Source organism: Niallia sp. NCCP-28, from assembly GCF_023168165.1.
Lineage (GTDB): Bacteria > Bacillota > Bacilli > Bacillales > Cytobacillaceae > Niallia.
The window spans coordinates 692,057-807,399 of sequence record NZ_BQYJ01000002.1; the positions used below are offsets into that span (position 1 = coordinate 692,057).

Consider the following 115,343-nt stretch of genomic DNA (forward strand, 5'->3'; position numbering starts at 1 on the left):
AGCTATGGAAATCTCCCGCTGTTGCTTCATTCGATTGGCATAGGAGTAATGTTAAGCATTTATCGCCGAAAAGACTTGCAAAGCAAAGCTATTTAAATGCAGACGAAAAAAACAGGACAGTTTCTGCCCTGTTTTTTTCGTCTGCATTTTATGAAACTGTTTTCGGTGCAGCTATTTTCTTTCTTTTTACAGCGATTAATAGAATGGCTGCAATGATCGACAATAGAGCAGTGAAATAAAAAACGTCGGCTAAACCTCGGTACTCTGCGATATAACCTGCAAACATGGGGCCGATTAAAATGCCGATTGCATAAAAAGACTGATGAAATCCCATAGCAGACATTTTTAATTCTCCTGGGCTGTGGTGGACAACTTGCCCTAATAATAACGGAAAAACAAACCCTAGACTTAAGCCGATAACAGCGTGCAGCAAGCTTAATGCAAATAAATTGTTCGCATATGGAATGAAAAATACAAAAAGGCTGGCAACCGTAAAACAGCATATGAGAATAGATGAGACATAGTTTTGTTTTACTTTAATAAATACAAGACTAAAGGTAGCAAAAGCATGGGGAATAAAAAAAGCGCTTGTTAACCATAAAAGGGAGCCTTCTTTTACCCCAAGCTTTGCTGCATACATAGGGCTAAAGCCAAATATCGTAATGAATAATAAAGAATGTGCAATAAAAGAAAGAAAGGTCATCATTTTTAATTGTGGAATATGCCAAGTCATTTTTATGATGGACAAAACATTTTTGTTTTCTGCAATTCTTTCGATTGCTGCTTCTTTAATATTCCATGCTAAAATTCCTCCAAGCAATGCAGAAACAGCGCCAATCCAAAAGGGAATCTCCCAGCCGAAATACTCTACTAAATAGCCGCAGATAGCCATGCTGGCAAATTGTGAAAATACGGTCAAAAATTGCAGGATGCTCATGGCTTTAGAAGATTCTTCTTTTGAAAAATAATTAGAATAAAGGATGGTAGCCATTACCCACATAGAAGCGGTGATGCCTGCTAGCAATCTAGCAAGTAAAATGATGTAAAAAGACTCAGAAATCAAAAATAGAGCACAGCTTATTAAGGCCATCACAAATCCGAGTACAAGCAAATAGCGTCTCATCCCATGAAGCAAATCAGATAAAATCCCAAGAGGGAAGCGAAATAGTATTTGAGTAATTCCATAACTTCCTAAAATAAAGCCAATTGAATTATAGGAAAAACCAATGTTTTCTAAATATAAACCAAAAACAGGTGTGTAAATATAAATTGCAAACCAAAAGAAAAATACAGAGGATAAAAATAAAAAATGATTTTTTTTTGCATAGCTATTTTTAGCGGATGCAGGCAATTGCTTATGTAATACGCTCATTATCGCAGCAGATCCTTTCTGAATAGGTTAGAATCAATTTTTTGTATGGTACAAGCTGTTAATGAATACAGCTTGCTAATAAAAGTTTTTATTTTGCATTTATCTTTTTAGAAAAACATTAAATCGTCTAATGATTATTGCACTTTTAAAAACCACCTCCTGTTTTTTAGAGGTGGTTTATCTTTTACGTTGCTACAATCAATTCGAGATTATTTTCATTTGCAAAATCTTTATAAGCTTCTGCTGGATCTTGGTCTGTCACTAAATAGTCAATTTCGTTTAAGCTGCAATAGGTCATTAATGCATATTTATCAAATTTTAAATGATCTACCAGCAAGTAGACTTGAGAGCTTCTTTCTACCACATTTTTTTTGATTTCACTTTCTAAAGGAGACGAGTTTGTCACACCGTTGGAAAGTGAAATGCCTGTAGAGGCCATAAATGCTTTGTTAATATTATATGCTTTAATCACATCCATGCTTTTGACACTTGTAAATGCTTTTGTTTTTCTTTCCAGTACGCCGCCTAGTGTAATAACATTTAAATTTTCGTACGGCAATGCTTGAATAATAAAATCCAGATTATTGGTGATAATTGTTAATTGTTTGGTCTTTAAATATTCTAACATTTCTAGCGTAGTAGTGCCGGAATCAATGAAAATAATATCATCATCTTCTACAAACTCAGCAGCCGCTTTTCCGATTAATTCTTTTTCTGTTTTATTTTGAATCTGCCGATCATGGAAGGAGACGAGGTTGCTGTGATTGATTGCGACTCCTCCATATACTTTTTTTAGAAGCCCATTTTCTACTAGTTCTTGGACATCCCGTCTAATCGTATTTTTGGAAACATCAAATACGGTAACCAGTTCATCTAAAGAGACTGTTTGATGTTCTAATACAAAATCTTGTATTTGTTTTATCCTTTTTGTTTTTAACATAGGTTCCCCACCCTTATTTCATCAATTATCAAACAGATTAGCTATTATTCATAAAAAATGACAAAAAATAAGAAAATACTCAAAACTTATGCAGATATTTCTATTTATTGTATTTTTAGGAATGAAACCAAATGTAAGCGTTATTATTTTTGTTTCATTTCCTATTCATATTGATAGTATACCAAAAAATAACCAAAACTTCATCAAAAATATCAAAAAATGTAAGTGGATACATAAAGTGCGATTTTTTTATGCAGGATCTAGTAAAAACTTTATAAAAAAATAAATATATATACGAGAGAAACTATATCATTGTTTGATTAATTTAAAAAATGTCGAAAATAGTAGGAAGAAAAATATTTATATATATTGACATATATCATGTATATCAAGTATGTTATGTGTATGAAATAGTTTATATAAATAAGGGGGGAGCCAAAAAAATTTTTGTATTATTATGTAAGCGTTTCCTTTTTTTTGCGTCAGCACTTTTATTATTAAACGGGAGAGAGGTTTTAATGATGGGTAGGACGAGAGTATGGATTGTTGGACTTATAGTAGTTTGTTTTTTGCTAGGTGCATGTTCTAATCAAAGCTCAACGAAAAAGGAAGAAAAGGATAATACAATAACAATAACGTATAGATCTGGCGGAGGCGCTAATGCTGGATTAACTGAATGGTTGAATCAAGAAGTAATTCCAGAATTTGAGAAAAAAAATAAGGGAGCAAAAATAGAACTCTCCCCACTTAATGTGTCAGAAGGAGATTACTTTGCGAAGATTGCTCTTATGCTGAAATCAAAAAACACTGCTCCAGATATTGTTACAGAGGATACCTTTATGGTTAATTCTGATGCGAGTGCTGGATATTTAGAACCTTTAGATGACAAAATTAAAAATTGGGATGATTGGAATAATTTTACTGAAAATGTAAAGCAAGGTGTTATGGCCCAAGATGGGAAAATATATGGTGTGCCATATAATACCGATTCCCGTGGAATTTGGTATAACAAGGAATTGTTGAAAGAAGCGGGCATAGAAGTTCCATGGCAGCCAAAAACATGGGAAGATATTTTAAGTGCCGCAACAGCAATTAAAAAGAAATTTGGCAAAGATGTTACTCCTCTTTGGATGAATTCCGGCAAAGCCACTGGAGAAGCTACTTCTATGCAAACATTTGAAATGCTGTTATATGGTACGGAAGATCCATTATATGATCAAGAGAGCAAAAAATGGATTGTTAAAAGCGATGGACTGTTAAATACATTTCAATTTATTGATGACGTTTATGAAAAAGGTTTAGGTGCAAATTTATCACAAGTACTAAATGGTCAAGGTTCCACAATTGCTTATCAGCAGCTTCTTCCAAAAGGTAAGCTTGCAATGGGGATAGATGGAATTTGGCAAACTGGAAACTGGAGAGAAGATGGAGCAGCACCGTGGAAAGAAGCTTTTGAAGTTCTTGGTTTTGCGCCAATGCCAACAGAAAATGGTCAAGGTTCGGGCAGTGTGACTATGTCGGGAGGTTGGGCATTTTCTATTCCAAAAAATGGAGACAACCAAGATTTAGCTTGGGAATTTATTCAATTTGCTTCTAGTAAAGAAAAGAACTTATCACTTCTGCTTAAAGATCGCAGCTTAACACCGAGAGATGATGTGGCAAAAGATCCAACCTATCAAGAGATTCCTATGTTTAAAGAAGCTACAGAGTTTTTGCAAAATGCTCAATTCAGACCAGCAGTAGATAAATATCCAAATGTATCAACTATCATACAGACACTTGTAGAAGATGTTGCAACAAATAAATTAACTCCTGAGCAAGCTGCAGATCAATATAAAGCAAATGTAACAAAATTAGTCGGAGAAGATTTAGTGATAGAAAGATAAAGTGAAACTTTAATCAGTGAGGAGTTTCTCTATCCCCGGAGATTGTTCGTGAAATAAATCGGACTTTTATTCTGCAAGTTTTTGTCCAGCTAAAGTTCGTGTTTTCTTTCTTAATCTAGGGGAAGGAGAAATTTCGTTAAATAAGGATAAAAGGACATCCCTCAAAATTAATTATGCTTATGTTGTTTTGGGGGGTGAATCCACTAAAGTGAGGTGTTTAAATGAAAACCGAACCTATCCTATCAGCTCCAACTAATAAAAAAATGAAAAAAGGCCATAAAATCCGGGGCTCTTTCTTATTTTTATTGCCTGCCTGGATACTTCTTTTCATATTTTTTGTGGGACCAATAGCGTTGACGTTCTATTTTGCATTTACCAATTTAGCTTTAACAGGATCCGAAGCACAAAGCATAAAATTTGTCGGTTTTCAAAACTTTGTCACAATGTTTGAAGATCCTAATTTTAAAACTAGTTTAATTAATACGATTGTATTTTTGGTTTTTTCTGCAGTGGTTGGCCAACAAGTTTTGGGCTTTATTTTAGCATTATTAATGAAAGAAAAAAATAAATCATTTCGAAGAATTATTGGCATTATTATCATTGCAGGATGGGTAACTCCCGAAATTGTTGTTGCCTTTTGCTGGGTAGCTTTTTTAAGCGATAATGGAACGTTAAATACTATTTTAAATGGCCTGGGATTAGAATCGATAACATGGCTGTATTCGTTCCCTATGGTAAGTGTAATCATTGCTAACATATGGCATGGCACAGCTTTTTCTATGCTAGTTTTTCAAGCATCTTTAGACGATGTGCCAAAATCAATTGAAGAAGCCGCAAAAATAGATGGTGCAACAAGGCTTCAGACACTTTTGAAAATTGTGCTTCCAATGGTAAAAGGTTCAATCGTAACGAATATGATACTAGTGACATTACAAACCTTAGGTGTCTTTACCCTGATATTTGCAATGACTGGTGGAGGGCCAGGGACATCTACACAAACTTTGCCGATTTTTATGTATAATCAAGCCTTTGTCAATTATCAATTGGGTTATGGAACTGCAATATCACTTGTTTTGCTGGTAATAGGAATTATAGCAAGTTTAATATATATGCGTTCCATGAAAGCAAATGTGTAGGGAGAGGGGGCAACTCTTAATATGAATCGTTTTAAAAGAGAAAAAATTATTCCGTATATTGTTTTAACATTAATCGGCATTGGATTTCTACTCCCGTTGCTTTGGGTATTGCTGGCTGCATTTGATCCGAATGCACAGCAGGCGCTAAAAATGCCCAAATCATTGACGCTAGCTAATTTTCAATCTATCTTGTCAGACCCAGCTACGGTCAAGTCCTTTTTTATCGGCATCTTTTTATCCTTTGGTCAAGCCATATTGGTAGTAATAGTAGCTGGTTTAGCCGCTTATCCATTATCTAGATATACATTAAAATATAAAAAACCATTTATGTATACCGTTTTATTTATGACTTCTCTTCCCATTACTGCAGTAATGGTGCCAGTTTATCAACTTTTCATATTTATGAATTTACAAGATAGCCTTATTGGAACCATGCTTTTTTTGACTGCATCAGGATTGCCTTATGGAATTTGGATGATGAAAAATTTTATGGACGCTGTTCCTTTAGAACTAGAGGAATCAGCATGGGTTGATGGTGCATCTGTATGGAAGAGTTTGCAAAAAATCGTTTCTCCATTAATGCTGCCAGGTATTTGTACGGTTGGAATCTTTACATTTACAGGAAGTTGGGGCAATTTTTTTGTTCCTTATATTTTGATACAAACTCCGGAAAAATTTCCAGCTTCTGTAACTATTTTTCAATTCTTCGGAAGCTATGGAATGATTGAATATGGAAAACTAGCAGCCTTTTCCTTATTGTATACTTTTCCCGCAGTGGTGCTTTATATTTTTTCCCAACGATTTATGTCACAAGGTTTTAGCCTTGGTGGAGCTTCAAAAGGATAATAATATTGCAAGGAGGAATAATGAATATGTTTTGGACAATTGAAAAATTAGAAAAAAGAATAGTAGAATTGGAAACATACAGATATAAACAGGTAAAAGAGATTTCTTCCTTTCAGATGCAGCTGGATGCAGAGGGGGATGTAGGGACTAAACCCCCAAATAAAGGAGAATGGGAAGAAATTAAATTGCAGGAAAGATGGGCGGGAAGAGATAAATATTTATGGCTATTTGCAGAAGTGGAGATTCCAAAAGAATGGACTAATCAAACAATTGTTGGCGTATTTGATTTTGGTATTACAGGCGGGGGAAATAACTCGAGTTTTGAGTCTTTGCTGTATGTAAATGGAGAACCCTACCAAGGGGTGGATATGAATCATCAAGAAGTATTTCTTCCAAAAGAATTAGCCGGCAAGAAAGTACAGCTTACTTTCCGCTTATGGTCTGGCTTAGAAGGTGGAGGCAAACCTACTATTCAGGAACATAAACTAAATAAAGCATATATTTCTTTGTTAGATGAGGAAGCAGATGATTTATATTATACTTCAAAGGCTGTATTGGAAACGATTAAATATCTGCCAGAAACACAGCCTGAAAGACAATTGCTTTTAAAGGCATTGGATAAAGCATTTTTATTCATTGATTGGTCCATCGGTGATTCAATAGAATTTTATCAAACAATAAATGAGGCAAATCAATATTTGCAGACAGAAATAGACAAAATGCCCAAAAACTATCCCGTAACTGTTCAAGCAATCGGCCATACACATATTGATGTAGCATGGCTATGGAGATTAAAACATACAAGAGAAAAAGCAGCCAGGTCTTTTTCAACTGTGCTGCGGCTGATGGAGAAGTTTCCTGATTATGTGTTTTTGCAAACTCAGCCTCAGCTCTATGAATATATAAAAAATGATTATCCAGAGATTTATAGTCAAATGAAAAAACGTATAGACGAAGGGCGTTGGGAAGCAGATGGTGCAATGTGGCTGGAAGCAGACTGTAATTTAACATCTGGTGAGTCGCTTGTTCGACAACTGCTTTTGGGAACAGCATTTTTTCGGAAGGAATTTGGAAGGGAATGTGAATACTTATGGCTGCCGGATGTTTTTGGATATAGCTGGGCACTGCCGCAAATTCTCAGTAAATCAGGAATAAAAACATTTATGACTACAAAGATAAGCTGGAGTCAGTATAATAAAATGCCCCATGATACTTTTAAATGGCGAGGCATAGATGGCACTGAAATACTGACACATTTTATAACAACACCAGAAGATGAGTATTGGTTTTACACATATAATGGAAAAATCACTCCTCGAACAGTCAAAGGAATATGGGAGGCTTACCGGGATAAATCAGTGAATCAAGAACTGCTTCTGTCATATGGCTACGGTGATGGAGGCGGTGGAGTAAATCGAGAAATGCTGGAAATGAGAAGAAGATTAGATAAAATGCCTGGTCTTCCAAAAGTTAAAACAGGCAGAGCAGATGAATATTTTAAGCGCTTGCATGAAACGGTGGATTCGACAGATCAATATGTACATACATGGGACGGAGAATTATATCTAGAATACCATCGTGGAACATATACCTCGCAAGCACACAATAAACGAATGAATCGAAAAATGGAACTGTTGTTAAGAGAAGCAGAATGGATAAATTCATTAAATTGTGCAATCCAGAAAAATTGGTCGCTTTACCCAAAACAAAAATTGGAGGACAGCTGGAAAATTGTTTTAAGAAATCAGTTTCATGATATCATACCAGGTTCTTCTATAAGAGAAGTTTATGAAGACAGTAAAATAGAATATAAGGAAGCCGAAGAATTAGCCTATGGGGAATGGGCAAATGGCGCTGATGCTTTAGTGACGGATAAAGAAAATGCTTTTACAGTTTTTAATTCTTCTACATTTGCAAGAAATGATCTGTTGGAAATTAGGGAAGATATAGGATTTGATATTCAGTGGATTGATAATAATGGAAAACTCTTAGAAGCAGAACGAACTGCTGATAAAACATGGTTAATTAATGTGAAAAATCTGCCTGCAACGGGAATTACAACTATTCATTGTCAACAAGGAAAACAAGAGCTTGAATCAAAATTTACGTATGGTCAAAATGAGCTTGCAACACCATTTTACCGGATAAGATGGAATGAAAAAGGCCAATTAACCGAATTATTGGATAAAGAAAACAACAGAGATATATTGGCTCAAGACTCGAGGGGGAACGTACTGCAAGTATTTGAGGATAAGCCGATGCAATATGATGCTTGGGATATCGATATTTATTATCAGCAAAAGATGCGTGAAGTCAATGAACTAATACATGTGGAATTAATCGAAAATAGTTCGTTGCGTTCTATTGTACAATTTAAATGGAAATATCAAAATTCATTTATTGTTCAGAACATGACAGTATATTCGACAAATCGCAGAATAGACTTTCAAACAAATTTAAAATGGAATGAACAAGATCAGTTGCTGAAAGTTGCTTTTCCAGTAGCTATTAGAGCAACGGAAGCAACATATGATATCCAATATGGAAATGTAAAAAGGCCGACTCATTGGAATACTAGCTGGGATTATGCTCGCTTTGAGTCGGTTGGACATCAATGGGTCGATTTATCGGAAAGGGGATATGGCGTAAGCTTATTAAATGATTGTAAATACGGACATGATATTAAGGACAATGTAATAAGGCTTACTTTACTAAAATCAGCAACTTATCCTGATATTACCCAAGATCAAGGAGAACATCAATTCACCTATAGCCTCTTGCCACACAAAGATAGTTGGATAGAAGGAAATACAGTGGAAGAAGCATGGAATTTGAATAATCCTTTAACTTATACAAAAGGTTGTGCTAGAAAGGATATATCATTCTTTGCTGTAGATAAGTATAATGTATTAATAGATGCAATAAAAAAAGCGGAAGATGGCGATAAACTTATTGTAAGATTGCATGAATTTACTGGTGCTAGAACAAATGTTACGTTGAAGAGCGATTTAAACATTGAATTTATAGAAGAGTGCGATTTGATGGAGCGGGCTATTGGAGAAAAGAAGGGTATAAATGAATTGGAATTTTCTATTAAACCTTATGAAATTAAAACGTTTATTATAACTTTTAAGAAATAAGTAGAATACTTTAGCTGCCCTTTAAGTATTGTCCATATACTTAAAGGGCTTATTAAATATTTGAGGTGATGCAAGTGAAGGCTTTGTATGAACAAGTATATTCAGCGATAAAGAAGGATATTTTTTCTGGAAAATACAAGGTTGGCGAAAGAGTACCATCAGAAAAAGAGTTATCCGAACATTTTAAAGTAAGCAGAATCACAAGCAAAAAGGCATTAGAATCTTTGGAAAAGGATGGAATTGTCTATCGGCAGAAGGGAAAGGGAACCTTTGTATCAGAAAACTGGGAAAATGCATTGCTTGCTAAAACCAAACAAAAAAAACCTTTAATAGGACTTATATTAACTAATTTTGATGATACTTATGGAAGCAAAATAATTTCCAGTATAGAAAATGCAACCTCTGGCACTGCTTTTGTTATTTTAAAACGTTCTTTTGGTTCTCCAAAAAAAGAGGAGCAAATCTTAAAAGAACTATTGTCTATTGCAGTAGATGGCATTATTATCTATCCAGCACAAGCAGAACATTACAGTTCGGAAATACTGAAAATGGTCGTGGATAAGTTTCCTTTTGTATTGATTGATAGATCATTTAAAGGAGTCGCCGCTTCTTCTGTATCTACTGATAATGTAGAAGCGGCAAAAAAAGGGGTTGAATATCTATTTGGATTAGGTCATAAAAATATAGGCATTATTTCTCCAAATGAAATGGGGACGACGACACTGCAGGATAGATTTAGAGGCATTGTAGAAGCTTATGCTGAAAAAGAATTAATTGTAAATAAGAATTTGTGGTGTACAAGTATAAAAAGTACTTTGCCTGAACCAAAAAGTGCGCAAGAAGAAGATATTAAAGAAATAGAAAGATATATAACAAATAATTCGTCATTAACAGCATTATTTGCTTTTGAATATAATATAGCCCGTTTGGCGCATCAGGCTGTTAATAATTTAGGATTACATGTCCCTAAAGATATTTCTATTATATGTTTTGATGAGCCTGCCCTGACTATAGGAAGCTGGAACTTTACGCGACTTGTACAGAATGAAGAAGAAATCGGAGAGATTGCTATTAAATATTTAATGGATATGATTAATGGTGATGATACTATTAAACAAAAGAAACTATCAGTGTCCTTAATTGTTGGAGACTCAACTGATTCTGTTTCTGAGAAAGTGGATAAATACCCTCGCTAATAGAAAGAAAGAAGTGGCCCTTTCTATTAGCGGGGGTATTTTTTATCTCTATTTAATGTGGGCGGTGAGCCCGTTTTAAGGTTAGGAGAGAAGCAGAGCATCTAGGCAGGTAAAAACTTGCCCATACCCTCCACTACTGATGAATTTTAATTTTATTGCATTTTTGCTGAGGAAAGGGATTCTATCCAGAAATGCTCTGCGGGGAAACTGTAAATTGTTTTTCTTTTTTCAGTAAAAAGAAATGAAATAGGAAAAGCAATCTCTGTCCACTTTAAGGTTTTATTTATTTTGAAAAGGGAATAAACAAAGTAGAGTAATAGAAAGCTTATTGTACAACCATTTTTGTTTAGATGGATAATTATAAAGTAAAGTTTAAGCAATAAATGCTTTAAGGTGCTATGAGAAATATCTTCTTGAAACAATTTTTAATAAATCTTTTTTATCTTATCTAACTATCATAAAGGAGTTGTTAAAATGAGCATTCCTTTAATAGAAAAACAAAGGCTAATAAATACCCAGTATGTAGCAGACCAGAAAATGCTGCGAAAGGAATTCTGTAAGTTAACAAGGATAAAAGTAGAAAAACATTGTATTAATGGTTCTGATTTAGCAGAATGGATAATTAAAAATCAATCACCAGATCAGTTAAGAGAATTGGTTGCAATGATACACCTAATAAATAAACGCAAGGCTCCTTTACGACCCTTTTCGGAAACGATAGCAACTGGATTGCTCTGCTGTAAATGATGTTAAGAAAAGTGAAGATATCCAGTAGGTCTATTTCCTTGTTTTTATTCCCGTTGCAATAGTTGTCTTTTATGAAGTAAATGAATAGGAAGACCTCAAGTGCTGCTTCTAACTGCATACTAGAGGTCTTTTTGTTTCTTTTTAAGCAAAGGGAATTACTTCAGCATACAATTAATATCCTGATTCAACAGACAGCAAGTTCCCCGTTAGCATTAGCCGCTATTTCATATCTTAAATCGTATAATTAATTTCTGAAGTTCTTCTGCCTTTTCAGCCAATGCGAGAGAAGAAGCATTGATCTCTTCCATAGAGGCTAATTGTTCCTGTGTGGCTGCAGAGATATTTTGCGTTTCTGCTGCTGCTGCTTGAGAAACAGAGAAGACGGCATCTATTGATTGATTCAGCTGTCCTGTTCCACTAGATAATTGTGTGGCTGAAGCTGAAACACTTTCAATTTGCGCTGCTACTTCTTGGATTGAATTTTCTATTTTTTCAAATGAATATCCTGCTTTTTGAACTACGCTCAGACCTTCCCCTACTACTTTGGTTGTTGTTCTCATGGATTCGTGTGTTAGATTGTTTTCGTTTTGAATAATCGTGATTAAATTAGCAATTTGCTGAGCTGAATTTGCTGACTGCTCAGCTAATTTTCTTACTTCATCTGCAACGACTGAAAACCCTTTGCCCTGTTCTCCGGCTCTTGCTGCTTCAATGGCTGCATTTAATGCCAGTAAATTAGTTTGAGCTGCAATGCTGGTTATCACTTCATTAATTTGTCCAATTTCTTGTGAACGCTCATTAAGTGCTATAACTGATTTTGATAATCCCATTACATTTTCATTAATTAATTTCATTTGTTCCGCCACTTTTTGAATTACTTGATTTCCTTCTCTGGACATTTTGGTTGTCTGAACTACAGAAGAAGAAGCCACTTCTGCATTATCAGCAATTAGTATAATATGGCTCGTTATTTCTTTGATTACTTTCGAACTTTCTTCGGCACTGTGAACTTGGCTTTCAGAGCCAATAGCCAATTCCTGGATAGTAGAAGAAATATGTTCACTAGCTTTACTGCTTTCCTCCGCACTTGCACTTAGTTCTTCTGAAGAAGCGGCAACCAAATGGGAAGTTTCACTAACAGTTCTTATCATGCCATGTAAACTGTCTAGCATATTATTAAAAGAAGTAGTCAATAACCCGATTTCATCTTTTGATTGATAAGATCCTTTTGCCGTAAAATCTCCTTTTTCCCCTTTAGCCAGTGACAGCTGAATGGCCTGAATGGGCTTTACAATCATTCGTGAAATGATTATTCCTGCTAAAATGGAGAGGATAAGCGAAATCAGAATAACTGTAATCAAAAGGATATTTGCTGTCTTTACATCTTGTTTATTTTGCTTATCAATTTTTTTTGCAGCCTCTGTATTTAGAAGCATTAAGTCATCTAGTAATGCATTTACCGTTTGTCTTTGTTCTCTTACTTGATTCGTATAAATAGTATACGCTTCTTTATTTTGATTTGATTGAGCCTTTTCAATTACAATTTGTCTGCTTTTTCGCAATTTAAGCATAGAATTTTTGTAGGCTTCAAATTTTGTTTTTTCTTCAGGAAGTAGTGCTATGTTTTCGTATTTACTAATCAGTTGATCTATTTCATCAATTCGTTGGTTGACACTATCAATAAGTTCTTTATTTCTTGCTGGATCAGTAGCAATCATCATTTCAAGCGTACTCGCATCAAGTGCTCGGTTAAGCATTAATATTTTTCCTAGCCATTGAGTAGGAATTAATCTATCTTTGTACATAGATTCTGATTTTTGAGACATTTCCCTCATATATTGACTCCCTGCATAACCTACAATACCTAAAGAAAGCGCACTTATAACAATGATAATTTGTAACTTATGAGAAATCTTTAAATTGCGTAATAATCTCATTTTAATCTCCTTTTTTTAATTAAGTCATTTTAGTAGAATAATACTTCTATTGTATCGTCTGATACTTGTTCCATTTAAATATGATTTTTATTAAGGTAAATATTCCCTCGTTAAATTTCCTTGAATTATTTGTATTATAATCTTTTTGATGATTGTGTTTTTATTTTGAATTATTCCATATAAATTGGATATTGCCAGTAGTTCCTATTTTTAATAATTAGCAAAGATAAATGGCATTAGGAAGATATTCTCCTTAAATGATTGCTTCGGAAAAATTAAAAATAAAAATGATAGGAAGTGTCTCAATTTCCGAATGGTTATCTGGATTTTTAGAAATATTAAAAAGGGGGTTATTGAATGGGTAAAGAGGCTGGGGCATAAGTATTCCAGTTAAATATAAACACAAATAATTATACGAAATTCACGTACAATTATTCGTGTTTATTAAACTTTTAAAAGGGCGGTTTCAGTAAAGTTTGTTGTTATTACCCGCAGCCTGAATACTACAACTTCACTTTCCGTGGGGATCGCGCTGATCCGCGGAAAGGGAGTGTCTGTAGCGCAATGGAACGAATTAGTTTTTACACTTGACTATACGTAAAAACACGAGTAACCAAGAGTGCGAAAACAGCCTTTATTTTAAAGCTAACTTAGAGATTATTCGTCTTTACAGATTATCTAATTAGTTGTGTCCCGACCTCTATTTTTGCTTCAGGTTCTTTTGCTGAAGAGATAACAATGATTTATTTATTAATGAAAAAAGTAGTTATTCTTAAGCAACTCTGCTTTAGAATAACTACTTTTTTTAGTTTTCCGCTAATTTATTTGTAGCAGAAGATTTGGTAGATGAAGTGTTTTTAGAATCTAAATCTTCTGCAGGAACAGCACGTTTCATAAAGAAGGATAGTACCAATGCGATGATTACAACCCCAACTGAGATTAAAAACGCATCATTTATTCCTTCAAGCATTGCTTTCATTGCAATTTGTTCTTTAGCAGCAGCAATTGCATCAGCAGTTGGCTGTGTTGTTGCATTGCTCATGGCTTTCATGGCATCAGCAGCAATTTCTTTAGCATGTGTTTCTGTTCTATTGGACATAATCGTAATTAGAATAGCAGAACCAATAGCTCCAGAAACTTGTGATAGTGTATTATTCATTGCAGTGCCATGTGGATTTAAGCGTTGCGGCACTTGGTTTAGCCCATTTGTCATAACAGGCATCATAATCATAGACATGCCGAACATACGAATAGCATAGATAATCATTAATGTTGAATACGCTGTTGTCATCGTTAACTTGCTGAATGCGTAAGTTGTCCCGGCAGTTATGATTAATCCGATGACAGCAAGCGCACGAGCGCCATATTTATCAAATAGCTTACCAGTGATTGGAGACATGATCCCCATAATAATAGCTCCCGGCAATAACAGTAATCCTGAATCGAAAGGAGAAATCCCTCTGATTGTTTGAATATATAAAGGCATTAACAGCATTCCTGAGAACATTGCTATATTCACCACAACAGAAATAGTTGCTGATAATGCAAATAAAGGATACTTAAAGATTCTAAATTCAAGCATTGGATTAGGCATTTTTAATTGACGCAAGATAAATAGAACTAAAGAGACAATACCTACAATTAATGGACCATATACATGGAAGCTGTCCCATCCTTTATCTCCAGCAGAACTAAAACCATACAATAATCCACCAAAACCTAAGCTTGATAAAAGTACAGATAGTTTATCTATTGTAATATCGATTTTCTCTTTTTTATCTTTTAATTTAAAGATAGCAAATAATAATACGATTGCGGCAATTGGTGCAACAATATGGAATAATGTTTGCCAATCATAATGCTCTACTACATAACCAGATAATGTTGGACCGATTGCTGGTGCAAAAATCATTACTAAACCAAAAACACCCATCGCACTCCCACGTTTCTCAACAGGAAAACTAGTTAACAGGAAGTTCATTAATACAGGCATCATGATGGCAGAACCAGATGCTTGAACCATGCGAGATGCCAGCATGGTAGGGAAGTTGCCAGAGAATCCTGCTACAATGGTTCCTAAAGTGAATAGAGACATCGCTATAATAAACAATCGGCGAATTGAATATTTTTGAATTAAAAATGCAGTCGTTGGAATCATTATTCCGTTTACAAGCATATAGCCAGTCACAAGCCATTGTCCTGTCGATTCGCTGATTCCAAAATCTTTCATAATGGAAGGCAGAGCAATATTTAGCAAGGTTGAGTTTAAAATTGCAACAAAAGCACCTGCCATTAGAATGGCGATAATGCCATATGGGGGTTTTTTTGTATGTTGTGTTTCCTTTTTATCCATTTATGTTTCCTCCTTAATAAAATAAAACTACAATCAAAAGGAATTAATATTTCCCAATGACTGATTGAATGAACTGGTATGAACTATCAGTACAATTTTTATACAATTGTTCTAGGCTTAAATAATAATATACTGACGGTTCAGTTTTTGCAATAAAAAAATTTAGATAACCTAAAATACAAATTTTGTTTAAAAAATCAAATTTTCTAAATATCGTTAAACCTTGTTTTAAAAGGGTTTTCATAATATGATGAATGGACAAATATTGAATGTATTAAAGAAAGCCAGTAGTATTTGTTTTGAACAGGCAGTCTAATTTATCCTTAAGGTGATGGATGATGAATAATAGAAAAAAACATGTATTAAATAAAGCGCATGAATTATTTATTGAAAAAGGGTTTCATGCAACATCTATTCAAGAAATATTGGAGAACAGCGGCATTTCTAAAGGAACTTTTTATAATTATTTTACAAGCAAAAATGAATTATTAATTTCTATATTTAAGAGTATCTATTCTGAAATAGAAGAGAAACGAAAAAAGTTATTAAGAGGTGAAGATAAAAGAAATATAGATATTTTTATTAAACAAATTGAATTGCTTATCAAAACAAATGATCAGTATAAAATTATTTCCTTATTTGAAGAAATCTTATTTACAAATGATGAAGAGCTGAAAGAGTTTTTAAAGCTAAGAAGAATTCAAGAATTGCACTGGGTGCATTCACGGCTTTATGACATTTGTGATCCAGAAAGCAAACCCTATTTATTAGATTGCGCAATTATGATGACAGGCATTCTTCATAACTTATTTTATTTTTCTTCTTTGGAGAATAAAGATAAATCAGATATACACAAAGTAGTAACATATGCTGTTAATAGAATCATCAGCAATGCAAAAGAATTATCCATTTCAAAAGAACAATTGCTGGATCCGATTGTTTTAAAAAAATGGCTTCCTGATTTGGCAAATCAAAAGTATCAAGAAAAAGAACTGTTTCAAATCATAGATGGACTAAAAGCAAAAATAAGTGAATCTTGCATGAATGAAAAAGATAAAGATAAGTTTTTGGAGCTCATTGATTTTGTTTGGGAAGAACTTCATGATAATGATTCACCAAGAATTTATTTATTGGAAAGTGCTATTGGCACTTTAAAGGGTTTGATAAAAGATGAACGTTGTAAAACATTGTTTTATGAATTAGAAAATCAATTTAGTGCATATGTAAATCAATGAAAAAAAGACTGTATTAAGATAAAGCACCCAACTTTTTTTGAAAATAAAGTTGGGTGTTTTTTATGTTTTTATTAAAAAATTGCTTTGCTTCATACAGTCTTGCTTATATTAGGATTAAAGTTGTCGTTTTAAGGGAAAATAAGAAAATCAACTAGAGAGAAAGAAGGTTTGAGTGATTTGGATTTATTTTTAAGTTTGCTTCCCGCTATATTTTGGGGGAGTATTGTACTTTTGAATGTAAAGATTGGAGGAGGAGCTTATAGTCAAACATTAGGAACAACGATTGGTGCATTATTATTTTCTTCCGTTGTGTATCTGATTGCAAGACCAGAGCTTACCACCACTATTTTTATTGTTGGCGTTATTTCTGGAATTTGCTGGTCCATTGGCCAAAGCGGACAGTTCAAGTCAATTGAATATATTGGAGTTTCGAAAACAATGCCGATTTCTACCGGCTTGCAAATTGTTTCTACAACACTTTTTGGTGTGCTGATTTTTCGTGAATGGACAACATCAACAACCATTATTCTTGGCATTATTGCGATTGCCTGTATTATTGCAGGGATTGTTTGTACCTCCTATGATCAGGAGCGAAGCAATGAAGAAGCAAAAAAATTTAAAAAGGGCGTTGTTACATTACTTATTTCCACACTAGGTTATTTAGGATATGCCGTTGTTGCCCGGGCTTTTGGAGTGAATGGATGGTCAGCCCTATTTCCGCAAGCCGTCGGAATGACAATTGGTGGAATTATTATTACATATAAGCATAAGCCCTATAATAAATATACCTTATTAAATATATTTCCTGGGTTATTTTGGGCTGCAGGGAATATGTTTCTATTTATTTCCCAGCCTAAAGTTGGTGTTGCCATCAGCTATTCTTTATCTCAAACAGGGGTAGTCATTTCTACACTTGGGGGCATTTTTTTATTAAAGGAAAAGAAAACAAAGCGCCAGCTTATCTTTATTGGCCTTGGAATTATCTTAATTATTATTGGAGTAGTTTGTTTAGGATTGGCAAAAAGGTAAATAACATTATCTGGAGGTAAATATTATGTATAAAGATATAGAAAATAAAGTAGTAGTAATTACAGGTGCATCAACTGGTTTAGGACGAGCAATGTCTATTCGGTTTGGAGAGGAAAAAGCGAAGGTAGTTATCAATTATTTTTCAGATGAAAAAGAAGCAGAAGAAGTGAAAAAGGAGGTAGAGGAAGCTGGAGGGGAAGCGATTATTGTACAAGGAGATGTGACAAAAGAGGAAGATGTGATGAGGCTTGTACAAACAGCTGCTGCTCATTTTGGAACATTAGATATTTTTATAAATAATGCAGGGATTGAAAATTCTGTGCCTTCCCACGAGCTTTCTTTAGAAGATTGGGAGAAGGTTGTGCAAACCAATTTAACGGGAGCTTTTTTAGGAAGCAGGGAAGCATTAAAGTATTTTGTAGAACATCAAATAAAAGGAAATATTATCAATATGTCAAGTGTACATGAAAAAATTCCTTGGCCAACATTTGTTCATTATGCAGCAAGTAAAGGTGGCGTAAAGATGTTAACAGAAACAATGGCACTTGAATATGCACCTAGAGGAATAAGAGTAAACAGCATAGGTCCAGGAGCTATAAATACACCGATAAATGCTGAAAAATTTGCAGACCCAGTTCAGCGAAAAGATGTAGAATCCATGATTCCACTTGGTTATATTGGCAAACCAGAAGAAATTGCTGCAGTTGCTGTGTGGCTTGCTTCATCAGAATCAAGCTATGTAACCGGCATTACGATATTTGCTGATGGCGGAATGACAAAGTATCCATCTTTTCAAGCAGGAAGAGGATAAATAGATAAGATTTTTCTTTAGAAAAGAAAAACGCTTAAATTATCAAAGGGCTTAAACCAAAGATACTGTTTGACTAGTGAAAGTTGTAGTTGGTACAATAGATTATTAACAGTGAATATAATGGCCGAATCTTAATATGTAAAGAAGATGGGGGCATTGTATACCAACTATAGGTGGAGATTAAATGGAATTAAATGAACAAAGTCCATTCGTTGCAAGTTGGCTGACACTTACTTCCATGCAAGAAAGAGTAGCAAATGAATTGGAGAATGCTTTACAAGCAGCCCATCAATTATCATTAAGGGAATTTTATGTGCTGCTGTTTTTAGCACAAGCATCGGAGAAAAAGTTAAGGCTGCAGCAGCTGCAAGAAATGGTTAATTTAAGTCAAAGTGCATTATCAAGACTTGTGGCAAGAATGGAAGCGAAAAGCTGCGGGGCACTGCAAAGACATGTTTGCCAAGATGATCGAAGAGGGATCTATACTTCTTTGACAGCATATGGGGAAGAAAAATTAGCAAAAGCAAAGAAGACTTTTCAGCAAACATTAAATGAAGCGCTAAAAAAGGACGAGGTTTATCAGGGGTTGACACAATTAGTAAAAGAGCTTGGGAATTATAAATAACAAAAGCAGTCGGCAAACTTTTGCTTGCTGTTTTTGGCAACATTAAATCGATGGAATGAAGGAAAATAAATTAAATAATATTAAGGCTGTAAGCAGCAATATTGACTGGAAAATAGAATCATGGTAATTTACATGCATGAGCATACATTTAAAAAGGAAGAAGGAATAAAAAATGACCAATTTATTTACCTCTTTTTCATTCAAAGGATTAGAATTAAAAAACCGTGTGGTAATGCCCCCTATGTGCCAATATTCTGTTGAGAATAAGGATGGAATTGCGAACGACTGGCATTATAATCATTATGTAAGCCGTGCAATTGGCGGAGCAAGCTTAATTATTATTGAAATGACAGATGTAGATCCAGATGGACGCATTAGTGATTATGATTTAGGGATATGGAGTGATGAGCAAATTCCAGCATTAGCTCGCATTGTTGATGCATGTCATGCACATGGCGCAAAAGTAGGCATTCAAATTGCTCATGCTGGAAGAAAAGCGGAAGATGCAGAAGTTCCTGTTTCTTCTTCACCGATAGCTTTTGATGAAAAATCAAAAATGCCGAAAGAATTATCTACAGAAGAAGTAAAAGAAATGGTTGTAAAATTTCGCCAAGGCGTAGAACGTGCATTAAAAGCTGGTGTGGATGTAATTGAATTACATGGAGCACATGGCTACTTAATTCATCAATTCCATTCGCCGCTTACAAATAAAAGAAATGATGAGTATGGCCAAAATCGCACAAGGTTTGGCATGGAAATTATTGAGGCGGCAAAAAGTGTGATGCCAGAAAACATGCCGTTAATTTTCCGTATTTCTGCAACAGAATATGCAGAGGGCGGCTATACAGTGGAAGATAGTGTGGAATTTGCGAAAAAATATCAAAAAGCTGGCGTTGATATTTTCCATGTAAGTTCAGGTGGAGAAGGACCGCTCTCTGCGACAAGAAGACCAGAAAATCATGCAGGCTACCAAGTTCCTTTAGCTCGCATATATAAAAAAACATTAGATGTGCCAGTTATCGCTGTTGGAAATTTAGAAGATGCAGCTGTTGCAAATGCAGTGATTGGCAATGAAGATGCAGATTTAGTTGCAGTAGGCCGAGGCATGCTGAGAAATCCTTACTGGGCAATTGAAGCAGCTGCACAGCTGAAAAAAGAAACACCAGTGCCAAAACAATATGCAGCAGCATTTCCTAAATAAGGATTAAGCAGGAGGAGAAAGCAAGGCATGGCTATTACTGTTACCGCTATTTTAAAAGCACATGCAGGCAAGGAGACTGAGCTGTGAAAAAAATGCAAAAAATGGCATATCTTTCTCGTGAAGAAAAAGGCTGGTTGGGTTATGTGTTTCTTAAATCTTTAAATAATGACGATGTTTTTGTGTTTTATGAAAAGTGAGCCGATGAAGAAGCGATTAAACTTCCTAATGAAACAGAGCATTATCTGGCATACAAACAGAATGCCGAAGCATTAATAGAAAGCAAACAAGTATTTAAATTGGCAGTACTTGCTTAATTTTTTAAGACAGATTATCGAAAGCAGATAGTCTGTCTTTTTTTTTTTTTTGCGTTAAGGAAACTTTTTTGACTTTGGTTAATATTATATAGCAGGAGGGATAAATGATGAAGAAAAATGGACGCATCCAAAAAAAAGTTGAAGCGTATTCTTATGTTTTTAAGTATTTAGGAATTATTAATGAGGCAGAATGGAAAAAACTTCAATCTACAAAAAAAATCACAAAAGATTGAATCAAAAGTTGTATTATAATCTGCAGCAGCATATTTGCTGATAGAGTGAAATTGGAGGAGCAAGATGGAGGTATGTATGTTAGACGATAAATAGAGCTTGCAAAAATAAGGGAATAGGTTTTTGTGAGCTCTAAAAAATAATGGCGGTAAAACTATTAACATGAAAAAAGGGCATAATGGGAAAACTAACCTCTACTGTTCATACAAAAGGGGTAAAAAAATTGAAGAAAATTATGCGAATATACATAACCGATTGGATTAATATTTTTAAAGCTCCTGTTGCCCTTCTATTAATTGTTGGGCTTATGATTCTTCCCTCTTTATATGCATGGATTAATTTGCTTGCGATGTGGGATCCGTACAGCAATACAGCTGCTTTAAAGGTAGCAGTTGTAAATGAAGATGCAGGTGGAGAGATTTTTAACAGCGAAATAAATAAAAAGCTGCGCGTAGGAGAGGAATTAGTGGCTCATTTAAAGAAAAATAAGCAATTAAATTGGGTGTTTGTCGATAAAAAAACAGCGGAAAAAGGAGTATACGATGGAACATTTTATGCAAGTGTTTTTATTCCCCAAAATTTTTCTGCTCGCATTGCAACAATAGTAGAAGAAGCACCAAAACAAGCAAACATTATTTATCAAGTAAATGAAAAAGTGAATGCAATTGCTCCAAAAATTACTGGAAAAGGGGCTACTGGGATAATTGAAGAAATGAATAAAAGTGTTGTAAGATCAACAAGCTTAGCGACCCTTACGGCCTTTAATCAGATAGGCATTAAGCTAGAAAAAGAACTGCCAACTTTACGCCATGCAGAGAATCGCATCTTTGAACTAGAAAACTATTTACCTCAAATCGAAAGGGCAGGCCATCAAGCGCTTGCTTTTGAAAAAAAACTTCCTAGCATGGAAAAAAAAGCAGCAAAAGTATTGGAATTAGAAAAAAGGCTGCCAGAGATAATCCAAGCTGGACAGTTTATTCTAAAGCTGGAATCAAAACTAGAAAGCATCGATGAGATTAGAACAGAATTGCTTTCCCTTAGAAGCCATATGCCTGAAATACAATCAGCAATAAAGGATATACGACAGGTGAAAGCTCGGATTGAACCTATCCTTTCTCTGATGGAAGGAACAATAGCTAAAGCTAGTTTAGCTGAAAAGTCGATAAGTGCTGGATGGAAGGCACTTCCTAATTTAGAGCAGCTAGCAGAAGACAGTGAAGCAAAGGGAACACAGTTATTGGAATATGTGGATGAGACAAATTCCGCAGCAACTGCTGTTCATCCTTTAATAAAGCTTAATTTGTCTTTTATAAAACAAGCAGCCAATAACGGGATATTACTGGGGGCTATAGCTAAAACTACAGATAAGCAAATAAAAGATAAAGAAGCGATTCTTTATGAAATAGAGAAAGATGCAAATTCTGCTAGTGTAAGTCTACAGAGAATCGAACAGACTCTAGTTATGTTATCATCTGAAAAATCTGGAGAATTGACCCAAATTACTGAAGAACTGAGCGGGGTGGAGGAAACATTTATTGAACAAAAAAAAATGGCAACTGCACTTCTTAATGAAACAACAATAGATCAGGCAGAGATTGATAAGCTAGAGCATTTATCTAATGCAGCAAATCAAGATATAACAAATATGCTTCAACGTTATGATGAAGAGATAGGGAATTATATGAAACAGGAAATAGAAAATCTGCAAAAAAAGGCGGAAAAAGAACTAGGAAAGCTGGAACTGCTGCAGAAGAATATGCCAAGCTTTTATACAGATTTACCAAATGCAGTGAATGATTTGCAGCAAGGACAAGAGAAGGTAAGTCAATTGCAGCAGGATTTCTCAGAGATTGCCAAACTGGTCGATAGTCAAACGGAAGAAATTAAAGAGAAGCTTCAATATTTTATAGCTGAAGCAGAAACTGTCATGTCCTTTTTAGAGAAAGACTATCCAAATGTAGAAACGAAGATACATGAAGCGGGGGATTTTATAAGAAAAGAATTGCCTGGAGTCGAAATAGAGATACACCAGCTAGCTGATTTTGTCCGGCATAGGCTTCCTGAATTAGAAGAAATGGTCCATAAAGTAGCAAACCTTGTGAAAACAGATCTGCCAGAATTAGAGGATGCCGTCAGCACATCAGCAAATAAAATTCGCCAATTCCATCAAAAGCATAATACAAAGGAAATCATTGCATTATTGAAAAATGATATAAAAAAAGAAAGCGATTTTTTAGCAGAACCAGTTGAATTAAAAGAACAAAAAATTTTTCCAATCCCTAATTATGGATCAGGAATGTCACCTTTTTATACAACCCTTTGTTTATGGGTTGGAGGCTTGCTGCTAGTATCATTGCTTCGATTAGATGTCGAAGACCCAGAAGGATTATATGGCAGCATGCATATTTATTTTGGAAGACTGCTGTTATTTATGACAATTGGCTTTGTTCAGGCGCTGATTGTGGCATTAGGAGATATTTATTTGCTGCATGCATATGTGGCAAGTCCATTTTATTTTATCCTTTTTAGCATATTGATAAGTGCTGTGTTTATGACCATTGTTTATTCCCTTGTATCTGTATTTGGCAATGTAGGCAAAGCATTGGCCATTTGTTTATTAGTGGTTCAACTATCTGGATCTGGTGGCACATTTCCTATGCAAGTAACTCCGCCTTTTTTCCAATCCATTTATCCGTTTTTGCCATTCACCTATGCAATTAGCATATTAAGGGAAGCTGTTGGGGGAATGATTCCTGCTACTGTAAAAGAAGCTTTATTTTGTTTAGCTTTATTTTTCTTTGCAACATTGATTTTCGGGTCCATATTAAAGGGACCGCTTCACAATATAATGACGAGTTTTGCCAAAAAGGCAAAGGAAAGCAAAATTATCCACTAAAAACTCAGCTTGCCCTGTAAAGTAGGACAAGCTGAGTTTATCTCTATTTAGCAGGGTTTTTGACCTGCATTTCGAGAGAAGGAGAGAAAAGGAAAGGAAACAAGAAAATTAGATAAGTAGAAACTTGCTTAGCAAAAGCTTGATAGAAAAGAAAACAGACTTTTAATACTCATATCCTATGGGAGCGTCTGTGTCATCTTTCGCCAAAGGAGCAATCAATGGGGGCAGCACAGCCTCCCACTGATTAAAGTATCTCTTTATCCTGCTGTCTGTTTTCTTTTGTGACCAACGATAAGCGTAGCAACGGCGAGAATAATGATAAATATAAGACTGACAAAAAAACCAATTCTAATTCCTTTTTCTATAATGGTTCCACTAATGGCTGCGATAATAAGAAATATGCCGACAGAAGCTTTTGTTTTATCCCAAAAAGTTGTTTTTAATACTTTAAAAGAGGAAAAAAGAATAAATGCCCAGTTATATAAGAGCAGAATGCCAGCAGCAGTTGTAATATATTCAAATATTTTTCCAGGCAAAACAAGTGCTGCTACAACTGAAGCAAATAAGCCAACTGCTCCCAATAGAAGAGAAGGTAATGGGAGGCTATTGAATTTATTTAACTTTTTCTCAAATAATTTTGGGGCATCTCCATCTTTAGCTAGTGTTACAAGAAGATTTGTCACCCCAAATAACGAAGCGGTCATCGTAGAAAAACCAGCGATAATAATCGCTCCGTTAAATACATGAGGAAAAAAATTCAAATGATAATCGGACAAAGCAGTAACAAACGGACTTTCTTTTTCTGTAAATGAATGAAGAGGAGCAAGCACAACAGCTAATCCTAATGAAAGAACATAAATAATCATTAGAATAATCAGCATATTAGTACCTGCTTTTGGCGCATCTTCTTTCTTTTTTAATTGCATGGCCATAAGACCGATTACTTCAATTCCTCCATATGCATAAAAGGCATATAGCAAGGATGTCCAAAAACCTTTCCAGCCATTAGGAAAAAAGTCTTGAGTAGAATTTGGAAACGCTGGTTTATGACCGCTTGTTTTAAACCAGCCAAAAAGTGCAGCAGCTGCTAATAAAATAAACATAATAATCGCTGCTGTTTTCATTACTGCCAAATAATTTTCAACTCGATCAAAACCTTTTGTGCCTAAGAAAACAACAAAAATCGATAAAACGGCATAGATGCAGGCGAAAATCCAAAGAGGAACTTTTGGAAACCAAAATTGGGAAAGCAGTGCAAGTGCTGTAAGTTGGCTGCCCATGATTAAAATGTTGGAACTCCAATAATTCCAGCCGCAGCTAAATCCTGCCCATGGACCAAAAGCTTTGTTTGCATAATAGCAAAAAGAGCCTTCCTGCGGATCTGCTGCCGTCATTTTTGCTAGTAGATTAAAAACAATATAAGTGCCAAGAGCTGCAATAATAAAAGAAAATATAATTGAAGCTCCTGTTTCTTTTATGCCGATGCCTGATCCTAAGAAGTAGCCAGTGCCAATGGTGCAGCCAACACCTATTAATGATAGTTGCCACCAGGAAAGGCTGCCTGTTTCTTGAGATCCATTTGCCTTTGATTGTTTTTTCATTTGTAACCCCTTTCTGAAAATAAACACATATCAACACGTAGTATGTGTTTAAAAGTGAATTTTATGTAAAAAGATAAAATAAGGAAAATATCGCCCTGCATAAAGTTGGCCTGTAGAGTGTTAATTCACATAATTGACAGAAAAGAAGGGGAATGATATATTTATCTCGAATTGAAAATGTTTTAAATTGAAATAATATAAAAATCAATAGATATATGGCTTTTTATTAAAAAGGAAAAAATAGGATGGAGGAAAAGTGAAATGAATGGATTAAAAGGAGTACATCATATAACCGCGATAACAAGCAGTGCAGAAAAAAATTATGAGTTTTTTACATTTGTATTAGGAATGCGTTTGGTGAAAAAAACAGTCAATCAAGATGATATCCAAACATATCATTTGTTTTTCGCAGATGACATAGGCAGTCCTGGAACAGATATGACATTTTTTGATTTTCCTAATATTCCAAAAGGAGTGCACGGCACAAATGAAATTGCTAAAACATCTTTTCGCGTGCCAACAGATGAAGCAATAAATTATTGGAAGAAACGCTTTGACCGCTTAGGAGTGGCTCATGAGGGTATCTCTGAACAATTTGGCAAAAAAGTTTTATCATTTGTTGATTTTGATGAACAATCGTATCAATTAATTTCTGATGAACATAACCATGGAGTAGCAACAGGAACTCCTTGGCAAAATGGGCCTATTCCATTGGAATATGCGATTACTGGGTTAGGGCCAGTGTTTATTCGCATTGCTAATTATGATTATTTTAAAGAAATGCTTGAAAAAGTGCTCGAATTTAAAGAAATAGCTAATGAAGAATCTTTTCATTTATTTGAAGTGGGTGAAGGGGGAAATGGTGCACAAATCATCGTAGAGCATAATGCAGTTCTTCCTCAAGCACGTCAAGGGTTCGGCACTGTTCACCATGCGGCATTTCGAGTAGAGGACCAAGATGCATTAAATAATTGGATTAGCCGTATGGAGAACTTTGGTTTTCAAACATCAGGATATGTAGACAGACATTTTTTTCAATCTTTATATGCGCGAGTGGCTCCTCAAATTTTGTTTGAATTTGCTACAGATGGCCCTGGTTTTATGGGGGATGAACCATATGAAACACTTGGTGAAAAACTATCGCTTCCTCCATTTTTAGAAGGCAAGCGAGAATCTATTGAGCAGTTGGTTCGCCCAATAGAGACGGTAAGAAGTACTACTGCATTTACAAAAGAATAACAGTGAAAAGAGAACCTTCTGCTTATACTTGAGAAGGTTCTCTTTTTTAGGATAAGACTATGAAAAAATAAAGAAAACATATTAAGTTTGCTGGAATATCAATAATTCGTTAAAATATAAAGATAAATAAAGCAAACAGAAAGAGGTCAATGTATGATAGATCATATTGTTCTAGTTAAATTTGGCGAAACAACAACAGAGGATCAACTTCAAGAAGTTATAAAAAGATTTCGAGCTTTGCGCAATAAAATAATGGGGATTGTCGATTTGCAAGCTGGGCTAAACTTTGCTGCTAGCAGTTCTGAATATCAGGTATTGCTAAAGGTGCGTTTTGAAGATCGGCATGCGCTGGAACTGTATGGACCAAATCCTGAGCATCAGGCAGTGGCAGCGTATATTCGGGAAGTTGGCAGAGTGGACAGCATTGTGGCTGATATTGAAATTTGACAGCATATAAAAATGAAGAATGCTATTTGCAAAAAAATTGTTGAGAATGGCAAAACCAGTATATAAAAATTGACGAAAGTGCTATGAACTGTGATTAAGTTCATAATTACTTAAAAAATCTCTAAAAATTTGTCATTCTCACATTTATTTTTCATAAAAAAGTGGTATTATATTAAAGGGATTAAAACAGAGGATAATATAATGGTTCTGTTTAATAGTTTGGTATAATTCTTTTTGTCCTATTATTGCCAGAACTAAAAAATCCTTATTTTCGCCGGTATTTATATAAAATTTTATATTTATTTTGCAAACTATTGTGCATAAAATCACAATAGTTTGGCAATTTAAACAAAACTCATATAAGCTTACTCGCTTATAGTAAAGGAGAATCAGTTATGTCAGAAACAACTACGCAAGCAAGTGAAAAGCAACTGACAGCAACAACTAGCCAAGATTTGTTAGATCAGCTTCTGAAACCAGAAGTGCAAGAGTCTTTAACAACATTAGTAGAGCAACTTCCTAAATTAACAGAAATAGTAAATGTTTTAACAAAGTCGTATGATTTTGCACAAGGATTAGCTAATGATGAAGTATTTAAAAGCGATGCAGTTCATGCAGTAACAGAAATGATGGAGCCAGTTGTCCATTCAGCTAAAGGAATTGCAGCAACTGCTATTGAAGCAAAAGATCGTGCAGAACAGAGCAATGAAACAATCGGTTTATTTGGTTTATTAAAACTATTAAAAGATCCACAAGCACAAAAATTATTCCGCTTTGCACAAAGTTATTTACAAATTATGTCAGAACGAGAAAAACAACAAAAATAAGCATTATTTTTGATTAGGAATAAGGACGGAGGATATACTATGTCAAAACATATTGTTATTTTAGGTGCTGGTTATGGTGGACTTTTAGCAGCTCAAAATGTACGCAAATATTATTCAAAAGAACAAGCTAAAGTGACTGTGATCAACAAATTCTCAACACACCAAATTATTACGGAATTGCATCGTCTTGCAGCTGGAAATATTTCTGAGCAAGCGGTTGCAATGCCTCTTGAGAAATTGCTTAAAGGGAAAGACATTGATTTAAAAATTGCAACAGTAGAATCTTTTTCTGTAGATAATAAAGAAGTAGTATTGGCAGACGGCACTAAACTTACTTATGATGCACTAGTTGTCGCATTAGGAAGCATTACTGCATACTTCGGAATTCCAGGATTAGAAGAAAACAGCATGACATTAAAATCTGCTGAAGAAGCAAATAAAATCTTCCGTCATGTGGAAGATCGCATTCGCGAATATTCAAAAACGAAAAAGGCTGAAGATGCTACTATCTTAATCGGCGGAGGCGGCTTAACTGGTGTTGAGCTTGTTGGCGAACTTGCTGACATCTTGCCTGCAATGACAAAAAAATATGGCGTCGACTATAAAGAAATTAAATTATTGCTAGTAGAAGCAGGTCCAAAAATTCTTCCTGTTCTTCCAGATGATTTAATTCAACGTGCTACTCAAAGTTTAGAAGCACGCGGCGTAACCTTCTTAACGGGTCTAGCTGTAACGAATGTTGCTGGAAACGTAGTAGATTTAAAAGATGGACAAAAAATTATTACAAATACATTTGTATGGACTGGCGGAGTACAAGGAAATCCACTTGTTGGCGCATCTGGTTTAGAAGTAAACCGTGGTCGTGCAACAGTAAATGATTTCTTGCAATCTACATCCCATCCTGAAGTATTTGTTGCTGGAGACAGTGCTGTATACTTTGCAGCAGATGGTCGTCCATACCCGCCAACTGCACAAATCGCTTGGCAAATGGGTGAATTGATTGGCTACAACTTGTTTGCATATCTTGAAGGCAAAACACAAGAAACATTCAGCCCAGTTAATTCAGGAACACTTGCTAGCCTTGGACGCAAAGATGGTGTGGCAATCGTAGGCGGAAGCAACACACCGCTTAAAGGATTACCTGCTACTTTAATGAAAGAAGCAAGTAATGTTCGCTACTTAACACATATTAAAGGATTATTCAGCTTAGCTTATTAATCCATATTTAAGAAGCCATTCAGGTGCTTGTCTAGCACTTGAATGGCTTTTTTTTTCTGCACAATGTTTTCCTGTCCGATTTATCTTCTTTTTCCTTGATGATTTGAGCAAAATAGTAGATTTTTCATGAAATAATGAGAATTGCTCAACTTATGCCATGTAAATAAGCTTTTATCACCTTTTTTTCTGATTTATGATCCTTTTTTCGCTTTTTATTACCTTTACTTTCAAAAGGGCAAGGAGTATGATCATTCCATAATAAATATATTTCTTTATCGCTTAATCTGTATTCCGTATGGAGCGGGGGAACCAATTATATTCGTGCAATGTTTTGCACGTGGGGTGAATCCTTTTAAAAAAGGTAGGGCAAACTCTCTTGCTGCCCGAATCCGACAGCTAACTCCGCAAGCGTTTTAGAGAGGGGAAGTGACTCTGCCATCATGCAATTCAAAGGCCGCGGAGATTTTCCTCTGTGGTTTTTTTGTCGTGTCTAAAAATAAAAAAATTTTTTCTTAAGGAATTTAGGAGATTGCACATACTAATAATTCTTAATAGATTAAGAAGGAAAAATTTTTATCTAGTAACTGGAGGAAATTTTGTGAATAGATCGGTTGTTAAAAGAATTGTAATCGGAAAGCCGCTAAAAACAAGGGAGTTAGGAGATCAAAAAATAAATAAATTGAAAGCATTGGCGATTTTGTCATCTGATGCGCTGTCATCTGTTGCTTATGGTACTGAACAAATTTTAATTGTGCTTGCAGGTATAGGGTTTCTGGCTTATTGGTATTCCATTCCAATTGCTGTCGGGATTTTAGTACTCTTGACTGCTTTGATTTTATCTTATCGACAAATCATTTATGCCTATCCAAAAGGTGGGGGAGCGTATATTGTTTCTAAAAAAAATATTGGAGAAAATGCAGGGCTGATTGCTGGAGGGTCTTTGCTGGTTGATTATATTTTAACCGTTGCAGTTAGTATTTCTGCAGGAACGGATGCCATCACCTCTGCATTTCCTAATTTACATGGATACAATGTTCCGATTGCCTGTTTGCTTGTTTTATTTATTACGATATTAAATTTAAGGGGAGTTACAGAATCCGCTTCTATTCTTGCCTATCCTGTTTATTTATTTGTGCTGGCTTTAATTATTTTGCTGGGGAAAGGACTTTTGGATGTGCTTAATGGCCACGTGCCTCAAAGCTTGCATACACCAATTGGTACAGCGGTTCCTGGAATAAGCCTATTTTTATTGTTAAAGGCTTTTTCTTCTGGATGTTCTGCCTTAACAGGTGTAGAAGCTATTTCTAATGCAGTTCCAAGTTTTAAAGAACCAAGTGCAAAAAATGCGGTTCGCACGCTGACGATGATGGGAATTATTCTTGCTGTATTATTTTCTGGGATAACGTTTTTAGCTTTTTGGTATGGCATATCTCCGAAAGCAGAAGAAACAGTAGTGTCGCAGATTGCTTCTGCCATTTTTGGAAGAAACTTATTTTATTATTTTATTCAAGTTACAACAGCCCTTATTTTGGTATTGGCAGCAAATACAGGGTTTGCGGCATTTCCGCTGCTTGCAGTAAATTTGGCAGCAGATAAATACATGCCTAGAATTTTTACTATTCGCGGAGATCGGCTGGGCTATTCCAACGGTATTGTTACATTAGGAGCAGCTTCTATTTTGCTGATTATCATTTTTGGTGGACATACAGAAATGCTTATTCCATTATATGCAGTGGGAGTGTTTATTCCGTTTACTTTATCCCAAAGCGGCATGATCAGAAAGTGGGCAAAAGAAAAACCGCCAGGCTGGCAGCTGAAATTAAGCATTAATCTAATCGGTGCGCTCATCACATTTACGGTATTAATCATTTTGTTTACAACAAAGTTTTTGCAAGTTTGGCCAGTATTTATATTTTTGCCGATTATTGTATTTGTTTTTCATAAAATAAATAGCCATTATAAAGATGTCGCGAATCAATTGCGCATTGAGGGAGCATATTGTCGCGAGAAAATGAAAGGCAATATTGTCATCCTTCCTGTTGCAGGCATTACAAAAGTGGTGGAAAATTCTTTGGCATATGCTGAGACAGTAGGAGATACTGTAATAGCAGTATATGTGGCATTTGATCGGGAAAGCGAGAAGAAAATGGAAGAAAAGTGGAATGTCTACCGGCCAGATATTCGTTTAGTGACGCTTCATTCGCAATATAGAAGCTTAATCCGTCCATTAAGAAGATTTATTGATGTAATTGAAGAAAAGGGGGAGGAGCATCAAAATAGCGTTACTGTTATTGTTCCCCAGTTTATTACAAAAAAAAGCTGGCATAATATTTTGCACAATCAATCAAGCCTGCTGCTGAAAGCACATTTGCTTTATCGCAGAAATGTTATTGTTACTACTGTGCCATATCATTTAAAAAAATAGGTGCAAATGCAAAAAACTCCGAATTCCTTCACAAAAAGAAATTCGGGGGTTTTTGTGTATTTGGGGAGAGGTTTATATGGATGACAAACTCGGTTGCTTTTGACAGTAAAGATGATTCTAAAAAATTATTTAGCCAAAAAGTATACCTCCATCAATTAATACTGCTTGTCCTGTCATATAATCAGAATCAGGAGATGCCAAATAGGAAACGAAGTTGGCTACATCAGCCGGTTCTTGAGTTCTACCTAAAGTGATTCCTTCTGAAAATTTTTCAAACGCCTGCCCTTTTTCAAGTCTCATATATTCCACCATTCCTTCATCAATACGGTCCCACATGCTTGTGCCGACAATGCCAGGACAATAAGCATTTACAGTGACTTTAGAGGAAGCCAACTCCTGTGCTGCCGTTTGTGTCCATGCTTTTACAGCGAATTTTGTCGCAGAATAGGCACCTAATAAACTATAGGCCCGATGTCCTGCAATACTGCATGCATTAATGATTTTGCCGCCTGTACCTTGTTTTTTCATTTGAACTGCTGCAGCTTGAATACCGAATAATGTGCCAAATACATTGACTTGAAAAATTCTCTGCAAATCTTCTTCTGTTATATTTAAAATGGAGTCAACTTGATCAATGCCTGCATTATTGACAAATACATCTACTTTTCCATATTTTTCTGCTGTTTGATCCACTAAGGAAACTAAATCTTCTTTTTTGCTGACGTCGGCAACAAAAGCACTGCTTTCTATTCCTTTTTCGATTAATTCCAGAGATGTCCTATTAGCGCTTTCTTCATTTACATCACTGATAACAACGGTGAATCCATCTTTGCCTAGGCGTTCTGCAATTCCTTTGCCGATTCCTTGTCCGGATCCTGTAATGATGGCAACTTTATTTTTGTTCATACATATCAACCTTTCTATCGAGAGACTTTTTTCTACTTTTTATGTACCCTTTTCTTCCTATAGTAAACAAGTCTACTTTTTATAATTTGAGAAAAATTTTTTTGTGCAGTCTAATCTAGCAGACGGCAATTAGAATTTATAAAGGAGGAGAAGTAGGAAGGAAAAAGAGCTTTTGAAACGGCCTACTTGTTTTTGCATAGAAATTTCGGAACTAGTAATGTATGATAATAAAATAAAATTTATCTAGAGAAGAGAGGGTAATTGGTTCGTGAAAAGTACATCACTTGTAGCAGAGCAGAAGCATAATCGGCTATCAATGATTTTAATTTTAGGGTCTCTTGCTGCTTTTGGCCCTTTATCTATTGATATGTATTTGCCAGCATTGCCATCATTGGCAGCAGAGTTTCATACAACAAGCGGTCTAGCTCAGCTTAGTTTATCTTTTTTTCTGATTGGTCTGGCAGGGGGGCAATTAGTGGCAGGTCCATTAAGTGATAGTATTGGCAGACGTTGGCCCTTGCTTGTTGGGCTGATTCTTTATATGATCACATCTTTGTTATGTGTATTCAGTCCTTCTATTTACGCCTTCATTTTCTTGCGATTGCTGCAAGGGATTGCTGGGTCTGCTGGAATTGTTATTTCTAGAGCAGTCGTAAGGGATTTATATAGTGGAACAGAATTAACGAAATTTTTTGCGCTCATTGCTTTAGTAAATGGAGCTGCTCCGATTTTGGCTCCGGTATTGGGAGGGCAATTTCTGCGATTTGGCACATGGCAAGGCATTTTTATCTTGTTATCATTAATTGGATTAATAATGTTTATTTCCGTCCGATTTTATTTGCCTGAAACATTATCAGCAGAAAAAAGAGTGCCTGGCGGTTTAGGCAATACATTATTGACATTTAAACGAATTTTGGCAGATCGTGTTTTTTTGGGATATGCGCTAGCTCAAGGGTTTGTTATGGCAAGCATGTTTTCTTACATATCTGGTTCACCATTTGTGGTACAAGATATATTTGGCGCTTCTCCACAAGTATATAGCCTGATTTTTGCAGTGAATGGTCTTGGCATTGTGCTGGCAACGCAAATTACAGGACGCATTGCAGGAAAAGTGGCAGAGAAAAGGTTGTTTGTCATTGGTCTTATGATAAATGTAGTCAGCGGCATTTTTTTAGTAAGTGCAAGTCTTTTGAATGCAGGATTATTATGGCATTTAGTTCCATTATTTTTTGTTGTATCAAGCGTTGGTGTAGTAACAACAACAGGATTTTCGCTGGCGATGCAGACACAAGGAAAAAATGCAGGAAGCGCGTCTGCTTTGCTTGGTGTGTTAAGTTTATTAATGGGCGGTTTGGTGTCTCCACTTGTGGGGCTTTTAGGCAATGAATCCCCTTTATCCATGACTAGTGTTATACTAGGAGCAGGCCTTTGTGCAATGACTTTTTATCTTTTATTAAGAAATAAATAAAAGCAGGATAATTGGTATCTTTTGTATAAGTTTTATGTATGCCAATATAATAGATGCATAGATTAAAGGAGGAAAAAGAATGAATATTTCAGAAATTATTAAAAATCGCCGTACAATTAAGAAATTTAAAGAAGAGAGCATTGATGGAGAAAAAGTGAAACAATGGCTGCAGACTGCTACGTATGCACCAAACCATAAACTGACAGAACCTTGGGAAATTGTTTTTATTGGTCCTGAAACAAGAGCTGCGTTAAACCATAAGTTGAATTTTGGGAATGCGCCTGTACTTTTTGCAGTATTGAGCCATAAAGGCAGAAATGAGTTAGAAAGAGAGGAAAACCTTGCGGCTGTTGCCTGTTTTGTGCAAAACTTTATGCTTCTTGCATGGGAAAATGGTGTAGGAACATTTTGGAGCTCTGCTGGAGCTTCTCCAAAAGGAAAACAAGTTCTGCAAGTGCCGGCAGATTATGATATAGTGGGCGTGATTGCTGCTGGAATTCCAGAAGAAATGAAAGAAGTGAAGGAAAGAACATCGATTGATCTAAAAATCAAACATTTAAAATAATAAAAGCTATCTATAATGGAGCTGTAAACATTCTCTTTAAAGAAAGGAGTGTTTATAGCTCCATTTTGCATGTTAAAAAGAAAGAGAAAAGGAAATAGTGAAAATAACTAAACATTTTTATTACGCTGATTTACTTTCACATATTTTTCATATTTGTGTATTAAGATGGAGACAAGGATAAAAAGATTTGAGGAGATAGAATGGAAAAATGGGAATTAGTATATTTTTATATCATTATAGCAGCAGTCTGCTCTTTCCTTCCTATTGTAGGAAGATATATTGCAATAGTTAATACATTGATTCATGAAGTTTGGCATGTAGTTGCAGCAATCATTTCGGGGCGGAAATTTAGGCTGGTGCATAAAATTAACTTGAATAGAGATGCTTCTGGAACAGCTTTAACACAGACGGGTTCATGGATTGGGCGCATCTTTATTGCTTATATGGGATATACGGGATCTTCGGTAACAGCATATGGTTTGTTTTATTTGCTAAAGAAAGAGCATTACATTGCCATCCTTTTTATCTTTGCTTGTGTTGCTTGCATATCCCTTGTGTTATGGGTGAGAAATTTATACGGTTTATTTTGGACTATATCCTTTTTGGGTTTTAACTTTTGGATATTTTATTATGATAAGCCAGTGATTTTACAGCATGTCAGCATTTTTTTAAGCTGTGTTGTTTTAGTGCAGTCTGTCTGGACGGCATTTATTGTTTTTCGGTTAAGCATCAAGCAGAGCAAAAACGCTGGAGATGCCACCGCGCTTGCAGCAACAACAAAAATACCTGCTTTTATTTGGGGATTCCTTTTTTTAGGACAAGCTTTGTATTTTGTTTATCTTATTTTTTTATGATAGATTTCTTTTTACCCTTGTAAAGGCAATAAGGTTTTTGAGTTCATCTTCTGATACTGGCTGCTGGTCTATTGTTAAAAGAATGGTTCCTAGTGCTGTTAATTCTATGGAAGAAGCAGGAGAGGTTCGATTTAAAATATAGTCAACAGAGACATTAAATAAGTCTGCAATTTGCATTAATGCACGCAATGAGGGTTCCCGATAGCCTGATTCATAGCCAGCATATGTACTTTTGGCAATTCCAAGCATATCGGCAGTTTCCTGTTGGGACCAGTTTTTACTTTTTCTAAGTTCTTGCAATGTTTTCAGCAATAATATCCACTCCCGTTAATTAATGTTATATATTAATCAGAAGTATAGCACGGAAAAATCTTTTTTAAAAGAAAAAAGTACGCGTTTTGAATACAAGTATTGCTTTATTTATAGGAACGGTACTATAATACAACTAAATAAAACGCGATTCGCATACATTTGTTGTTTGTGAAACAGGAGGAAGTAGATGAAAAAATTATTATTGCTCGCTACAGGAGGAACAATTGCATCTGTAGAAGGAGAAGAAGGGTTAGTTCCAGGACTATCGGCTGAAGAGCTGCTGCAATATTTTGATGAGGACTCTCATACAGTTGATGTAACATGCAAAATCCTCATGAATCGAGACAGCACCAATATGCAACCAGAGCATTGGACGATAATGGCTCGGGCAATTGCTGAAAATTATGAGCAGTATGATGGATTTGTCATCACACATGGAACGGATACATTGGCCTATACTTCTGCTGCTTTAAGCTATATGCTGCAACATTTAAATAAACCGGTTGTTATTACAGGATCACAAGTTCCAATCAGCTTTAAGCAAACAGATGCCAAAAAGAATGTATCAGATAGTATTCGTTTTGCGATGGAAGATATCGGCGGTGTGTTTGTAGTTTTTGATGGCAGGGTGATTATGGGCACAAGAGCTGTGAAAATGAGAACCAAAAGCTATGATGCCTTTGAAAGCATTAATCACCCATATGTGGCTTCTATTCAAGAAAAAACAATCCATTATTATTGGAAGCCAAGTCAAACAAACAGAGGCAATTTGACAGTTGATACAAGCCTTTGTCCAGATGTTTTTCTATTAAAGCTTCATCCCGGCACAAAACCAGAAATCTTTGATTATCTGAAAACCGTTTATAAGGGGGTCATTATTGAGAGCTTTGGAAATGGAGGACTGCCTTTTGAAGAACGAAATTTATTGCCGAAATTGCAGGAATTAGTGCATGCAGGAGTGGCTGTGACGATTTCTACTCAATGCTTAGAAGAAGGACAAGACTTATATTTATATGAGGTTGGCAGAAAAGTGGCACAGTATGATGTTATTCTATCTGCTGATATGAATACGGAAGCAATTGTTGCAAAGTTAATGTGGATATTAGGCAAAACAACGGATAGAAAGCAAGTAAAGCAATGGATGGAAAAGCCAATAGCTTCGGATTTATCTGTTGATTGGGAAAAAATAAATGATAAAGGAAACTAAATATATCGGAAATTTATTGTTATTGCATACAAGCGTATTTTAATTGCTGCAAATATTCATTTTTTTATGGAGACAAATCATTTTGCTTCATGCCTTTTTTCCGAACCTTTCCCTTGGTGTGGTAATATTTTTATTGAATATTCTTTTATTTATTGTTGGGTTTATTTTTTTAGAATTTCAATTTGGGGTAAAAACAATTTATCACGCATTAAATGAAGTAATTGGAACAGGTTTCAGATGAGGAATAAAATGGAGAAAATTATTGCATGATGAAACATATAAAAGGTGCTGTCTAATAAGTCCTAAAATAAAATCAGGCGAGGAAAAACAATTTGTTTTTCCTCGCCTGATTTTTGGTTTCTATTTATTTTACAAGAAAAGATGGTTTTTTGTCATTTGATTTTAAAAAATGCTATGTTAATGCTTATGATTAATTTTGACACTTTGTTGATTGGAACGCCTGGAGGGGAAGTCAACAGGATAGTTTAACAGCCCCTTCCAGAGTGCAGACAAAGTCTATTTTGTCAAATATTCAGGCTGACGGCATCATTTTGCATTACTGCAATTGCGGCATTTTTTTCGCCTTGACAGGTGATAATATTTTCTCAAGGAATCCGAGTGCCAAGTCAGCGATTACTGCCATTAGGGCGGTCGGGATTGCTCCTGCTAGAATAATGGCTGTTCCATTTGTTGCATTCGTGCCTCGAATAATAATATCTCCCAGTCCGCCGGCCCCAACAAATGTTCCAACAGCGGTAATGCCAATAGCGATAACTAAAGCTGTTCGCAATCCTGCCATTATAACTGACAATGATAACGGGAGTTCAACCATCCATAATACCTGGGATTTTGTCATTCCCATCGCTTTTCCCGATTCTAAATAAGCGTGTTCAATGCTTATTATACCTACATAAGTATTGCGGATAATGGGGAGCAGAGAATAAAGAAATAAAGAGACAATGACGGTATTTGTGCCAAGCCCCATTACAAGCATTAAAATAGCAAGCATGGCAAGAGCAGGAATGGTCTGGATGACATTGGTAACAGAGAATATCCAAGAACTTAACTTGCGATATTTCGCAATAAAGATTCCAAGAGGAATAGCGATAATGCTGGCAAACAATACACCGTAAATGGACATTAAAAAATGACGGTAAAATTCATGCAGAACATATGCCCCATTTTGACTGTAGTATGTTCCTAACTGCTGTAATACTTCCATTACAATACCTCCTTTTAATCAAAATAATGATTTTCTTGTAAAAATTCTTTCGCTACAACGGAAGGCTCTTTTAAATTGCCATCTACTTCATAATTTAATTCTTGCATTTTTTCTGTTGTAATGGTTCCAACTAGTTTTTGCAGCTGTGCTTCAATCTCAGGATACTTTCCTAGAATCTCTTCATTTACTACCGGCGCACAATCATATGGCGGAAAAAAGTTTTTGTCATCTTCTAAAAGCTGCAAATCATATGCTTTAATGCGCCCATCAGAAGAATAGGCTAACACAATATCCATTTTTCCGTTTTTAACTGCATCATACACAAGTCCTATTTGCATAGGATAGGTATTGCCAAATTCAAATCCATATGCATTGACAAATCCTTCATATCCGTCACCTTCTCTTTTTAACCAAGCATTATCGACACCAAGATTTAGATTATTAGCATCCTTTTTCAAATCAGAGATTTTTTCATAATGATTCTCTTGAGCGAGTTTTTTTGTAACAGTGAATGCATATGTATTTTCAAATCCGTAAGAATCAAAAAATTTGTAGCCATACTGCTTATGGAATTGTTCTTGCACTATTTTTAATGCTATTTCTGGATTTTTTTCCACCTTTTGACCAAGCACACTAGTTAAATCTGTACCAGTATAACGTGTTGCTGCAATATCAACATCTCCGCTTTCCATGGCTTTTTGTTGGACAAAATTGCTGCCGAGATTTTTTATTATTGTCGTATTATAGCTGGTGTTTCGTTCGAGGAGCTGACTAATCATATTTGCAATAATTTCTGATTCGGTCATGCTTTGTGCACCAATTTTGATTGTGTCTTCCGAAGATGAGCTTAATCCAGGAAGGGAACAACCGCTTAATAACATAAGGAAAATAAAAATGCCTACAATCCGTACTTTTGCTGTTATTTTCGATTTCATGTTTCCACTCCTTAAATAGTTTCCTTTATCCCTCTGATGCCTGTAGGTGTTACTTTTTTTTCAATCTTTGCGAATAGATAATCTATTAAAACGGCCATAATTGTCACAGGTACAGCCCCAAAAATAATATAGGCTGGCTGATATAGATTTAACCCGATAAAAATATAATCCCCTAATCCGCCGCCGCCAATAAAGGAAGCTAATGTTGCCCATCCGATCAAATACACAGAAGATGTTCTTATCCCTGCCATAATGACGGGAAGAGATAAGGGCAGTTCAACCAAAAATATTCTTTCCCAGTTGGACATGCCAAGACCTTTTCCGGATTCCAAAAGATTTGGATTTACACCTTTAATGCCGGTATAGGTATTGCGCAAAATCGGCAATACTGAATAGAAGAATAAAGCAACAATGGCAGGTAGTTTGCCAACACCTAAAAAGGGTATAAAAAAGGCAAGCACTGCTAAACTAGGAAAGGTTTGAACAATATTTACAAACCCAATTACAAAACCTGCACCTTTTTTCATGCGGGTCAGTACAATGCCAAGGGGAATTGCTACCAATATGCCTAATAAAACAGCAATTAAACTAATATATAAATGTTCCCATGTCTTATATAATGTTTCCAGCCAATTTGTTTGCAGAAATTCAATTAGTGTAGTCATATTTTCACCTCTTAAGAATTGGTTGTAATTAGCGCCTCATCAGTTCCCCAAATGCTGTCATAAACAATATCAACTAAAGAAGCTCTTGTTACAATTCCAACAAGGTGATGCGCTTCATCAACAACTGGCACATACTTAACGCCACGTTTTAGGATTTTTTGAACGGTATCTCGTATCATTGTGTCAGCCTGCACTTTATATAAATCAGTTATTAGCAAATCTTTAATTGTAGATGCTTTTTTTCGTTTTTCATCAATTGTTTCAATGTCTACATATCCTTTTAATTGGTTATTTTCATCCACGACTAACAAAGAATCCACTCGTTTTTCTTTCATTAAGGCAATCGCATCAGATAAAGATTTATCTTCTGTAATGGAAATAGGATTTTGATTCATAATTTGCCTAACAAGCTCAACATTTGGTCTTGTTTGAATCAATCGTTCTTTTCCTATAAATTCTTCTACAAATTCATTTTTAGGATTTCGGAGTATTTCATCAGGTGTGCCAACTTGAACAATTTCTCCATCTTTTAGGATGACAATACGATCGGCTAGTTTAATTGCCTCATCCATATCATGTGTGACAAATACAATTGTTTTATCTAATGTTTTTTGCAGATTTTTAAACTCTTCTTGTAAGGAATCCCTGGTTATCGGGTCAAGTGCTCCAAAGGGTTCATCCATTAGGATTAAAGGAGGATTGGCTGCAAGGGCACGCAATACACCGATCCTTTGCTGCTGCCCCCCGCTTAGTTCATGGGGATAGCGATCTAGATATTCTGGTCCCATGTCTACTAGCTTCAGCAATTCTTTTGCTTTTTCTTGGCGTTTATTTTCCTTCCATTTTAATAATTTAGGTACAAGCGTAATATTTTCTGATATAGTCATATGCGGAAAAAGTCCGATAGATTGGATAACGTAACCGATATGTCGTCTTAATTCAATTGGGTTTTTATGAAGGATGTTTTCGCCGTTAATATAAATTGCTCCACCAGATGGCTCAATTAAACGATTAATCATTTTCATTGTGGTCGTTTTCCCACAGCCGCTTGGTCCGATAAAACAAATGAATTCTCCTTTTTGGATTTCTAAATTAATATTTTTTACTGCATTTTTTCCGCCTTTATATGTTTTAGATACATTTTCCATCTTTAACAATAAAAGCACCTCCTAAATTAATGTTTTTTAGTACATACATTCATAAAATTAGCTCGAAAAATAAAGGGATTGAAATTGCTGGCATTTGATTGCACAATTTATAATAAAATTCTCTAACAAATAAAACAGTTTTTCATAACAGATAGTTTGGAATAAAATTTGGATTAGATGGAGGATTCTATTCAATAGCTTTATTTTATTGTAATGATGCATGCCTAAGTGGGGGAGTTATTTATATACCCATACCTCGCAACTATAAAACCATAAATAAATAAAAAAACTTTAAAAAGTGGGGAAAAAAGCAAAAATGGTTGACAAGTTGTCGGAATTTGTGTAAATTTATATTGAATTAAAGATACTTTATTTAGAGATATTTAATCCGATAATTTTTGTTATCAAACTATCTTTTTAAAAAGGATAGAGTAATTTCTTCTAAAAAAGATAAAATAAAAAGAGTTCGGATTAACAAAAGAAAGGGAGATTATTTTGGCAAAAGTATTATACATTACAGCACATCCACATGATGAAACTGCTTCTTTCAGTATGGCAGCAGGGAAAGCTTTTATCGAAGAATACAAAACAGTAAATCCAAACGATGAAATTGTTGCAATTGATTTGTATAAAGAAAATATTCCTCATATTGATGCAGATGTGTTTAGCGGATGGGGAAAACTTCAGTCAGGCAGTGCATTTGATGCCTTATCTCAAGAAGAACAAGCAAAAGTTGCACGCCTTGCTGAATTAAGCGATCAATTTGTTGGAGCAGACAAATATGTATTCGTTACACCACTTTGGAACTTTTCATTTCCTCCAGTAATGAAAGCATACCTTGATTCTGTAGCGGTTGCAGGCAAAACGTTTAAATATACAGCAGAAGGTCCAATTGGATTGTTAACTGATAAAAAGGCTCTTCATATTCAAGCACGCGGAGGCTTTTATTCAGAAGGTCCTGCAGCTGATTTGGAAATGGGCCATAAATACTTAAGTATTATCATGAACTTTTTTGGAGTGCCTTCATTTGAAGGGATATTTATCGAAGGACATAATGCACAGCCAGATAAAGCGCAAGAAATCAAAGAAAATGGAATTGCAAGAGCAAAAGACTTGGCTCATACATTCTAATAAGCATAAAAAAGAGGCACCCCAATCGGGATGCCTCTTTTTTATGCTTATTTAAAGGGGGTTTTTGATCATTCCCTAAGATCAGGAAGCAGATAGGGAAACGAAAAATTTAGGCAGGCAGAGACTTTCGCATAAAAGCCCGATGGATTCCACTAGTAATCAGTGAGAGACGGAGACCATTCCCTGATTGGAATTTTATTTTACTAATAATTTTTCTGACAAGATTCAACAACTTCGAAAAAATGATGGAAGATCCCCTAGGTATTACGAAAAGAATTATAATTGTTATTTATTCTTAAATGAATTGTAAAAAGAATTAAATTATTCTGTAAAGACGTTTTTTTACAATGGAACCCATAACCAAAAATAAGATTAATGACTGCAAACAAAAATATATAATTCATAAAGTGGTTATAATTATTCAACCTGGTTTTCAAAAATGTGACTATAGTATTATATACGTGAAGTTTATTAGATAATAAGATAGGTAATATATAATAAATGGTTTGTTTTATGCTATATTCAAATTAAGATTTTATTAAAAAACATGTCAATAGTTCCTAATTTAATTTTTTTGGTTCTTTAGTAACAGGAGGAAATACCTATGAGGAAAATACTTGCACCAGGAGTAATAATAGCTTCTTTAACTGCACCAGGACTTATTCACCATCATGTACATGCCGACTCGCTAAAAGTGGCGTATGTTAATATTGAACAAAATTCTACATTAAATATGAGAAAAGCCCCGTCTACCTCTGCTGCGATTATTGCAACTTTAAAAAAGGAGGCAGAAGTTACTGTTTTATCAGTGGAAAACGGATGGTCTAAAATTTCGGCAAATGGCAAAACAGGATATGTAAGTTCTGCTTATTTAACTGCAAAACAGCAAACTGCAACTGCAACTGCAACTAAATTTGTTTCCGTTGATGCCACATCTTCCTTAAACGTAAGATCGCAAGCTTCTACAACAGCAAAAGTAGTTGCAACAGTAAAAAATAACACAAAAGTAGAAGTGTATTCCACAGCAAATGGCTGGTCGAAAGTGGGGGTTAATGGAAAAACTGGTTATGTGGCAGACAAGTACTTAAAAAATGCTATAAATGAAAACACGACAAAATCAACAGCACAAGCAAGTAAGCCAGCAGAAGAAACAAAAAAAGCAAAGTATGTGAATGTTAGCAGTGGATCTAATTTGAATATGCGCACAAAGCCTAATGCAAATTCATCTGTTATTGTCAAATTAGCTAGAGGAGTACAGGTGACTGTTTATTCCGAAGCAAATGGCTGGTCTAAAATTAGCGTATACGGAAAAGAAGGCTATGTGAATTCTAGCTATTTATCAGCTTCTAAAATTGCGACTACATCCTCATCAGATAAAGTGGAGGCAAGTGTGGCAAAAAGCAAAACGATGTATGTGACGGTTGCAGAAAAGTCATCCTTAAATATGAGAAATAGCGCAAGCGCTAAAGGCAGTATCATAAAAACATTAAGCAGGGGAACGAAGGTAGAAGTTCTTTCCGAAGCAAATGGCTGGTCAAAGGTGAATGTTAGCGGCAAGACGGGCTATGTTTCCAGCAGTTATTTAACGGCCTCCAATCCAATAATCTCCAATGAAAAAGACACAGATTCCATTACTGTCATGTATGTTAATGTCACTAAAGGTTCCGAACTTAATTTGCGGAAATCAGCTTCTACAACTGGCAGTGTAATAATCAAATTAGCAAGAGGAACAAAAGTAGAAGTGTATTCTCAGAATAATGGCTGGTCCAAAATAAAAGCAAATGGAAAAACTGGTTTTGTAAGTAGTAAATACATAGCAAAAACAAAAATTAGCGCAGATAACAGCAATGATTCCAGCAGTGAAAGTTCATCGGAATCTGCTGTAACGAAATATGTAAATGTCAGTGAAGGTTCATCCTTAAATATGCGCCAATCTCCTTCTGCTAGTGGAGCAGTTATAAAAAAACTAGGAAAAAATACAAAAGTAACTGTATTATCAGAAGCAAATGGTTGGTCTAAAATAAAATCCGGCACGCAGACTGGCTATGTAAGTTCAGGCTATTTATCCGCTAGCGCAGTAGGCTCGGTAGTAGAGGATAATGCAAATAAAGTATCTAAGTATGTTAATGTAAAAGCTGGTTCTACATTAAATATGCGCAAACTTCCTTCTGTTTCCGCAGAAGTAATAGCGAAACTGGCAGCTGGAACAAAGGTGGAAGTTTCTTCCGAAGCAAATGGCTGGTCCAAAATTTCAGCAACTGGCAAAACGGGATATGTAAGTTCAGATTACTTAACTGCTGAAAAAGAAACAGGAACAGATACAGGAACAAATAATAGTGAAGTAACTACTGTCTATCAAAATTACAGCTTTACTGTTAATGCAATGACAGATATTCAAATGAGTGTTAATCCACAGACCGATAAGCAGTATAGTACCTATATCAGAGAAGATGCCCTTAAATTTAACTTTTCAGATGCGGCAAAAGCAACAGTCGTTGGCGGCAGCTGGAGATTAAGAGGAGGAGCAGGAACAGATTATTGGGCTGTCACAAATGTAAATAGTGGAACGGTATTAACGATTCTTGAAAAAGTTCAAGGAACAGACGGATATAACTGGTATAAGGTTAAAAATACGCAAACATGGGTAAATGCAAGTAAGGAAGATACATCTTATTATATTAACCCTCAAAATTTTGTTTCCAATACAGTGTTGTCTTTACAGTTTATTAAACTATCAGAAACAGCTAATATAAAGGATCAAGAAGTAAATGAAAAAATATTATCAGGCAAAGGAATCCTTGCAGGAAAAGCTTCTTCTTTTGTTGCAGCAGCGAAATCTTATGGGGTAAATGAAATATACCTTATTTCTCATGCGCTGCTAGAAACAGGAAACGGCAAATCTTCTTTGGCAAATGGCGTAACCTACAATGGAAGACAAGTATATAATATGTATGGGATAGGTGCCTATGACGGAAGCGCTGTTGCCAGCGGCGCTAAATATGCCTATAATGCTGGATGGTTTACACCAGAAGCTGCCATTATTGGAGGAGCGAAATTTATTGCTCAAGGATATATAAATGCAGGGCAGGATACTCTTTATAAAATGAGATGGAATCCAGAAGCTGCAGTTAATAAAGGGATAGCTACACATCAATATGCTTCAGATATTGGTTGGGCTACTAAACAAGTTAACCAAATTTACAGCCTTTATAGTTTGCTAGATTCCTATACAATGAAAAAAGAAATACCAGTATATAAACAATAATCTTTTTTGTGAAAAGGAGGAGTGGTCTTTTCTTAAAGAAAGGACCATTCTCTTATGAATAATTCATGCAGCATAATCTGTAAAAATATGAGAATTATTGTGAAATTGATGGAGAAAAACAAACAAGAATTCTATTTTAGTGAGATAGTCTCATTCTATTTAATTTGCGCTGGAACAATCCTCTATTTAAAATAGATTGTTTTGATTTTTTATTTTCTATTTCATCATGAAATGGAACTTCATGGCCACATAATTTGCTTGCGATGCGTCGATATAACAACCCGCTTTTTTGTGTTGGGTCTAAGACTATAGGCATTCCTTTATGCACAGAACAAATAATTTGAGAATCTGCAGGAAGAACCCCCAATAGATCAATATTTAATAAATTTAGTATCTCTTCCAAGCAATGTTTAGTTGTTTCTATTAAGTTCACCAAAAGTTGGATCTTTTTCTCTGGATAAGATTCTAGTATCCCAATTACTCGATCTGCATCTTGCAGAGCCGTTTTATCTGGAGTAGTAACAACGATTGCTTCATCACAAGCGCTAACGGCATAAATGAAGCCTTTTTCTATACCAGCTGGTGAGTCGATTAGAATAAAATCATAATAAGATTTCATTTCTTTTATCCGCTCTGCTAAAATATGCTCATCAATTTCAGATGAGTTCTTTGATTTACTCCCCGGAATAAAATGAAGGTTTTTTGCTTCTCGGTGTCTTATAAGCACATTATGCAGAGAACAGCTTCCCTCTAAAAAATCATTGATGTCTAAAATGATTCTGTTCGTAAGCCCTAATGGAACATCTAAATTCCGCAATCCAAAATCTGCGTCGATTAAGCATACTTTATATCCTTTTAAAGCTAAAGCGAGCCCTAAGTTTGCAGTAATGGTTGTTTTGCCAACTCCGCCTTTTCCTGATAAGACGGCTATCGTTCTTGTCATTTAACTGCCTCCAGTTTTTTTATAATGATGATTGATTTCTAATGATTTAATTAATTTTTGCTTTAATTTTTTTTTATTATGTAGTCGGGTTCTATTTGCTAAATAGTTTCTTGTACACCACCATATGAGCACAAGGAGAAGAACTAGCAGAATCATTTTCTTGCCCCCCATTTTAAATTATTGGTTTTGCCATCAGCTTCTAGGATAAACATCTGGTTATATTCATGTGGTGTATATATTGGGTATGCGATAATGAGGATGATTTACATTATATGATAATACTACCATCCCCTTAAAGTAAATCGAAAAAAAGATAAAACAGAAAGTATATAGTTATTTACTAGTAACAACTGGTAATTATTGTATATGTATGCATCTTTCTTCTTATTCTCTCCTCTCCAATATACTCCGAAAAACTTAAAAAAAACTTAAAAATCATTTTTCTCTCCATTTTGACTATATTGATTTTTCTCTTCTATCTATAAGATAATAGAAAACACATTGGGTAGTAGAAAAATGAAGGGGATATTAATGAAAAAGCTGCTTGCGTTTATACTTACGCTTATTTTATTTGCCATTGTAGGCTCTATTGCGCTTTATAATTTTGAAAAGGAGACAGCATATCTTACAAAAGCCATCAATGGGAAAATAGTAGTCAATGATTTTGATTTGCAAGATAAGAATGTTATTGAATTAAAGGGAGAGTGGGAATTTTTTCGAGATAAGCTGCTATCTTCTAAAGATATAGAAGAAATGGATAATATCAAGTCTGAGTATGTACCTGTAGCGCAGAACTGGAAAGACTTTAGCGGCACAGATACAGGCTATGGAATAGGGACTTACCGATTAATTATTCATGTAGAAAATCCATCTGGGATTTATGGGCTTAAAATAAACTCTATTCAGATGGCTCACAAAATGTATTTAAATGGTCAATTAATAAAACAACTAGGAAATCCAGGAGAAAAAAAAGATTTTATTTCAAAAAACACTTCGTATGTTCACTATTTACAGTTGAAAAACGGAGATAATGAATTAATTATTCAGGTTGCGAATTTTATTCATCTGCCAACAGGCGGGATTAACAAACCAATTTTTTTTGGCAAACAAGAAGCTATATCTGATTTAAGAGATTATGATTTGACAATCGATTGGATGACTATTACTTCTTTTTTTATTATGGGCTTCTTTTTTGGGGGGCTATTTTTTCAGAGAAGAAAAGAGTTCTATCTGGTACATTTTGCGTTCGTTTGCTTATTTATTGGATTATATCAGTTTGTGCATGGAGAAAAAGTGATTTATTTTCTTTTTCCGGATATTTCATACCCGTCTGTACTGAGACTGCAATATCTATCTTTATGCGGAATTACAATTACCGTATATTCTTATTTGCTGACAGCACATAAGAAATATGCTTCGAAAAAATGGGTATATTTATTTATTGGATTAAGTGGATATATGCTGCTTTATGATCTTTTGTTTGTAGACAAAATATCAGAGGTCTTTATGTTGATGCATACCGTGCTGGGAGCAATTTCTCTATTTTATGCTTTCTATATTTTTATTCAATCAACACTTTCTAAAGAAACAGAAGGCTATTATTTATTGCTTGCCGCTATTTCTATGGCAGCATATACAATGCTTGAGAATATCAATGCATATACCAATACCTATATAGCTAGTTGGGTTAATCTATTGCCGCTGATGGCACTGATGATGTTTTCTCTTTTATTATCATTAAGGTTTATGCTTGCTTTCCGAAAAATTGAACAATTATCGATAGAATTAATAAAAACTGATCAAGTGAAAAATGAATTTTTAGAAAGAACGACTCATGAATTTCTTACACCATTAACCGGCATTCGCCAAATTATAGAATCGATGCTGAAAAGGAAAGAACTGTTAGAAGAGGGCAGCCTGCAGAAGATGGAGTTAATTCGTTCTTTAAGTTTTCGTTTAACCATGCTGGTCCATGAAATTTCAGATTTTGTTAATTTAAGACAAGGGTTATTAAAAGTGGAAAAAGTGGTAGTTGATGTACATGCGACTATTACGATTGAGATTAGTATTTTTCAAATTATCGCACAGCAAAAAAAAATTAAGATAGTAAATCAAGTTCCCGCAAATACTCCGTTTATTATTGCAGATGAAAACCGTTTTCGGCAGATTGTCAGCAATTTGCTTGATAATGCAGTGAAAAACACTCATGCTGGAGAAATTATTGTTTCCGCTGTACCAAAGGATCATTATGTAAATATTACGGTGCAAGACAATGGATGTGGCATGAATCAAAAAAAACTAGAGCAAGTAATGAATCTTCTCCATCATAATATTGAAACAAATAATTTATATGGACTTGGGCTGAAAATTGTAAAACAACTATTAAATTTGCAAAAAGGAGAAATTATTATTGACTCCAAAGAGGGAGAAGGAACAACCGTTACTTTTTCGCTGCCTATGTCGATGCAGTCAAAAATGTCTTCATATAGAAATGGGAAAATAATGGAGAACGACAGAACCTATTTTAAGATGGAGACACCCTACTTCTCAAAAATTAATGCATCTTATACGGTGTTGCTTGTCGATGACAATGATGCACTTTTGAAAATAATGATTGATATTATTGAGTCTATCCCAGCAAATGTTATTGCAGCAAAAGATGGATGCGAAGCTCTTTCCATTATGAAGAAAAAAGCTCAAATTGATTTAGTTGTAGTAGATTTAGTTATGCCAAAAATGTCAGGTTATGAATTAAGCAAAAATATTAGACAAAATTATAGTTTAGTTGATTTGCCTATACTAATGATGGTTGAATCATCTTACCAGATGGACAAAATCAATATTTTGCAAATGGGCGCAAATGATTTAATTAATAAACCCTTTGATTATGCAGAATTTGAGGCCCGAGTAAAAAATTTATTAATGATGAAAGAGGCAGTAAATCAATCCATTGCAATGGAAGTAGCCTTTTTGCAGTCGCAAATTAAGCCGCATTTTTTATTTAATGTATTAAATACAATCAATGCACTTAGCTATACAGATATTGAGCAATCGCGGGATGTAACGGAAAACTTTGCAGAGTATTTAAGGAGCAGCTTTGATTTCCATAATACGACTACATTGATACCATTTGAAAAGGAAATGCAGCTTATACATTCCTATGTTGATATTGAAAAAATTCGTTTCCAAAACCGCATTCATATAAAATATGATATAAAAGCAAAAGACTTTATGCTGCCGCCATTAATCGTCCAGCCAGTAATAGAAAATGCAATAAGACATGGTATTTCAAAAAAAGCAGCAGGAGGTTTCCTTTTTTTTAGCGTAGAAAAGAACGATAAAAAAATTAAGATAACAATAGAAGATACTGGGGTAGGAATGACACAAGAAACATTAGATGCTATTTTTTCTGCAGCGCATAGTGAAGGGCATGTTGGTTTGAAAAACATTAATAAAAGGCTAAAATATTATTATGGAACAGAATTGAAAATAATGAGTAAAGAAAATAGCGGAACAAAAGTAGTATTAGAAATTACGGATTTGAAATAGGAAAAAATACAATAAATGCGCCTGTTTTTAGGCGGAAAAGCATGGTGAATAAAATGAATATATATATTGTGGACGATGAGGCAATTGCATTAGATGTTCTAGAAATAAAAATAAAAAAAATAGTCAAATTCACTCCTGTTACGATAAAAAAATTTATAAATCCTATTGAAGTATTAAACGAAATAAAAAAAGGCGCTGCTGTAGATGCCGTTTTTTTGGATATTGAGATGCCGGGGTTAAATGGAATAGACCTGGCAGAAGAAATTAAAGAAGTAAATGCAGAAATAGACATTGTTTTTTTAACCGCATACAACGAATATGCGGTTAAAGCATTTGAATTATATGCACTAGATTATTTGTTGAAGCCAGTTAAAAGTGAACGGCTGCAAAAAACATTAGATCGAGTTATTGCCAAAAAAGTAATGAGAAATAATGTAGAACCAGCCGAGATTTACGTTAAATTTATGAGAAGGTTTGAAATTATTTATAAGAAAACAACATCTTTAAATTGGAAAACATATAAAGTGAAAGAACTCTGTGCCTATTTTTTTAATCAACAAGGGGTATTTTTAGATAAAGAAAAAATAATCGATGATATTTGGCCTGATGTAAATTATGAGAAAGCGAAAGTGAATTTTTATACCTGCATTTCTTATTTGAGGAAAATGTTTCGTGAAATAGGAATGCCGGAAATGCTGCAGAAAAACGGAAATGGATATATTATGAAATTAACCTTTTCATCTGATTTAGAAGAACTGTATACCCTTTTAATAAAATTGAAAAAAAATCTAAATTGTACGGAAGAAGATTGCTATAAACTTGTATCATTATATCCAGGAGAGTATATGGAGGAAAATGATTATCTGTGGATGCGGGACAGACAAAATCAAATAAGGGCAGAATATTTAGCCATCCTTGAAAATCTAGCAGAAAAACAGGCAGACGATAATAAAGAACTAGCGATTTTCTTATTAAATAAAGCGATTGAACTTAATCCGTTTAGAGAAAAATATTATCAGTGTTTGCTGCAGCTATATACTTTATTAAAAAGAAAAACGGAAGGATTGAACATTTTTAAGCAATTGGAAACTATTCTTCAAGAAGAATTTCATATCCCTCCATCTGTAGAAACGCTGGAACTAGTGAAAGTTTTAAGAAGTTTATAAAAGCCCTTTTCTAAAGGCTGTTTTCGTATAGATGGTGGCTTTTAAAAGTATCTTCCTGCAGACACTTCGCTTTTTGTGTGCGAGCGCCGAGCTGCTTCGTCGCTTTGCTCCTGCAGGGTTTTGTCCTTCTCTCATTCCCACAGAATTCTCCGTGTATGCTGCCTGCTCGAGATCTGCTTCTCCTGTTTTTTCTGTTAAAAATAATAAACATTAAGAAAAAGGCCTTTCTAAAAGATTGTTGTTTTTAAATAGATTTTATCTGAAAAACCATACATAAAGATGTTGATTGGATTGGAAATCGACTATTTCGTTTTTGATTAAACAGCGATAAAGTTTATGAAAACAGTCTCTGGCATTTTCATCACACACGAACAGGCTTTTGCCCCCACTCCACCTCACAATTATGAGAAAAAATGAGAGATTCAGGGGGGAGATAATTGCCCGTAAAAGCCTGTTTGTGAGTTTCACTTTATTTAAAAGCTTTATTATTTTCTAATATGCAATCATCTACACTATAATCAGAAAAATCTATATCAGGAGTTTCCAGTAAATATTTAGCAAGCTGCTGTCCGATAAAAGGACCCATTGTTAAACCAGAAGCACCTAGTCCATTTGCGATAAGAAGTCCATCTTTTCCTTTAATCCTTCCAAAAACAGGGAGGAAGTCAGGAGTGAATGGGCGAAATCCCACTTTTGTCTCTAAAAAAGTGCTATCAATTAATCCAGGAGCAAATAGAAGTGCTTTGTCTATTATTTCTTTTATGCCACCAACGGTTATCCGATAATCGAAATTTGTATTATTTTCATGTGTTGCTCCGATTACAATTCGATTATTTTCTAGTGCAAGTATATATTGATCATGTGGAGGCATGACAACAGGCCACTTATGGCAATCAATATTTGGCAACTCAAGATGGACAATCTGCCCCTTTTGCTCTGTCACTTGAAAAGATATATTTAATGGCTGCAATACATGATTTGCCCAAGCTCCTCCAGCAACAATGACTTCATCTGCTAAGATGCTTCCATTTTCTGTTTGAACACCGATGGTTTTTTGCTTATCTGTTAATAAGGTGCAAGTCCCCTTCAAATAATGGGCACCCAGTTTTTTGCTTGCAGAGATAAGAGAATTTCTTAAAGCTTGGCCATCTACTCTAGCAGCTCCACTTACATGAACAGCCCCATAGCCGTCAGCAAGGAGGGGAAATAATGCTTTTGCTTGTTCTGGACGAAGGATGGAAACATCGCCGATTTCAGGTGCTTCCACCTTTCGTTTTAATGTCCGTTCGAACATTGCTTCCAGCTTTGCTGAATCAGAATGGAGGCTGATTGCGCCAACTTTTGCATATCCTGTTGTTGATTCTTGATAGAATGCTAATTCATCAATTAATGCAGGATAATATTTCGCGCCATTTCGCGCTAAGGAATACCACCTTTTATTTCTTCGCTGGGAAATCCACGGACAGATAATGCCGGCTGCAGCTGCAGTTGCCCGTCCAGAGTGTTCGCTATCAATAATGGTGACAGAAGCTTTTCTTTTTGCTAATTCAAATGCAGTAGCAGCTCCTAATATTCCGCCACCCACAACAATTACTTTTTTCATTTGTTAAACATCCTAACATATTAAGATATAGTCTTTTGTTTCATATGCAGATTTGCATATACAACCTAATTATTTATTATAGCGGAAATGGCTAGTAATGTTGAATGCTAGATAGTTGTATTGTGGAAAGGAAAAAATATATGAATTATTAGTGACATGAGGCGGAAATATTTCATTTGAAATATAATTGTAATATTTCTATTACTTAAATGACAAATTGTGATGTTATACTTCTAATTATGACAAAAGCTGTTGTGTCCTAATTATAAAGTCGAAAATCACATAATAATTGGTGTTTTATATAAAAACTGTTATAATTTATAAAGTCTTTTAAATTTTGGATCATACATATATAACTACCTACTATCAAAATGAAAACGTATATAGATTGCTAGATAAACAGATACTGAGAACGCAGGGGGAAAATAAGATGTTAAAAAAGAAATGGATCGCACTTAATACAACGCTAGTGATTGGTTTGGGGAGCAGTTTTGCAATACCGGCAATCAATGCTAATGCTTCGACATTGCAATCACAGCAGTCGGATATCTCACAAAAACGCGCGGACTTAAAATCACAAATATCAGATGCAGAAATCAAAATTGTAGAAGCAGAGGAAGAGTTGGCAGCACTTACTCAAAAAATCAATAGAGTGGATGCTGCAGTAGCAGCGAATACAGAGAAAATTCAAGAAACAAAAGAAAAAATTCAGGAAACAAAAAAAGAGATTGCTAAATTAGAAGTAGAAATTAAAGAATTAAAAGATAGAATTGAAAAAAGAAATAATATTCTAAAAGAAAGAGCTCGTACTTTTCAAGAAAATGGCGGCAGTGTGGACTATGTAGAAGTATTGCTTGGAGCGGCAACTTTTAAAGATTTTGTTGACCGTGTAGGAGCAGTTGCTACTATTATGGAAGCAGACCAAGATATTATTGCTGATAATGAAAGAGATAAAAAAGTTCTGGAAACGAAACAGGGAAAAGTGGAGGATAAGCTTTCTGGCTTAAATGAAATGAAACTTGACTTAGAAGAAATGCAAAAACAAATTCTTGCACAGAAAGAACAAAATGAACAATCGAAAAAAGAATTGGAACAAAAGCAGCAAGCAAATAAAGCAGCAAAAGCTCAATTAGAACAAGAGGACAGCACACTTGCCTCAAAGGAAAGTGAAATTAAAGCAATGCTTGCAAAGAAAAAACAAGAGGAATTAGATGCTCTAGTTAAATCAACAATAGGAAGCAATGCTTCAAATGATTCGACGACTCCTGTTAATACAAGTTCTTCAGCAGCAGATAATTCTAGCAAATCAAGCACAAGCTCAAATTCAAGCTCTAATACAGGTTCAAGCTCTAATACAAGTTCAAGCTCAAGCTCAGAGACAAGCAGCAAGTCAGGTTCTGAAAGTAAAAAAGATTCTTCAGCAAAAATCAATACAAGCAATAACAGTGTTGGCGGCGGCAAGTCAACAGTAATTACTGCTGGCTATAAATATATTGGCAACTCTACTTATAAATTTGGCGGTGGAAGAACTGCGTCGGATATTGCAAATGGATTATTTGACTGCTCAGGATTTGTACATTGGGCATATGCACAAGCAGGATATAGTATCGGCTCAAGCACAGATGCTTTGAAAAATCAAGGTACAAGAGTTTCTGCAAGCAATATCCAGCCAGGAGATTTAGTTTTCTTTGATACGTATAAAAAAGATGGACATGTTGGAATTTATGTAGGCGGCGGCAAATTCATTGGATCACAAAGCTCTACAGGTGTTGCGATTGCGTCTATGACAAGTGGTTATTGGAAAGGTGTATTTAACGGCAGAGTAGTAAGATTCTAAAGCTATTATAATAGAAGCATTGCCTAAAGTTAGTTAATTAGGTAATGCTTTTTATTATGTTTATTTTATCATGCATTAAGGGCAGTAAAGAGGATATGCAGAAACGAGAAATCTAACTGCCAGTAAAAACCCGATTGGTTCAACTAACGATCAGTGGGTTAGGGAAAAACCCATACTGATTGAAGTTTCACTTTATATATACCCGAAAATTTAGAAACCATGCTTATGTTTACGATTGTTTTTTGTGGAAATAATAGTAAGAAAATAATTAATTATAGAGATATCTTCGTTTATAAACAGAACATACTTAGTAAATAGATGGTAAAAACCAATAAAGCATAAAAATCTATTGATTTATTAAAAAAAATAGGTTAAAATCAATAATCGTTATGATTTGTTAGGAAATAATTTATTGATGAAAAAATTTATATAATATAAATCGTAATCAATACGAAATGATAGAAGGAAAAGAAATGGGGAGAGAAAACATGAAGGGATTAAAACCACTTGTACTTTGTTTATTGGCCATTGTTTTTGTAACTGGCTGCAGTGATAAACAGATAGATAAAACAGATGAAAACAAAATAGATATTGTTGCGACATTTTATCCAATGTACGATTTTACAAAAAATATTGCTGGCGATAAAGCTAATATTACATTATTGATTCCATCTACCATAGAACCGCATGATTGGGAGCCGACACCTAAAAATGTGGGAGATATACAAAAGGCTGATTTATTTGTATACAATAGTACAGATATGGAAACATGGGTTCCAACTATTAAAGAATCAGCATCTGGGTCTAATGTTGAATTTATAGAAGCAAGCAAGGGAATCACATTGTTAGAGAATCATGAGGAAGAAGAGGGGCATGAGGACGAAGAACATGATCATAGTCATGAGGTAGATCCACATGTTTGGCTAAGCCCGGTTCTTGCTATAAAGGAAGTAGAAAATATAACAGATGCATTAGTGAAGGTAGATCCAGAGAATAAAGCATATTATCAAAAAAATAGTGAAGCATATATTGAGAAATTGAAAAATTTGGATCAAAAGTTTAAAACTGAATTAAAAAATAGGGATAGTTCTCAATTTATTACCCAACATACGGCTTTTTCTTATTTAGCAAATGAATATGATTTAGTGCAAGTGCCAATTGCAGGTCTTTCGCCTGATCAGGAACCTAGTGCAGCAAAACTTGCTGAACTAAAAGATTTTGCAAAAGAGCATGCGATAAATGTTATTTATTTTGAGGAGTTAGCTTCTACAAAAGTGGCAAATACACTAGCAGAAGAATTGGGAGCAAAAACAGAAGTGTTAAATACATTAGAAGGATTAAGTGAAAAAGAGCAAGAAGCAGGAAAAGATTATATTTCAATAATGGAAGAAAATTTAAACCAGTTGAAGAAGACTCTTTTTAAATAATGGTGTGATATAATAGATAAGCGTGTGTGAGAAGCCTATCCACACGCTTTTTCTACGTTAACTTAAAGCGCTAGAAGATGAATCAATCAGGTTAATAAAACAAATAGAAAAGAAACTACAGATAATATATATCTAGTAAATATTGAGAAGGGAGCCTGTAAACATGAAACTTGCAACAATTAATAATCTTAAATTTGGCTATGATCATATTCCAGCACTTGATGGCGTATCCTTTGAATTAGATGCAGGAGAGTTTGTAGGCATTACGGGTCCAAATGGTGCTTCTAAATCAACCTTATTAAAGCTTTTATTAGGTTTATTAAAGCCTTGGTCTGGTGAAATCATTATTAGCAAAACTAATAGCAGCGGGAAAAAATTAACTATTGGATATGTTCCTCAATCTATATCATCCTTTAATGTAGGTTTTCCAAGCACAGTGCTAGAACTTGTGCGTTCAGGAAGATATCAAAAGAAAAAATGGTACCAACGATTAACCGATAAAGATCATGAAGCAGTAAAAAGATCTTTAGAAATGGTAGATATGTGGCAATTTCAGCATAAAAAGGTGGGAGATTTATCTGGGGGACAAAAACAAAAGATTATCATTGCAAGAATATTGGCATCTGAACCAGATTTGCTAGTGCTTGATGAACCGACAACTGGCATGGATGCTGTCAGCAGAAAAGGTTTTTATGAATTTATGAAGCATCAAGTAGTGCAGCATAATCGTACGGTTGTGATGGTGACACATGATCAAGATGAGGTAGAAGATTATTTAGATAAAATTATTCATATTGAGAAGGGAGAGAAGGGCGGATGGAAATGCTTAACCTTGAATTCATGCAAAGAGCGTTTTGGGCAGGCGGAATGATTGCCATTATTGCACCGATTATTGGTATATTTTTGGTGCTGAGAAGACAAGCGCTTATGGCAGATACGTTGTCCCATATTTCTCTTGCTGGTGTAGCGATAGGGTTCTTTTTCCATATGAATATTACCTTTTCTAGCATTATGATTGTTATATTGGGAGCTTTAGGAATAGAATTTATGAGAAGAGCCTATCATACGTATTCGGAAGTATCTGTTGCGATTTTAATGGCTGCCGGCCTTTCTTTAGCCTTATTTCTTATGAGCATTTCTCAAGGAGGAATGACTGCCAGCATGGATCAATTTTTATTTGGCAGCATTATTACTATTACAAAACAGCAAGTAATGGTATTAGGGATTGTAACAGCAATTATTATTTTATTTTTTATTACATTAAAACGTCCCATGTATTTGATGACATTTGATGAAGATACTGCTGCAACTAGTGGTGTCAATACAAATTTATTATCAATTGCTTTTAGTATTTTAACTGGAATAGCAATTTCTGTTATTATTCCAACAGTAGGCGTTTTATTAGTGTCGGCATTATTGGTCCTTCCAGCAGCATTTGCTATTAAGCTTGCTAAAGGGTTTAAATGGGTATTTTTTGTAGCGATAGCTGTTGCGGCATTCAGCATCTTTACAGGACTTTATTCCTCCTATCAGTTAGGCACTCCACCAGGTGCAACAATTACGCTGCTAATGGTGATATTATTGTTGATTGGTTTTATGATGCAGAAATTATATGTACATTTTAAAAGAGCGGCAAGTAAAAAGAGATATTTAAAAATAGAAGAGTAATCAAGCAAAAAAGATCCAAGAGTGTTGGATCTTTTTTGCTTTTAATAGCCTTTTTGATAATGTACAGCATTTACTGCAACCGTGCTATTTGCTAGATAGTTTTTTAAGTTTGGTAAAAATATATCTTCTATTACACGTTTAGCATAATGTTCCGTTGATCCTGATGTATGGGGGGTAATAATGACATTATCCATTTCCCAAAGAGGACTTGTCTTTTTTAGCGGTTCACTTTCAAATACATCAAGGCCAGCTCCTGCGATATCTCCATTGCGAAGGGCTGCTATTAAATCCTCCTCGTTAACAATTTCCCCACGGCCTATATTAATGAAGAAAGCCGATTGTTTCATCTCCTGGAATAATGTTTTGTCAAATAGATGGCGGGTATCCTCCGTTAATGGCAATGTGACAACAATATAGTCACATTGTGGAAGAATGCTTTTTAGTTCTGATTGTTTATACATCTGATCTACATATTGAGCAGGTTTTCCTGAATGGCGAACACCTAATACTTTCATGCCAAATGCTTTTGCCAGTTTTGCTGTTTCTTGCCCAATTGCTCCGACACCGATAATGCCAATTGTTTTATCATGCATTTCAAGTGTATTGCCGCTGTCATCCCATACTTTTTGCTGCTGATTTTTTACATATGTATGGATATTTCTTGTAAGGGATAACATTAGGGCAAAAACAGTTTCTGAGATAGGATAGCTGTGTACACCATTTGCGCTGGTCAATTGGATGTTTTGTGCTGCCAATTGGTTTAAAGGCAAACTATTGACGCCAGCACTCCACGTTTGAATCCACTTCAGCTGTGCATTGTTCCATAATTTTGTTTGGTCCCATTTGCTGCGCCAGCCAATAATAACCTCTGCATCCTGCAGGTGCTCATTCCATACTTTAGAATCTGTTGACATATAAATACGCCAGTCTGGAATAATTGATTCAATTTGCTTTAATAAAGATGGGTGCAATTCATAGGTAATAAGCAGTTTTTTAGTTTTTGTCATTTCCTTCCCCTTTTTTAATAGTTTGATTATTTTTAATTGTATCAAAGTTTGCAGAGGAAATGAAAGAATAGGGTGCTTATATTCTTTATAATTTTAAAAAAATTTATTTGTTCTCCCTTTGTATATAAGAGGATAGATAGAATATCTGTATCTCAAATTAGTACTACAAGCCAAAAGAGAATATTGACAATTATTTCTCCTTCTATTAGTTTATAATATAAAAAATTATTTATGTACTTGTTAGAAAGGAGGATTTGTTTGGCGAATAAACCTGTAATCGGCATCACTGGTGCATATGTGTTTCATAATAAGTTTATGGAAGGCACGTATGTACATCATGATTATCAAAAAGCAATTGCTGCAAATGGAGGCATTCCAATTATTTTGCCTTTTTTAGAAGAAAATCTTGCAGAAGAGATGATAGAACGATGCGACGCTATTTTATTTAGTGGGGGAGAAGATATAGATCCCAGTTTCTACGGGCAAGATCCTCATCAAAAACTAGCAGAAACAACACCATTGCGTGATAAATGGGAAATTGTTTTATTAGAAAAAGCAATGAAGAAAAAGAAATCTATTCTTGCCATTTGCCGTGGGGTTCAATTATTAAATGTAGCATTAGGAGGATCGTTAATTCAAGATATTCCAAGTGATGTGAAAGGAAGCATTAAGCATAGCCAAACGGTTAATAGAAGCTGGGATTCCCATTGGGTTGCATTGGAGAAAGGGAGCAAAATTGAAACAATTTTGCAGGCAAAAAAGATAAGGGTAAACAGCCTTCATCATCAAGCAATTGATCGTTTGGCAGCATCATTAAAAGTCACGGCAACAAGCAATGATGGAATAATAGAGGCAGTGGAACATGCATATTATGGACCTTTTTTATTAGGCGTTCAGTGGCATCCAGAATCAATGGCAGCAACAGATGAGATAATGAATAGAATTTTCGCAGAATTTATTAAAAACGCAAAATAAACAGCAGCATATTTTATTTTTCTATTAAAAAAGTGACGATAGGATAAGGGAATAAGCTGTTTTTCAGCAGAAAAGATAGAAAAAAGATAAATTAAGCATAAAAGATAGGAAAAAAATTAGTATTGAATAAGAAAATCAGTTAAAATAGATAGGTAACGCATATTTTAACTTGGAGGTATTACCATGAGCGAAAAAACTTTTACAATTATCGATGAAACAGGAATCCATGCTAGACCAGCTACTTTATTAGTAAGCACTGCTAGCAAATTTAAATCAGATATGCAAATTGCATATAAAGGGAAATCTGTAAACTTAAAATCCATTATGGGTGTTATGTCTTTAGGAGTGCCTAAAGGTGGAGAGATTACAATTTCAGCGAACGGTGAAGATGCTGCAGAAGCAGTAGATGGATTAGAAAGTGTTCTGAAAAAAGAAGGATTAGTCGGCTAATCTACTATAATCTGAGGCCCTCTTTTAAAAAAGAGGGCCTAAATGTATTTATCTGCAAAAAAGCTTTATATCCAGAAGAAATAACAGCGCTGTCAATGAATATACATATAAAAATATCCTGGAATTAAGAGCAATAGGGGGATGGAAAAATGATAGTAAAAACAGAAGGAGTAGGATTAAAAAGAAATGGAAAATGGATTTTAGAAGATATTAATTGGAAAATAAATAAGGATGAGCACTGGGTCCTTTATGGGCTGAATGGAGCAGGGAAAACAGCTTTGCTTAATATGCTTTGTGCCTATTATCATCCAACGGTTGGAAGTGTTGAAGTGTTGGGAAAAGTGTTTGGCAAAGCAGAACTTGGCGGAGCACTTCGAAAAAAAATAGGATTAGTATCTAATCGTCTTCAGCAAAATTTATATATGACAGACAGTGCATATGAGATTATTTTAAGTGGAGCATTTGCATCTATTGGATTATATGAAACGCCAACAGATGAAATGCGGCAAAAAGCAATTGAGTTATTAAAACTGCTTGGCTGCTTTGATTATGCAGATAGAGAATACAGCAGTCTTTCACAAGGAGAAAAGCAAAGAGTGCTAATTGCAAGAGCGCTGATGCTAGATCCAGAGCTTATTATACTAGATGAACCTGCAACTGGTTTAGATTTTCTTGCACGAGAACAATTACTAGAAACCATTAATGTGTTGGCAAAACAAAAAAACGGACCAGCAATTATTTATGTAACCCATCATTTAGAAGAAATTCTTCCTGTATTCTCTCATTCTCTATTATTAAAAAAAGGAACTGTATTTGCAAAAGGAAAAACAGAAGAAATGATGACAAGTAAAAATTTATCGCAATTTTTCGAATTGCCTGTAGAAGTTATATGGAATAATCAAAGACCATTACTTGCGAAAGCATAAAACAAGTCTTTGAAAAAATAGGCGGCAAAGGAGCAGAAAATGACTTATAAGATTGTATTTATTGATATAGATGGAACATTAGTAAATAAAGATAAAAAAATTCCGGAAGATGCAAAAATTGCTATAAAGCAATTGAAAGAAAAAAATATTCCGATTGTTCTAGCGACAGGAAGAGCTCCTTATTTCTTCTCTCATATTTTAGAAGAATTAGATTTGCATTCATATGTTTGTTTTAATGGCTCATATGTTGTCTGTGAAGGTACAGAAATATATGCTAAACCAATCCCAACTGAAACTTTGGAAAAGCTAGAAAAGCTGGCCTTAGACCACTTTCATCCACTAGTGTTTCAAGGCAGCAAAGAATGCTGTGCCAATCACGAAAACCATGAACATATTATAGAATCTTTTCAGTCATTAAAGATACAAAAGCCAATCTACCGCAAAGAATATTGGAAAGAAGCAGATATCTTTCAATGTTTGCTTTTTTGTGAAGAAAAAGAAGAATTCATTTATCCTCAAAATTTTTCCGCTATTCGTTTTGTACGATGGCATCCATTATCAACAGATGTGATACCGAATGGAGGTTCAAAAGCAAAAGGAATGGCAGCATTGCTAAAGCATTTGCAAATTGATGCAAGTGAGGCTGTTGCATTTGGTGATGGTTTAAATGATAAAGAAATGCTGTCCTATGTTGGTATGGGGATTGCAATGGGCAATGCAGAGGATGAGGTAAAGCCATATGCCAAATTTACAACAAAGCATGTGGATGATGCAGGTTTAAAATGGGGTCTTGAACAAATCGGGCTAATCTAAACAAACGAAAAAAGGGGTTTAGCTTGGACTCTTTCTCTGTTTAGAGGAAAGGAGTTGCAACAAGCGACCTCTTTTTAGAACAAGTTTTTATATGTGCCTAAACATTTCTATATAGAAAGCAGTTGTGTAATAATCGACTTTACTATTTCCAGTCTTTATAAATTACAACGCCACCAGTTAAATCAATTGTATTTCTTTCTCCTTTATAAAATAGTTTTCCTTCCTCTTCTGCAAGCAGATTTTCATATGTGTATACTTTTTTTCCATTAGGCATAGTAATGATAACTTTCTCTCCTAAGTCACTGGATGCAGAATTGGCTTCGTTTGGGAAAAAATGATCAATTGCGAGATAAGATCCAATAAAGATAGTAATCATTAGCACACCTAATGTAATATATACTTTTTTTCTTAAAAAAAATGTTTTTATTGAACCTTTTGTTGATTGTTTCATAGTCTCCTCCAAAAAATACGCCATTAATGCTTAATGAACTACTTATTACTAAATTCCCATAATAGTAAAATATGAAACAGTTAATAAAAACATGATAAAAAAGTTATTTTTTAACAGGAGTTTAACGAATAAATAGTTAATTGTCAAAAATAATGCATTGTTATCCAAAATAAGGTTTTGTTTCCATTTAATAAAAAAAATGAAACATTTGTAAATTTCATTCGTATATATGATAACGATTTAATAAAAGGAGGATAGAGAAGTTGAAATTTCGTTATTTGGAAAATTTTAAATTTAATGAAAGAGAATGATGGTGATGGAACTTTTTGGATTTTCTATAACGTCTATCTACTTGCTGCTATTAATTATTTCTGGAATATGCATTTTAGTAACATTAGTTATATCCGATGTTTTTAGTGCAGAATTAGGCATATTAAATCCTACTGTTATTTTAGCATTTTTAACGATTTTTTCAGCTAGCGGTTTTTTAATGGAGAAATATGCTCTGCTAAATAGTATTGCTGTGCTTGGACTTTCTTCTGTAATCGCAATTATCGTGGCATTATGTTTGCATTTTTTTGTTCTTATTCCATTATCCAGTGCAGAAGAGTCGTTGGTTTATGATGATGAATCGTTAAAAGGAAGGGTAGGAAAGGTTATAACAGCTATTCCAAAGGACGGGTTTGGAGAAATTCTAATCGAAAGCTATAGTGGCAATATTTCAAAAACCGCTGCAGGATTTTACAATGAAGAAATTGCAAGCGCTGCAAATGTTGTCATTATAGAAGTGAAAAATAATATTGCCTATGTAGTATTGCAGGAAGATCTGTAATTTATTCGGAGGAGGAAACATATATGTTAGATGTTTGGATTATTGTTGGAGTAGTGGTTGTTTTATTAATTGCCTTAATAAGCATCTTTATCGCAAAGTATAAAACGGTTGGGCCTGATGAAGCTTTAATTGTAACGGGCAGCTATTTAGGATCAAAGAATGTACATGTAGATGAAGCTGGAAATAGAATTAAGATTATTAGAGGCGGAGGAACATTTATCCTTCCTGTATTTCAACAATCAGAGCCATTAAGTCTGCTGTCTAGCAAATTAGATGTGTCTACACCTGAAGTATACACAGAACAAGGTGTGCCGGTAATGGCAGATGGAACAGCTATTATTAAAATTGGCGGTTCAATTGGAGAAATAGCAACAGCTGCAGAACAATTTTTGGGAAAAACAAAAGGGGATCGGGAAAATGAAGCTCGTGAAGTATTAGAAGGCCATCTGCGTTCTATTTTGGGAAGTATGACAGTAGAAGAGATTTATAAAAATCGTGATAAATTTTCTCAAGAAGTACAAAGAGTTGCATCACAGGATTTAGCAAAAATGGGATTAATGATTGTCTCTTTTACGATTAAAGATGTACGAGATAAAAATGGCTATTTAGAATCTCTTGGTAAACCGAGAATTGCTCAAGTAAAAAGGGATGCAGATATTGCAACCGCAGAAGCAGATAAAGAAACAAGAATTAAAAAGGCAGAAGCAGATAAAGATGCAAAAAAAGCGGAATTGGAAAGAGCTACAGAAATAGCGGAAGCAGAAAAAGAAAATCAAATGAAGATTGCCGATTATAGACGAGAGCAGGATGTTGCAAAAGCTCGAGCTGACCAAGCGTATGATTTGGAAAGTGCCCGCTCTAAACAAGAAGTAACCGAACAAGAAATGCAAATAAAAATTATTGAAAGACAAAAACAAATTGAATTAGAAGAAAAAGAAATTTCTAGACGAGAGAAACAATATGATTCAGAAGTGAAAAAGAAAGCCGATGCAGATCGTTATGCAATGGAACAGTCTGCAGAAGCAAATAAACGCAGACAAATTGCAGAAGCAGATGCTAATCAGTACCGTATAGAATCACAAGCAAAAGCAGAAGCTGAAAAAGTTCGTGTTGACGGATTAGCAAAAGCAGAGGCGGAAAAAGCCAAAGGGGAAACAGAAGCAGAAATTATCCGCTTAAAGGGATTGGCGGAGGCAGAAGCAAAACGAAAAATTGCAGAAGCATATGCTCAGTACGGGCAAGCTGCGATTCTTGATATGGTGTTGGATATGCTTCCAGAATATGCAAAACAAGTCGCAAGTCCATTATCTAATATTGATAAAATTACAGTGGTAGATACAGGCAGTGATGCCAGTAATGGAGGAGCGAATAAAGTAACAGGCTATGCAACCAATTTAATGTCAACTATGCAGGAATCTTTAAAAGCATCTGCAGGTATTGATGTGAAAGAACTTTTAGAAAATTTATCAGGAAAGGGAAATATTCGCCAAAGTGTAGATGGCATAAGAGAAGAATTGAAACAGAATAAAGACTAAGTAAGAGAAGCTAGTGCAATTGTGTTGCACTGGCTTTTTTATAGCAGTATTTCATAGAAGGAAGGCGAATAAATCGAGTGCGTACCAAATATGCAAGGACCAACCTGGATAAAGGAAAACTTCAATCAGTGGGGGGGGCCACGTCCTCGACTGATTGTTAGTGGAACCAATCAGGCTTTTACGGGCAAGTTTCTCCCCACCTAGATTTCTCGTTTTTTTTATAATCACCTGAGGTGAGGGTCAAAAGCCCGTTAATGTGTGATAAAATGGAAGCATAGATGAAAAAGGGGATCCTTCATAAAAGGATCCCCTCATTTTTTATTTTTTCAAATCTTCAATTGAATTAATATCCATATAAGATGGAACAACTAATCCAAGTTTAGTTCCTTCTAAGTTATTGCCTAAGTCTTCAAATTTGCCTTCATATTTTTTTGCATAATCTTCATGTGTAATTGGTAGCCAGCCTGCGATATGTGCATCTAAGCTTCCATCTGCAACACCTGTCCACATAGGTCCTGCTTCTACTTGGCTTAATGTTACATCATAGCCTAAATCAGATAGAACTTTTCCGATTACATTTGTACTTGCAATCTCACTGTCCCAAGCAACATAACCGATTTTAATTTTATCGCCTTTTGCTTTATCTACACCATTCGTCCATTCTTTAACAGTATCAGCGTTTTCTTTCACCCATTTTGCAGCAGCATCTTCTGGATTTGTTCCATCTGTAATATCCATCATCACTTTGCCCATAGCATCTGTATCCCAATGGAAGTTATCTAATACTTGATATGCTTCTGGCAAATCTTCTTTTAAGCCATTGCGGACGATTGTATGGATATTTTCATTTTCTCCGAATGATTTTTTTGGATCTTCTAAATATTTTAGGTCATATTTTGCAAACATCCAATGCGGTGTCCAGCCTGTTACAATGATTGGCTCTTTTTTGTCATATGCTTTTTTTAATGTGGCAACCATGGCGGCACTTGAGCCCTCTACAACTGTCCAATCAGATAAATAATAATCTTCTATTGCTTGGCTTGTTGCTTTCATTAAGCCTGCACCTGGGTCAATCCCGATAATTTTGTAATCAACTGTATCTCCAATAGTTGCGTTTTCGTCGTTTTTGTCTGCGGATCCACATGCACTAAGTGCAAAAACTAGTGTTAATGTAAGCAAAGAAATTATCCATTTTTTCATTTTCTTGTTACTCCCCCTTGTTTTTTAGTTCCAATATTTTGTGTAATTCTATCAAGAATGATGGCAACTACCACAATAGCAATACCGGCTTCGAATCCGCGGCCTATTTGTATTTGCGTAACAGCGCGATAAACATCCGCCCCAAGCCCTGGTGCTCCGACCATTGCGGCAATTACGACCATAGATAGCGCAAGCATAATGCTTTGGTTAATCCCAGCTAAGATAGTTGGCATAGCAAGAGGCAATTGTACTTTAAATAATTTTTGGCTTGTTGTACTGCCGAATGCTTCTGTTGCTTCCGTAATGTCGCTAGGAACCTGCTGAATACCAAGAATCGTTAATCGAATAGTAGGTGGCATGGCAAAAATAACAGATGCTACTACACCAGGAACGACTCCTATGTTAAAGAAAAAGATAGCAGGTATTAAATAAACGAATGCAGGCATTGTCTGCATAAAATCTAATATGGGCACAACAATCTGTTTTACTGTGTTTTTCTGTGATGCCCAAATGCCTGTTGGTACGCCAATAATAATGGAGATAACAACAGCAGATAAAACAAGTGCTAATGTATCTAGCATTGGATCCCAATAGCCTAAATTATCAACTAAAAGTAAACCGATAAAAGTAAATAGTGCAATTCCTTTATTTGCTAGTTTCCAAGCGAGTAATGTAAATAATATAATAAATAGATAGGGTGGAATAAAGGAAAGAAGTGAAACTAAACCTTCTACCACAGTTTCTAAAATAGTGGAAATACCGTCAAAAGCGACTGCGAAAGTGGAAGTTAGCCAATCTACAAAGGAATCAATCCAATCAGCTATTGGCAATTTAGGGAATAGATTCTCCATTAGTTAGTCACCTCCATTTTTTGTGACTCCAGTACTTCCATACTATTAATATTTTCATTGTTGCCAGCGAGTGCACCAAGTACAGCGCCTCTAACGACAATGCCTTTCAGGCGATTGTCTTCATTCACAACAGCAACAGGAATAGTTGCTTGAGAAACAATCTCAAATAAATCAGTTAATAAAGTATCACCAAGCACAGTGTCAATAGCCTCTATTAATATATCGTGGATAGATAAGCCTTGTTCTACTCCGCGTTTTGCATCATCAGCAGTGATGGCTCCAAGCAGAACTTTGCGTTTATTGACAACGTAGAGACTAGAAATGCCTAATTCTCTCATCATTTTAAGAGCAACACGTGGTCCTTTATCTATATTTACTGCTTCTGCACGTTTCATAATGTGATTGGCTGTTAATACTTTTGATAAGTCAACATCTTCTACAAAACGTTCTACATAATCGTTGGAAGGATTCATGAGAATTTCTTCGGGGGTTCCTACTTGAACAATGGAGCCATCTTTCATTAAAGCAATTCGGTCTCCAATTCTAAGGGCTTCATCTAAATCATGTGTAATAAAAATAATCGTTTTTTCCATATTGGACTGTAAATCAAGCAATTCATCCTGCATATCTTTTCGAATCAGTGGATCAAGAGCGCTAAATGCCTCATCCATTAAAAGAACATCTGGATCATTTGCTAAAGCTCTTGCTAATCCAACCCTTTGCTGCATTCCACCGCTTAATTGATCTGGATATTGATTTTCATATCCTTCTAGACCTACTAGCTTAAGAGATTCCATTGCGCGAGCTTTTCTCGATTCTTTTTCTACTCCTTGTATCTCTAGGCCATATTCTGTGTTTTCTAGGATAGTTCGATGTGGAAGCAATGCAAATTTCTGAAAAACCATGCTGATTTTTTCTCTTCGCACTTTACGCAATTCTTCTTTGGACATTGCAACAATATCTTTTCCATCAATATAGACTTTACCTAGTGTTGGATCAATCAAGCGATTAAGCATTCTGACAAGAGTTGATTTTCCGCTGCCTGAAAGTCCCATAATAACAAAAATCTCGCCTGCATATACTTCGAAATTGGCTTTATTTACGCCAACAGTAGAACCAGTTTTTTTTAATATTTCTCCTTTTGTATCGCCATTTTTTAATAATGCGATTGCTTTTTTGCTGTTTTTGCCGAAGATTTTAGTAACATCTTCAACTTTAACTTTTACTGTTTCTTTCATTCTTTCACCTCATTCAATTTGCCGGTCGAGCATAGCACCTATTTAGTATAGAGGGAAATTGTACCATGAAGCAAAGCGCGTATTTCGTGATATTTCTCCGTAAAGTACGTACAGAAAAAACTGAACGTACAGAACGTTAAGTATTCTTAGAATTCCTCCTATATGCTCACAAATGCTCAATGAAATCATTCTTTACAAATTTTTCTTTCGTGATAATCTATTAAAAGAAATAAAAATCATGGTCAGAAGTGGAAGGAAAGACTACAATGATGTTATTGTCTTATTTATCATGCATTAACGGGCTTTTATCCCCACTTCGAGATTATAAGAGAAAATGAGAAATCTAAAATCCAGATGAGGGGGAGGAACTGCCCTTAAAAGCCTGATTAGTTCAATTAACGATCATTAGGGGATAAAAAAAATCCCGCTGATTGAAGTTTCACTTGTTTAAAATAATTATGATGAAAAAAGAATTACAAGATAAATCAAAGAGAGTAGTTTAATACAAAATCATTATTTTAAAACAAATAAAAAAACATTAACTTATAATGATGGATGTGAATAAAAAAATGGAAGGTAAGGAGCAGTTAGAAGTTGCTCGGGAAAGAGTTATTGATGCTATTGCTCAAAACATTAATTTATATGGTGTAACAGATTCTATTGGAAGATTGTATGGCATGCTGCTTTTTCAAGAAAAACCAATGACCCTTGATGAAATGAAAGAAGAGCTTGGCATGAGCAAAACAAGTATGAGTACATCTGTACGAACATTGTTGGAATTAAAAATGGTAGATAAGGTTTGGAAAAAAGGAGTACGCAAAGATCTTTATAAAGCAGAAGATGATTGGTACCAGACATTTATCGATTTTTTTACGATTAAATGGCGTGCAGGGGTAAGCATGAATGTATATGCAATGGAAAAATCATTGGCAGAATTAAATAAAATGATAAGTGATGAAACTATTTCTGACGAGATTAAGGAAGAAGCAAAAAAGGATATTGAAAAACTAGAATATGCACTTGAATATTACAGTTGGCTTAATCGTTTTGTTGACAGTCTTGAATCCCAAGAAATATTTAATTTTATTCCAAAAAAAGATAATAGATCTTGAAGTAATAGAAGAAAAAAAGCTGATTCATGTGAATGAATCAGCTTTTTTGCATATTTTCATTTAGAAATCATTTTTGTCAGTAGGGAAAAAACCTAAAAAATGTGCATTTGACTATCGCACATTTTGGGATTCCTGAATAAGATATACAGAATTAAAAAAAGGAGGTAATTAACAATGGGTGAAGTTGGATACGGTGGAGGTTTCGCTCTTTTAGTAGTGTTATTTATTCTTTTAGTGATTATCGGTGCTTCTTGGGGCTACGGTGGTTTCTAATTAAGTAAAACATGAAAAATAAAAAATAAAGGAGGAAAAAATAGATGTACGGATATGGTTGTGGATGCAGCTATCCTAGCTATAGCTATGGCTATGGTGGCGGCTATGGTTACGGCGGTGGATTTGCATTAATCGTTGTATTATTTATTCTTCTAATTATTGTTGGTGCTGCTTGCTTTAAATGGTAACATCCCTATAATGCAAAGGGGCTGTCTAATAAGTCCTAAAATAAAAACAGGGGAAGAAAAACAATGTGTTTTTCTTCCCCTGTTTTTTGATTTCTATTTATTTTACAAGAAAAGACAGTGTTTTTGTATGTAATTTGAAAAAAAAGTTAGGTAATATTTATGATGGATTTTGGCACTTTGTTGATTGGAATGGAAATTAACAGGCAAGTTTAACAGAACTAAAAAGAGGAGCTGTACTCAAAAGTCATTTTTTAATGACTTTTGGGAAAGCCCCTTTTTTATCACGCATTAACGGGCAGGAAAATCCTCACTGATTGAAGTTTCACTTTATTATTAAAATTGAATTGTGTTTGTGTTTCAAGCATATTTTTTATGGGCTCTTATTTCATTGGTCCATGTAATTGTTCATTCCATTGAAGGGCGATATCTTTTTTTATACTTTCTTTATGCTGTTCAATGGCGTTTATAAGTTTGCTGAGATTACGATTTTTTAGTGCTTCATACATATAATGATGATCTTTATGGCGTTTTAAACTATTTTCAAAAACATTGCTGTATATTACACGAGCTAATAATACTTTAGGGTTGATGGATTGATAAATATCTAGAACTTTTTTATTTGAAGTCCAAGCTACAAGCAATTGATGGAATTCCACATCAAGTTTGCTGTAGGCATCAAAAGAAAATGACTGTTCTCCTATTAAATCATCCATTTTAATAAGTATCTGTTTCCATTTGTTCAGTTCTTCCTCAGTTATGGTAGAACAAACAATGCGGGCAGCCCAAGTTTCTGCCATAAATCGAACTTCCAGCAATTCTATCAGGTCTTGATACTTTAATTGGGTAATATAGGTTCCTTTTCTTGGCAATATTTCAATTAAACCTTCGTGGACTAGCTGATTAACGGCTTCTTTAACTGGGGAGCGGCTTACGCCGAATTTTTCTGCTAACTTATTAATATCTAATTTATCTCCAGGTGAATGGAGCCCGCTAATAATTTCTTCACGAAGCACTCTGTGAATTTGCGTAGCTAAAGCGGATGTTTCAATTTTTTGTTTCACAAAAATCCTCCTAATTATGTATTTAGTAATAAATAGTCATTGTACGTTAGATTGATAATAAAACCGAAAAAGTTTTTATAATAAACTATAAGCTTTTTTATTATAAAATATATCGATAAGGATGCAAATAACAGTTGACGCAGATGATATATTATTATATCATAAATTTGTAAAACGTAACATTTCACATTTCAGTTATTATCAATTTAATCTTGCAAAGTTTTATTTCTTGTAAAACTAATCATTGATTAGGTGCAAGAAAGAAGTAGTGCATGAAAATGAAAGCCCTTTAAAAAGAAAAAGTGCAAAAAAGAGGGGAAGAGGATAAAATGGTTAGAAAGTATGCTGTTTTAAATCAAATTCAAAAAGGAAAGATTGTAGCGGTTATTCGTGGCCAAGATGAACAAGATACGATTGAAATATCCAAAGCTTGTATAAGAGGCGGAATTAAAAACATTGAAGTAACTTTTACTTCTCCGAATGCCCAAGATGTTATTAAGAAGCTCGTTCAAGAAAATAAGGATGCATTAATTGGGGCAGGAACTGTATTAGATGAACAAACTGCACGCATCGCTATTTTAAATGGAGCAGAATATGTAGTTAGTCCTCATTTTGATAAAGAAATCAGCAAAATATGCAACAGGTATTCCATTCCATATATGCCTGGCTGTTCTTCTGTTACGGATATAGTGGAAGCGCTTGCTAGCGGGGTGGATGTAGTAAAAGCCTTCCCGGGCGGCATCCTTGGACCAGCATTTATCAAAAATGTGAAGGGGCCTTTGCCATATGCAGAAATTATGCCTTCAGGCGGTGTAAATTATGATAATATTCTAGAATGGATTGAGAGTGGAAGCTTTGCTGTTGGCGTGGGAAGTGAATTAACAAAAGGTATTGAAAAAGGACAATATGAGATTGTTGAAAATAGAGCTCGTCAATATGTAGAAAAGGTTCAGCTTCTATCAGCGAATAAATAGGAGGAAGAATAATGAAACGAGTGGTCACGTTAGGTGAAATCATGCTGAGGTTATCTCCTCCTGACTATAAAAGAATAATTCAGGCTACTTCACTTGATGTAGTATATGGTGGCGGAGAAGCAAATGTCGCAATTGGCCTTTCAAATTTAGGGCTAAAATCATCCTTTGTGACAAAGTTGCCCAAACATTCCATAGGAACTAGCGCAGTCGGGCATTTGAATGCTTATGGAGTAGAAACTTCCCATATTATCCGCAACGGAGAAAGAATGGGAATTTATTTTTTGGAAAAAGGATATTCGATGCGCTCTTCTGAAGTGATTTATGATCGGGCCAATTCTGCATTTGCAAAATCAGATCCAGATGAATATGACTTTGCAAAAATTTTTGAAGATGCTGATTGGTTTCATTTTAGTGGCATAACACCTGCATTAAGTTCTTCTTGTTATGATATTACAATAAAAGCACTTAAAGAAGCGAAACGAAAAGGAATTACTGTAAGTTGTGATTTGAATTATCGGAAAAAGCTGTGGGAGTTTGAGAAAGCTAGAAAAGTGATGACTTCATTGATGGAGTATGTAGATGTTTGTATAGGAGTAGAGCCATTAAGTTTGTTGGATCAATTTGGAAATGATGAAAAAGATGCTATTTTAAAAAAACATACACCATTAGAATATGAAAAAGTATTCGCTCTATTAAAGCAACGTTTTGGATTTAAATATATGGCAGCTAATTTGAGAAAAAGTCTTTCTGCTAATCGAGATATATTGCAAGGAGTGGTGTCTGATGGTACGAATACTTTCAGTTCAGGAGCATATGAGGTTGAAATTGTGGATCGAGTAGGTGGGGGAGATGCCTTTTCTGCGGGTCTAATTTATGGACTTATCCAAAATTTTGATTTGCAAGATGTTGCTGAATTTGCAAACGCTTCATTTTTATTGAAACATACCATTTATGGGGATGCAAATATTGTAAGCGCTTCGGAAGTTGAACGATTTATCAGCAATAATGGTAATACTTTAATTAACCGATAAAAGGATTTAGATTATTTGGGAGGGATTCAAAATGAAAATGACATTTCGCTGGTATGGAGAAAATGATCCAGTAACATTAGAATATATCCGACAAATCCCTGGTATGGCCGGCATTGTATCTGCTATATATGATGTGCCAGTAGGGGAAGTTTGGCCTTATGAAAAAATAATAGAATTAAAATCCAAAATTGAAGATAAAGGGCTAAAGCTAGCGGTTATTGAAAGTGTTCCTGTACATGAAGATATCAAATTAGGATTGCCTTCAAGAGACAGGTATATTGAAAACTATAAAACTACTTTGAAAAATTTGGGGAAAGCAGGCATTCCGGTAGTTTGCTATAATTTTATGCCAGTATTCGACTGGACTCGTTCTGCTTTGGACTATGAACTTCCTGATGGATCTACTTGTTTAATTTTTGATGAAAAAGTGGTAGAGCGAATGAATCCTCTTAGTGGAGAATTATCTCTTCCGGGATGGGACACTAGTTATGAAAAAGAAGATTTAAAACGGTTATTTAATCAATATGAGTCTGTATCAGAGGAAAGATTATGGGAAAACCTAGCGCATTTTATTCAGGAAATCATTCCAGTTGCGGAAGAAGCAAATATAAAAATGGCAATTCATCCAGATGATCCGCCATGGTCTATCTTTGGGCTTCCACGCATCATAACAAATAAAGAAAATCTTGAACGCTTTATAAATTTGTATGATAGTCCGAATAATGGATTATGCCTGTGCAGTGGTTCACTAGGAGCAAATCCAGAAAATGATTTTCCAGAACTTGTACGTTATTTTGGAAAACTTGGTAAGGTGAATTTTATGCATGCACGCAATATTAAGCTAATGGGAGAAAGATCATTTCATGAATCTTCTCATTTATCTACAGACGGATCGATTGATATGTATGAAGTAATTCGTTCTTTGCGGGAGTTTAATTATGAAGGACCAATTCGTCCAGATCATGGAAGAATGATATGGGGGGAAACTGGAAAACCTGGCTATGGGCTTTATGACAGGGCTCTTGGTGCTACATATTTAAATGGAATGTGGGAAGCAGCAACAAAAGAACTAGCTAGAAAAAAATAATTTTTATTAAACAGGCATTCCTGTTTATGGGATTGCTTGTTTAATCCATATCTATCTATATTTAAAACTATTAAAAAAGAATATTCAAGCGTCTTTATAGAATTTATATTTAGAGTAGGGGAGTAGTTAATATGTTGCTATTAATAGTTGCCGCGGCGGTATTGGTTCTTTTGCTGCTTATCACGTGGGCAAAACTGAATCCGTTTATCGCTCTTATCATTACAGCTATTGGGGTGGGTTTGGCTGCAGGAATGCCGATTGTAGCACCTTCGCCTGAAGAGCCGGGAATCATTGATTCCATTAAAGCAGGTTTAGGAAATACGTTAGGCTTTTTAGCTATTGTACTGGCGTTAGGAACTATGCTTGGCAAAATGATGGCAGAGTCTGGCGGGGCTTTACGAATTGCTCAAACATTAATTAATCGTTTTGGAGAAAAAAATGTACACTGGTCGATGATGTTTGTTGGATTTATTGTTGGTATTCCAGTATTTTTCCAAGTTGGTTTCGTTTTATTAATTCCATTGGTATTTACTATTGCGCGCCAAACAGGAATGTCATTAATTAAGATAGGACTGCCATTATTAGCAGGGCTTTCTGTTGTGCATGGACTTGTTCCCCCACATCCAGCTGCAATGGCTGCTGTAGGAATTTTTAATGCAGATGTTGGCTTAACTATTTTTTATTCTATTCTTGTTGGTTTGCCGACTGCAATTATTGCAGGACCTTTGTATGGAAAGTGGATTGGAAAACGTATCATTAAAGATGTTCCAAAAGAATTGGCAGAACAAATGACAGAACCTAAAGCAACAAAAGATCTTCCTGGTTTTGTCAATACAATGTTTACTGTGTTGGTTCCAGTAATTTTAATGTTAATTTCTTCTGTTGCAGAATTAGGGTTGGATAAAGGCACTGCTTCATATAATTTCTTTAAATTCATTGGTGATCCTATTGTCGCTTTGCTGATTGCAACAGTATATTCTTTCTTTAGCCTAGGATTTTTCCGTGGATTCAATAAGGAAACAATTTTAAACTTTACAAACGACTGCTTAGGACCAACAGCTACCATATTATTAGTTATTGGAGGCGGCGGTGCTTTTAACAAAGTGCTTTTAGATTCTGGAATTGGCGAGTATATAGCTGAAATAGCTCAGCAATCAGCTATTTCTCCCATTTTATTAGGATGGGGAATTGCAGCAATGCTTCGTGTAGCAACAGGTTCTGCAACTGTATCGATGATGACTGCTGCTGGTATTGTGGCACCAATTGCTGCAGTAATGCCAGGTGTATCGCCAGAGCTTTTAGTACTAGCTACAGGTGCAGGATCCTTAATATTATCACATGTAAATGACGCAGGATTCTGGATGATTAAGGAATACTTCGGTATGTCGGTTAAAGAAACCTTGCAAACTTGGACAGCATTAGAAACAATTATTGCAGTAGCTGCACTGGGCTTTATTTTACTTGTCGATATCTTTATATAATAGTGTTAATTAAATAATAAGCAGAGAAATAAGAACCGGGGCTGTCCCAAAAGTCATAACAAAATGACTTATGAGTACAGCCCCCTTTTCTTATCCTTATTAACGGCAATAAGAAGGGAAGGAAACTCTAGATATAAAAAAGAACACAGACTTTTAGATCTGCTTTTGGCAATGCTATATTCTAGATTGTACCGCAAAGAACGATCAGCGGGAATATGGACAATCTTCTGATGATTGAAGTCTCGCTTTATATAGAAAAAAACTTTTTCGTATTTAGAAGAAGCTGCCTATAAATAATATCCACGCTGATCTTTTTGATTTTTGCAATTTCGGCTACTGTTTGATGTATCATCGATGGCATCGTTTCTTTTTGAGAAAAAGGTCCTTCAAAAGGCCATGGTCCGTCTGTTTCCACCATTAATTGTTCAAGAGGAAATTTAGCCGCAAGAGCTTGAATTTCTTGTTCATAAAGAAGATCTGGGGTGATTGAGACAAAGCAGCCATTTGCAATCAAATGATCAATTGTTTCTGCATTTCCTTTAAACCAGTGAAAATGTGCGTGCATATAATTATGTTTTTCCAATAAGCTTAAAACAATTGGCGCATCTTCATATATACTGTGCAGACAAATAGGTTTAGAAAATTTTTTTGCCAGCAGAATAAATTGTTCCAGCACTTCTATGTACGGTTCTAATGGAAAAGCTGTAGGATCTTTTTTGCGTGCATAGTGGGGAAGGCCGACTTCCCCAATTGCTGTCATATGTTGCTGATGCTTTTCTATCCATATCATTAAGTCGGTTAATTCTTATTCCTTTGGCAGCGGCTGTTCTGGATGGAAACCAAATGCAGCATGGACAAAGGAGTAGCAAGCAGCTAATTGAAGATTTTTTATACAGGAAGGTTTATCCATAGAAACAGAGATAACTCCCTCTATCTTTTTGTCATTTTGCATTTTTTTTATTGCATTTTCTTTATATTGATCTAAGTGAATATGAGCATCAATTACTTTTTTCATTTAGAAGTTTTCCCCTTGATTTTGCAGTAAATAGTATATTTCTTTTTTTAACCGAAGAAAGTCAGGCTGAAACCAAAGTTCTTGATTTCGCGGCCTTGAAAATGGCACTTTCACTTCGTTTATAATATTAGCTGGTCGCTGGGAGAAGATAAGAATTCGATCAGATAAAAACAATGCTTCATCTATATTATGTGTGATGAATAATATGGTGCGTTTATATTCCTCCCATATGGATAAAAGCCATTTTTGCATTTCTAATCGTGTAAATTCATCTAATGCTCCAAAAGGTTCATCTAAACATAATAAGGACTCTGAACTTAACAAGGCACGAATAAAAGAGACTCGTTGTTTCATGCCTCCAGACAATTCATCAGGAAACGAATTTATAAATGGAGCAAGACCTGCCTTTTTAAGCATCTCTATCCCTTTTTCTTTATCCTTTTGCCCTTTTAATTCTTGGGCTAATGTCACATTTTCAATAACTGTGCGCCATGGAAAAAGGGAAGGGGCTTGAGGCATGTAGCTTATATAGCCTTTTTGGCCTGTAATTTGTTGTTTATTTACATAAATTCCTCCCTTATCCGGCAAAAGTATGCCGCCAATTAAGTGAAATAAAGTGCTTTTCCCACTTCCCGACGGACCAAGAATGGAAACAAATTCTCCTTCTCTAATTGCCATATTCATATCTTGCAACACAATATTTTGTCCAAAGGACTTTGAAATATCTGTTAGTTCCAGAAAATTCATGATGATTCCTTCTTTCTATTGCCTTTAATGCACAGTTTTTCTAAAAGTTTAATAATAAGAAAAAACAGTAGACTTAAAAGCATAATGGCGAATATAGCAACAAATACACGATCTGTCCGAAAAGAAGACGAACTGAGTGTCATATAAACGCCGATGCCTTCTTTTGATCCAAGCCATTCGGAAATAACAGCCCCCATTACACTATAAGTGGCAGAAATTTTCAATCCAGAAAAAATAGAAGGGAGAGCATAAGGCCATTCTAATTTCCAAAACAGCTGCTGTTTGTTGCTGCCTGACATAATCATATAATGCTTTAATTCAGCACTTGTTTGCCGAAATCCATCAAGACAAGCAATTGTAATAGGAAAAAAACAGACTAATATAATGACAATTATTTTTGGCAATATGCCGAATCCAAACCAGATAACAAGCAGAGGAGCCAATACGATAATGGGAATATTTTGCGATAAAATTAGTAATGGATAAAATGATTTGCGCAAAAATGGCACAAGGTGAAGAATAATGGCAATAAATAGTCCAAATATTGTTCCAATGCCAAATCCTAGAAAAGATAATCGAATTGTTGCAAGCAAATGCATGGAAAATGATCCCCAACTTGAGTAAGCCTCTTTTATTACAGCAATTGGCGAGGGAAGCAGCCATGTTTCTATATGGAAGAGCCGTACAGAAGTTTCCCAGGCAATAAATAAAAGAAGGAGAACCGAAATCGGTCTCCAGCTTACTGCTGCTAATTGTCTCATTAGCGATATTTCCCCGTTAAATCTTCCATTGTAATGCCAGAAGGCTGGTAAAGAACTTTAATTTGTGTGATAACATTGCTGCTGCCAATTTCAATCATACGTTTATTCATTTTTGCAATGATGGAAAATAGTTCCTCTAATTCTCCTTCTATTGTTGTTTCTAATGGATGAACTTCATATTTAACGCCAGTATCTTGAATTATCTTAATTGCTTCATCTACATATGGAATGACACTTTCTCCATTTTTGGTTTTTGGGATGATTTGAATGCTTATTAATGAGTTAGCCAACTTTTTTCCTCCTTTAATTTTGGGGTAAAAAATCATTTGTAAATGCTGATTTAGCATCAAGCTTTTTGTCAAGCAGTTTATTTTCATACATCCAGTTTGCGTAGTTTTCCCAAACGGACAGTTTTTGAATTCCCCATTGCGCTGCATCATCTTGGTATTTTGATGCCAGCCACTGCTGGCTTTTTTTCACTAAATCTTCATCTAAGTCAGGCGCTGCCTTTAATAGGATGGCAGAAGCATCGTCAGGATTTTTTATGGAGAATTGATAGCCCTCAGATGCTGCCTTAACGAATGCTTTGACTGTTTTTGGATCAGAATCAATCAATTTTTCATTTGTAGATAATACTGGGGTATAGTAATCTAATTTATCGCTGTAGTCTGTTAAATAGATCATATTTAATTTTTCTCCCCGCAATTCTGCTTCGACACCTGTCCAGCCGTAATAAATCCATGCAAAATCAATGTTTTTCTTAACTGCTGTAAAGAAATCAGTATCTCCGATATTTATGATATCAACATCTTTTACATTAGCATTTTCTTGTTTCATTAAAGATGACAGGACTGATTTCTCGACTTCAGAACCCCAGCCTCCATATGTTTTTCCAGCAAAATCTTTTGGGGTTTTAATGTTCTTCTTGGCAGGTGACGCAAAACCAGATGTATTATGCTGGATAACTGCTGCGATGGAAACAATCGGAACACCTTGAATTCTCGCTTGCGTAATTCCCTCTTGATAGCTTACTCCAAAGTCTGCTTTTCCAGATGCAACGAGCGTATCAGCGCTAGCATCGCCTGGTGTGATGATATCAACATCTAGCCCTTGTTCTTTAAAGTATCCTTTTTCTTTTGCTACATATAGGCCTGTATGGTTTGTATTAGGCGTCCAATCTAATACAACTGTTACTTTTTTGAGACTTTTTGCTGATTCTTTTTCTTTTGAACCAGAAGAATTGCTGCAGCCTGCTAAAAGGAGCAGTACGGCAATTAGTATGATGAGTTTTTTCATTTTTATCTACCTCCATTTGTTTGGAAAAGAAAAGAAAGCGCCCTTATCAGGAATTTGTTTGAAAAAATAATGCATAAGAGCAAATAAAAAAGCGTTCAAGTATTAAGAACCTGAACGCTTTAAATACAATTATGTATGTAAAGAATAGACGTTTCCTACGCTGGTATCAACCAGATCAGGTTCAAAGGGTTTCTAATCTATCGGATAGCTCTCAACCAGCAAGACACTGGTTCCCCCACAATTTCTTTCTTATTTCAATTCCACTTTCATTATAACAGAAAGGTTTTTTTTTACCATTCTTTAAAGGGGAGAATCTGAATCATAATCGTGAATTTTTTTCCACTGTTTATACTGCTCTAGCTCCTTTGTAAGATTAGATATCAAAAATTTTAATACGATAGCATCATCAAGGATTCCCAGTCCAAAAATGAAATCTGGAATTAGATCAATGGGAGAAAGAAAATAAAGAAAACCTGCTATAACCATGACCATTGATTTTTTGCTGATTTGTCGGTATTCGCCATTATACCAAGATTTTGTGAGGGAAATTAATAAAAGAAAATCATCCCATATTCCAGCAAGGCCTTTTTTATTTGAAGCTGTTTTTGGGATGATTTTTGTTAGTAAAGATTCCAGCTTCTTCGGATTATCTACAAGTTTTTCTGCTTCTTTTTGATGTTTTTTATATCTGTTTTTTATGGTTCTTTTTCTAAAAAGCATGTTTTTCATCCTTTCTGCTGTTTGGGCTGAATCTTTTATTTCTCTTTGTATGATAACCTTATTTCAGGCAGATAAAACAAAGAAGAGAAGGAAGAAAAATCCAAAGGTAAAATCATTCTTATATTTGCAGCAAAATAAATGCAAGATAATATTATAGAAGAAACTTGGTATAGAGCAGAAAAAAATATGGATAAGAAAAAAGGAATTATTTTATACGAAGGCGCTCAGTAAAGCATTGCAAACTTTCCTTTATCAAGCTAATATAAGGGAATGGACTTAAAATGATTGTGCAAAAGAGAGGAAAGTAACATGTCTAATAATTTTAAAGAAAGTGTTTTATCTCGTCGTACATTTGCGATTATTTCCCATCCGGATGCTGGTAAAACGACGTTGACGGAAAAATTATTATTGTTCGGTGGAGCTATTCGTGATGCAGGAACGGTAAAAGGGAAAAAAACAGGTAAATATGCAACAAGTGACTGGATGGAAATAGAAAAGCAAAGAGGAATTTCTGTTACATCAAGTGTGATGCAATTTGATTATAATGATGCAAGAGTAAATATATTAGATACACCTGGTCACCAAGACTTTAGTGAAGATACGTATCGTACATTAACAGCGGTTGACAGTGCAGTTATGATTATTGATTCAGCTAAAGGAATTGAGGCGCAAACATTAAAATTATTTAAAGTTTGCCGTATGAGAGGAATCCCGATTTTTACATTTATTAATAAATTGGACCGTCAAGGGAAAGCTCCGTTAGAGTTATTGGCAGAATTGGAAGAAATAATGGGAATTGAGTCTTATCCAATGAACTGGCCAATTGGAATGGGGAAAGAATTTTTAGGTATTTACGACCGCTATTACAATCGGATTGAGCAGTTCCGTGTAGAGGACGGCGAAAAATATCTTCCTTTAAATGAAGAAGGGGAAATAGACGGAGAACATCCTATTAAAAATGATTCTTTATACGATCAAATGTTAGAAGAAATTATGCTTTTAAATGAAGCGGGCAATGAGTTTTCTAAAGAAAAAATTAATAATGGCGAGCTCACCCCTGTTTTCTTTGGCAGTGCTTTAGCCAATTTTGGCGTACAAACATTTTTAGAAACATATCTTGACTTTGCGCCAAGTCCCCAAGCGAGAAACTCTAGTGCAGGTGAAATTGATCCGTTGTCAGAAGAATTTTCTGGATTTATTTTTAAGATTCAGGCAAATATGAACCCTGCTCATCGAGATAGAATTGCATTTCTTCGAATTTGTTCCGGCAAATTTGAAAGAGGTATGTCTGTACAGCTATCGAGAACAGGAAAACAGATTAAACTTGCCCAATCTACCCAATTTATGGCAGATGACCGCAGTACAGTAAATGAGGCGGTCAGCGGTGATATTATTGGTTTATATGATCCAGGTTTTTACCAAATTGGCGATACGCTTACAGCAAGTAAAAATGCTTATCAATATGAAAAATTGCCTCAATTTACCCCAGAGTTATTTGTAAGGGTAACAGCGAAAAATGTTTTAAAACAAAAACATTTTCATAAAGGGATACAGCAGCTTGTTCAAGAAGGGGCCATTCAGTTCTATAAAACGGTAAAAACGGAAGACTACTTGCTTGGTGCGGTAGGACAGCTTCAATTTGAAGTATTTGAACACCGTATGAAAAATGAATATAATGTAGATGTTTTGATGGAGAATGTAGGCTCAAAAATCGCTCGCTGGACTGTGGATGAAGAGGTGAATGAAAACCTTTCAAGCGGCAGAAGTTTATTAGTAGAAGATCGATTTGGCAAAAAAGCATTTTTATTTGAAAATGATTTTGCCTTAAGATGGTTCCAAGACAAAAACCCAGATGTGAAGCTGTATAATCCTATGGATGCAGAATAATTTAAAGAGGCGGCGATATGCTGCCTCTTTTTTATGTTATATTTACTTACTTCATATAAGAAGAAACTCTGGAAAATAGAAAGAGAAATTTAGTCTTAAATTATTTTTCGGTAAATTATTATACTAAAATATTTAAAAAGAGGAGGGAAAGTTATTAAATTAATAAAGTTTTAAAAGAAAATGACTAATATAGGAAAAAATAATAAGGTATTTTTATATGGATTTGTAGCTTTTTATGGTATTTAGACAATCTAAATATTGATTTATAAAGATTTCGTCTATCTAAAATTGTAGTTGTATAGAAAATTTGATGGAATAAAAGTTGACAAAAAATCAATATTCAAAAAAAACATTTGAAATTATCTGAAATTTAGGTATAATTTAAAACAAGTTGTAATTAATTTTAACAAATTATGTTAATTTATATTACATATGACGTAGAAGAGGGCGATTTTAATAGTTGAAAAGGAAGATCAGTTTAAATATCTGAATATTCTTTTAATTAAAATTGTTATCTAAATAAAAAATTAGGGGGATTTGTTTAAATGAAAAAAAGCTTATCGCTATTTGTAAGTATTCTGCTTGTGCTGGTTTTGGCTTTAGCTGGCTGCTCCAGTAAATCTTCATCAAATGAAAAGAAAAGCACTAATTCATCATCTTCTAAAAGCATGTTAGAAACAGTAAAAGACAGAGGGAAATTAAAAGCGGGAGTAAATAATTCTTTACCTGGTTTTGGCTACATAGATTCTGATGGGAAAAATTCAGGCTTTGATGTAGATATTGCTAGAGCCATTGCAGCAGGTGTGCTTGGAGATGCAAATGCAGTAGAATTTAGGCCGCTATCTGCGACAGAACGTTTTACAGCTGTTCAATCTAAAGAAGTGGATGTGCTGGTCCGGAATACAACTTGGACAACTAACCGTGATGCGGAAGTTGGTTTAAGTTTTGCACCTGTTACCTTCTATGATGGGCAAGGTGTTATGGTTCCAAAAGACAGTGGAATTAAAACGCTCAAGGATTTAGAAGGGAAAACAATTGGAGTAGAAACAGGAACAACAACAGAATTAAATCTTGCAGATCAAATGAAAGCAGCAGGTGTTAATTATACGGCACAGCCATATGATAACGCAGATGCAGTTATTGCTGCATATGAATCAGGAAGTATCGATGCATGGACAACAGATAAATCTGGATTAGTTTCCCGCCAATCTACATTAAAAAATCCTGATGCGCATGTTATTTTAGATGCAACTTTATCAAAAGAACCACTGGCGCCTGCTGTGTTGGATAATGATGAAAAATGGAAAGATGCTGTAAGCTGGGTTGTTTATGCATTAATTCAAGCGGAAGAGTTTGGCATCACTTCTAAAAATGTGGATGAATTTAAAACTAGCGATAACCCAGAGATTCAACGCTTATTAGGAGTTGGCGATACAAATCTAGGGAAGCAGCTTGGATTATCAAATGACTTTGCCTATCAAGTAATTAAACAAGTAGGAAACTATGGAGAAATCTATGACCGCAACTTAGGTCCAGATACGGCATTTAAATTAGAACGTGGACAAAATGCTCTTTATACAGATGGAGGTTTATTGTACTCTATTCCGTTCCGTTAAGATTTTAATAGTAAAAATATATTTAAGACCTGCTAATAGGCGCTTTTTAGCAGGTCTATTCTTTTAATGAAGAGGTGAAGCTCAAGTTGGATAAACAAACTACTTCCACTCCAATTTGGAGAAATAGAAAAGCAGTGCCCATTATTTTGCAGGCGATCTTCGTTATTGTTGTAGGCTTTGCCTTGTATTTTATGATTACCAATATGTTGTATGGATTAGAACAGATTGGGTTAAGGTTGGGGTTGGATTATTTGCAATTAAAAGCATCTTTCCCTATTGCAGAGTCGTTAATCTCCTATTCGCCCGACGATCCTTATATAAGAGCGCTATTTGTAGGACTGTTAAATACGTTTAAAGTTTCATTTTTTGGAATTGTTATTGCTTCTATACTAGGTATTATTGTTGGCATTTCCCGTTTATCCAATAACTGGATGATTAAAAAATTGGCTACTGTATATGTAGAAGTATTTCGAAACACTCCATTATTAGTGCAAATTTTCATTTGGAACTTTGCTGTATTTTTGCCAATGCCGAAAATTCAGGAAGCGCTGCATGTTGGTCCTTTTTATTTTTCCAATAGAGGAACGGCTATACCTTGGTTTCAGGTTCATGCCACTACAGGAATTTGGTTGATTATCCTGGTTGTATTAGTCATCGCAGCAATCGTTTTATATAAATTATTAAGGAAAAAAGAAATAGAAACAGGAAAAAATGCCTATCCTTTTATTATTAGTATTGCAAGCTTTATGGCAGGATGCTCATTGATATTTATCGCTATTGGAAGTGGACCCGTTCATTTTACAACGCCTGCTGTACAAAATGGCGCGTTTGTTGGAGGCACAACTTTATCTATTGGATTTTTATCTGTGTTAATCGCGTTATCGATTTATACATCCACATATATTGCAGAAATAGTTCGGGGAGGAATTATGGGCGTGCCGAACGGTCAAACAGAAGCGGCTAAAGCTCTTGGATTTAAAGGCTCGATATCCTTGCGACTAATTATTTTTCCGCAAGCCATTCGAATTATTATCCCTCCATTAACAAGCCAATATTTAAATTTAATAAAAAATTCCAGTTTGGCTATGGCGGTTGCATATCAGGATATTGTCGGAATTGGCAATACCGTTATTAATCAGACAGGACATACAATTGAAACTATATTTATCATAATTGCAGTGTATTTATTCTTTAGTTTAACCACATCACTGTTTATGAATTTCTTTAATAAAAAATTCCAATTGGTGGAAAGGTAGGGAAGCAAATTGGATAATATTCAATTAACTAACAGTGAACCGATTTTATCATCAAAGCCGAAAAAGGAGAAAACTATTTTTGGTTGGCTAAAAAATAATTTATTTAAAGATTGGAAAAATACCCTACTCACCGTTGCGGCGTCCCTTTTTTCCATCTACATTCTTTCGAAAGTTTTTTATTTTATTTTTACGAGTGATTGGGAAGTTGTGTCAAATAATTTTCGTTTATTAATGATTGGCCAGTTTCCCCAAGAAGAAATTTGGCGAGTCTGGGTTGGTGTGCTGTTTATTTCTGCCCTTCTTGGACTTTCATGGGGATTATGGAGAGGGATAATTGGCCATGTAGCAATCACTATAGGTGTGCTATTGCTTGTTTTTTGCATAGTGCCTTATACAGAAGGCAATTCAAAAGTGTATTTATCTACAAGTATTGTCCTTATGGCTGCCTTCTATTTTATTGGACGAAAAGCACGTGTCCTTAAAATACCGACGCTCGTATTATGGATTTTGTATCTGCCTGTCACTATTGGGGTTTTAAATGGTTTTGGCATTTTAGAGCCTGTAAGCACAAATGTTTGGGGCGGTTTTTTATTAACATTAATATTAGCAACTGTTGCCATTGTTTGCTCTTTTCCGATAGGTGTGCTCCTTGCTGTTGGAAGAAGAAGCAAATTGCCGATTATTAAGTACAGCTGCATTGCCTATATTGAGATTATACGAGGAATGCCTTTGATTATGGTACTGTTTATTGGTCAGCTATTATTGCCTCTTTTTGTCGGCAGTGAGATTCAATTGGATAATGTACTTCGGGCAATGATTGCTTTCACTTTATTTAGTGCTGCATATTTAGCAGAAAATATCCGTGGTGGGCTGCAGTCTATCCCGCGGGGGCAGTTTGAAGCAGCGGAAGCATTAGGTTTAAATAATATAAAATTAATGGTGTTTGTTATTTTGCCTCAAGCATTAAAAGCAGTAATACCAGCAATGGTTGGTCAATTTATTTCTATTTTTAAAGATACATCTTTAGTAGCGGTAATTGGTTTAACAGATTTTTTAGGTATAGGCAAAAAAATTGCTGCAAATCCAGAGTATCTTGGCAAATATTTAGAAATATATATCTTTGTAGCTTTTTTCTACTTTATCTTCTGTTTTTTAATGTCGCATGTCAGCAAACAATTAGAAGCATCTTTAGGTGTAGGTAAACGATAAAGGGAGGAAATAAATATGGATAGTGTATTTTCAGTTGAAAAGTTGGCGATACCGCTTGAAAAGAGAGAAGATATTATAGAAGTTACGAATTTAAATAAATGGTACGGAGACCATCATGTTTTAAAAGATATAGATTTAACAGTAAAACAAGGTGAAGTTATTGTTATATTAGGTCCATCAGGATCAGGGAAATCTACTTTTATTCGGACAATTAATGCATTGGAAGAGTTTCAAAAAGGGGAAATCATTGTTGACAAAATTGCTTTGACGGATGATTTGAAAAATATAGAAGAAATTCGTAAAGAAACTGGAATGGTGTTTCAATCGTTTAACTTATTTCCTCACATGACGATTTTAAAAAATATATCTTTAGCTCCAATTTGGGTAAGAAAATGGAAAAAATCTAAAGCGGAGCAAATTGCAAAAGAGCTGTTAGAGAGAGTAGGAATTCCAGAACAAGCAAATAAATATCCAGGGCAGTTATCTGGCGGACAGCAGCAGCGTGTGGCAATTGCAAGAGCATTAGCGATGCAGCCTAAAATTATGCTGTTTGATGAACCTACTTCTGCATTAGATCCTGAAATGGTAAAAGAAGTATTAGATGTTATGAAAACTTTAGCGGAATCAGGAATGACCATGCTTGTTGTAACACATGAAATGGGATTTGCCCGTCAAGTAGCCGATCGTATCGTTTTGTTTGATAAAGGGGAAATTGTAGAGATGGGGAAACCAGATGATATTTTCGATAATCCGAAACATGAACGTACAAAGGCATTTTTGTCCCAAATTATTTAAGAGCTGTAACAGGCTCTTTTTTTATTGGATTTAATAGTGAATAAAATTAATAGGAGAAAGAATTAGTGAGAAGGATAGTCGTTTTTTAAGCTGCAAAAGATTTGGTTTTTACAATTTTTAGCATAAGGTCAATGGGTTGAATAAAAAAGATAAGTTTAGAGAAAAATGGAATAAAGAAGATAGAGAAATTAGATGATGGTGATACCGATGCAGGGGCAAAGTAGATTAGAAGCAATTATGTGGAGTATTGCACTTCCAGGATTCAGCCAATTGTTGATGAAAAAATATTGGAAAGGTACATTGTTTATTGTATTAGAATTTATTATCAATGTTCAGAGCAATTTTAATCAGGCCATCATGCAAAGTTTTTTATGGAATATAGATGAAGCAATCAAGATTCTTGATTTCCAATGGATTATGTTTTATCCCTGCCTTTATATGTTTGCGATGTGGGACGCATATAAGGCGGTAATGGATAAAGAAGAGGAATATGCCTTTTTGCCTTTTGTTTTTTCTGCGTATTTTGTAACTATTGGGGTAATGTATTCCACAAAGTTAAAAATATTTCACGTTTTAGTAGGCCCTATTTTTTTGCCTATGTTGTTTGTAATTCCGGGCGTAGCTAGTGGATTGATGATTAAATACATTTTGCTTTATATAAGAAAAAAAAGACTGTCAAAAGATTAATTGATTGATGAAAAAAACAAATAGTTTAGAGAATTGTTAGCATCTACATAAAAACAAAAAAGCAAGCGAGAAAAAAGATTGGCAAATTATTCGAATTTGTATATAATAAATATATAAATTTGTATATGTCCTCAAAGGGGAGTAGCTTTTAGGGTAACCTAAAATAAAGTCGTCATTTCGTGGTTTTGTTACCATCGGCTTTATTGGCATTTAAGTGCTTAGCAAGACCTTTGCCTGTTGGCAAAGGTCTTTTTTGCGCATTTTTGTACATACTAAAGAAAAAGCGGAGATAGATTGTTGTCAACAGGGGTATACAATTAATTAAATAGGAGGCGATAAGATTTATGGACGCAGGTATGTTATTAGAGTATGGGTGGGTGCTTTTGGTTTTAATTGGATTAGAAGGAATACTAGCTGCAGATAATGCAGTTGTTATGGCAGTTATGGTAAAACATTTGCCAGCTGAACAACAAAAAAAGGCATTGTTTTACGGGTTATTTGGAGCTTTTATCTTTCGATTTGCGACATTATTTATGATTTCCATTTTAGCAGATGTTTGGCAAGTTCAAGCATTAGGAGCATTGTATTTACTGTTTATTGCAATCCACAATCTTTATGGCAAGTTTGCCCACAAAAAAAAGAAAGACAAAGAAGCAAAAAGAAAACAATCTTCTTTTTGGATGACAGTATTAAAAGTAGAATTGGCCGATATTGCCTTTGCAATTGATTCTATGTTGGCTGCTGTTGCTTTAGCCATTACATTGACGCCAACGGGCTGGTTTACTGTTGGAGGCATTGATGGAGGGCAATTTACTGTTATGTTGCTTGGGGGAATCATTGGCCTCATTATCATGCGATTTGCAGCAAATTGGTTTGTAAAGCTTCTTCATACAAGACCAACGCTAGAAACAGCTGCTTTTATGATAGTTGGTTGGGTTGGTGTTAAATTGGCAGTATTTACATTAGCTCATCCTGAAGTAGGACTGCTTGATGAACATTTTCCAGAATCAAAAGGTTGGAAACTAATTTTCTGGGCTGTTTTGATTATTATAGCTGTTGGAGGATATATTTTATCTGGCAAAAAGGCAAAAAGTGTGGAGCAAGGCTAATTTGGTTTACACATTAACGAGCTTTAGCCCCTTGCCGAAGGATTCTGAGAAATCTCGATAGGTAGAAAATTGCTCAATAAAAGGCTGATTGAAGTTTCACTTTATTGGGTAAATAAAAAAGGAAATTCCCCGGATAAGATAGAGGAATTTCCTTTTTTATGTTTGTGAAAGGATTTTAATGATATTTGGTTGATTCATAAGGATTTATTAAATTTGGCTGTTGATTTTCACTCCAGGCGTTCACTTTTCATTAAACCAGTACTTTAGGGTTTCCTCTGTATCGGCTTTTTCCAGAAAAGACTCGCACCTACAACCAGTTGACTTTAACATAGCCATTTAAAAAAGAATGAACCAAAGATTGTTCTATTGATAATACTCCGTAATATATAAGCATGTATTTTTGAACTGCCCGCCACTTAGCTAATGCTTGAAGCCGCAGACTCCTGCGAACACCAGTGTATCCATCGATTATGGAGTAGAATTTATCCATAGTCCCTATGGTGAAAACTTTTAGCATCTTGTACGCTGATTTCTCAGGCATCCTGCTAGAATCCATATCTTCCGTTTTCAAAGAACAACTTACAGAAATATTACAGTACGTTCGTTTGTATTGATCAACCATTTAGGCCTAAGCCTACCGACATTCATTTCCCGCTTACTTATCGGGCTACGTCTTTCGTATTCCTTGAAGTGGAAGTCTTTTGTCGGAAAATGATAAAAATAGAAAAAAAGGGTAGCATAAAATAAAAAGAAGAGTTATTGATTGTTTCCAGCAAGTTCTGCTTGAGCTTGTTGAACCAGTCTTTTTGTAATTTCGCCGCCCACAGATCCATTTGATCGTGCTACTGTATCTGATCCTAGCTGCACACCAAATTCTTGAGCAATTTCATATTTTACACTATCTAAATATTGTTCTATTCCAGGTACTAAAAGTTTATTTGTTTTAGCCATTATTGTATTCTCCTTTAATTGTATTACAGGTAAATTTATTTCGGGTGAAAATCACTTATGAAATTTTTAATTTATCTGTATTTATAGTATGAGTGTTTATCCATTTTTCATTAGTGGTAAAGATTTCGAATTAGGGAGATATTAGGATAATGACAAGGATGTCTTATCCTCCAATAACAGAATTTTGACCTTCACCTCAAAATTAGGAGATGGCATAGGAAGTTTCGATGGTTATAAACATACCTGTATAAGCTGAGTTGAGTCAATAAGCAATCAGCAATCAGCGAGAATGGAGAAAGCTCCAGCTAATTGAAGTATTCTTTTTATTGTCATCAAAAAATAAGGCTATCCTCAAAAGAAAAAGTGCTTTGAAATTTCAGCAAATGCTTATATGATAGAATAGTAAAAATGGAAAGGATTTGTTTAAATGTGGAAAACGCTTAAGGATTTGTTGAATAAATTTACACCTGCGCAAATTATCACAGGGTATTATTTATTGGCGGTCAGCGTTTCAGTTTTATTACTATGTTTACCGGGAGTTCATCAAAATGGCGTATCGGTTTCGTTTGCCGATACAGTCTTTACTGCGGTAAGTGCAGTTAGTGTAACAGGTTTAACAGTCATTAATATTTCTGAAACATATAGTACATTCGGTATCTTTATTTTAATGTTTATTTTGCAATTTGGCGGTATTGGAGTGATGACGCTAGGCACTTTTTTTTGGATGCTGCTCCGCAAAAAAATTGGTTTAAAGGAAAGGCAATTGATTATGCTCGATCATAATCAATCGAATTTATCTGGTCTAGTTAATTTAATTAGAGAAATTATCAAATTAATTATCATTATTGAGGCGATTGGCGCTCTTATTTTAGGGCTGCAGCTGCGTAATTACTATCCAACTTGGACAGAAGCTTTTTTGCATGGACTATTTGCGTCGATTAGTGCAACGACAAATGGGGGGCTAGATTTAACAGGTTCTTCCCTGATGCCATATGCTGATGATTATTTTATTCAATTGGTACACATTATTTTGATCACATTAGGTGCCATTGGTTTTCCTGTATTAATAGAAGTGAAAAAATATTTATTCCCTAAAAATAATCTTCAGACATTTCGTTTTTCCTTATTTACAAAATTAACGACGCTTACCTTTGGAATACTTCTCACTGTCGGTACATTGGTTGTTATCCTTTTAGAGTGGAATCATTATTTTTCCGGAATGGTATGGCATAAAATATTTTTTAATGCTTTTTTTCATTCTGCTTCTACAAGAAGTGGGGGATTGTCGACAATGGATTTAAATGATTATTCCATGTCTACTTTATTAATTTTTTGTTTTTTAATGTTTGTCGGAGCTTCTCCAAGTTCTGTAGGTGGTGGAATAAGAACCACTACATTAGCATTAAATATTATGTTTATTTACCATTTTGCTAAAGGTAGTCGGAATATCAAAATTTTTAAACGAGAAATTCATGAAGACGATGTCATTAAATCCCTTGTTGTTACTATTCTAGCAAGTGGCTTATGTATTGTATCCATTATTATTTTATCGATAACAGAAAAAGCTCCATTAATTAATATCATTTTTGAAGTTTGTTCTGCCTTTGGAACAACTGGTCTATCTTTAGGGTTAACTCCTGATTTATCAACAGTTGGGAAAATTGTTATCATTATTCTTATGTTTATTGGAAGAATTGGATTAACCTCTTTTATCTTTATTATTGGCGGTAAAGAAAAAAAAGACAATTATCATTATCCGAAAGAAAGAATTATTATAGGCTGAAACAGAGGCTGTCTAATAAGCCCTAAAGTAAAATCAGGTGAAGAAAAACAATTTGTTTTTTTTCACCTGATTTTTCATTTTACAAAAAAACAGTTTTTGTATTTGATTTTTAAAAAAGTTATGTTAATGCTTACAATGGATTTTTGCACTTTGTTGATTGGAGTGGAGTGGAAGGTGTAAGACTCCTGTGGGGAAAACGTGTCAAAGGGAGACACCTACAGCATGCCGAGGAAGCTCCTGAACCGGAAATCAACAGGCTCTTTTTTGCTTCTTAATTTTATAGTCTTTGCAAGTAGCAAAAAATGGCGGGCATATCTTTTTATTTTAGACAGACAATAAATGTGTAAAAAATAAAGAGGGGCTGATTAATATGGTTAAGCGTAAAGCAAAGTTTGATGCGGTTGAGAAGTATAGCAAAACTCCTAAAAAAAATATAGCAGAAACGGAATTTTCTGCTGAATTTATGCATGGAGAAAATCCAATAAAAGGTGCTAATCGAAATGCTAAACATGGAAGAGAGGGGAAATGATATGAAAAATAAAAAAAATAATCAAAAACAAGAATCAGCAAATGTAGAGTTTGGCATAGAATTTGGAGATGTAAATGCAAACAAATTTTACGATGTGCAAGCAAATAAAAAACTCGAGGCATATAAAGGTCCGAAAAAATAAAACAGGATCACTAGTCCTATAAATAAAAAACAGGCAAAAAATAATCAGTACTTTTTTGCCTGTTTTTTGGGGGAAGTTAATATCTCCAGCAAAAATAATGGACAAGTTTAATACAGACATTGGGGAAGATATAAGCAAAAGGCTGTTTTCTAAAAGATTGTTGCTTTAAATGCGAAGGCGAATATACGTTTTTTCCTTGGTCAAGCATCGAGCCTCCTCATCGCATACGCTTCTGCTTAGGTCTCGTCTTTCTGGAGTGTCTGTTTATTCCTATTTTCCCCATTTTTCTGTTGTAATCAATAAAAATTATGAAAACAGTCGAACCAAAAGATTTATGGTTAATTAACTTGAATTAATAGTGAAATATAAATGTAAGCGGAGTGCGGTATATGATATATTTATAAAGAGGGATTAAACTGAATTTTCAAGCAAAATACATGTCAGTAAAATGGGGGATTTGCTGTTTTGACCTTGATATTCAGTAAAATGGCTCCTGTTTTTTGTATGAATTTAAGGAGCAAAGAAATTTAATATGGTTTTTCGTCAAGAAGGAAAGGGATTTTCATAACTTTGTAGAATTATGTATTACTATGTTTTTTCAAGGAGGCTTAGCAGTGACAGGTGTATCTTATATAGAAGAATTACAGCAGTTGCAAAGGAAACTAAGTAATCTTGAACAAGAGAATCTATATTTAAGAAATGCTTTAAAAGAAGAAAAACAACTAGAAAAACGAATTAAGGCAGCATTTTTCGCTGCTAAGGATGGCATATTGATTCTTCAACCGTCCGGCGTCATTTTAGATGTAAACGATATTATTTGTACCGTATTTAAACTAGAAAAAGATAAAATTATCGGTAGAAATATTACTCATTTTCTTCCTCGCGAATATCGAGAAAAAGCAAGAGAATATTTAGCTGAAATGAACGAATCAAAAAAACATAGCAGGCATTTATTTCCGCTGAAATATCAGCATAATGAAGTGTTTTACGAAATTTCTGCAGGCAAGCTTCCAGACGAAGATGCGTTTGTTGCAATAGTAAGGAATATGACGAGTTATTTTCTGAAACACCAAAAAAAGCAAAAAGAAAAGTTGCTTTATAATGAATTTTTTACAGAAGCTCTTGATGGCATTGTATTATGGAAGGAAACAGGAGAGATTATAGCAGCTAATGAGTCTGCATTGCGCATATTTGAAAGTACATACGAAGAATTAATGCAAACTAAAATCAGTGATTATGTTTACCAAAAAGATGAAAAATATGTGTCTATGATTAAACAATTGTATAAACATAAATCTAACCGGGAAGAGCTTATGTTTCTTATGCCAAATGGTCAAAAAAAATTACTGGAGTTTACAACAAAGCTGCATTCTGTCGAAGGGATGCATATGAGTATATTTCGTAATATTTCTGAGCGATATAAAATGGAAATGGATCTTCGCGAAAGTAAAACTATGTTAAAGAATGTTTTTGAAGAAGCATTTGATGGCATTATCGTATGGGATGAAGCATTTCGTATTGTTGATATGAATAGAGCAGCTGAACGAATCTTGCTGAAGCCAAAAGAAGAAATGACAGGCATGAGTTTACTTGATGTTCTTCCAAATGGAAAGTCAGTGGCAGAAGACATCAAACCAATGCTTTTGACTTTAAAGGATGGAGAACAAAATCGCGGTTTATACACAGCGGCAATCAACGGGAATGAGTGGAGCCAGTTTGAATTCAGAAATAAATACAATATTTATTCTGGACTAAGTATTACTACATTAAGAGATATTACAGAAAATGCAGTGCTGGAGAAGCAGCTTAGAAAATCTTCCACCCTTAATGTAATAGGTGAACTTGCTGCTGGAATCGCCCATGAAATAAGGAATCCGATGACTGCTTTAAAAGGATTTATTCAATTGTTGGAAAATGAATTCAAGTCGGATAATCACAAGATGTACTTTTCTGTTATCAAAACAGAATTAAATAGAATTGAAATGATTATCAATGAATTTTTGCTATTGGCAAAACCAAAAGATGTTCAGTATGTTAAATGCGACGTAACAAAAATAATGGATGAAACATTGGAGCTATTGCAAGCACAGGCGGTTTTATTTAATGTTCAAATTGAGAAAAATTATGGAGAATTTCAGTTGGAGGTTTATTGTGACCCAAACCAAATGAAAAAAGTATTTATTAATATTGTAAAAAATGGAATAGAAGTACTGGAACATGGCGGGGAAATACAAGTTGAATTAAATGAAACAGAAGATAGCTGCCATATTATGATAAAAGATAACGGAAATGGGATTAGCAAGGAATTAGTTGCAAGATTGGGCGAACCATTTTTTACAACAAAAGAAAAAGGTACAGGACTTGGTTTGATGGTTTGCAAGCAGATAATAGAAGACCATAAAGGGAAAATGGAAATAGAGTCAGAAGAGGGGATTGGAACTGCATTTCATATTTATATTCCAAAACATAATATAAGTAATAATGATTGAGATGGATGGATATGTTAGTGGGTATTTCATCTTATGGTTCTATTCAATTTTAAGACAATCTATTTTTAGTGGATTTTTAATAAGAGGAAATAAATTGCCTTTGTATATAGTGCTCATAAATAGCTCGATTTATTTTCTCTTTATAAAAACTTAGTAGTAGCGGGTGTTTTGTCACTAGATTGAATAGGCCTTTTTTAAGGTCTATTTTTTATATAAAAAATATTCAGTTGCTAAAAAACAGCATTTTTATTACTATCTAATTAGATATATATCTAATGTAGGAGGCTATGTATGCAGTTAGACAGAATAGTAGCTTTTCATAAAACAATTGGCGATCCAACAAGAATAAAAATCATTGCTTTATTAGCAACTAAATCATGGAATGGACAAGCGCTTGCAGGAAAATTAGGATTGTCTGCCCCGACGATTACTCATCATTTAAAAAAGCTGAGGGAAATTAATGTTGTATATGAAAGACGGGATAAAAATACTATTTATTTTTATTTAAATAAGTCCGTGATGAAGCAGCAACTAGAAGCTTTAAACAATTTAATGGAAAATAATAAAGAAGATACAGAGATGGGTGTATCTAACGATGAAGAAATGTCGATTATTCAAACCTTTTTTACTGCAGATGGCAGATTGAAAAATATTCCTGCTCAAAGGAAAAAGAAATTAGTTATATTTCGCTATATGGTTAAAGGATTAAAAGCAGGAAAAAAATATAAGGAACAAGAGATAAATGAATATATCATCCAGTTTTTTGATGATTATGCAACAATTAGAAGAGAATTTATCATCAATCATTTTATGTATAGAGAAAAAAATCAATATGAACTCAATCCAGAAGAGATGTGGCTAAAATAACGTTATTTTTTTCCTGCTGTTACACTTTTGTTTTATTACGCATTAACAGGCTTGTGACCCCCACCTAAGGGATTATGAGCAAAACGAGAAATCTAGGTGGGGAGAAAGTCAACTGTAAAAGCCTGCCTGATTGATTTCATTACCAATCAGCGGGAGATGGAAAAAACACGCTGAATGAAGCTGCACTTTATGAATAAAATTCAGGTTTACGATCAGCAAAAATTGGAATTGTTTTGCGAACTTCTTTTACTTTGTTCATATCAATGGTACCGTAGATAATACTCGTGTCTTCATTCGCCTCCACTATGATTTCTCCCCAAGGATCGATAATCATACTATGGCCTGCAAATATATTATTAGGGTCAGATCCTGCCCGATTGCAGGCAATCACATAACATTGATTTTCAATGGCGCGGGCAATCAATAAGGATTTCCAATGAGCTAAACGAGGCAGTGGCCATTCAGCTACTACAAAGATTGCTTCTGCCCCTTTGGTGGTATGCGCACGAATCCATTCAGGAAAGCGAATATCATAGCAAATCATTCCGGCAAATTGATGATTTGCTAAAGAGAATAATCCTTCTTCAGAGCCTCCTTGTAAATATAGGTGTTCATCCATTAATTGAAATAGATGCAATTTATTATAACTATGAACTAATTCGCCTTTATTATTTACGATAATCAATGTGTTAAAAATGCCATCTTTATTTTTATTTGCGACAGATCCTCCTACTAGATGAACATTGTAGGAAACGGCCATTCTTTTTAAAAAGGCGATTGTATTTTCTGCATCATTATCGGCGATTTCATCAAGTCTTGTTAAATCATATCCAGTTGTCCATAATTCAGGAAGGACAATGATATCTATTCTTTCGCGGCTGCAAGCCTCGCTTATTTGTTGTTCTGCCATCAGAAAGTTTTTTTGGGGCTCCCCAAAAGCAATGTCCATTTGAATGATGCTGATTGTTAAAGGCATATCTATCTTCCTCCTAATTTATTGTCGATATAAATTATTTTTTGTTCTATTTATCATGCATTAACGGGCTTTTGCCTCCGCCTCAGTCAAGATTATGAGAGGAAATGGGAAATCTAGGTGGGGGATAACTGCCCGTAAAAGCCGGATTGAAGTTTTACTTTATTTTCAAGAGCGAATCTAAAATCTTTTTTATCAACGATATCATTAATATAGCACTTTTTAAATAAAATCCATGGTTTAAACTTTATTATTTTTCCGATTATTATTTACAGACTCATTTATTCGTTATAACATAAAATGAAAGATTATTGAATATTTTCATTAATAAAATTTTGTGAGTAGTGTTTGCTAATAAAGTGAAACTATTAATCAGTGGCTCTATCCTCTATTGATTGATAAGGATATAAGGCCATACAGAGGTTGCTGCAGGATATGGAATCTATAGCTTTATGCCTGTTTATCCAAGTTTTCCGGTCAATTTTCTAAACGGATAAATGCAAACGATTGTCTATTCACTGTGTCTAAGTTGGCTTTTTTTAAAGAAGATGGTTAGACTATCGGTTTAATTAAATAAAGTAGGTGGAAAAATGAAAATTTATGAACAATCGAATATTTTAAAAAGCTTGCCGGAACAATTTTTTGCTTCTCTTGTTTCAAAAGTGTCTAAATATGCAGATAAAGGGTTTGATATAATCAATTTAGGACAAGGAAATCCAGATCAGCCTACCCCTCCTCATATTGTGCAAAGTCTGCAAAAAGCAGCGGATAATCCGCTAAATCATAAATATTCTCCTTTTACGGGATACGATTATATAAAAGAAGCAATTGCAGCATTTTATCAAAAAGAGTATGGAGTAAATCTTGATCCGAAGACGGAAGTAGCGGTTCTATTTGGAGGAAAAGCTGGATTAGTGGAAATACCACAATGTCTGTTAAATCCCGGGGATACAGTATTGGTGCCAGATCCAGGATATCCTGATTATTTATCAGGCATTGCAATGGCAAGCGCTGTTATGGCTAAAATGCCTTTGCTAGAAGAAAATAAATTTTTGCCAAATTATGAGGAAATACCAGATGATGTTTTGCAAAAGGCAAAGTTAATGTTTTTAAATTATCCTAATAATCCAACAGGTGCTATTGCTACAGAAGATTTTTTTCAAAAAACTGTTCAATTCAGCAAAGATAATGACATCTGCGTCGTACATGATTTTGCTTATGGAGCAATTGGGTTTGATGGCATAAAACCTATTAGTTTTCTGCAGACGCCTGATGCTAAAAAAATAGGAGTTGAGATTTACACGTTATCAAAAACTTTTAATATGGCAGGTTGGCGTGTTGGTTTTGCTGTCGGTAATCCTAGTGTAATTTCTGCACTTAATTTGTATCAAGATCATCTATATGTTAGCTTATTTGGGGCGGTGCAAGAGGCGGCTGCAACTGCATTAACAAGCTCTCTTGCATGTGTCGAAGAATTAAATGCATTATACGAAAAGAGAAGAAATGTGTTTGTTGATGGGTTAAAAGAAATAGGCTGGAATGTAAAAGCGCCAGCAGGATCATTTTTTGCTTGGCTAAAAGTTCCTGAAGGTTTTACATCCGAACAGTTTTCTGATTATCTGTTAGATAAAGCTCATATTGCTGTGGCACCAGGAATAGGATTCGGGGAATATGGGGAAGGATATGTGCGTGCAGGTTTATTAACCTCAGAAGAACGTTTGGTAGAGGCAGTAAATAGAATAAAAAAATTGCCGTTATTTACATAATTAATCAAGAAGTGACATTTTATAATATAAAAAAGGGGAAATGAAATACTGCTGTTTAATTTCATTTCTCTTTTTTATTTGAAATATATAGAAATTTTCTCTTTATACTCAATAATTGGTTATTCTAGGATAGTTATGAAGAGAATCTCAACTAAGTAGTATGATTAAAGGACTAAATTAAATATCATAGGAATTAATGCCTATAAGAGAAATGAACATATGATCTTTCTGTTATAAAAATGTTGGATTTTGTCGAAAAATAAGTTAATCTATTTTTCTTATAGTTATATATACCTATTTTTTTGAAAAAAATGTCTAATATTGCGAATCTATTTACTTTTATATAATTTCTTGCAATAATTCATCAAGTAAGCTAATTTTATGCCGATAAAGTAAAACTCAATAAACGAGATTTTTTTCAGTTTGTTTTTTTTCTATCAGGCGTCCGGACAAGATTTCTCTATTTTATGTCTGGCACTTAATGGCCTTTTAGATAGAGGTTTTGCTGCTTGTTGAATAGAGGATAAAAATTAGTATTTTTTCGACGGACTAGGAGGAAATGGAAGTGCATGGTGCAAAAAAAGAAATGATGAAAGCAATTCAGCAAAAGAGGGAGGCAATGATTCGATCTGCAAAAGAAACGGGCTATACAAGTGAGGAAACAATAAAGCATAGTCAAGAACTGGATAAATTAATTCTTCAATATCAACTTGCTTTTCGGCAAAGCAATCAGAAAAGAACCCTTGTGAGAAAATGCAAAAAGAAAACATCAATTGTTTGGTCTAGATATTTAGTATATAGGCAAAATAATTATTCTAAAGTGCTGTAATAAGAAAAATGCTTAGTAGGAGATAGTTTGAAAAATTGTCTCTATTTTTTTAAAATTCCTTTAGAAGAGATAATGATATAACATGTTAGTAGATGGCATCAAAAAGCAAAAGGAATTTTTTATTTTTTTAATAAAGAAAATTGAATTCAACATCAATTATTTTACCTCATCCATACAAATGGGCGACAGAAAAGACTTGCTAAACACGCCTGCATCCTATTCTATACCCTTCTCTATTAATATAGTAGCACCGCAAGAAGAATCAGCACATATATGAATCAAAAAAAGTAGATGAAAATGAAAAACCCCCTACAGCAATGCATAGGGGATTTAAATTGATAGAAATAATTTCTAGTTTGCGGCAACTGGCAGAACAATTTCAACTTTTGTGCCAATGCTTTCTTTGCTTGTTATATAGATTTCTCCATGAAAAGATTGAATGATTCGCTTACAAACAATAAGGCCAAGCCCTGTTCCAGTATCTTTGGAAGTATAAAAAGGCTGAAATAGTTTTTTTAACTGAGATGAAGGGATGCCAACTCCAGAATCTTTAATAGAAATCGTAACTTTTCCAGCAGTCTCAGAAATCGTAAATGTTAAGATGCCGCCTCCTGACATGGCTTCAAAGGCGTTTTTGGTAATATTTAAAATGACTTGTTTCATCTGATCTACTGTACAAACTATTGGAATATTTTTTTCCGGAACAGTAAAACGGCATTCTACGTTATTTAAGTTTCCTTCTGAAACAATTAAAGGCTTCAGTTCATGGATGATTAGCTGAAGATTAATGCTTTGTTTTTTTAGTGCAGTTGGTTTGCCAAGGAATAAAAATTGACTGACAATTTCATTGATTCTTGTTATTTCCGTTTGAATAATAGAAAAGTACAGCTGGTCTTCTTCTGATTTATATTTTTCGCTTAATAATTGGATAAGCCCTTTAATTCCAGTAAGTGGATTGCGAATCTCATGTGCAGAACTAGCAGCCAAATTCCCAACCAGTTCCAGTTTTTGGATTTCGTTTTGTTTTTTTTCCAATTGTGATCGCTTTTTAAATAAGTAAAATTGCAGCAATAAATATAGAAGATGAGCACAAACTAAACAGAAAATGCTAAATATTAAAGTTTTTTGCATAATCTTTTTTGTATCTATATCTTGGACGCTTACTTTTATCTGCCAAGGAAGCCGGTCAATGGGCAGCGAGATGACATCATCTTTAGAGGAAATATAAGAGTTCATGCTTAAAACTATTTCATCATTTGCGTTCATAATAGCAATGTTGTCTTTTGGCGTAATGATTTTCATAATATTTAATAGATAGTCAATCCGTAAATATGCAACAAGGATAAAATCTAATTGACCGTTATCCTTTATAACGGGTTTTGCTAGTCCAATTACTTTTTGCCCATTATTTAGAATCTCCTGCTGGTTGCTAATGACCATGTCTTTGGTTTTAATTACTTCTTTAATATAGCTGGCATGATTCATTTTAATGGAAATATGGTCATATGTATCAGTAGATCCAGTAATGGTTTCTCCAGAACTATCCAATAAATACAGTCCTCCATATGCAGGTTCTTCATTAAAAACTTTACGGAGCAGCTTTTCTATATTATTCATGGCATCTTTATTTGTTTCAATTGAAATACTTAATATATTTAAGGAAGTTACTGTTTTATTCATAAAGGAATCCCATTGTTTTTGATGAATGGTGCCAGTCCATTTTGCTGCATTCTTTTGTTGCTGTAATTCGCCATTTACTATTTTATTTGCATATAGATATCCAGATATTATGACAGGGAGGATGGTGATAAGCAGATAAAATAATATTTTTTTTATTTTATTTTTCATTTTGTAATCTCCATCTAGTGAAAAGTTACCTTTTTGAGTACTATTTATTATATCATGTATCATTAGAAGTACAATTGAGATAATTTTACAATTGAATAATTGAATATAATGAATAATTGACAAAATTGTGGAAAAAAAGTATAATTGATTTGAATTCAAGATATTTTATATTAGATAAAAGGAATGGACTACAAATGAGTAAAGAAGAGGTTAATCAGTCGTTAAAATTATTTATTGTACTTTCACGAGCATATCGTGCCATCAATGAAAATGTGAATAAATTAATTCAAACATATGGTCTGAATCCGACAGAATTTGCAGTAATGGAACTTTTGTATCATAAAGGAGATCAGCCTTTGCAACAAATTGGAGGAAAAATATTATTAGCAAGTGGAAGCATTACATATGTTGTAGATAAATTGGAGGAAAAAGGCTATTTAAAAAGAGTGGCCTGCCCGACAGATCGCAGGGTGACATTTGCCCAAATTACGGCAACAGGAAAAGAAATGATTGAATCTATTTTTCCAACACATGAAGAACGCATTCATGAACTCATGGCAGAATTATCAAGTGAGGAAAAGGAAACAGTTATTGAGCTTGTAAAAAAACTTGGAATATCTGTAGCAAATAAATAAAAAAGATAAGAAATGGCGATTATAGGCCATTTTTTTGTAGGCTCTGTTACAGAAATTTATTTTTTCTGGTTATTAACAAAGCCTTTTTAGCATTAAATCTACGTAATTTACATATAAAGAAAAGCAAGCAGGAATGCGAGGATTTTATGTGTAATAGATAAAGTTAGTGGCTTATTCCAGCAAAAATGCTGTAACAAGAATATTGTGTAGTTCTAGTAGCATCGTTGCTGACGTTTTGATTAATATGGAAGTCTTACTTATGAGAAATGGAAAGGGGATAAAGCATGGAATTTTCTGAATATGCATATAAAAGGCCAGATAGGAAAGAAGTAACTGCCTCGTTTGATATCCTTTTACAAAAATTCAAAGAGGCGAAAGATGGAGAAACGCAACTAGTAATCATTAAAAAAATTAACCATCTACGCAATGATATCTCAACAATGTCCAATATATGTTATATCCGCCATTCGGTGGATACAAATGATGAATATTATCAAAAAGAACAAGACTATTTAGACGAAGTTTCACCTGAGTTTGAAGGTCTAGTTACAAAATATTATAAGGAACTAACACAGTCCAAATTTCGTAAAGAACTGGAACAAAAATTAGGAAAACAGCTTTTTGCATTAGCGGAAGCGCAATTAAAAGTTTTTTCTGATGAAGTAGTGCCCCTATTGCAGCAAGAAAATAAACTATCGACAGAGTATACAAAATTATTAGCTTCTGCCAAAATTATGTTCAAAGGCGAGGAGCGGACATTAGCACAAATGGAGCCATTTGCAGAGTCCAATGATCGACAAATAAGAAAGGAGGCAAATACAAAACGATTTGCATTTTTTTCTGAACAAGAAAAGACATTAGATCGCATTTATGATGATATGGTAAAGGTACGCACTGAAATAGCAGAAAAATTAGGCTATAAAAATTTTGTGGAACTGGCTTATTACCGAATGTATCGAACAGACTATAATGCAGAAATGGTAAAAAACTTCCGGAATCAAATACATAAACATATTGTGCCGCTAGCAACTAAATTAAAGAAACGGCAACAAAAAAGAATTGGTTTAGATGAATTAAAATACTATGATGAATCATTAAATTTTCTATCTGGAAACCCCGTTCCAAAGGGTGACGCGGATTGGATTATTGAAAATGGACAAAACATGTATAATGAATTATCAGAGGAGACAGGTGCTTTCTTTTCCTATTTAAGAGAAAATCAATTAATGGATTTAGTTGCTAAAAAGGGAAAAGCAGGTGGAGGATATTGTACATTTATTGAAAATTATCAAGCGCCATTTATCTTTTCTAATTTTAACGGAACTTCTGGTGATATTGATGTACTGACACATGAAGCAGGACATGCGTTTCAAGTATACAGCAGCCGCAATTTAGAACTGCCGGAATATTATTGGCCTACATATGAGGCAGCGGAAATCCATTCTATGAGTATGGAATTTTTTACATGGCCTTGGATGGACCTGTTTTTTAAAGAAGAAACAGATAAATATAAATTCACTCATTTAAGCTCGGCTTTGCTGTTTCTTCCCTATGGCGTTTCTGTAGATGAGTTTCAGCATTGGGTATATGAACATCCAACTGCGACACCAAAAGAGCGAAAACAAGCATGGCGGGAAATCGAAAAAAAATATATGCCTCATAAAGATTATGATGATAATGAATATTTAGAGAGTGGCGGATTTTGGCAGCGTCAATCCCATATATACACATCACCTTTTTATTATATTGATTACACGCTAGCCCAAATCTGCGCTTTCCAATTTTGGAAAAAATCGCGGGAAAATAAAGAGGGATCGTGGGATGATTATGTGAATCTTTGTAAACTTGGTGGGAGCTTGCCATTTACAGAATTAGTTAAAGAAGCTAATTTAATCTCTCCATTTGAGGATGGTTGTGTAGAATCTGTTATTCAAGAAATTGATCAATGGCTAAATAGTATAGATGATACAAAACTTTAAAAAGAAGGTTCTGGGAAAGAACTCTATTGATGTTTAGTTCATTAATAAAGCCAAAAAGAAAAACGGTGTATTTTTTATAACACCGTTTTTCTTTTTTATTAGGATTTAATTGCTTCTCCATTTATATTCCATGTCTTCTTCCATGAAGCATTAGCTAACCATAAAATTCCAAAAGCAGCAAGGCCGATGCAAGCGAATGTTAGGAATCCTGAGGAATATGTACCAGTAATTTGTTTTAATGTTCCTAAAATATTTGGCAAAAAGAATCCGCCAATTCCCCCTGCTGCACCAACAATACCTGTTACCATTCCTATTTCCTTTTGGAAGCGTTGAGGAACTAATTGGAATACGGCACCATTTCCCATTCCTAAACACATCATGCCGATAAATAGCATTGCAATTACAATACTAAGTGCAGGAAGTGTGCTGACACCGATCATACATAATGCTGCAAGAATAAATAGGGTAGAAAGCAATTTTACCCCACCAATACGGTCTGCAATAAAGCCTCCAACCGGACGAAAGAAACTTCCAGCAGCGACACATAATGTAACAAAATCACCTGCTTGTACGCTTGTTAATCTGTATTCATCCACAAAGAAAATGCTTAAGAAACTAGTTAATCCTACAAAACCACCAAATGTTACCCCATATAATAAGCAGAAAAACCAAGTATCTTTATATTTAAATACTTTAAAATAATTAGCAATTGGTTGAGGTTTTGGCTGGGATGGAGCATTTTTTGCCAATATTGTGAAAATAATAAAAACAATAACTAAAGGGATAAGTGCAAAACCCATTACATTATGCCAGCCAAAATGTTCAGCTAGACGTGGACCGAATAATGTGGCAATTAATGTTCCACTATTTCCAGCTCCTGCAATTCCCATCGCCAGTCCTTGCAAATGTGGAGGATACCAGCGGCTTGTCATTGGCAATGCCACAGAAAAGCTTGCACCAGCTACTCCTAATAAAATGCCAATAGCATAAAGTTCAGGCATCGTTTTCCCTGCTGCAAATCCCCAAATAAGTGGAATCATTGTAACAATCATACCGATTGTTGCTGTTTTTTTCGGACCAATACGATCTGTTAAAATTCCCATCACAATACGAAAGAAAGAACCTGCTAATGTCGGTATGGCAACCATCATGCCTTTTTCTGCCGGAGATAAACCAAAATCTTTTGAAATAAATACACCTAATGCTCCGAGCATTACCCAAATCATAAAGCTGATGTCAAAATACAAAAAGGATGATAATAATGTTGGTGGATGACCACTCTTTCTTAAATCAGATATTTTCATTTACATTTCCCCCTTTGTTTTATAAGCAAGGTACAAATTTTGCAAATAGAAGATTTATAACACTGCTACTTTAAAGCAAAAAACCAATAAATGAATTACATGTTTTTGATTATAGTAAAGGTTTTACGGAAGGAAAAGGATTGTGTCAGAACTTCTAACGTAATTTTTTTGGAAAATTTAGAAGAAATTAAAATTTAAAAATTATTATAAAAAAGGAAATCGTGCAACAGCAACTAGTTAAGCGTTCTCATTTATTTTTTATTGTTAGATTATATGACATAATTATTTTCGGAAAGTTTATAGTATGAAATAATGAAAGCTATGTATCTATTTAAGACATTTTTTTATTGAGAATGCAGGGGGTTTTTAACGATGAAAAAAGAAAAATTGGTGGTAATAGGGAATGGAATGGCTGGAGTTCGATGTATCGAGGAAATTATTAAAAATAACCCTGAAACATTTGAAATATCAATTATAGGCAGTGAGTCACATGCAAACTACAATCGAATTCAATTATCCTCTGTATTGCAAGGAGATGCTTCCATTCATGATATTGTAATAAATGATTATGATTGGTATAAAGACCATCATATTAACTTGTACTCTGGTGAATCTGCTATAAAAGTAGAAATAGAGGAAAAATGGATAGTTACTGATAAGTCCCGTAAGATCATGTACGATAAATTGATTATTGCAACAGGATCCAATCCATTTCTTCTACCTATTCCAGGCGTAGAAAAGTCAGGAGTTATGACATTTCGAACGATAGAAGATTGCGAAGAAATAATCGAATCTTCTAAAAAGTTTAAAAAAGCAATTGTGATTGGCGGCGGAATATTAGGTCTTGAAGCGGCAAGAGGGCTGCTCAATCTTGGTATGGAAGTAGATGTGGTGCATAATGGCCCTTATTTAATGCAAAGACAATTAGATCAAACCGCCTCAAAACTATTGCAGCAAAAGCTTGAAGAACAAGGCATGAATTTTCTATTAGGTAAAGACTCGGAAGAAATTGTTGGAACAGATCGTGTAGAAGGTATTCGCTTTAAAGATGGTACGTTTGCTGCAGCAGATTTGGTGGTGATGGCAGTTGGTGTTTCTCCTAATATAAGCTTGGTGAAAAACAGTGGAATTGAGACAAATAGGGGCATCATTGTGAATGACTTTATGGAAACGAATGTGCCTAATATTTATGCTGTTGGCGAATGTGCGGAACATAATGGCATTGTGTATGGACTAGTAAAGCCTTTATATGAACAAGGACAAGTGCTTGCAAAAAGAATTTGTGGCATGCCTGTTGACGGATATACTAGTTCGATTTTATCAACGAAATTAAAAATTTCCGGGGTGGATGTATTTTCAGTAGGAAAAGTCTATGAAGAAGAAACCGCGAAAGTCATTAAAATGTTTGATGAATTAGATGGCATCTATAAGAAAGTAATTGTAGAAGAGGAAAAGATCGTTGGGGCTATTCTTTTTGGGGATACAAAAAAGTCTGCTTATTTCTTAGATATGGTCGCGAAGAAAAAGAATATTGACAACGTGGAAAAAGGCGAATGGTTTCAAATAAGTGGCAAAGGGCAAGGTGCTTTTAGAGAAATGCCACAAAGTGAAATTATTTGCAACTGCAACGGCGTTTCTAAAGGAGCAATTATTGAGGCGGTTATTGATAAGGACTTGCAAACAGTAGAGGAAATTAAGCAATGCACAAAGGCATCAGGATCATGCGGCGGCTGTAAACCATTAGTTGCTGACCTTTTGGAATATATTAACAGCGATGAATTTGATGAAAAAATTGAAGTAAAGCCAATGTGCAGTTGTACTACTTTAACGGAAGAGGAAGTAGTACACGAAATGCAAATATTAAATTTAGCTTCGAAAAAAGAAGTAATGTCAGCGCTGAATTGGCAAAAACAGGATGGCTGCAGTATTTGTAATCCGGCTGTTGAATATTATTTAGGAATGATTTATCCAGAATATGAAAGTGTGAAGGATGCATGTTTTGTAAACGAACGAATGAATGCCATAAGAAATAGCGATGGAACTTATACCGTTATTCCGCAAATGTATGGAGGAGTCACAACGGGAAGTCAATTGAAAATAATTGGGGAAGTAGCGCAAAAGTATAGCATCGATCGTATTGCTATATCTAGTGAACAGAGAATTCATTTAATGGGCATAACAGACGAGAACTTACTGGCTATTTGGAGTGAATTAAATATGGAATTAAACTCTTCATTCGGACATATTGTTCATCCTATTAAAACAAATATCGGAGAGCATATCTGTTCTTGTTCTAAAGAAAGTTCCTTGCAGCTAGCAGTAGAATTAGAAGAAAGCACCGTATTTTTATCTGCGCCGTATCGAGTGAAAATAGGGATATCTGCATGTATGCATAATAACTCTGGCTCGACTACAAAAGACATTGGGCTTATCGAGATGGAAAGAGGCTGGGAGATTTATGTAGGCGGCAGCAGTGGAAGAGATAATCGTTCAGGAAACCTTTTATATGTTGCTGCCACCAAAAAAGAAGCAATTGACATTATTTTAGGGTTTATTCAATACTATCGGGAAACCGCAAATTATCTGGAAAGAACATGGCAATGGGTGGAAAGAGTTAACTTAGTGCATATTCGTGAAGTTTTGTTTGACAAAGATATTCGAACACAACTAATTGATCGTTTGGAAGCTGATCGCAAGCAGAAAAAAGATAATCTAGAGAGAAATTTTATATAAACTATCGCTAAAAAGAAGTAGGTGAATTTTTAAGCAACGGGAATTTCAGCCACTAGAGAGGGAGTGTCTTCATGACCGAATTATTATTAAAATATTTTCGAACACAGCAGAAAGTCTCACCGAAAGAAAAAAGATATGACACACAATGTCCCTTTTGCAGCATGCAGTGCAAAATGCAATTGGTAGAAGAATCCATCGTATCAAGGAAAAAATATACTGTTATAGGCAAAGATAATCCTACTTCAGAGGGGCGTTTATGCATTAAAGGGTTAAATGCACACCAACATGCTATGCATCATAATCGTATTAAATATCCATTAAGAAAAGTAAATGGAGAATTTGTTCAAATCTCTTGGCAAGAAGCATTGGAGCATATTAAAGAGAATTTTACCAGCATTCAAAAAGAGTATGGAAAAAATGCGTTAGCAGTATACGGCAGTGCTTCCATTACAAACGAAGAAGCGTATTTATTAGGAAAATTTGCCCGAGTTGCGCTACAAACAAAATATATTGATTATAATGGACGCTTATGTATGTCTGCAGCAGCTACAGCAGCAAATCAAACATTTGGAATGGATAGAGGATTAACCAATTCTTTAGCAGAGATACCCTATACTCGTGTCATTATTTTAGCAGGCACAAATTTAGCAGAATGTCAGCCAACCATTATTCCCTATTTTGAAAAAGCAAAAGAAAATGGGGCGTATATTATTGCGATAGATCCTCGTGAAACAGCAACAACGAAACTAGCAGACTTGCATTTAAAAGGCCGTCCTGGTACCGATGCAGCATTGGCAAATGGACTGTTAAAAGTTATTTTAGAAGAAAATTTAATAGATGAATCATTTATACAGCAGCAGGTCAATGGATTTGCTGAAGTAAAAGAATATATTAGTACACTGAATTTAGAGGAGATTGCAGAATTAACCGGTGTAGCACTAGAGGATATACAAAAGGCAGGGATTAAATTCGGAAAAGAAGAATCTGGGATGATTTTAACAGCAAGGGGAATTGAACAGCAAACAGACGGTACAGCCGCTGTGCGCAATTTTTTAAATATTCTTCTTGCAACAGGAAAAATTGGCAAACCATACTCTGGCTATGGAGCGATTACAGGACAAGGAAATGGCCAAGGTGCAAGAGAGCATGGGCAGAAGGCAGATCAATTGCCAGGATACCGAAGCATTGAAAATGAGGAGCATCGAAGCTTTATTGCAAATATATGGGGAGTAGAAGAGAGTGAACTTCCTCGAAAGGGAGTGTCAGCCTTTGAGATGTTTGAAAAAACAGACGAGGGAGAAATTAAAGGAATGTTCTTAATGTGCTCTAATCCTGTTATGTCTAATCCTGATGCTAATTTTGTTAAAAGGGCTTTAGGGAAATTAACATTTTTTGTTGCGGTAGATATGTTTATGTCAGAAACGGCAAAAATGGCAGATATTATTTTGCCAACATCTTCTTATTTGGAAGATGAAGGAACGATGACTAATTTAGAAGGTCGTGTCATTTTGCGAGAAGCATCCAAGCCATGTCCAGGCGATGTAAAACACGATTGGCAAATTATTTGTGAGATAGCGGATGTACTTGGTAAAGGTGCCTATTTTCCTTATAAAAAGGCAGAAGATATTTTTAATGAATTACGAAAGGCATCCAAAGGAGGAATTGCTGATTATTCTGGCATAACATATGATCGTTTAAGAAAAGAAGGGGGCATTTTGTGGCCGTGTCCAGAAGAAAATCATCCAGGGACTGTTCGTTTGTTTGAACAGGGATTTGCCACAGAAGATGGCAAAGCAAAAATGACTGTTGTTACAAGTAAACCTGTTGTCCCTAAAGAAAGTATCAGCAGAGAGTATCCACTATATTTAACAACAGGTCGGGTGATGTCTCAGTATTTAACTGGTGTGCAAACGAGAAAAAGTGCTTCTCTATCTGCAAGGAATTTTGAATCATATATAGAAATACATCCAAAAACAGCTCAAGAGTATAATCTTTTGGATAATCAGCTAGTGAGAGTAGAGTCTAAAAGGGGGCATATTGTCGTAAGAAGCAAATGGTCGGAATCAATTCGTCCAGATACGGTTTTTGTTCCGATCCATTGGAGTGGGTCACAAAATGTTAATAAGCTGGTTGGAGGGGAATTAGACCCTTCTTGTAGGATGCCAGGCTTTAAAGTAAGTGCAGTAAGGATTTATCCTTTTGTAGCAGAATAAGAAAATAAAACGAGGCTGGGACATAAGTATTCCAGCTGAAAATAAAAACGAACAATTATATATAATTGTTCGTTTTTAAACTTTTAAAAGGGTGGTTTCAGTAAAGTTTGTTGTTATTACCCGTAGCCTAAATAATTAATTTTTTCTATTTTTTTAAATGGTTTTAGATAACAACCTTTAAAAAAGAAGTGGAATGGAGCGGAGGACACTCAACTCCTGCGGGAAGTAGAGAAAAGGCTGAGACCCCGCAGGCGTGCCGAGGAGGCTCGGGCTTCCTCCCCGCGGAGAGGGAGTGTCTGTAGCGCAATGGAACGAATTAGTTTTTACACTTGACTATATGTAAAAACACAAGTAACCAAGATTGCGAAACTAGCCTTTATTTTAAAGCGAAAGTTAGAGATTATTCGTCTTTACAGATTATCTAATTAGTTGTGTCCTAACCTCGTTTTTGATGATTTTTTATAAAAGCAGAAAAAAAATTAAAAAAAGTTAACATTCGATGTAAGGGTATACAACGCCTTTATGGCGAGTTTTTTCAGTTTTTTGATTAAAAGAAGTATTTTGAATATATGAAAAAGTGTGTCAGAAAATATAACAAGTATATTAAAAACATCTTTTCTCTGTGTTAAAGTAAAGGAAACTTCTTGGGGGAGGAATTATAGTGAATAAAAAGAAATTAATTCTTGTTGGAAATGGGATGGCAGGGGTAAAAGCAATCGAAGAAGTTCTTAAAGTTTCAAAAGACGAGTTTGATATTACTATTTTTGGAAGTGAGCCACATCCAAACTATAATAGAATTTTATTATCAAAAGTTTTGCAAGGGGATACCAATGTTAGCGACATTACCTTAAACGATTGGGATTGGTATAAAAACAACAATATCACGTTACATACTGGTGAAACGGCAACTAATATAGATGTAGAGAATAAGAGGGTTGTTACAGATAGTGGAAGAATAGAAAAATACGATAAATTGATTTTAGCAACTGGTTCTGTGCCGTTTATGCTTCCGATTCCTGGCGCGGAAAAAGAAGGGGTAACGGCATTCCGTGATATAAAAGATACAGATATTATGTTAGAGGCTTCCAAAAAATATAAAAAGGCTGCCGTTATCGGCGGAGGTTTACTTGGATTAGAGGCAGCAAGAGGATTGCTTAATTTAGGAATGGATGTAACAGTTATCCATCTTGGCCCATTTTTAATGGAGCGTCAGCTTGATTTAACTGCTGGGAAATTATTGCAGAAAGAATTAGAAAAACAAGGAATGAAATTTTTATTAGAAACACAGACAGAACAATTTTTAGGCGAGGAAAGAGTAACAGGATTAAAGTTTAAAGATGGCACCACTCTAGACGCTGACTTAGTAGTAATGGCAGTTGGGATTAAACCAAATATCGAATTAGCAAAAGCTAGCAATATTCCAATAAATCGTGGAATCATTGTAAATGACTATTTGCAAACAGAAACTCCACATATTTATTCTGTTGGTGAATGTGCAGAGCATAGAGGAATACCATACGGATTAGTGGCGCCACTTTATGAACAAGCAAAAGTATTGGCAAGCCATCTATGCGGGAAAGAAACCAATCCATATGAGGGTTCTGTTTTATCAACACAATTAAAAGTATCTGGCGTAGAAGTGTTTTCAGCGGGCGATTTAACTGAAGATTCAGACAAAAAAGCGATTAAAGTATTTGATGAACAAGATGGAATTTATAAAAAGATTGTCCTTCGCGGAAACCAAATTGTTGGAGCAGTGCTTTTTGGAGACAGCAAAGAAGGAAATCGCTTGTTCTCGATGATTCAAAAAGAAGCAGATATTTCTGATACAGAAAAAATTACCATCTTACAGCCGATTGGAGAAGACGCTGGCGTAAGTTTAGTTGCAAGCATGAGTGCAGACGAAATTATTTGTGGATGCAATGGTGTATCAAAAGGAACAATAGTGGAAGCCATTCAAGGAGGCTGTTCTTCTATTGATGAGATTAAAGCATGTACAAGCGCTTCAAGATCTTGTGGCGGCTGTAAAGGTCTTGTTGGGGAATTATTGCAGCATACACTTGGCTCTGATTTTGATGCAACAAAGCAAAAAGAAGCAATCTGCAGCTGTACCAATCTTTCAAGAGAGGAAGTAGTCGAAGAAATCAAAGCAAAAGGCTTAAAACATACAAGAGAAGTAATGAATGTTCTAGGCTGGAATAGTGAAGAGGGCTGCTCCAAATGCCGTCCAGCTCTTAATTATTATTTAGCAATGGTTAATCCAATTGAATATAAAGATGAAAGAGATTCCCGTTTTGTAAATGAACGTATGCATGCAAATATCCAAAAAGATGGAACATATTCTGTTGTACCACGGATGTACGGCGGTGTTACAAATGCAAATGATTTAAGAAAAATTGCAGATGTAGTCGACAAGTATGAAATTCCTTTAGTGAAGTTGACTGGTGGTCAGCGCATTGACTTAATTGGGGTTAAAAAAGAAGATTTGCCAAAAGTATGGGGTGATTTAGATATGCCTTCAGGATTTGCTTACGGAAAGTCATTGCGTACAGTAAAAACATGTGTAGGTGAGCAATTCTGCCGATTTGGCACACAAGATTCCATGGGACTTGGCATTCGCTTAGAGCAAAAATTTGAAGGCTTGCAAACACCGCATAAAGTGAAGATGGCTGTATCAGCTTGTCCACGAAGCTGCGCAGAGTCTGGCTTTAAAGATATTGGCTTTATCGGTATTGATGGAGGCTGGGAAATTTATATTGGCGGAAACGGCGGTACACATGTACGCGGCGGGGATCTATTATATAAAGTTCAAACAGAAGAAGAGGTAATGGAAGTAACAGCAGCTTATTTACAATATTATCGCGAAACGGCTAATTACTTGGAAAGAACATCTGCATGGCTTGATCGTGTTGGTTTGGCACATGTGCAATCAGTACTTGATGACAAGCAAAAGCGCAAAGAGTTAACAGCAAGAATGGAAGAGACTTTATCTGTATATAAAGATCCTTGGAAGGAAATTGTTGAAAGCGAAAAAACAACAAAAGAATTATTTGAAAATGTCGTGATGTCTTAATCTATCCATACATCAAAAGGGGGAAAAATGATGGTAAACAAAGAATTAACAAAAATGCTTGTATGCAAATTAGAAGAACTTCCGAAAAGCTTAGGGAAAACAGTTCGCTATAAAGATAAAGAAATTGCGGTATTCAGATTGTCTGGCGGTTCGATTAGAGCAATTGAGAATCGCTGTCCACATAAAGGCGGGGTCTTGACAGAAGGCATTGTAAGTGGAGATCATGTATTTTGCCCGATGCATGACTGGAAAATATGTTTAGAAGATGGAAAAGTGCAAGAACCTGATACAGGATGCGTAAAAACATACAAAACAGCTGTGGAGGAGGATGATGTTTATCTTTTAATAGAAGATTAACAGTATAAACTCTATTGAAACAGTGAATCTATTAATAAATAGCAGTAACTTTAAAACCAAAAAATTCATATCCTTTTTCTATCAATAAAATGATATAGTAAATTCATAACATATGGATTTGGAGGAATAGGCAGTTGAAACGACTAGAAGGAAAACGAATTGCTTTAGCAGGCCAGCGAAAAGTGGAAGAACTGAGTAAATTAGTAAGTAATTTAGGCGGAGTGCCATTATCGCGTCCTACACAAGGAACCATTTTTTTAGATGATAGCAATTTAGAAGAAGACATAAAAACATTACTAGCAGGAAATTATGATTGGTTTATTTTCACAACCGGAGTAGGGACAGAAACATTATATAAAACGGCAGAAAAAATGGGGATGCAAGATGCATTTATTCACACTATTCAACAGTCTAATGTGGCGGCAAGAGGTTATAAGACAGTTAATATGCTGAAAAAGTTCAATATTATCCCAGATGTACGGGATGATGATGGCAGTACGGTTGGATTGGTAAGAGCTTTTGCGCCTTTTAATTTAAAAGGGCATAAAGTAGCATTGCAGCTGCATGGTGATCCTGCACCGAAATTAATCGAATATTTGCAGGAACAACAAGCTGAATTTAAAGAAATTCTTCCATATAAGCATATACCTCCGCAAACAGAAGTATTGGAGCAGCTTGTAGAAGAAATTTTGACGAACAAAGTAGATGCAGTCAATTTTACTAGTACACCACAAGCAAGGTTCCTATTTTCCTATGCAAGAGAGCAGAACGTATATCATGAATTATTGGAAGCTTTTGAAAATAATGTGGTAGCTGTTGCCGTTGGAAAGGTAACAGCAGCTGCATTAAGAGATGAGGGCGTAACTAGACTTGTTATTCCTAAAGAAGAAAGAATGGGGAGTGCCATTGTAGCTCTTGAGCAATTTTATAAACATAACGGCCAAATTAGCTGCTGACAAGAACAAAAATAAGTAACAAAGAAATTTGCCTGAAGGATAAGAGAGGATGACTGCATATGCAAAAAGGAAAAGTTTATTTAGTAGGAGCGGGCCCAGGAGATGGGGAGTTAATTACAGTAAAAGGACTTGAGGCCATTAAAAGGGCTGATGTCATTCTTTATGACCGCCTTATTAATCCAACTTTATTAGAACATGCACATGCAGAATGTGAATTTATCTATTGTGGAAAGCTTCCACATCGGCATTTTTTAAAACAAGAAGTGATCAATAGCCTATTAGTGGAAAAAGCATTAGAAGGAAAAATTGTTGTCCGCCTTAAAGGCGGTGATCCAAGCATATTTGGGAGAGTTGGAGAAGAGGCATTAGCTGTCAGCGAGCATGATATTGAGTTTGAAATGGTGCCAGGCATCACCTCTGGAATAGCCGCTCCCCTTTATGCAGGAATACCTGTAACGCATCGAGATTATGCTGGATCATTTGCAATTGTAACAGCACATGATAAGACGCCAAATGGAAAACCTGATATTGATTGGCAAGGATTAGTCAATAGTGTCCAAACGATGGTTTTTTATATGGGAGTAAAGAATCTTCAATATATTTGCGATAATTTAATAAGTCATGGGAAATCACAGGATACCCCTGTTATTCTTATTCAATGGGGAACATATGGCAGACAGAAAAGTGTAGAAGGAACATTGGCAACGATAGGAGAGCTTGCAGAGGATGCGAAAATTACCAATCCGGCCATCACTCTTGTAGGTGAAGTAGTTGCTATAAGGGAAAAAATCAGCTGGTTTGAAAAAAAACCGTTGTTTGGCAAACAAATAATGCTCATTCGAACAGGAACAGAAGAAAGCAAACTAGCAAAAGAATTAAAAGCACAGGGTGCAGATGTAATAGAGTTTCCGAAATGGAAAAAAGAAAAAGCGGCTGTTGATGACAACATCATAAGCACTATGGACGTGTATGAAAAGATCCTCTTTACTTCATCAGAAGCAGTTTATGATTTTTTTGCGATTCTAGTGGAGAACAAAATAGATATTCGGTCCTTAAAAGGTGTTCTTTATGGGCTATCTAGTAAAACGATAAGAGCACTAGAATCAAAAGGCTTTGCTGCATTTCTTTGTACAGAAATGAAACAGGAGGGGAAATTGCTTATTGTTGGAGATGATCAAATAAAAGAGGAAGAACCTTTATATACCATTCAATATGGAAAATATGAGCTTTTTATTACAAGCAAAAAAACAGTCGACACAAAGTTTGAGGATATTATGAAGCAACAGCTAGAGGAAGCGCAGATCGATACTTTATTATTACCAAGCAGTGCTTCAGTTCAGGTTTTTCTAAAAGAGGCAACTAAATTTGGTTTAGAAGGTTTAGCAAATAATGTGGAAATTGTCGCAATGGGGATGAAAACGAAGGAAATGGCTGATAGATATGGGATAAGTACACATCGAATGCCCGAAAAACCTACTGTTGAATCTTTAATCCATTGTTTAGCACTAGAAAAAGAATTAATAACTATATAAAAAGGAGCAATCCATAAGTCGATTTTTCGACAATTGGATTGCTCCTTTTTGTTTAAGATTATACTGATTTATCAATAGTTTCATCGGAGAGGACACTTAATCTTTTAGGAAATCTCTTTTTCTCTTTAAGTTAATGAGATACTGATTCTGTTATTGTTTCGACAATTATGATGTTTCCATCTTCAAGTTTTGCTGTTAAATCTGTTGCATATTGTTTGTCTAAAATAAAATCAGCTAAATGATCTTCAAGATGTTCTTGAATAGCACGTCTTAATGGA

General features: G+C 34.9%; 98 protein-coding genes, 1 pseudogene and 2 riboswitches (2 of these 101 running past the window's edge). Of the genes and pseudogenes, 68 read left to right on the forward strand and 31 right to left on the reverse strand.

Annotated elements, in window-relative coordinates; genetic code table 11:
- Positions 1-96: the 3' end of an FtsW/RodA/SpoVE family cell cycle protein gene (locus NCCP28_RS07910; protein ID WP_248560852.1), read on the forward strand. The gene continues 1,179 nt to the left of window position 1, outside the view; 96 of the gene's 1,275 nt are visible here — the last part of the coding sequence; its start codon lies beyond the left edge, outside the window; its stop codon occupies positions 94-96.
- Positions 97-148: 52 nt separating this feature from the next.
- Here the strand turns inward: NCCP28_RS07910 and NCCP28_RS07915 are convergent, their stop codons facing one another.
- Together NCCP28_RS07915 and NCCP28_RS07920 are read right to left on the reverse strand one after the other, a co-directional pair.
- The gene (locus NCCP28_RS07915; RefSeq protein ID WP_248560853.1) at positions 149-1,372 is read right to left on the reverse strand and encodes an MFS transporter; all 1,224 of its coding nucleotides are present in this window, start codon (positions 1,370-1,372) and stop codon (positions 149-151) included.
- A gap of 184 nt (positions 1,373-1,556) precedes the next feature.
- Positions 1,557-2,312, reverse strand: coding sequence for a DeoR/GlpR family DNA-binding transcription regulator (locus NCCP28_RS07920; protein ID WP_248560854.1), 756 nt, complete (start codon positions 2,310-2,312; stop codon positions 1,557-1,559).
- Positions 2,313-2,830: 518 nt separating this feature from the next.
- Here NCCP28_RS07920 and NCCP28_RS07925 point away from each other — a divergent pair.
- From NCCP28_RS07925 to NCCP28_RS07950, 6 genes are all read left to right on the forward strand, one after another.
- Positions 2,831-4,198 carry an extracellular solute-binding protein gene (locus NCCP28_RS07925; protein WP_248560855.1) on the forward strand — a complete coding sequence of 456 codons (1,368 nt, stop codon included), beginning with the start codon at positions 2,831-2,833 and terminating at the stop codon, positions 4,196-4,198.
- A gap of 221 nt (positions 4,199-4,419) precedes the next feature.
- Complete coding sequence (locus NCCP28_RS07930) at positions 4,420-5,334, forward strand: carbohydrate ABC transporter permease (RefSeq protein ID WP_375709375.1); 915 nt, start codon at positions 4,420-4,422, stop codon at positions 5,332-5,334.
- A gap of 21 nt (positions 5,335-5,355) precedes the next feature.
- Positions 5,356-6,180, forward strand: coding sequence for a carbohydrate ABC transporter permease (locus NCCP28_RS07935; RefSeq protein ID WP_248560856.1), 825 nt, complete (start codon positions 5,356-5,358; stop codon positions 6,178-6,180).
- A 26-nt stretch (positions 6,181-6,206) separates the two neighbouring features.
- A complete protein-coding gene (locus tag NCCP28_RS07940) occupies positions 6,207-9,320 on the forward strand; it encodes an alpha-mannosidase (protein WP_248561129.1) in 3,114 nt (1,037 codons plus the stop codon).
- A 74-nt stretch (positions 9,321-9,394) separates the two neighbouring features.
- Complete coding sequence (locus tag NCCP28_RS07945; protein ID WP_248560857.1) at positions 9,395-10,516, forward strand: GntR family transcriptional regulator; 1,122 nt, start codon at positions 9,395-9,397, stop codon at positions 10,514-10,516.
- A gap of 474 nt (positions 10,517-10,990) precedes the next feature.
- Entirely contained in the window at positions 10,991-11,263 is a 273-nt protein-coding gene (locus NCCP28_RS07950) for a hypothetical protein (RefSeq protein WP_248560858.1), read from the forward strand.
- A gap of 224 nt (positions 11,264-11,487) precedes the next feature.
- On the opposite strand, the gene NCCP28_RS07955 is transcribed toward NCCP28_RS07950, so the two are convergent.
- Complete coding sequence (locus NCCP28_RS07955; RefSeq protein WP_248560859.1) at positions 11,488-13,200, reverse strand: methyl-accepting chemotaxis protein; 1,713 nt, start codon at positions 13,198-13,200, stop codon at positions 11,488-11,490.
- Positions 13,201-14,005: 805 nt separating this feature from the next.
- Positions 14,006-15,553, reverse strand: a complete 1,548-nt coding sequence (locus tag NCCP28_RS07960) for a DHA2 family efflux MFS transporter permease subunit (protein WP_248560860.1) — start codon at positions 15,551-15,553, stop codon at positions 14,006-14,008.
- A 338-nt stretch (positions 15,554-15,891) separates the two neighbouring features.
- On the opposite strand from NCCP28_RS07960, the gene NCCP28_RS07965 reads away from it, so the two are divergent.
- The 8 genes from NCCP28_RS07965 (at position 15,892) to NCCP28_RS07990 (ending at position 23,895) form a co-directional block, all read left to right on the forward strand.
- Positions 15,892-16,788, forward strand: coding sequence for a TetR/AcrR family transcriptional regulator (locus tag NCCP28_RS07965; RefSeq protein WP_248560861.1), 897 nt, complete (start codon positions 15,892-15,894; stop codon positions 16,786-16,788).
- Between the two features lie 177 nt (positions 16,789-16,965).
- The gene (locus tag NCCP28_RS07970) at positions 16,966-17,817 is read left to right on the forward strand and encodes a GRP family sugar transporter (RefSeq protein WP_248561130.1); all 852 of its coding nucleotides are present in this window, start codon (positions 16,966-16,968) and stop codon (positions 17,815-17,817) included.
- A 25-nt stretch (positions 17,818-17,842) separates the two neighbouring features.
- On the forward strand, positions 17,843-18,628 hold the full coding sequence (locus NCCP28_RS07975) for a glucose 1-dehydrogenase (protein ID WP_248560862.1): 786 nt from the start codon (positions 17,843-17,845) through the stop codon (positions 18,626-18,628).
- A gap of 184 nt (positions 18,629-18,812) precedes the next feature.
- Positions 18,813-19,253 (forward strand): MarR family winged helix-turn-helix transcriptional regulator, encoded by a 441-nt coding sequence (locus NCCP28_RS07980; RefSeq protein WP_248560863.1) that lies wholly within the window; start codon positions 18,813-18,815, stop codon positions 19,251-19,253.
- 172 nt (positions 19,254-19,425) lie between these two features.
- Complete coding sequence (locus tag NCCP28_RS07985; protein WP_248560864.1) at positions 19,426-20,454, forward strand: NADH:flavin oxidoreductase/NADH oxidase; 1,029 nt, start codon at positions 19,426-19,428, stop codon at positions 20,452-20,454.
- An 83-nt stretch (positions 20,455-20,537) separates the two neighbouring features.
- Positions 20,538-20,651 carry a putative quinol monooxygenase gene (locus NCCP28_RS23770; protein ID WP_375709376.1) on the forward strand — a complete coding sequence of 38 codons (114 nt, stop codon included), beginning with the start codon at positions 20,538-20,540 and terminating at the stop codon, positions 20,649-20,651.
- A 221-nt stretch (positions 20,652-20,872) separates the two neighbouring features.
- Entirely contained in the window at positions 20,873-21,001 is a 129-nt protein-coding gene (locus tag NCCP28_RS23590) for a hypothetical protein (RefSeq protein WP_282579533.1), read from the forward strand.
- 221 nt (positions 21,002-21,222) lie between these two features.
- A complete protein-coding gene (locus tag NCCP28_RS07990) occupies positions 21,223-23,895 on the forward strand; it encodes a YhgE/Pip domain-containing protein (protein ID WP_248560865.1) in 2,673 nt (890 codons plus the stop codon).
- A gap of 257 nt (positions 23,896-24,152) precedes the next feature.
- Here NCCP28_RS07990 and NCCP28_RS07995 read toward each other — a convergent pair whose 3' ends face one another.
- Complete coding sequence (locus NCCP28_RS07995) at positions 24,153-25,496, reverse strand: amino acid permease (protein WP_248560866.1); 1,344 nt, start codon at positions 25,494-25,496, stop codon at positions 24,153-24,155.
- Positions 25,497-25,757: 261 nt separating this feature from the next.
- Between NCCP28_RS07995 and NCCP28_RS08000 the strand changes: the two genes are divergently transcribed.
- The 5 genes from NCCP28_RS08000 (at position 25,758) to NCCP28_RS08020 (ending at position 31,652) form a co-directional block, all read left to right on the forward strand.
- The gene (locus NCCP28_RS08000) at positions 25,758-26,735 is read left to right on the forward strand and encodes a ring-cleaving dioxygenase (protein ID WP_248560867.1); all 978 of its coding nucleotides are present in this window, start codon (positions 25,758-25,760) and stop codon (positions 26,733-26,735) included.
- Between the two features lie 153 nt (positions 26,736-26,888).
- Positions 26,889-27,182 (forward strand): Dabb family protein, encoded by a 294-nt coding sequence (locus tag NCCP28_RS08005; protein WP_248560868.1) that lies wholly within the window; start codon positions 26,889-26,891, stop codon positions 27,180-27,182.
- 395 nt (positions 27,183-27,577) lie between these two features.
- A complete protein-coding gene (locus tag NCCP28_RS08010; protein WP_248560869.1) occupies positions 27,578-28,009 on the forward strand; it encodes a DUF1641 domain-containing protein in 432 nt (143 codons plus the stop codon).
- 39 nt (positions 28,010-28,048) lie between these two features.
- On the forward strand, positions 28,049-29,227 hold the full coding sequence (locus NCCP28_RS08015) for an NAD(P)/FAD-dependent oxidoreductase (RefSeq protein ID WP_248560870.1): 1,179 nt from the start codon (positions 28,049-28,051) through the stop codon (positions 29,225-29,227).
- Between the two features lie 266 nt (positions 29,228-29,493).
- A riboswitch (cyclic di-AMP (ydaO/yuaA leader) is annotated at positions 29,494-29,653 on the forward strand.
- Between the two features lie 172 nt (positions 29,654-29,825).
- Complete coding sequence (locus NCCP28_RS08020) at positions 29,826-31,652, forward strand: APC family permease (RefSeq protein WP_248560871.1); 1,827 nt, start codon at positions 29,826-29,828, stop codon at positions 31,650-31,652.
- 129 nt (positions 31,653-31,781) lie between these two features.
- On the opposite strand, the gene NCCP28_RS08025 is transcribed toward NCCP28_RS08020, so the two are convergent.
- Complete coding sequence (locus tag NCCP28_RS08025) at positions 31,782-32,558, reverse strand: acetoin reductase (protein ID WP_248560872.1); 777 nt, start codon at positions 32,556-32,558, stop codon at positions 31,782-31,784.
- Positions 32,559-32,874: 316 nt separating this feature from the next.
- On the opposite strand from NCCP28_RS08025, the gene NCCP28_RS08030 reads away from it, so the two are divergent.
- The 3 genes from NCCP28_RS08030 to NCCP28_RS08040 all read left to right on the forward strand — a co-directional run bounded on the left by NCCP28_RS08030 (position 32,875) and on the right by NCCP28_RS08040 (position 35,445).
- Positions 32,875-34,026, forward strand: coding sequence for a multidrug effflux MFS transporter (locus NCCP28_RS08030; RefSeq protein WP_248561131.1), 1,152 nt, complete (start codon positions 32,875-32,877; stop codon positions 34,024-34,026).
- Positions 34,027-34,105: 79 nt separating this feature from the next.
- Positions 34,106-34,591 (forward strand): nitroreductase family protein, encoded by a 486-nt coding sequence (locus tag NCCP28_RS08035; protein WP_248560873.1) that lies wholly within the window; start codon positions 34,106-34,108, stop codon positions 34,589-34,591.
- Between the two features lie 200 nt (positions 34,592-34,791).
- Complete coding sequence (locus NCCP28_RS08040) at positions 34,792-35,445, forward strand: M50 family metallopeptidase (protein ID WP_248560874.1); 654 nt, start codon at positions 34,792-34,794, stop codon at positions 35,443-35,445.
- Here the strand turns inward: NCCP28_RS08040 and NCCP28_RS08045 are convergent.
- The gene (locus tag NCCP28_RS08045) at positions 35,440-35,757 is read right to left on the reverse strand and encodes a helix-turn-helix domain-containing protein (RefSeq protein WP_248560875.1); all 318 of its coding nucleotides are present in this window, start codon (positions 35,755-35,757) and stop codon (positions 35,440-35,442) included. The two genes, NCCP28_RS08040 and NCCP28_RS08045, sit on opposite strands and share 6 nt — an antisense overlap.
- Positions 35,758-35,944: 187 nt before the next feature.
- Between NCCP28_RS08045 and NCCP28_RS08050 the strand changes: the two genes are divergently transcribed.
- The gene (locus NCCP28_RS08050) at positions 35,945-36,964 is read left to right on the forward strand and encodes an asparaginase (protein ID WP_248560876.1); all 1,020 of its coding nucleotides are present in this window, start codon (positions 35,945-35,947) and stop codon (positions 36,962-36,964) included.
- An 82-nt stretch (positions 36,965-37,046) separates the two neighbouring features.
- Entirely contained in the window at positions 37,047-37,205 is a 159-nt protein-coding gene (locus tag NCCP28_RS08055; protein ID WP_282579534.1) for a YitT family protein, read from the forward strand.
- A 315-nt stretch (positions 37,206-37,520) separates the two neighbouring features.
- On the opposite strand, the gene NCCP28_RS08060 is transcribed toward NCCP28_RS08055, so the two are convergent.
- The 4 genes from NCCP28_RS08060 to NCCP28_RS08075 are packed head-to-tail and all read right to left on the reverse strand — an operon-like array spanning position 37,521 to position 40,943.
- Positions 37,521-38,186, reverse strand: coding sequence for an ABC transporter permease (locus NCCP28_RS08060; RefSeq protein ID WP_248560877.1), 666 nt, complete (start codon positions 38,184-38,186; stop codon positions 37,521-37,523).
- Positions 38,187-38,200: 14 nt separating this feature from the next.
- Complete coding sequence (locus NCCP28_RS08065; RefSeq protein WP_248560878.1) at positions 38,201-39,121, reverse strand: osmoprotectant ABC transporter substrate-binding protein; 921 nt, start codon at positions 39,119-39,121, stop codon at positions 38,201-38,203.
- An 11-nt stretch (positions 39,122-39,132) separates the two neighbouring features.
- The gene (locus NCCP28_RS08070) at positions 39,133-39,786 is read right to left on the reverse strand and encodes an ABC transporter permease (RefSeq protein ID WP_248560879.1); all 654 of its coding nucleotides are present in this window, start codon (positions 39,784-39,786) and stop codon (positions 39,133-39,135) included.
- Between the two features lie 11 nt (positions 39,787-39,797).
- Positions 39,798-40,943, reverse strand: coding sequence for a betaine/proline/choline family ABC transporter ATP-binding protein (locus tag NCCP28_RS08075; protein WP_248560880.1), 1,146 nt, complete (start codon positions 40,941-40,943; stop codon positions 39,798-39,800).
- A gap of 486 nt (positions 40,944-41,429) precedes the next feature.
- On the opposite strand from NCCP28_RS08075, the gene NCCP28_RS08080 reads away from it, so the two are divergent.
- Positions 41,430-42,065: an FMN-dependent NADH-azoreductase gene (locus NCCP28_RS08080; RefSeq protein WP_248560881.1), complete on the forward strand. Its 636-nt coding sequence runs from the start codon at positions 41,430-41,432 to the stop codon at positions 42,063-42,065.
- A 604-nt stretch (positions 42,066-42,669) separates the two neighbouring features.
- Positions 42,670-45,330 carry an SH3 domain-containing protein gene (locus NCCP28_RS08085; RefSeq protein WP_248560882.1) on the forward strand — a complete coding sequence of 887 codons (2,661 nt, stop codon included), beginning with the start codon at positions 42,670-42,672 and terminating at the stop codon, positions 45,328-45,330.
- A gap of 136 nt (positions 45,331-45,466) precedes the next feature.
- Here NCCP28_RS08085 and minD read toward each other — a convergent pair whose 3' ends face one another.
- Both minD and NCCP28_RS08095 read right to left on the reverse strand, forming a co-directional pair.
- Positions 45,467-46,273, reverse strand: a complete 807-nt coding sequence (gene minD, locus NCCP28_RS08090; RefSeq protein ID WP_248560883.1) for a septum site-determining protein MinD — start codon at positions 46,271-46,273, stop codon at positions 45,467-45,469.
- On the reverse strand, positions 46,274-46,429 hold the full coding sequence (locus NCCP28_RS08095; protein WP_248560884.1) for a hypothetical protein: 156 nt from the start codon (positions 46,427-46,429) through the stop codon (positions 46,274-46,276).
- A gap of 375 nt (positions 46,430-46,804) precedes the next feature.
- Between NCCP28_RS08095 and NCCP28_RS08100 the strand changes: the two genes are divergently transcribed.
- Positions 46,805-49,822: an ATP-binding protein gene (locus NCCP28_RS08100; RefSeq protein WP_248560885.1), complete on the forward strand. Its 3,018-nt coding sequence runs from the start codon at positions 46,805-46,807 to the stop codon at positions 49,820-49,822.
- Positions 49,823-49,863: 41 nt separating this feature from the next.
- Positions 49,864-50,988, forward strand: a complete 1,125-nt coding sequence (locus tag NCCP28_RS08105) for a response regulator (RefSeq protein WP_248560886.1) — start codon at positions 49,864-49,866, stop codon at positions 50,986-50,988.
- A 469-nt stretch (positions 50,989-51,457) separates the two neighbouring features.
- On the opposite strand, the gene NCCP28_RS08110 is transcribed toward NCCP28_RS08105, so the two are convergent.
- On the reverse strand, positions 51,458-52,591 hold the full coding sequence (locus tag NCCP28_RS08110) for an NAD(P)/FAD-dependent oxidoreductase (RefSeq protein ID WP_248560887.1): 1,134 nt from the start codon (positions 52,589-52,591) through the stop codon (positions 51,458-51,460).
- A gap of 430 nt (positions 52,592-53,021) precedes the next feature.
- On the opposite strand from NCCP28_RS08110, the gene NCCP28_RS08115 reads away from it, so the two are divergent.
- From NCCP28_RS08115 to NCCP28_RS08130, 4 genes are all read left to right on the forward strand, one after another.
- Positions 53,022-54,428 (forward strand): C40 family peptidase, encoded by a 1,407-nt coding sequence (locus NCCP28_RS08115; protein WP_248560888.1) that lies wholly within the window; start codon positions 53,022-53,024, stop codon positions 54,426-54,428.
- Between the two features lie 488 nt (positions 54,429-54,916).
- On the forward strand, positions 54,917-55,855 hold the full coding sequence (locus NCCP28_RS08120) for a metal ABC transporter substrate-binding protein (protein WP_248560889.1): 939 nt from the start codon (positions 54,917-54,919) through the stop codon (positions 55,853-55,855).
- A gap of 163 nt (positions 55,856-56,018) precedes the next feature.
- The gene (locus NCCP28_RS08125) at positions 56,019-56,726 is read left to right on the forward strand and encodes a metal ABC transporter ATP-binding protein (RefSeq protein ID WP_248560890.1); all 708 of its coding nucleotides are present in this window, start codon (positions 56,019-56,021) and stop codon (positions 56,724-56,726) included.
- Positions 56,672-57,523, forward strand: coding sequence for a metal ABC transporter permease (locus tag NCCP28_RS08130; protein WP_248560891.1), 852 nt, complete (start codon positions 56,672-56,674; stop codon positions 57,521-57,523). The genes NCCP28_RS08125 and NCCP28_RS08130 overlap by 55 nt, the downstream gene beginning before the upstream one ends.
- A 41-nt stretch (positions 57,524-57,564) precedes the next feature.
- Here NCCP28_RS08130 and NCCP28_RS08135 read toward each other — a convergent pair whose 3' ends face one another.
- A complete protein-coding gene (locus NCCP28_RS08135) occupies positions 57,565-58,530 on the reverse strand; it encodes an NAD(P)-dependent oxidoreductase (RefSeq protein ID WP_248560892.1) in 966 nt (321 codons plus the stop codon).
- Positions 58,531-58,788: 258 nt separating this feature from the next.
- Here NCCP28_RS08135 and NCCP28_RS08140 point away from each other — a divergent pair, with 258 nt between their 5' ends.
- The 4 genes from NCCP28_RS08140 (at position 58,789) to NCCP28_RS08155 (ending at position 61,694) form a co-directional block, all read left to right on the forward strand.
- Positions 58,789-59,505: a gamma-glutamyl-gamma-aminobutyrate hydrolase family protein gene (locus tag NCCP28_RS08140; RefSeq protein ID WP_248560893.1), complete on the forward strand. Its 717-nt coding sequence runs from the start codon at positions 58,789-58,791 to the stop codon at positions 59,503-59,505.
- A 183-nt stretch (positions 59,506-59,688) separates the two neighbouring features.
- Positions 59,689-59,955, forward strand: a complete 267-nt coding sequence (locus NCCP28_RS08145) for a phosphocarrier protein HPr (RefSeq protein WP_248560894.1) — start codon at positions 59,689-59,691, stop codon at positions 59,953-59,955.
- Positions 59,956-60,104: 149 nt separating this feature from the next.
- Positions 60,105-60,881 (forward strand): ABC transporter ATP-binding protein, encoded by a 777-nt coding sequence (locus NCCP28_RS08150; RefSeq protein WP_248560895.1) that lies wholly within the window; start codon positions 60,105-60,107, stop codon positions 60,879-60,881.
- Positions 60,882-60,920: 39 nt separating this feature from the next.
- Positions 60,921-61,694, forward strand: coding sequence for a Cof-type HAD-IIB family hydrolase (locus NCCP28_RS08155; RefSeq protein ID WP_248560896.1), 774 nt, complete (start codon positions 60,921-60,923; stop codon positions 61,692-61,694).
- A 142-nt stretch (positions 61,695-61,836) separates the two neighbouring features.
- On the opposite strand, the gene NCCP28_RS08160 is transcribed toward NCCP28_RS08155, so the two are convergent.
- On the reverse strand, positions 61,837-62,145 hold the full coding sequence (locus tag NCCP28_RS08160) for a hypothetical protein (RefSeq protein WP_248560897.1): 309 nt from the start codon (positions 62,143-62,145) through the stop codon (positions 61,837-61,839).
- Between the two features lie 316 nt (positions 62,146-62,461).
- Between NCCP28_RS08160 and NCCP28_RS08165 the strand changes: the two genes are divergently transcribed.
- The gene (locus NCCP28_RS08165; RefSeq protein ID WP_248560898.1) at positions 62,462-62,977 is read left to right on the forward strand and encodes an NfeD family membrane protein; all 516 of its coding nucleotides are present in this window, start codon (positions 62,462-62,464) and stop codon (positions 62,975-62,977) included.
- 23 nt (positions 62,978-63,000) lie between these two features.
- The gene (locus tag NCCP28_RS08170) at positions 63,001-64,512 is read left to right on the forward strand and encodes a flotillin lipid rafts scaffold protein FloT (RefSeq protein WP_248560899.1); all 1,512 of its coding nucleotides are present in this window, start codon (positions 63,001-63,003) and stop codon (positions 64,510-64,512) included.
- 318 nt (positions 64,513-64,830) lie between these two features.
- Here NCCP28_RS08170 and NCCP28_RS08175 read toward each other — a convergent pair whose 3' ends face one another.
- Genes NCCP28_RS08175 through NCCP28_RS08185 form a run of 3 tightly spaced genes read right to left on the reverse strand, consistent with a single transcriptional unit; the run spans position 64,831 to position 67,801 of the window.
- Complete coding sequence (locus NCCP28_RS08175; protein WP_248560900.1) at positions 64,831-65,712, reverse strand: glycine betaine ABC transporter substrate-binding protein; 882 nt, start codon at positions 65,710-65,712, stop codon at positions 64,831-64,833.
- On the reverse strand, positions 65,709-66,563 hold the full coding sequence (locus tag NCCP28_RS08180) for an ABC transporter permease (RefSeq protein ID WP_248560901.1): 855 nt from the start codon (positions 66,561-66,563) through the stop codon (positions 65,709-65,711). Before NCCP28_RS08180 ends, NCCP28_RS08175 begins: the two co-directional genes overlap by 4 nt.
- On the reverse strand, positions 66,563-67,801 hold the full coding sequence (locus tag NCCP28_RS08185; RefSeq protein WP_248560902.1) for a quaternary amine ABC transporter ATP-binding protein: 1,239 nt from the start codon (positions 67,799-67,801) through the stop codon (positions 66,563-66,565). Before NCCP28_RS08185 ends, NCCP28_RS08180 begins: the two co-directional genes overlap by 1 nt.
- Before the next feature lie 569 nt (positions 67,802-68,370).
- Between NCCP28_RS08185 and NCCP28_RS08190 the strand changes: the two genes are divergently transcribed.
- The 3 genes from NCCP28_RS08190 (at position 68,371) to NCCP28_RS08200 (ending at position 69,374) form a co-directional block, all read left to right on the forward strand.
- A complete protein-coding gene (locus NCCP28_RS08190) occupies positions 68,371-68,913 on the forward strand; it encodes a GbsR/MarR family transcriptional regulator (protein WP_248560903.1) in 543 nt (180 codons plus the stop codon).
- A gap of 174 nt (positions 68,914-69,087) precedes the next feature.
- Positions 69,088-69,186, forward strand: coding sequence for a YjcZ family sporulation protein (locus NCCP28_RS08195; protein WP_101177663.1), 99 nt, complete (start codon positions 69,088-69,090; stop codon positions 69,184-69,186).
- A 44-nt stretch (positions 69,187-69,230) separates the two neighbouring features.
- Entirely contained in the window at positions 69,231-69,374 is a 144-nt protein-coding gene (locus NCCP28_RS08200; protein WP_248560904.1) for a YjcZ family sporulation protein, read from the forward strand.
- Positions 69,375-69,754: 380 nt separating this feature from the next.
- On the opposite strand, the gene NCCP28_RS08205 is transcribed toward NCCP28_RS08200, so the two are convergent.
- Positions 69,755-70,435, reverse strand: a complete 681-nt coding sequence (locus NCCP28_RS08205; protein ID WP_248560905.1) for a GntR family transcriptional regulator — start codon at positions 70,433-70,435, stop codon at positions 69,755-69,757.
- Between the two features lie 329 nt (positions 70,436-70,764).
- Between NCCP28_RS08205 and NCCP28_RS08210 the strand changes: the two genes are divergently transcribed.
- The 4 genes from NCCP28_RS08210 to NCCP28_RS08225 all read left to right on the forward strand — a co-directional run bounded on the left by NCCP28_RS08210 (position 70,765) and on the right by NCCP28_RS08225 (position 75,008).
- Complete coding sequence (locus tag NCCP28_RS08210) at positions 70,765-71,409, forward strand: bifunctional 2-keto-4-hydroxyglutarate aldolase/2-keto-3-deoxy-6-phosphogluconate aldolase (RefSeq protein WP_248560906.1); 645 nt, start codon at positions 70,765-70,767, stop codon at positions 71,407-71,409.
- A gap of 11 nt (positions 71,410-71,420) precedes the next feature.
- Positions 71,421-72,440 (forward strand): sugar kinase, encoded by a 1,020-nt coding sequence (locus NCCP28_RS08215; RefSeq protein WP_248560907.1) that lies wholly within the window; start codon positions 71,421-71,423, stop codon positions 72,438-72,440.
- A gap of 31 nt (positions 72,441-72,471) precedes the next feature.
- Complete coding sequence (gene uxuA, locus NCCP28_RS08220; RefSeq protein WP_248560908.1) at positions 72,472-73,527, forward strand: mannonate dehydratase; 1,056 nt, start codon at positions 72,472-72,474, stop codon at positions 73,525-73,527.
- Positions 73,528-73,658: 131 nt separating this feature from the next.
- Positions 73,659-75,008, forward strand: a complete 1,350-nt coding sequence (locus tag NCCP28_RS08225) for a GntP family permease (protein WP_248560909.1) — start codon at positions 73,659-73,661, stop codon at positions 75,006-75,008.
- A gap of 247 nt (positions 75,009-75,255) precedes the next feature.
- Here the strand turns inward: NCCP28_RS08225 and NCCP28_RS08230 are convergent.
- The 6 genes and pseudogenes from NCCP28_RS08230 to NCCP28_RS08255 all read right to left on the reverse strand — a co-directional run bounded on the left by NCCP28_RS08230 (position 75,256) and on the right by NCCP28_RS08255 (position 79,547).
- Positions 75,256-76,023: pseudogene (locus tag NCCP28_RS08230) on the reverse strand (TatD family hydrolase).
- Complete coding sequence (locus NCCP28_RS08235) at positions 76,024-76,770, reverse strand: ABC transporter ATP-binding protein (protein ID WP_248560910.1); 747 nt, start codon at positions 76,768-76,770, stop codon at positions 76,024-76,026.
- Positions 76,767-77,531, reverse strand: coding sequence for an ABC transporter permease (locus tag NCCP28_RS08240; RefSeq protein ID WP_248560911.1), 765 nt, complete (start codon positions 77,529-77,531; stop codon positions 76,767-76,769). The genes NCCP28_RS08235 and NCCP28_RS08240 overlap by 4 nt, the downstream gene beginning before the upstream one ends.
- On the reverse strand, positions 77,531-77,821 hold the full coding sequence (locus tag NCCP28_RS08245) for an MTH1187 family thiamine-binding protein (RefSeq protein WP_248560912.1): 291 nt from the start codon (positions 77,819-77,821) through the stop codon (positions 77,531-77,533). Before NCCP28_RS08245 ends, NCCP28_RS08240 begins: the two co-directional genes overlap by 1 nt.
- A gap of 13 nt (positions 77,822-77,834) precedes the next feature.
- On the reverse strand, positions 77,835-78,827 hold the full coding sequence (locus NCCP28_RS08250; RefSeq protein WP_248560913.1) for an ABC transporter substrate-binding protein: 993 nt from the start codon (positions 78,825-78,827) through the stop codon (positions 77,835-77,837).
- A 135-nt stretch (positions 78,828-78,962) separates the two neighbouring features.
- Positions 78,963-79,074: riboswitch (TPP riboswitch) on the reverse strand.
- A 53-nt stretch (positions 79,075-79,127) separates the two neighbouring features.
- Complete coding sequence (locus NCCP28_RS08255; RefSeq protein ID WP_248560914.1) at positions 79,128-79,547, reverse strand: YkvA family protein; 420 nt, start codon at positions 79,545-79,547, stop codon at positions 79,128-79,130.
- 309 nt (positions 79,548-79,856) lie between these two features.
- On the opposite strand from NCCP28_RS08255, the gene NCCP28_RS08260 reads away from it, so the two are divergent.
- From NCCP28_RS08260 to NCCP28_RS08290, 7 genes are all read left to right on the forward strand, one after another.
- The gene (locus NCCP28_RS08260; RefSeq protein ID WP_248560915.1) at positions 79,857-81,434 is read left to right on the forward strand and encodes a peptide chain release factor 3; all 1,578 of its coding nucleotides are present in this window, start codon (positions 79,857-79,859) and stop codon (positions 81,432-81,434) included.
- A gap of 545 nt (positions 81,435-81,979) precedes the next feature.
- Positions 81,980-83,050 carry an amino acid ABC transporter substrate-binding protein gene (locus tag NCCP28_RS08265; RefSeq protein WP_248560916.1) on the forward strand — a complete coding sequence of 357 codons (1,071 nt, stop codon included), beginning with the start codon at positions 81,980-81,982 and terminating at the stop codon, positions 83,048-83,050.
- Between the two features lie 86 nt (positions 83,051-83,136).
- Positions 83,137-84,306 carry an amino acid ABC transporter permease gene (locus NCCP28_RS08270; protein ID WP_248560917.1) on the forward strand — a complete coding sequence of 390 codons (1,170 nt, stop codon included), beginning with the start codon at positions 83,137-83,139 and terminating at the stop codon, positions 84,304-84,306.
- A gap of 9 nt (positions 84,307-84,315) precedes the next feature.
- Entirely contained in the window at positions 84,316-85,515 is a 1,200-nt protein-coding gene (locus tag NCCP28_RS08275; RefSeq protein ID WP_248560918.1) for an amino acid ABC transporter permease, read from the forward strand.
- 15 nt (positions 85,516-85,530) lie between these two features.
- Positions 85,531-86,310, forward strand: a complete 780-nt coding sequence (locus NCCP28_RS08280) for an amino acid ABC transporter ATP-binding protein (RefSeq protein ID WP_282579535.1) — start codon at positions 85,531-85,533, stop codon at positions 86,308-86,310.
- A 207-nt stretch (positions 86,311-86,517) separates the two neighbouring features.
- Positions 86,518-86,997: a hypothetical protein gene (locus tag NCCP28_RS08285; RefSeq protein WP_375709386.1), complete on the forward strand. Its 480-nt coding sequence runs from the start codon at positions 86,518-86,520 to the stop codon at positions 86,995-86,997.
- A 344-nt stretch (positions 86,998-87,341) separates the two neighbouring features.
- Positions 87,342-88,106, forward strand: coding sequence for a TerC family protein (locus tag NCCP28_RS08290; protein WP_248560920.1), 765 nt, complete (start codon positions 87,342-87,344; stop codon positions 88,104-88,106).
- Positions 88,107-88,862: 756 nt separating this feature from the next.
- On the opposite strand, the gene NCCP28_RS08295 is transcribed toward NCCP28_RS08290, so the two are convergent.
- Complete coding sequence (locus tag NCCP28_RS08295; protein ID WP_248560921.1) at positions 88,863-89,057, reverse strand: alpha/beta-type small acid-soluble spore protein; 195 nt, start codon at positions 89,055-89,057, stop codon at positions 88,863-88,865.
- Between the two features lie 427 nt (positions 89,058-89,484).
- Here NCCP28_RS08295 and NCCP28_RS08300 point away from each other — a divergent pair, with 427 nt between their 5' ends.
- The 5 genes from NCCP28_RS08300 (at position 89,485) to NCCP28_RS08320 (ending at position 94,867) form a co-directional block, all read left to right on the forward strand.
- Complete coding sequence (locus tag NCCP28_RS08300) at positions 89,485-90,840, forward strand: TrkH family potassium uptake protein (RefSeq protein ID WP_248560922.1); 1,356 nt, start codon at positions 89,485-89,487, stop codon at positions 90,838-90,840.
- A gap of 370 nt (positions 90,841-91,210) precedes the next feature.
- A complete protein-coding gene (locus NCCP28_RS08305; protein ID WP_248560923.1) occupies positions 91,211-91,369 on the forward strand; it encodes a hypothetical protein in 159 nt (52 codons plus the stop codon).
- Between the two features lies 1 nt (position 91,370).
- A complete protein-coding gene (locus NCCP28_RS08310) occupies positions 91,371-91,511 on the forward strand; it encodes a hypothetical protein (protein ID WP_248560924.1) in 141 nt (46 codons plus the stop codon).
- A 614-nt stretch (positions 91,512-92,125) separates the two neighbouring features.
- Positions 92,126-94,000 carry a PAS domain-containing sensor histidine kinase gene (locus tag NCCP28_RS08315; protein ID WP_248560925.1) on the forward strand — a complete coding sequence of 625 codons (1,875 nt, stop codon included), beginning with the start codon at positions 92,126-92,128 and terminating at the stop codon, positions 93,998-94,000.
- 291 nt (positions 94,001-94,291) lie between these two features.
- Positions 94,292-94,867 (forward strand): DUF2087 domain-containing protein, encoded by a 576-nt coding sequence (locus NCCP28_RS08320; protein WP_248560926.1) that lies wholly within the window; start codon positions 94,292-94,294, stop codon positions 94,865-94,867.
- Between the two features lie 187 nt (positions 94,868-95,054).
- On the opposite strand, the gene NCCP28_RS08325 is transcribed toward NCCP28_RS08320, so the two are convergent.
- Positions 95,055-95,843 (reverse strand): carbon-nitrogen family hydrolase, encoded by a 789-nt coding sequence (locus NCCP28_RS08325; protein ID WP_248560927.1) that lies wholly within the window; start codon positions 95,841-95,843, stop codon positions 95,055-95,057.
- A gap of 587 nt (positions 95,844-96,430) precedes the next feature.
- On the opposite strand from NCCP28_RS08325, the gene NCCP28_RS08330 reads away from it, so the two are divergent.
- Together NCCP28_RS08330 and NCCP28_RS08335 are read left to right on the forward strand one after the other, a co-directional pair.
- Positions 96,431-97,606 carry a pyridoxal phosphate-dependent aminotransferase gene (locus tag NCCP28_RS08330; protein ID WP_248560928.1) on the forward strand — a complete coding sequence of 392 codons (1,176 nt, stop codon included), beginning with the start codon at positions 96,431-96,433 and terminating at the stop codon, positions 97,604-97,606.
- Between the two features lie 565 nt (positions 97,607-98,171).
- Positions 98,172-98,435 (forward strand): aspartyl-phosphate phosphatase Spo0E family protein, encoded by a 264-nt coding sequence (locus tag NCCP28_RS08335; protein WP_248560929.1) that lies wholly within the window; start codon positions 98,172-98,174, stop codon positions 98,433-98,435.
- 351 nt (positions 98,436-98,786) lie between these two features.
- Here NCCP28_RS08335 and NCCP28_RS08340 read toward each other — a convergent pair whose 3' ends face one another.
- On the reverse strand, positions 98,787-100,283 hold the full coding sequence (locus NCCP28_RS08340) for a PAS domain-containing sensor histidine kinase (protein ID WP_248560930.1): 1,497 nt from the start codon (positions 100,281-100,283) through the stop codon (positions 98,787-98,789).
- Between the two features lie 194 nt (positions 100,284-100,477).
- Between NCCP28_RS08340 and NCCP28_RS08345 the strand changes: the two genes are divergently transcribed.
- Together NCCP28_RS08345 and NCCP28_RS08350 are read left to right on the forward strand one after the other, a co-directional pair.
- Positions 100,478-100,918, forward strand: a complete 441-nt coding sequence (locus NCCP28_RS08345; RefSeq protein ID WP_248560931.1) for a MarR family winged helix-turn-helix transcriptional regulator — start codon at positions 100,478-100,480, stop codon at positions 100,916-100,918.
- 284 nt (positions 100,919-101,202) lie between these two features.
- The gene (locus NCCP28_RS08350; RefSeq protein ID WP_248560932.1) at positions 101,203-102,897 is read left to right on the forward strand and encodes a M3 family oligoendopeptidase; all 1,695 of its coding nucleotides are present in this window, start codon (positions 101,203-101,205) and stop codon (positions 102,895-102,897) included.
- A gap of 98 nt (positions 102,898-102,995) precedes the next feature.
- Here the strand turns inward: NCCP28_RS08350 and NCCP28_RS08355 are convergent, their stop codons facing one another.
- Entirely contained in the window at positions 102,996-104,201 is a 1,206-nt protein-coding gene (locus NCCP28_RS08355) for a nitrate/nitrite transporter (RefSeq protein ID WP_248560933.1), read from the reverse strand.
- Between the two features lie 372 nt (positions 104,202-104,573).
- Here NCCP28_RS08355 and nirB (NCCP28_RS08360) point away from each other — a divergent pair, with 372 nt between their 5' ends.
- The 6 genes from nirB (NCCP28_RS08360) to cobA all read left to right on the forward strand — a co-directional run bounded on the left by nirB (NCCP28_RS08360) (position 104,574) and on the right by cobA (position 115,065).
- On the forward strand, positions 104,574-106,934 hold the full coding sequence (gene nirB, locus NCCP28_RS08360; RefSeq protein ID WP_248560934.1) for a nitrite reductase large subunit NirB: 2,361 nt from the start codon (positions 104,574-104,576) through the stop codon (positions 106,932-106,934).
- Positions 106,935-107,005: 71 nt separating this feature from the next.
- A complete protein-coding gene (gene nasC / locus NCCP28_RS08365; RefSeq protein ID WP_248560935.1) occupies positions 107,006-109,147 on the forward strand; it encodes an assimilatory nitrate reductase catalytic subunit NasC in 2,142 nt (713 codons plus the stop codon).
- A gap of 661 nt (positions 109,148-109,808) precedes the next feature.
- Positions 109,809-112,220: a nitrite reductase large subunit NirB gene (gene nirB / locus NCCP28_RS08370; protein WP_248560936.1), complete on the forward strand. Its 2,412-nt coding sequence runs from the start codon at positions 109,809-109,811 to the stop codon at positions 112,218-112,220.
- A gap of 30 nt (positions 112,221-112,250) precedes the next feature.
- Positions 112,251-112,577 carry a nitrite reductase small subunit NirD gene (gene nirD, locus NCCP28_RS08375; protein ID WP_248561134.1) on the forward strand — a complete coding sequence of 109 codons (327 nt, stop codon included), beginning with the start codon at positions 112,251-112,253 and terminating at the stop codon, positions 112,575-112,577.
- A gap of 134 nt (positions 112,578-112,711) precedes the next feature.
- A complete protein-coding gene (locus NCCP28_RS08380; RefSeq protein WP_248560937.1) occupies positions 112,712-113,533 on the forward strand; it encodes a uroporphyrinogen-III synthase in 822 nt (273 codons plus the stop codon).
- Between the two features lie 59 nt (positions 113,534-113,592).
- Positions 113,593-115,065: a uroporphyrinogen-III C-methyltransferase gene (gene cobA, locus NCCP28_RS08385; RefSeq protein ID WP_248560938.1), complete on the forward strand. Its 1,473-nt coding sequence runs from the start codon at positions 113,593-113,595 to the stop codon at positions 115,063-115,065.
- Positions 115,066-115,195: 130 nt separating this feature from the next.
- Here the strand turns inward: cobA and NCCP28_RS08390 are convergent, their stop codons facing one another.
- Positions 115,196-115,343, reverse strand: the final stretch of a protein-coding gene (locus NCCP28_RS08390) for an ATP-dependent Clp protease ATP-binding subunit (protein ID WP_248560939.1). The gene runs 1,997 nt beyond the window's last position; only the last 148 of its 2,145 coding nucleotides appear in the window; its start codon lies beyond the right edge, outside the window; it ends in the stop codon at positions 115,196-115,198.

What these genes read in the sequence shown, in the direction of transcription:
- NCCP28_RS07915 (WP_248560853.1), bottom strand. Translation starts at nt 1,372, where the DNA reads ATGAGCGTATTACATAAGCAATTGCCTGCATCCGCTAAAAATAGCTAT.
- NCCP28_RS07920 (WP_248560854.1), bottom strand. Translation starts at nt 2,312, where the DNA reads ATGTTAAAAACAAAAAGGATAAAACAAATACAAGATTTTGTATTAGAA.
- NCCP28_RS07925 (WP_248560855.1), top strand. Translation starts at nt 2,831, where the DNA reads ATGATGGGTAGGACGAGAGTATGGATTGTTGGACTTATAGTAGTTTGT.
- NCCP28_RS07930 (WP_375709375.1), top strand. Translation starts at nt 4,420, where the DNA reads ATGAAAACCGAACCTATCCTATCAGCTCCAACTAATAAAAAAATGAAA.
- NCCP28_RS07935 (WP_248560856.1), top strand. Translation starts at nt 5,356, where the DNA reads ATGAATCGTTTTAAAAGAGAAAAAATTATTCCGTATATTGTTTTAACA.
- NCCP28_RS07940 (WP_248561129.1), top strand. Translation starts at nt 6,207, where the DNA reads ATGTTTTGGACAATTGAAAAATTAGAAAAAAGAATAGTAGAATTGGAA.
- NCCP28_RS07950 (WP_248560858.1), top strand. Translation starts at nt 10,991, where the DNA reads ATGAGCATTCCTTTAATAGAAAAACAAAGGCTAATAAATACCCAGTAT.
- NCCP28_RS07955 (WP_248560859.1), bottom strand. Translation starts at nt 13,200, where the DNA reads ATGAGATTATTACGCAATTTAAAGATTTCTCATAAGTTACAAATTATC.
- NCCP28_RS07960 (WP_248560860.1), bottom strand. Translation starts at nt 15,553, where the DNA reads ATGGATAAAAAGGAAACACAACATACAAAAAAACCCCCATATGGCATT.
- NCCP28_RS07965 (WP_248560861.1), top strand. Translation starts at nt 15,892, where the DNA reads ATGAATAATAGAAAAAAACATGTATTAAATAAAGCGCATGAATTATTT.
- NCCP28_RS07975 (WP_248560862.1), top strand. Translation starts at nt 17,843, where the DNA reads ATGTATAAAGATATAGAAAATAAAGTAGTAGTAATTACAGGTGCATCA.
- NCCP28_RS07980 (WP_248560863.1), top strand. Translation starts at nt 18,813, where the DNA reads ATGGAATTAAATGAACAAAGTCCATTCGTTGCAAGTTGGCTGACACTT.
- NCCP28_RS07985 (WP_248560864.1), top strand. Translation starts at nt 19,426, where the DNA reads ATGACCAATTTATTTACCTCTTTTTCATTCAAAGGATTAGAATTAAAA.
- NCCP28_RS23590 (WP_282579533.1), top strand. Translation starts at nt 20,873, where the DNA reads ATGATGAAGAAAAATGGACGCATCCAAAAAAAAGTTGAAGCGTATTCT.
- NCCP28_RS07995 (WP_248560866.1), bottom strand. Translation starts at nt 25,496, where the DNA reads ATGAAAAAACAATCAAAGGCAAATGGATCTCAAGAAACAGGCAGCCTT.
- NCCP28_RS08000 (WP_248560867.1), top strand. Translation starts at nt 25,758, where the DNA reads ATGAATGGATTAAAAGGAGTACATCATATAACCGCGATAACAAGCAGT.
- NCCP28_RS08005 (WP_248560868.1), top strand. Translation starts at nt 26,889, where the DNA reads ATGATAGATCATATTGTTCTAGTTAAATTTGGCGAAACAACAACAGAG.
- NCCP28_RS08010 (WP_248560869.1), top strand. Translation starts at nt 27,578, where the DNA reads ATGTCAGAAACAACTACGCAAGCAAGTGAAAAGCAACTGACAGCAACA.
- NCCP28_RS08015 (WP_248560870.1), top strand. Translation starts at nt 28,049, where the DNA reads ATGTCAAAACATATTGTTATTTTAGGTGCTGGTTATGGTGGACTTTTA.
- NCCP28_RS08025 (WP_248560872.1), bottom strand. Translation starts at nt 32,558, where the DNA reads ATGAACAAAAATAAAGTTGCCATCATTACAGGATCCGGACAAGGAATC.
- NCCP28_RS08030 (WP_248561131.1), top strand. Translation starts at nt 32,875, where the DNA reads ATGATTTTAATTTTAGGGTCTCTTGCTGCTTTTGGCCCTTTATCTATT.
- NCCP28_RS08035 (WP_248560873.1), top strand. Translation starts at nt 34,106, where the DNA reads ATGAATATTTCAGAAATTATTAAAAATCGCCGTACAATTAAGAAATTT.
- NCCP28_RS08040 (WP_248560874.1), top strand. Translation starts at nt 34,792, where the DNA reads ATGGAAAAATGGGAATTAGTATATTTTTATATCATTATAGCAGCAGTC.
- NCCP28_RS08050 (WP_248560876.1), top strand. Translation starts at nt 35,945, where the DNA reads ATGAAAAAATTATTATTGCTCGCTACAGGAGGAACAATTGCATCTGTA.
- NCCP28_RS08060 (WP_248560877.1), bottom strand. Translation starts at nt 38,186, where the DNA reads ATGGAAGTATTACAGCAGTTAGGAACATACTACAGTCAAAATGGGGCA.
- NCCP28_RS08065 (WP_248560878.1), bottom strand. Translation starts at nt 39,121, where the DNA reads ATGAAATCGAAAATAACAGCAAAAGTACGGATTGTAGGCATTTTTATT.
- NCCP28_RS08070 (WP_248560879.1), bottom strand. Translation starts at nt 39,786, where the DNA reads ATGACTACACTAATTGAATTTCTGCAAACAAATTGGCTGGAAACATTA.
- NCCP28_RS08085 (WP_248560882.1), top strand. Translation starts at nt 42,670, where the DNA reads ATGAGGAAAATACTTGCACCAGGAGTAATAATAGCTTCTTTAACTGCA.
- minD (WP_248560883.1), bottom strand. Translation starts at nt 46,273, where the DNA reads ATGACAAGAACGATAGCCGTCTTATCAGGAAAAGGCGGAGTTGGCAAA.
- NCCP28_RS08095 (WP_248560884.1), bottom strand. Translation starts at nt 46,429, where the DNA reads ATGATTCTGCTAGTTCTTCTCCTTGTGCTCATATGGTGGTGTACAAGA.
- NCCP28_RS08100 (WP_248560885.1), top strand. Translation starts at nt 46,805, where the DNA reads ATGAAAAAGCTGCTTGCGTTTATACTTACGCTTATTTTATTTGCCATT.
- NCCP28_RS08105 (WP_248560886.1), top strand. Translation starts at nt 49,864, where the DNA reads ATGGTGAATAAAATGAATATATATATTGTGGACGATGAGGCAATTGCA.
- NCCP28_RS08110 (WP_248560887.1), bottom strand. Translation starts at nt 52,591, where the DNA reads ATGAAAAAAGTAATTGTTGTGGGTGGCGGAATATTAGGAGCTGCTACT.
- NCCP28_RS08115 (WP_248560888.1), top strand. Translation starts at nt 53,022, where the DNA reads ATGTTAAAAAAGAAATGGATCGCACTTAATACAACGCTAGTGATTGGT.
- NCCP28_RS08120 (WP_248560889.1), top strand. Translation starts at nt 54,917, where the DNA reads ATGAAGGGATTAAAACCACTTGTACTTTGTTTATTGGCCATTGTTTTT.
- NCCP28_RS08125 (WP_248560890.1), top strand. Translation starts at nt 56,019, where the DNA reads ATGAAACTTGCAACAATTAATAATCTTAAATTTGGCTATGATCATATT.
- NCCP28_RS08130 (WP_248560891.1), top strand. Translation starts at nt 56,672, where the DNA reads ATGGAAATGCTTAACCTTGAATTCATGCAAAGAGCGTTTTGGGCAGGC.
- NCCP28_RS08135 (WP_248560892.1), bottom strand. Translation starts at nt 58,530, where the DNA reads ATGACAAAAACTAAAAAACTGCTTATTACCTATGAATTGCACCCATCT.
- NCCP28_RS08145 (WP_248560894.1), top strand. Translation starts at nt 59,689, where the DNA reads ATGAGCGAAAAAACTTTTACAATTATCGATGAAACAGGAATCCATGCT.
- NCCP28_RS08150 (WP_248560895.1), top strand. Translation starts at nt 60,105, where the DNA reads ATGATAGTAAAAACAGAAGGAGTAGGATTAAAAAGAAATGGAAAATGG.
- NCCP28_RS08155 (WP_248560896.1), top strand. Translation starts at nt 60,921, where the DNA reads ATGACTTATAAGATTGTATTTATTGATATAGATGGAACATTAGTAAAT.
- NCCP28_RS08160 (WP_248560897.1), bottom strand. Translation starts at nt 62,145, where the DNA reads ATGAAACAATCAACAAAAGGTTCAATAAAAACATTTTTTTTAAGAAAA.
- NCCP28_RS08165 (WP_248560898.1), top strand. Translation starts at nt 62,462, where the DNA reads ATGGAACTTTTTGGATTTTCTATAACGTCTATCTACTTGCTGCTATTA.
- NCCP28_RS08170 (WP_248560899.1), top strand. Translation starts at nt 63,001, where the DNA reads ATGTTAGATGTTTGGATTATTGTTGGAGTAGTGGTTGTTTTATTAATT.
- NCCP28_RS08175 (WP_248560900.1), bottom strand. Translation starts at nt 65,712, where the DNA reads ATGAAAAAATGGATAATTTCTTTGCTTACATTAACACTAGTTTTTGCA.
- NCCP28_RS08180 (WP_248560901.1), bottom strand. Translation starts at nt 66,563, where the DNA reads ATGGAGAATCTATTCCCTAAATTGCCAATAGCTGATTGGATTGATTCC.
- NCCP28_RS08185 (WP_248560902.1), bottom strand. Translation starts at nt 67,801, where the DNA reads ATGAAAGAAACAGTAAAAGTTAAAGTTGAAGATGTTACTAAAATCTTC.
- NCCP28_RS08190 (WP_248560903.1), top strand. Translation starts at nt 68,371, where the DNA reads ATGGAAGGTAAGGAGCAGTTAGAAGTTGCTCGGGAAAGAGTTATTGAT.
- NCCP28_RS08195 (WP_101177663.1), top strand. Translation starts at nt 69,088, where the DNA reads ATGGGTGAAGTTGGATACGGTGGAGGTTTCGCTCTTTTAGTAGTGTTA.
- NCCP28_RS08200 (WP_248560904.1), top strand. Translation starts at nt 69,231, where the DNA reads ATGTACGGATATGGTTGTGGATGCAGCTATCCTAGCTATAGCTATGGC.
- NCCP28_RS08210 (WP_248560906.1), top strand. Translation starts at nt 70,765, where the DNA reads ATGGTTAGAAAGTATGCTGTTTTAAATCAAATTCAAAAAGGAAAGATT.
- NCCP28_RS08215 (WP_248560907.1), top strand. Translation starts at nt 71,421, where the DNA reads ATGAAACGAGTGGTCACGTTAGGTGAAATCATGCTGAGGTTATCTCCT.
- uxuA (WP_248560908.1), top strand. Translation starts at nt 72,472, where the DNA reads ATGAAAATGACATTTCGCTGGTATGGAGAAAATGATCCAGTAACATTA.
- NCCP28_RS08225 (WP_248560909.1), top strand. Translation starts at nt 73,659, where the DNA reads ATGTTGCTATTAATAGTTGCCGCGGCGGTATTGGTTCTTTTGCTGCTT.
- NCCP28_RS08235 (WP_248560910.1), bottom strand. Translation starts at nt 76,770, where the DNA reads ATGAATTTTCTGGAACTAACAGATATTTCAAAGTCCTTTGGACAAAAT.
- NCCP28_RS08240 (WP_248560911.1), bottom strand. Translation starts at nt 77,531, where the DNA reads ATGAGACAATTAGCAGCAGTAAGCTGGAGACCGATTTCGGTTCTCCTT.
- NCCP28_RS08250 (WP_248560913.1), bottom strand. Translation starts at nt 78,827, where the DNA reads ATGAAAAAACTCATCATACTAATTGCCGTACTGCTCCTTTTAGCAGGC.
- NCCP28_RS08255 (WP_248560914.1), bottom strand. Translation starts at nt 79,547, where the DNA reads ATGCTTTTTAGAAAAAGAACCATAAAAAACAGATATAAAAAACATCAA.
- NCCP28_RS08260 (WP_248560915.1), top strand. Translation starts at nt 79,857, where the DNA reads ATGTCTAATAATTTTAAAGAAAGTGTTTTATCTCGTCGTACATTTGCG.
- NCCP28_RS08265 (WP_248560916.1), top strand. Translation starts at nt 81,980, where the DNA reads ATGAAAAAAAGCTTATCGCTATTTGTAAGTATTCTGCTTGTGCTGGTT.
- NCCP28_RS08280 (WP_282579535.1), top strand. Translation starts at nt 85,531, where the DNA reads ATGGATAGTGTATTTTCAGTTGAAAAGTTGGCGATACCGCTTGAAAAG.
- NCCP28_RS08285 (WP_375709386.1), top strand. Translation starts at nt 86,518, where the DNA reads ATGCAGGGGCAAAGTAGATTAGAAGCAATTATGTGGAGTATTGCACTT.
- NCCP28_RS08290 (WP_248560920.1), top strand. Translation starts at nt 87,342, where the DNA reads ATGGACGCAGGTATGTTATTAGAGTATGGGTGGGTGCTTTTGGTTTTA.
- NCCP28_RS08295 (WP_248560921.1), bottom strand. Translation starts at nt 89,057, where the DNA reads ATGGCTAAAACAAATAAACTTTTAGTACCTGGAATAGAACAATATTTA.
- NCCP28_RS08300 (WP_248560922.1), top strand. Translation starts at nt 89,485, where the DNA reads ATGTGGAAAACGCTTAAGGATTTGTTGAATAAATTTACACCTGCGCAA.
- NCCP28_RS08305 (WP_248560923.1), top strand. Translation starts at nt 91,211, where the DNA reads ATGGTTAAGCGTAAAGCAAAGTTTGATGCGGTTGAGAAGTATAGCAAA.
- NCCP28_RS08310 (WP_248560924.1), top strand. Translation starts at nt 91,371, where the DNA reads ATGAAAAATAAAAAAAATAATCAAAAACAAGAATCAGCAAATGTAGAG.
- NCCP28_RS08320 (WP_248560926.1), top strand. Translation starts at nt 94,292, where the DNA reads ATGCAGTTAGACAGAATAGTAGCTTTTCATAAAACAATTGGCGATCCA.
- NCCP28_RS08325 (WP_248560927.1), bottom strand. Translation starts at nt 95,843, where the DNA reads ATGCCTTTAACAATCAGCATCATTCAAATGGACATTGCTTTTGGGGAG.
- NCCP28_RS08330 (WP_248560928.1), top strand. Translation starts at nt 96,431, where the DNA reads ATGAAAATTTATGAACAATCGAATATTTTAAAAAGCTTGCCGGAACAA.
- NCCP28_RS08340 (WP_248560930.1), bottom strand. Translation starts at nt 100,283, where the DNA reads ATGAAAAATAAAATAAAAAAAATATTATTTTATCTGCTTATCACCATC.
- NCCP28_RS08345 (WP_248560931.1), top strand. Translation starts at nt 100,478, where the DNA reads ATGAGTAAAGAAGAGGTTAATCAGTCGTTAAAATTATTTATTGTACTT.
- NCCP28_RS08350 (WP_248560932.1), top strand. Translation starts at nt 101,203, where the DNA reads ATGGAATTTTCTGAATATGCATATAAAAGGCCAGATAGGAAAGAAGTA.
- NCCP28_RS08355 (WP_248560933.1), bottom strand. Translation starts at nt 104,201, where the DNA reads ATGAAAATATCTGATTTAAGAAAGAGTGGTCATCCACCAACATTATTA.
- nirB (WP_248560934.1), top strand. Translation starts at nt 104,574, where the DNA reads ATGAAAAAAGAAAAATTGGTGGTAATAGGGAATGGAATGGCTGGAGTT.
- nasC (WP_248560935.1), top strand. Translation starts at nt 107,006, where the DNA reads ATGACCGAATTATTATTAAAATATTTTCGAACACAGCAGAAAGTCTCA.
- nirD (WP_248561134.1), top strand. Translation starts at nt 112,251, where the DNA reads ATGGTAAACAAAGAATTAACAAAAATGCTTGTATGCAAATTAGAAGAA.
- cobA (WP_248560938.1), top strand. Translation starts at nt 113,593, where the DNA reads ATGCAAAAAGGAAAAGTTTATTTAGTAGGAGCGGGCCCAGGAGATGGG.